The sequence below is a fragment of the Reyranella sp. genome, assembly GCF_017305915.1.
Classification (GTDB): Bacteria; Pseudomonadota; Alphaproteobacteria; order Reyranellales; family Reyranellaceae; genus Reyranella.
This window is the reverse complement of sequence record NZ_JAFKJN010000005.1, coordinates 55,128-169,076: the sequence shown is the minus strand read 5'-3', so window position 1 is coordinate 169,076 and position 113,949 is coordinate 55,128. Positions and strand designations below refer to the sequence as shown.

At 67.3% G+C, this 113,949-nt stretch carries 102 protein-coding genes, 1 other RNA gene and 2 pseudogenes (2 of these 105 running past the window's edge); 62 read left to right on the top strand and 43 right to left on the bottom strand.

Annotation, left to right across the window (positions count from 1 at the left end; translation table 11 throughout):
• The 12 genes from J0J01_RS00835 to J0J01_RS00780 all read right to left on the bottom strand — a co-directional run.
• Positions 1-163 carry the start of an arginyltransferase gene (locus J0J01_RS00835; protein WP_296378228.1) on the bottom strand. It extends 572 nt beyond the left edge of the window, so only the first 163 of its 735 coding nucleotides appear in the window; the start codon lies at positions 161-163; its stop codon lies off the left edge, out of view.
• Between the two features lie 49 nt (positions 164-212).
• The gene (locus J0J01_RS00830) at positions 213-815 is read right to left on the bottom strand and encodes a DUF4126 domain-containing protein (protein WP_296378226.1); all 603 of its coding nucleotides are present in this window, start codon (positions 813-815) and stop codon (positions 213-215) included.
• Positions 816-822: 7 nt separating this feature from the next.
• Positions 823-1,416, bottom strand: coding sequence for a recombination mediator RecR (gene recR / locus J0J01_RS00825; protein ID WP_296378225.1), 594 nt, complete (start codon positions 1,414-1,416; stop codon positions 823-825).
• A gap of 4 nt (positions 1,417-1,420) precedes the next feature.
• Complete coding sequence (locus tag J0J01_RS00820) at positions 1,421-1,750, bottom strand: YbaB/EbfC family nucleoid-associated protein (protein WP_296378222.1); 330 nt, start codon at positions 1,748-1,750, stop codon at positions 1,421-1,423.
• A complete protein-coding gene (locus tag J0J01_RS00815) occupies positions 1,750-3,507 on the bottom strand; it encodes a DNA polymerase III subunit gamma/tau (RefSeq protein ID WP_296378219.1) in 1,758 nt (585 codons plus the stop codon). The genes J0J01_RS00820 and J0J01_RS00815 overlap by 1 nt, the downstream gene beginning before the upstream one ends.
• A gap of 100 nt (positions 3,508-3,607) precedes the next feature.
• An RNA gene (ffs, locus tag J0J01_RS00810) (signal recognition particle sRNA small type) lies at positions 3,608-3,702 on the bottom strand.
• A gap of 206 nt (positions 3,703-3,908) precedes the next feature.
• On the bottom strand, positions 3,909-4,859 hold the full coding sequence (locus tag J0J01_RS00805; RefSeq protein ID WP_296378218.1) for a branched-chain amino acid ABC transporter permease: 951 nt from the start codon (positions 4,857-4,859) through the stop codon (positions 3,909-3,911).
• Positions 4,856-5,713: a branched-chain amino acid ABC transporter permease gene (locus J0J01_RS00800; RefSeq protein WP_296378216.1), complete on the bottom strand. Its 858-nt coding sequence runs from the start codon at positions 5,711-5,713 to the stop codon at positions 4,856-4,858. The genes J0J01_RS00805 and J0J01_RS00800 overlap by 4 nt, the downstream gene beginning before the upstream one ends.
• Positions 5,710-6,441: an ABC transporter ATP-binding protein gene (locus tag J0J01_RS00795; RefSeq protein ID WP_296378214.1), complete on the bottom strand. Its 732-nt coding sequence runs from the start codon at positions 6,439-6,441 to the stop codon at positions 5,710-5,712. The genes J0J01_RS00800 and J0J01_RS00795 overlap by 4 nt, the downstream gene beginning before the upstream one ends.
• On the bottom strand, positions 6,438-7,199 hold the full coding sequence (locus J0J01_RS00790) for an ATP-binding cassette domain-containing protein (RefSeq protein ID WP_296378212.1): 762 nt from the start codon (positions 7,197-7,199) through the stop codon (positions 6,438-6,440). The genes J0J01_RS00795 and J0J01_RS00790 overlap by 4 nt, the downstream gene beginning before the upstream one ends.
• A gap of 1 nt (position 7,200) precedes the next feature.
• Positions 7,201-8,313, bottom strand: coding sequence for an ABC transporter substrate-binding protein (locus J0J01_RS00785; protein ID WP_296378210.1), 1,113 nt, complete (start codon positions 8,311-8,313; stop codon positions 7,201-7,203).
• A 119-nt stretch (positions 8,314-8,432) separates the two neighbouring features.
• The gene (locus J0J01_RS00780; RefSeq protein ID WP_296378208.1) at positions 8,433-9,719 is read right to left on the bottom strand and encodes an LLM class flavin-dependent oxidoreductase; all 1,287 of its coding nucleotides are present in this window, start codon (positions 9,717-9,719) and stop codon (positions 8,433-8,435) included.
• Between the two features lie 134 nt (positions 9,720-9,853).
• Here J0J01_RS00780 and J0J01_RS00775 point away from each other — a divergent pair, with 134 nt between their 5' ends.
• Positions 9,854-10,057 (top strand): hypothetical protein, encoded by a 204-nt coding sequence (locus J0J01_RS00775; protein WP_296378206.1) that lies wholly within the window; start codon positions 9,854-9,856, stop codon positions 10,055-10,057.
• A gap of 41 nt (positions 10,058-10,098) precedes the next feature.
• Here the strand turns inward: J0J01_RS00775 and J0J01_RS00770 are convergent, their stop codons facing one another.
• Both J0J01_RS00770 and J0J01_RS00765 read right to left on the bottom strand, forming a co-directional pair.
• Positions 10,099-11,016, bottom strand: a complete 918-nt coding sequence (locus J0J01_RS00770) for a Gfo/Idh/MocA family oxidoreductase (protein ID WP_296378204.1) — start codon at positions 11,014-11,016, stop codon at positions 10,099-10,101.
• Positions 11,013-11,927, bottom strand: a pseudogene (locus J0J01_RS00765) (PLP-dependent transferase); the annotation flags it as partial. The pseudogene J0J01_RS00765 and the gene J0J01_RS00770, both read right to left, overlap by 4 nt.
• Before the next feature lie 180 nt (positions 11,928-12,107).
• Here J0J01_RS00765 and J0J01_RS00760 point away from each other — a divergent pair.
• Positions 12,108-12,494 (top strand): ester cyclase, encoded by a 387-nt coding sequence (locus tag J0J01_RS00760; RefSeq protein ID WP_296378202.1) that lies wholly within the window; start codon positions 12,108-12,110, stop codon positions 12,492-12,494.
• A gap of 4 nt (positions 12,495-12,498) precedes the next feature.
• On the opposite strand, the gene J0J01_RS00755 is transcribed toward J0J01_RS00760, so the two are convergent.
• Both J0J01_RS00755 and J0J01_RS00750 read right to left on the bottom strand, forming a co-directional pair.
• Complete coding sequence (locus J0J01_RS00755; protein WP_296378200.1) at positions 12,499-14,283, bottom strand: hydantoinase B/oxoprolinase family protein; 1,785 nt, start codon at positions 14,281-14,283, stop codon at positions 12,499-12,501.
• Positions 14,280-16,358: a hydantoinase/oxoprolinase family protein gene (locus tag J0J01_RS00750; RefSeq protein ID WP_296378198.1), complete on the bottom strand. Its 2,079-nt coding sequence runs from the start codon at positions 16,356-16,358 to the stop codon at positions 14,280-14,282. The genes J0J01_RS00755 and J0J01_RS00750 overlap by 4 nt, the downstream gene beginning before the upstream one ends.
• A gap of 87 nt (positions 16,359-16,445) precedes the next feature.
• On the opposite strand from J0J01_RS00750, the gene J0J01_RS00745 reads away from it, so the two are divergent.
• From J0J01_RS00745 to aqpZ, 8 genes are all read left to right on the top strand, one after another.
• A complete protein-coding gene (locus J0J01_RS00745) occupies positions 16,446-16,637 on the top strand; it encodes a hypothetical protein (protein WP_296378195.1) in 192 nt (63 codons plus the stop codon).
• 67 nt (positions 16,638-16,704) lie between these two features.
• Positions 16,705-17,721, top strand: coding sequence for an ABC transporter ATP-binding protein (locus J0J01_RS00740; protein ID WP_296378193.1), 1,017 nt, complete (start codon positions 16,705-16,707; stop codon positions 17,719-17,721).
• A gap of 23 nt (positions 17,722-17,744) precedes the next feature.
• Entirely contained in the window at positions 17,745-19,040 is a 1,296-nt protein-coding gene (locus J0J01_RS00735; protein ID WP_296378191.1) for a PotD/PotF family extracellular solute-binding protein, read from the top strand.
• A gap of 55 nt (positions 19,041-19,095) precedes the next feature.
• On the top strand, positions 19,096-19,950 hold the full coding sequence (locus J0J01_RS00730; RefSeq protein ID WP_296378189.1) for an ABC transporter permease: 855 nt from the start codon (positions 19,096-19,098) through the stop codon (positions 19,948-19,950).
• 1 nt (position 19,951) lies between these two features.
• On the top strand, positions 19,952-20,788 hold the full coding sequence (locus tag J0J01_RS00725) for an ABC transporter permease (RefSeq protein ID WP_296378188.1): 837 nt from the start codon (positions 19,952-19,954) through the stop codon (positions 20,786-20,788).
• Positions 20,788-21,849: a ring-opening amidohydrolase gene (locus J0J01_RS00720; protein ID WP_296378187.1), complete on the top strand. Its 1,062-nt coding sequence runs from the start codon at positions 20,788-20,790 to the stop codon at positions 21,847-21,849. The genes J0J01_RS00725 and J0J01_RS00720 overlap by 1 nt, the downstream gene beginning before the upstream one ends.
• 176 nt (positions 21,850-22,025) lie before the next feature.
• Positions 22,026-23,189: an aminotransferase class V-fold PLP-dependent enzyme gene (locus J0J01_RS00715; RefSeq protein ID WP_296378186.1), complete on the top strand. Its 1,164-nt coding sequence runs from the start codon at positions 22,026-22,028 to the stop codon at positions 23,187-23,189.
• An 88-nt stretch (positions 23,190-23,277) separates the two neighbouring features.
• A complete protein-coding gene (gene aqpZ, locus J0J01_RS00710) occupies positions 23,278-24,003 on the top strand; it encodes an aquaporin Z (RefSeq protein WP_296378185.1) in 726 nt (241 codons plus the stop codon).
• Here aqpZ and J0J01_RS00705 read toward each other — a convergent pair.
• The 4 genes from J0J01_RS00705 to J0J01_RS00690 all read right to left on the bottom strand — a co-directional run bounded on the left by J0J01_RS00705 (position 24,000) and on the right by J0J01_RS00690 (position 29,303).
• Entirely contained in the window at positions 24,000-25,106 is a 1,107-nt protein-coding gene (locus tag J0J01_RS00705) for an ABC transporter ATP-binding protein (RefSeq protein WP_296378184.1), read from the bottom strand. The two genes, aqpZ and J0J01_RS00705, sit on opposite strands and share 4 nt — an antisense overlap.
• Positions 25,103-26,128: an extracellular solute-binding protein gene (locus J0J01_RS00700; RefSeq protein ID WP_296378183.1), complete on the bottom strand. Its 1,026-nt coding sequence runs from the start codon at positions 26,126-26,128 to the stop codon at positions 25,103-25,105. The genes J0J01_RS00705 and J0J01_RS00700 overlap by 4 nt, the downstream gene beginning before the upstream one ends.
• 16 nt (positions 26,129-26,144) lie before the next feature.
• Positions 26,145-27,908, bottom strand: a complete 1,764-nt coding sequence (locus tag J0J01_RS00695) for an iron ABC transporter permease (protein WP_296378182.1) — start codon at positions 27,906-27,908, stop codon at positions 26,145-26,147.
• Positions 27,909-28,016: 108 nt separating this feature from the next.
• Positions 28,017-29,303 (bottom strand): hypothetical protein, encoded by a 1,287-nt coding sequence (locus tag J0J01_RS00690; RefSeq protein WP_296378181.1) that lies wholly within the window; start codon positions 29,301-29,303, stop codon positions 28,017-28,019.
• Positions 29,304-29,365: 62 nt separating this feature from the next.
• Here J0J01_RS00690 and J0J01_RS00685 point away from each other — a divergent pair, with 62 nt between their 5' ends.
• The 9 genes and pseudogenes from J0J01_RS00685 (at position 29,366) to J0J01_RS00645 (ending at position 38,490) form a co-directional block, all read left to right on the top strand.
• Positions 29,366-30,256, top strand: coding sequence for a polysaccharide deacetylase family protein (locus tag J0J01_RS00685; RefSeq protein ID WP_296378180.1), 891 nt, complete (start codon positions 29,366-29,368; stop codon positions 30,254-30,256).
• Positions 30,257-30,265: 9 nt separating this feature from the next.
• Entirely contained in the window at positions 30,266-31,738 is a 1,473-nt protein-coding gene (locus tag J0J01_RS00680; protein ID WP_296378179.1) for a M81 family metallopeptidase, read from the top strand.
• Positions 31,739-31,796: 58 nt separating this feature from the next.
• A complete protein-coding gene (locus J0J01_RS00675) occupies positions 31,797-33,368 on the top strand; it encodes an ABC transporter substrate-binding protein (RefSeq protein ID WP_296378178.1) in 1,572 nt (523 codons plus the stop codon).
• Between the two features lie 170 nt (positions 33,369-33,538).
• Positions 33,539-34,480, top strand: a complete 942-nt coding sequence (locus tag J0J01_RS00670; RefSeq protein ID WP_296378177.1) for an ABC transporter permease — start codon at positions 33,539-33,541, stop codon at positions 34,478-34,480.
• A gap of 163 nt (positions 34,481-34,643) precedes the next feature.
• Positions 34,644-35,510, top strand: coding sequence for an ABC transporter permease (locus tag J0J01_RS00665; RefSeq protein ID WP_296378176.1), 867 nt, complete (start codon positions 34,644-34,646; stop codon positions 35,508-35,510).
• A complete protein-coding gene (locus J0J01_RS00660) occupies positions 35,507-36,487 on the top strand; it encodes an ABC transporter ATP-binding protein (protein WP_296378175.1) in 981 nt (326 codons plus the stop codon). Before J0J01_RS00665 ends, J0J01_RS00660 begins: the two co-directional genes overlap by 4 nt.
• The gene (locus J0J01_RS00655; protein WP_296378172.1) at positions 36,484-37,446 is read left to right on the top strand and encodes an ABC transporter ATP-binding protein; all 963 of its coding nucleotides are present in this window, start codon (positions 36,484-36,486) and stop codon (positions 37,444-37,446) included. The genes J0J01_RS00660 and J0J01_RS00655 overlap by 4 nt, the downstream gene beginning before the upstream one ends.
• 75 nt (positions 37,447-37,521) lie before the next feature.
• A pseudogene (locus tag J0J01_RS00650) lies at positions 37,522-37,854 on the top strand (endonuclease domain-containing protein); the annotation flags it as partial.
• Positions 37,855-38,058: 204 nt separating this feature from the next.
• Positions 38,059-38,490 (top strand): PaaI family thioesterase, encoded by a 432-nt coding sequence (locus J0J01_RS00645; RefSeq protein WP_296378171.1) that lies wholly within the window; start codon positions 38,059-38,061, stop codon positions 38,488-38,490.
• Positions 38,491-38,787: 297 nt separating this feature from the next.
• On the opposite strand, the gene J0J01_RS00640 is transcribed toward J0J01_RS00645, so the two are convergent.
• Together J0J01_RS00640 and J0J01_RS00635 are read right to left on the bottom strand one after the other, a co-directional pair.
• A complete protein-coding gene (locus J0J01_RS00640; protein WP_296378170.1) occupies positions 38,788-39,420 on the bottom strand; it encodes a glutathione S-transferase family protein in 633 nt (210 codons plus the stop codon).
• Positions 39,421-40,617, bottom strand: a complete 1,197-nt coding sequence (locus J0J01_RS00635; RefSeq protein WP_296378169.1) for an aminotransferase class V-fold PLP-dependent enzyme — start codon at positions 40,615-40,617, stop codon at positions 39,421-39,423.
• 66 nt (positions 40,618-40,683) lie between these two features.
• On the opposite strand from J0J01_RS00635, the gene J0J01_RS00630 reads away from it, so the two are divergent.
• From J0J01_RS00630 to J0J01_RS00615, 4 genes are read left to right on the top strand one after another with little or no spacing between them, the layout of a single operon-like run.
• Positions 40,684-41,346, top strand: coding sequence for a GntR family transcriptional regulator (locus J0J01_RS00630; RefSeq protein WP_296378168.1), 663 nt, complete (start codon positions 40,684-40,686; stop codon positions 41,344-41,346).
• Positions 41,347-41,375: 29 nt separating this feature from the next.
• Positions 41,376-42,365, top strand: a complete 990-nt coding sequence (locus J0J01_RS00625; protein WP_296378167.1) for a tripartite tricarboxylate transporter substrate binding protein — start codon at positions 41,376-41,378, stop codon at positions 42,363-42,365.
• Positions 42,362-45,298 (top strand): FAD-binding and (Fe-S)-binding domain-containing protein, encoded by a 2,937-nt coding sequence (locus J0J01_RS00620; protein WP_296378166.1) that lies wholly within the window; start codon positions 42,362-42,364, stop codon positions 45,296-45,298. Before J0J01_RS00625 ends, J0J01_RS00620 begins: the two co-directional genes overlap by 4 nt.
• Positions 45,298-47,361: a CoA transferase gene (locus J0J01_RS00615; protein WP_296378165.1), complete on the top strand. Its 2,064-nt coding sequence runs from the start codon at positions 45,298-45,300 to the stop codon at positions 47,359-47,361. Before J0J01_RS00620 ends, J0J01_RS00615 begins: the two co-directional genes overlap by 1 nt.
• Here J0J01_RS00615 and J0J01_RS00610 read toward each other — a convergent pair.
• Both J0J01_RS00610 and J0J01_RS00605 read right to left on the bottom strand, forming a co-directional pair.
• On the bottom strand, positions 47,358-48,275 hold the full coding sequence (locus tag J0J01_RS00610; protein WP_296378164.1) for an enoyl-CoA hydratase/isomerase family protein: 918 nt from the start codon (positions 48,273-48,275) through the stop codon (positions 47,358-47,360). The two genes, J0J01_RS00615 and J0J01_RS00610, sit on opposite strands and share 4 nt — an antisense overlap.
• A 9-nt stretch (positions 48,276-48,284) precedes the next feature.
• Entirely contained in the window at positions 48,285-49,673 is a 1,389-nt protein-coding gene (locus J0J01_RS00605; protein ID WP_296378162.1) for an MmgE/PrpD family protein, read from the bottom strand.
• A 77-nt stretch (positions 49,674-49,750) separates the two neighbouring features.
• Here J0J01_RS00605 and nudC point away from each other — a divergent pair, with 77 nt between their 5' ends.
• The 4 genes from nudC to J0J01_RS00585 are packed head-to-tail and all read left to right on the top strand — an operon-like array spanning position 49,751 to position 53,094.
• Positions 49,751-50,683: an NAD(+) diphosphatase gene (gene nudC, locus J0J01_RS00600; protein ID WP_296378160.1), complete on the top strand. Its 933-nt coding sequence runs from the start codon at positions 49,751-49,753 to the stop codon at positions 50,681-50,683.
• A gap of 12 nt (positions 50,684-50,695) precedes the next feature.
• On the top strand, positions 50,696-51,823 hold the full coding sequence (locus tag J0J01_RS00595) for an NADH:flavin oxidoreductase/NADH oxidase (protein ID WP_296378158.1): 1,128 nt from the start codon (positions 50,696-50,698) through the stop codon (positions 51,821-51,823).
• Between the two features lie 7 nt (positions 51,824-51,830).
• Entirely contained in the window at positions 51,831-52,193 is a 363-nt protein-coding gene (locus J0J01_RS00590; RefSeq protein WP_296378155.1) for a response regulator, read from the top strand.
• Between the two features lie 4 nt (positions 52,194-52,197).
• On the top strand, positions 52,198-53,094 hold the full coding sequence (locus J0J01_RS00585; RefSeq protein WP_296378153.1) for a DMT family transporter: 897 nt from the start codon (positions 52,198-52,200) through the stop codon (positions 53,092-53,094).
• Here J0J01_RS00585 and J0J01_RS00580 read toward each other — a convergent pair.
• From J0J01_RS00580 to dctP (J0J01_RS00570), 3 genes are read right to left on the bottom strand one after another with little or no spacing between them, the layout of a single operon-like run.
• Positions 53,091-54,413 carry a TRAP transporter large permease gene (locus J0J01_RS00580; RefSeq protein ID WP_296378152.1) on the bottom strand — a complete coding sequence of 441 codons (1,323 nt, stop codon included), beginning with the start codon at positions 54,411-54,413 and terminating at the stop codon, positions 53,091-53,093. The two genes, J0J01_RS00585 and J0J01_RS00580, sit on opposite strands and share 4 nt — an antisense overlap.
• Entirely contained in the window at positions 54,413-54,946 is a 534-nt protein-coding gene (locus J0J01_RS00575; RefSeq protein ID WP_296378466.1) for a TRAP transporter small permease, read from the bottom strand. The genes J0J01_RS00580 and J0J01_RS00575 overlap by 1 nt, the downstream gene beginning before the upstream one ends.
• Complete coding sequence (dctP, locus tag J0J01_RS00570; protein WP_296378149.1) at positions 54,892-55,926, bottom strand: TRAP transporter substrate-binding protein DctP; 1,035 nt, start codon at positions 55,924-55,926, stop codon at positions 54,892-54,894. The genes J0J01_RS00575 and dctP (J0J01_RS00570) overlap by 55 nt, the downstream gene beginning before the upstream one ends.
• A gap of 336 nt (positions 55,927-56,262) precedes the next feature.
• Between dctP (J0J01_RS00570) and J0J01_RS00565 the strand changes: the two genes are divergently transcribed.
• Genes J0J01_RS00565 through J0J01_RS00550 form a run of 4 tightly spaced genes read left to right on the top strand, consistent with a single transcriptional unit; the run spans position 56,263 to position 60,596 of the window.
• The gene (locus J0J01_RS00565; protein WP_365735659.1) at positions 56,263-57,288 is read left to right on the top strand and encodes an ABC transporter substrate-binding protein; all 1,026 of its coding nucleotides are present in this window, start codon (positions 56,263-56,265) and stop codon (positions 57,286-57,288) included.
• Positions 57,288-58,226: an ABC transporter permease gene (locus J0J01_RS00560; RefSeq protein WP_296378146.1), complete on the top strand. Its 939-nt coding sequence runs from the start codon at positions 57,288-57,290 to the stop codon at positions 58,224-58,226. The genes J0J01_RS00565 and J0J01_RS00560 overlap by 1 nt, the downstream gene beginning before the upstream one ends.
• A complete protein-coding gene (locus J0J01_RS00555; protein ID WP_296378143.1) occupies positions 58,216-59,043 on the top strand; it encodes an ABC transporter ATP-binding protein in 828 nt (275 codons plus the stop codon). The genes J0J01_RS00560 and J0J01_RS00555 overlap by 11 nt, the downstream gene beginning before the upstream one ends.
• Before the next feature lie 11 nt (positions 59,044-59,054).
• Complete coding sequence (locus J0J01_RS00550) at positions 59,055-60,596, top strand: amidohydrolase family protein (protein WP_296378142.1); 1,542 nt, start codon at positions 59,055-59,057, stop codon at positions 60,594-60,596.
• Between the two features lie 31 nt (positions 60,597-60,627).
• On the opposite strand, the gene J0J01_RS00545 is transcribed toward J0J01_RS00550, so the two are convergent.
• Positions 60,628-61,902, bottom strand: a complete 1,275-nt coding sequence (locus J0J01_RS00545; RefSeq protein ID WP_296378140.1) for an RsmB/NOP family class I SAM-dependent RNA methyltransferase — start codon at positions 61,900-61,902, stop codon at positions 60,628-60,630.
• A 62-nt stretch (positions 61,903-61,964) separates the two neighbouring features.
• On the opposite strand from J0J01_RS00545, the gene J0J01_RS00540 reads away from it, so the two are divergent.
• From J0J01_RS00540 to J0J01_RS00505, 8 genes are all read left to right on the top strand, one after another.
• Positions 61,965-62,990: a TRAP transporter substrate-binding protein gene (locus J0J01_RS00540; protein WP_296378138.1), complete on the top strand. Its 1,026-nt coding sequence runs from the start codon at positions 61,965-61,967 to the stop codon at positions 62,988-62,990.
• A 27-nt stretch (positions 62,991-63,017) separates the two neighbouring features.
• Complete coding sequence (locus J0J01_RS00535; RefSeq protein ID WP_296378136.1) at positions 63,018-63,521, top strand: TRAP transporter small permease; 504 nt, start codon at positions 63,018-63,020, stop codon at positions 63,519-63,521.
• Positions 63,518-64,816 carry a TRAP transporter permease gene (locus J0J01_RS00530; protein WP_296378134.1) on the top strand — a complete coding sequence of 433 codons (1,299 nt, stop codon included), beginning with the start codon at positions 63,518-63,520 and terminating at the stop codon, positions 64,814-64,816. The genes J0J01_RS00535 and J0J01_RS00530 overlap by 4 nt, the downstream gene beginning before the upstream one ends.
• A 33-nt stretch (positions 64,817-64,849) precedes the next feature.
• The gene (locus J0J01_RS00525) at positions 64,850-66,577 is read left to right on the top strand and encodes an ABC transporter ATP-binding protein/permease (RefSeq protein ID WP_296378133.1); all 1,728 of its coding nucleotides are present in this window, start codon (positions 64,850-64,852) and stop codon (positions 66,575-66,577) included.
• A gap of 25 nt (positions 66,578-66,602) precedes the next feature.
• Positions 66,603-67,088, top strand: a complete 486-nt coding sequence (locus tag J0J01_RS00520; RefSeq protein WP_296378132.1) for a hypothetical protein — start codon at positions 66,603-66,605, stop codon at positions 67,086-67,088.
• 14 nt (positions 67,089-67,102) lie between these two features.
• A complete protein-coding gene (locus tag J0J01_RS00515) occupies positions 67,103-67,513 on the top strand; it encodes a cupin domain-containing protein (RefSeq protein ID WP_296378131.1) in 411 nt (136 codons plus the stop codon).
• Positions 67,514-67,638: 125 nt separating this feature from the next.
• Positions 67,639-70,083: a hypothetical protein gene (locus J0J01_RS00510; RefSeq protein ID WP_296378130.1), complete on the top strand. Its 2,445-nt coding sequence runs from the start codon at positions 67,639-67,641 to the stop codon at positions 70,081-70,083.
• Between the two features lie 14 nt (positions 70,084-70,097).
• Positions 70,098-70,982, top strand: a complete 885-nt coding sequence (locus J0J01_RS00505; RefSeq protein ID WP_296378129.1) for a hypothetical protein — start codon at positions 70,098-70,100, stop codon at positions 70,980-70,982.
• Here J0J01_RS00505 and J0J01_RS00500 read toward each other — a convergent pair.
• From J0J01_RS00500 to J0J01_RS00470, 7 genes are all read right to left on the bottom strand, one after another.
• Positions 70,966-72,939, bottom strand: a complete 1,974-nt coding sequence (locus J0J01_RS00500; RefSeq protein ID WP_296378128.1) for a GMC family oxidoreductase — start codon at positions 72,937-72,939, stop codon at positions 70,966-70,968. The genes J0J01_RS00505 and J0J01_RS00500 overlap by 17 nt on opposite strands.
• On the bottom strand, positions 72,926-74,755 hold the full coding sequence (locus J0J01_RS00495; RefSeq protein WP_296378127.1) for a patatin-like phospholipase family protein: 1,830 nt from the start codon (positions 74,753-74,755) through the stop codon (positions 72,926-72,928). The genes J0J01_RS00500 and J0J01_RS00495 overlap by 14 nt, the downstream gene beginning before the upstream one ends.
• Before the next feature lie 79 nt (positions 74,756-74,834).
• Positions 74,835-75,098, bottom strand: coding sequence for a hypothetical protein (locus tag J0J01_RS00490; protein ID WP_296378126.1), 264 nt, complete (start codon positions 75,096-75,098; stop codon positions 74,835-74,837).
• A gap of 116 nt (positions 75,099-75,214) precedes the next feature.
• Positions 75,215-76,270: a 2-oxoacid:ferredoxin oxidoreductase subunit beta gene (locus tag J0J01_RS00485; protein ID WP_296378125.1), complete on the bottom strand. Its 1,056-nt coding sequence runs from the start codon at positions 76,268-76,270 to the stop codon at positions 75,215-75,217.
• A complete protein-coding gene (locus J0J01_RS00480) occupies positions 76,267-78,111 on the bottom strand; it encodes a 2-oxoacid:acceptor oxidoreductase subunit alpha (RefSeq protein WP_296378124.1) in 1,845 nt (614 codons plus the stop codon). The genes J0J01_RS00485 and J0J01_RS00480 overlap by 4 nt, the downstream gene beginning before the upstream one ends.
• A complete protein-coding gene (locus tag J0J01_RS00475) occupies positions 78,096-79,910 on the bottom strand; it encodes an FAD-dependent oxidoreductase (protein ID WP_365735489.1) in 1,815 nt (604 codons plus the stop codon). The genes J0J01_RS00480 and J0J01_RS00475 overlap by 16 nt, the downstream gene beginning before the upstream one ends.
• Before the next feature lie 203 nt (positions 79,911-80,113).
• A complete protein-coding gene (locus tag J0J01_RS00470) occupies positions 80,114-81,001 on the bottom strand; it encodes a helix-turn-helix transcriptional regulator (RefSeq protein ID WP_296378123.1) in 888 nt (295 codons plus the stop codon).
• A gap of 229 nt (positions 81,002-81,230) precedes the next feature.
• Between J0J01_RS00470 and J0J01_RS00465 the strand changes: the two genes are divergently transcribed.
• Both J0J01_RS00465 and J0J01_RS00460 read left to right on the top strand, forming a co-directional pair.
• A complete protein-coding gene (locus tag J0J01_RS00465; RefSeq protein ID WP_296378122.1) occupies positions 81,231-82,418 on the top strand; it encodes an MFS transporter in 1,188 nt (395 codons plus the stop codon).
• Between the two features lie 175 nt (positions 82,419-82,593).
• Positions 82,594-83,565 carry a tripartite tricarboxylate transporter substrate binding protein gene (locus tag J0J01_RS00460; protein WP_296378121.1) on the top strand — a complete coding sequence of 324 codons (972 nt, stop codon included), beginning with the start codon at positions 82,594-82,596 and terminating at the stop codon, positions 83,563-83,565.
• Positions 83,566-84,076: 511 nt separating this feature from the next.
• On the opposite strand, the gene J0J01_RS00455 is transcribed toward J0J01_RS00460, so the two are convergent.
• Positions 84,077-84,418, bottom strand: a complete 342-nt coding sequence (locus J0J01_RS00455; protein ID WP_296378120.1) for an MmcQ/YjbR family DNA-binding protein — start codon at positions 84,416-84,418, stop codon at positions 84,077-84,079.
• Between the two features lie 30 nt (positions 84,419-84,448).
• On the opposite strand from J0J01_RS00455, the gene J0J01_RS00450 reads away from it, so the two are divergent.
• The 6 genes from J0J01_RS00450 (at position 84,449) to J0J01_RS00425 (ending at position 91,171) form a co-directional block, all read left to right on the top strand.
• The gene (locus J0J01_RS00450; RefSeq protein WP_296378119.1) at positions 84,449-86,401 is read left to right on the top strand and encodes an alkyl sulfatase dimerization domain-containing protein; all 1,953 of its coding nucleotides are present in this window, start codon (positions 84,449-84,451) and stop codon (positions 86,399-86,401) included.
• 83 nt (positions 86,402-86,484) lie between these two features.
• Positions 86,485-87,780 carry an ABC transporter substrate-binding protein gene (locus J0J01_RS00445; RefSeq protein WP_296378118.1) on the top strand — a complete coding sequence of 432 codons (1,296 nt, stop codon included), beginning with the start codon at positions 86,485-86,487 and terminating at the stop codon, positions 87,778-87,780.
• Positions 87,780-88,538 (top strand): ABC transporter ATP-binding protein, encoded by a 759-nt coding sequence (locus J0J01_RS00440; protein ID WP_296378117.1) that lies wholly within the window; start codon positions 87,780-87,782, stop codon positions 88,536-88,538. The genes J0J01_RS00445 and J0J01_RS00440 overlap by 1 nt, the downstream gene beginning before the upstream one ends.
• Position 88,539: 1 nt before the next feature.
• A complete protein-coding gene (locus tag J0J01_RS00435) occupies positions 88,540-89,244 on the top strand; it encodes an ABC transporter ATP-binding protein (RefSeq protein ID WP_296378116.1) in 705 nt (234 codons plus the stop codon).
• Between the two features lie 2 nt (positions 89,245-89,246).
• A complete protein-coding gene (locus J0J01_RS00430; RefSeq protein ID WP_296378115.1) occupies positions 89,247-90,128 on the top strand; it encodes a branched-chain amino acid ABC transporter permease in 882 nt (293 codons plus the stop codon).
• Positions 90,125-91,171 (top strand): branched-chain amino acid ABC transporter permease, encoded by a 1,047-nt coding sequence (locus J0J01_RS00425; protein ID WP_296378114.1) that lies wholly within the window; start codon positions 90,125-90,127, stop codon positions 91,169-91,171. The genes J0J01_RS00430 and J0J01_RS00425 overlap by 4 nt, the downstream gene beginning before the upstream one ends.
• Here J0J01_RS00425 and J0J01_RS00420 read toward each other — a convergent pair.
• Positions 91,092-92,105, bottom strand: a complete 1,014-nt coding sequence (locus J0J01_RS00420) for an adenylate/guanylate cyclase domain-containing protein (protein WP_296378113.1) — start codon at positions 92,103-92,105, stop codon at positions 91,092-91,094. The two genes, J0J01_RS00425 and J0J01_RS00420, sit on opposite strands and share 80 nt — an antisense overlap.
• Before the next feature lie 98 nt (positions 92,106-92,203).
• Between J0J01_RS00420 and J0J01_RS00415 the strand changes: the two genes are divergently transcribed.
• From J0J01_RS00415 to J0J01_RS00405, 3 genes are all read left to right on the top strand, one after another.
• Positions 92,204-93,157, top strand: coding sequence for a sugar-binding protein (locus J0J01_RS00415; protein WP_296378112.1), 954 nt, complete (start codon positions 92,204-92,206; stop codon positions 93,155-93,157).
• A gap of 67 nt (positions 93,158-93,224) precedes the next feature.
• The gene (locus J0J01_RS00410) at positions 93,225-94,808 is read left to right on the top strand and encodes a sugar ABC transporter ATP-binding protein (protein ID WP_296378111.1); all 1,584 of its coding nucleotides are present in this window, start codon (positions 93,225-93,227) and stop codon (positions 94,806-94,808) included.
• Positions 94,805-95,761 (top strand): ABC transporter permease, encoded by a 957-nt coding sequence (locus J0J01_RS00405; protein WP_296378110.1) that lies wholly within the window; start codon positions 94,805-94,807, stop codon positions 95,759-95,761. Before J0J01_RS00410 ends, J0J01_RS00405 begins: the two co-directional genes overlap by 4 nt.
• Before the next feature lie 96 nt (positions 95,762-95,857).
• Here J0J01_RS00405 and J0J01_RS00400 read toward each other — a convergent pair whose 3' ends face one another.
• The gene (locus J0J01_RS00400; RefSeq protein WP_296378109.1) at positions 95,858-96,838 is read right to left on the bottom strand and encodes a threonine/serine dehydratase; all 981 of its coding nucleotides are present in this window, start codon (positions 96,836-96,838) and stop codon (positions 95,858-95,860) included.
• Entirely contained in the window at positions 96,838-97,512 is a 675-nt protein-coding gene (locus tag J0J01_RS00395; protein WP_296378108.1) for a haloacid dehalogenase type II, read from the bottom strand. Before J0J01_RS00395 ends, J0J01_RS00400 begins: the two co-directional genes overlap by 1 nt.
• A 16-nt stretch (positions 97,513-97,528) precedes the next feature.
• Between J0J01_RS00395 and J0J01_RS00390 the strand changes: the two genes are divergently transcribed.
• Positions 97,529-97,840 carry a monooxygenase gene (locus J0J01_RS00390; RefSeq protein ID WP_296378107.1) on the top strand — a complete coding sequence of 104 codons (312 nt, stop codon included), beginning with the start codon at positions 97,529-97,531 and terminating at the stop codon, positions 97,838-97,840.
• Positions 97,841-97,996: 156 nt separating this feature from the next.
• Complete coding sequence (locus tag J0J01_RS00385; protein ID WP_296378106.1) at positions 97,997-98,965, top strand: aldo/keto reductase; 969 nt, start codon at positions 97,997-97,999, stop codon at positions 98,963-98,965.
• On the opposite strand, the gene J0J01_RS00380 is transcribed toward J0J01_RS00385, so the two are convergent.
• Positions 98,962-101,088 (bottom strand): lytic transglycosylase domain-containing protein, encoded by a 2,127-nt coding sequence (locus tag J0J01_RS00380; protein WP_296378105.1) that lies wholly within the window; start codon positions 101,086-101,088, stop codon positions 98,962-98,964. The genes J0J01_RS00385 and J0J01_RS00380 overlap by 4 nt on opposite strands.
• A 161-nt stretch (positions 101,089-101,249) precedes the next feature.
• Between J0J01_RS00380 and dapA the strand changes: the two genes are divergently transcribed.
• The 9 genes from dapA to J0J01_RS00335 all read left to right on the top strand — a co-directional run bounded on the left by dapA (position 101,250) and on the right by J0J01_RS00335 (position 110,470).
• Positions 101,250-102,128 (top strand): 4-hydroxy-tetrahydrodipicolinate synthase, encoded by an 879-nt coding sequence (dapA, locus tag J0J01_RS00375; RefSeq protein WP_296378104.1) that lies wholly within the window; start codon positions 101,250-101,252, stop codon positions 102,126-102,128.
• Positions 102,129-102,140: 12 nt separating this feature from the next.
• On the top strand, positions 102,141-102,611 hold the full coding sequence (gene smpB / locus J0J01_RS00370) for an SsrA-binding protein SmpB (RefSeq protein WP_296378103.1): 471 nt from the start codon (positions 102,141-102,143) through the stop codon (positions 102,609-102,611).
• On the top strand, positions 102,608-103,288 hold the full coding sequence (locus tag J0J01_RS00365; RefSeq protein WP_296378102.1) for an SDR family oxidoreductase: 681 nt from the start codon (positions 102,608-102,610) through the stop codon (positions 103,286-103,288). Before smpB ends, J0J01_RS00365 begins: the two co-directional genes overlap by 4 nt.
• A 4-nt stretch (positions 103,289-103,292) precedes the next feature.
• Positions 103,293-104,429, top strand: a complete 1,137-nt coding sequence (locus J0J01_RS00360) for an acyl-CoA dehydrogenase family protein (RefSeq protein ID WP_296378101.1) — start codon at positions 103,293-103,295, stop codon at positions 104,427-104,429.
• 132 nt (positions 104,430-104,561) lie between these two features.
• A complete protein-coding gene (dctP, locus tag J0J01_RS00355) occupies positions 104,562-105,602 on the top strand; it encodes a TRAP transporter substrate-binding protein DctP (protein ID WP_296378100.1) in 1,041 nt (346 codons plus the stop codon).
• 135 nt (positions 105,603-105,737) lie between these two features.
• On the top strand, positions 105,738-107,345 hold the full coding sequence (locus J0J01_RS00350) for a carboxyl transferase domain-containing protein (RefSeq protein WP_296378099.1): 1,608 nt from the start codon (positions 105,738-105,740) through the stop codon (positions 107,343-107,345).
• A gap of 7 nt (positions 107,346-107,352) precedes the next feature.
• Positions 107,353-108,135, top strand: a complete 783-nt coding sequence (locus J0J01_RS00345; protein WP_296378098.1) for an enoyl-CoA hydratase-related protein — start codon at positions 107,353-107,355, stop codon at positions 108,133-108,135.
• Positions 108,135-110,114, top strand: coding sequence for an acetyl/propionyl/methylcrotonyl-CoA carboxylase subunit alpha (locus tag J0J01_RS00340; protein WP_296378097.1), 1,980 nt, complete (start codon positions 108,135-108,137; stop codon positions 110,112-110,114). Before J0J01_RS00345 ends, J0J01_RS00340 begins: the two co-directional genes overlap by 1 nt.
• On the top strand, positions 110,111-110,470 hold the full coding sequence (locus J0J01_RS00335; RefSeq protein WP_296378096.1) for a lipocalin-like domain-containing protein: 360 nt from the start codon (positions 110,111-110,113) through the stop codon (positions 110,468-110,470). Before J0J01_RS00340 ends, J0J01_RS00335 begins: the two co-directional genes overlap by 4 nt.
• Before the next feature lie 170 nt (positions 110,471-110,640).
• Here the strand turns inward: J0J01_RS00335 and J0J01_RS00330 are convergent, their stop codons facing one another.
• The 3 genes from J0J01_RS00330 to J0J01_RS00320 form a co-directional block, all read right to left on the bottom strand.
• On the bottom strand, positions 110,641-111,912 hold the full coding sequence (locus J0J01_RS00330; protein ID WP_296378095.1) for a solute carrier family 23 protein: 1,272 nt from the start codon (positions 111,910-111,912) through the stop codon (positions 110,641-110,643).
• Between the two features lie 80 nt (positions 111,913-111,992).
• Positions 111,993-112,922, bottom strand: a complete 930-nt coding sequence (locus tag J0J01_RS00325; RefSeq protein ID WP_296378094.1) for an aminotransferase class IV — start codon at positions 112,920-112,922, stop codon at positions 111,993-111,995.
• A gap of 16 nt (positions 112,923-112,938) precedes the next feature.
• The gene (locus tag J0J01_RS00320; RefSeq protein WP_296378093.1) at positions 112,939-113,682 is read right to left on the bottom strand and encodes a GntR family transcriptional regulator; all 744 of its coding nucleotides are present in this window, start codon (positions 113,680-113,682) and stop codon (positions 112,939-112,941) included.
• 97 nt (positions 113,683-113,779) lie between these two features.
• Here J0J01_RS00320 and J0J01_RS00315 point away from each other — a divergent pair, with 97 nt between their 5' ends.
• Positions 113,780-113,949: the 5' portion of an aspartate aminotransferase family protein gene (locus J0J01_RS00315; RefSeq protein WP_296378092.1), read on the top strand. It continues 1,135 nt past the right edge of the window; the window shows 170 of its 1,305 coding nt (coding positions 1-170); the start codon lies at positions 113,780-113,782; its stop codon lies off the right edge, out of view.

The following is a 113,949-nucleotide window of genomic DNA, read 5'->3' as shown; positions in this document are numbered from 1 at the left end:
GCCTGAAGCCCGCGTCGGTCAGCGTGTCGTGCTGGGAGATCGCATCCGGCCCGCTGAGCTCGGTGACGAGCTTGGTCTCCAGACGGTGCGGCAGGTACGGGCAACGCATTGCGGGCGTCGTCCGGAAAAAGCGCAGGGTCTGGATGTTCTGCCGAATGAACATGGCGAGGGCGAGAGTTTACCGCCGGGGGGCCGGCAAAGAAAGGTTTCGCTCAGGGTTGACGATGCCAGCCGGCCATGCGTCGAAACGGCAACAGCGCCAGCCTCACCAGCTTGGGCAGCAGCCACACCAAGACCACAAGGAACAGGATCAGGAGACACAGGAAAGTGATGGGGTGGGCGAGCGCCAGGATAAGCCCGCCGATCACGATGCTGTCCTCGGCCAGCGAGGCAGCGATATTGCTGAACGGCTCGGGCGAGGTGTTGATCAGCGCGCGCGTGCCGGTCTTGGCAACATGCGTGCCTGCTGCAAGTGTTCCGCCAAGCAGCGCAGCGACCGTCGCGGTTTCCGGGCCGAAACCGTCGGCCGCGCCGAAGGCGAGCAGGGCGCCGGCCGGTATGCGTACGAAGGTGTGCAGCACGTCGTTGAGGCTGTCGACCAGCGGAATCTTGTCGGCGAAGAAGTTGAGCGCGAACAGCAGTGCCGCCGCCGCCAGCACCCAGATCGAACCGAGCGCCTGCAGGTCGTGCGGCAGCATCACCAGTCCAAGGCGCTGCGCAGCGCCGAGCACCAGCACGGTCGCGTAGACGTTGAGGCCGCTCGCCCAGCTCGCAGCCAGAGCGACGGCGAGCACCGCGAGCGTGTCGCCGCTCATTTTTGCATCAGAGGGCGCGCCGCGCCTTGAGCGCGGTGGCGAGCGTGCCGTCGTCGAGCCAGTCGAGCTCGCCGCCGACCGGCACGCCGTGCGCCAGCCGGGTCAGCGGCACACCGCTGTCGCCGAGCCGCTCGGCGAGATAGTGCGCGGTGGTCTGGCCATCGACGGTGGCGTTGGTGGCGACGATCACCTCGCGGATGCCGCCTTCGTTCACCCGCCGCAGGAGGCCCGCGATGTTGAGCTCGTCCGGACCGATGCCGTCGAGCGCCGACAGCGTGCCGCCCAGCACGTGATAGCGGCCGCTGAAGATCTTGGCCCGTTCCATCGCCCACAGGTCGCCGACATCCTCGACGACGCAGATCAGGCCGGCATCGCGCCGCGGGTCGGCGCAGATCGAGCAGGGATCGACCGTGTCGAGGTTGCCGCATGAGGTGCACGGCCGGATGGCGCGCGCGGCGTCGGACAGCGCGGCGCTGAGCGGCTGCATCAGCACCTCGCGCTTCTTCAGCAGATGCAGCGCGACGCGGCGGGCGGAGCGGGGGCCGAGCCCCGGCAGCCGGCCCAGCAACTGGATCAGCCGCTCGATCTCGGGTCCGTTCATTGTTCTAGAGCTTGAAGCCCGGCGGCAGCGGCAGGCCGCCGGTGATCTGCTTCATCTGCTCCTGCACCACGGCCTCGACCTTGGCGCGGGCGTCGTTGGCGGCGGCGACGATCAGGTCCTCGACCACGCCCTTGTCGTCCGGCTTGAACAGCGAGGCGTCGATGTCGACCTTGCGGGTCTCGCCCTTGCCGTTGACGGTCACCGTGACCATGCCGGCGCCCGAGCTGCCGACGATCTCCTGGCGCTCGAGCTGCTCCTGCAGCTCCTTCATCTTCTGCTGCATCTGCTGGGCCTGTGCCATCAGGCCGCCGAGGTCCTTGAGTTTGTCGAACATCAGTACTCGCTCTCCGGGATGTCGTCGTCGGCAGGATACTCCTCGCCCAACGGCTCCTCATCGAGGGCGCCCTGCAGGCCGGCCAGCAGCGAGGCGTCCTCGCCCTTGCGCCGCACGGCCTCCAGCTTGGCACCGGGGAATGTCTTCAATATGGCCTGCACCAGCGGGTTGGCCTCGGCGTTGGCGCGCAGGTCGTCGGCCTTGGCGGCCTTCTGCTGCGCCAGGGTCGGCTTGCCCTCGGCATTGGACACTGAGGCGAGCCAGCGCTTGCCCGTCCATTTGCCCAGGAGGTCGCTCAGCCGCGACGCGAGGTCGGCCGGCGCGATCTTCTCGGGCCGGAACTCGATGACGCCCGGCTCGCAGCGCACCTCGTGGACGTGATGCATCAGGGCGTTGACCAGCCGCGCCTCGCGCTTGCTCTCGAACAGCGCCACGACCTCGGTGAAGGTCCGCGGATTCGGCAAGTCCGCGGCGGCCGGGGCTGGCTGCGGAGCGATCGCGCTCGCCGGCTGCGATGTGGCGAGCCGCGCGGCCGCACCACCGCCCCCTCCGCCGCCGCGCGGGGCCGGTGCACCGCCTGCGGCCGGCGCGCTGCCGCCACTCTGGAGCTGCTTCAGCGCATCCGAAGGCGAGGGCAGGTCGGCGGCATAGCACAGCCGGATGAGCGCCATTTCAGCCGCACGCGCCGGCGAGGGCGCGCGCAGCGTCTCGTCGAGGCCCTTCATCAAGAGCGCCCAGGCGCGGGTCAGAGCCGCCATCGACAGCTTCTGCGCCATGGCGAGGCCCTGCGTGCGCTCGCTGTCGGCGGAGGTGGCGCCGGCCTCGGGCGTGACCTTGAGCCGGGTCACCCAATGGGTTGTTTCGAGCAGGTCCTGCAGGATCACCACCGGATCGGCACCGGCATCGTGCATCTCGCCGAGCAGGCCGACGACCGCCGGCGCGTCGCCGCGCATGGCCTTCTCGAACAGCTCGAGCACCCGGCTGCGGTCGGCGAGGCCCAGCATGTCGCGCACCTGCGCGGCATCGACCACGCCCGCGCCGTGGGCGATCGCCTGGTCGAGCATCGAGAGGCCGTCACGCACCGAGCCGTCGGCGGCGCGGGCGACCAGCGCCAGCGCCTCGGGCGAGATCTCGACCTTCTCGCGCTCGGCGATCTTGCCGAACCAGTCGACCAGCGCCTCCTGCGGCACGCGCTTGAGGTCGAAGCGCTGGCAGCGCGACAGCACCGTCACCGGCACCTTGCGGATCTCGGTGGTGGCGAAGACGAACTTCACGTGCGGCGGCGGCTCTTCCAGGGTCTTGAGCAGCGCATTGAACGCCGCGGTCGACAGCATGTGCACTTCGTCGATGATGTAGACCTTGTAGCGCGCCGACACCGGGCGGTAGCGCACGCCCTCGATCAGCTCGCGCGCGTCGGCCACGCCGGTGCGCGAGGCCGCATCCATCTCGATCACGTCGACGTCGCGATCCTCGGTGATGGCGACGCAATGGGCGCACACGCCGCAAGGATCGACGGTCGGCCCGCCCTTGCCGTCCTTGCCGATGCAGTTGAGCGCTCTAGCGATGATGCGGGCGGTCGTCGTCTTGCCGACGCCGCGGACGCCGGTGAGCATGAAGGCGTGGGCGATGCGGCCGGTCGCGATGGCGTTGCGCAGGGTGCGCACCATGGCTTCCTGGCCGACCAGGGTGGTGAAATCGACGGGACGGTATTTACGGGCGAGGACCCGGTAGGGAAGCGATTCCTTGGCTTCCGGCATGGCAACCTCGAACCCGAAGACGCGCCGTGGCCCTCTCAGGCCCCGCGGTCGTCGCGTCGGGGCCAACCGCGCCCAAGGCGGCGGCGCGCGCCTGGCGACGGGTGAGAGACCGGCATGACCCGAAGCGAATTCGTTACGGCTGCTTCCTTCCGGATCTGACCGGGTTGGCGACTGCTCCGCCCACACCGGCCCCTCGAGGCGGTTATATCAGGAGTCGGGGCTGCCGGCGCAAGGGCGGGCTGGGGGTTACGCAGGTTTGCCGACCTTCCCACCCACTTCCCACCGGTTTCCCACGGTCGTGGGAAGCCTCCGATGCCGATGGCACAAGGATTTTGGGTGATTCTTCCCACTTTCCCACCCCCTTCCGGCGCGTCCGTTCAGAATTTTTTGCGCGGAGAAGGTCAAATCATCCGGTGACGCACCATCACGGTCCAGATCCCGACCAGCCCGCGTGGCCACAGCAGCAGGATGGCGGCAAGCACCGTGCCCAGCACGATCTTGTCGCCGTCGCCGCCGATCGAGAAGAAGGTCTGCTGGACGATGATCAGGGCGGTGCCGATCAGCGGCCCGAGCAGCAGGCGGCGGCCGACGATCACGATCGCCGTCAGCATCAGCACCAGGAAGTAGCTCTCGAACATGTCCGACCCGACATAGGCGCGCTGGTAGGCGTAGAGCCAGCCGGCCAGCGCCGAGATCGGCGCCGAGGCGACGAACACCAGGAAGCGCACGGCGCGGGCGTCGACGCCCAGCGCCTGGGCGAGGTCGGGATTCATCTGCACCATCAGCGCGCTGGTGCCGAGCCGCGACTGGCGGAAGCGCTGGATGAACAGCAGGGTCAGCATCAGCAAGGCCCAGGCGACCGGCCACAGCGCGGCATCGCCGGCACCGGTGATGCCCTTGCCGAAGATCGTCAGCTCGAGCGGCGGCACGCCGACCACGCCGTCTGAGCCGCCGAGGAACGGCCAGTTGAAGGCGATCTCCATGGCGACCACGGCGGCGGCATAGGTCACCAGCGAGAAGACGAACTCGCGCGTGCGCAGGGTCGCCAGGCCGAGCGCGGCGGCGAGGACGAGCGAGACGACGATCGCGGCGCCCGCGGTCTGCCAGCCGTTCCAGCCGGCATTCACCGCCAGCAGCGAGGCCGCGTAGCCGCCGGCCGCCCAGAAGATGGTGTGGCCGAGGCTGACCTCGCCCAGATAGGACAGGATCAGGTCGGCGCCGTAGGCCATCACCGCCAGGATGGCGATGCTGGTGCAGGCGGCATAGATGACCGGAGCGCCGCCCGCGACCGAGGGCACGAAGTAGGCGAAGGCCGCCAGGATCAGCGCGGCGGGCGTGGCCACGTTCTTCATCGCCGCGCTCCCAGCCCGTGCGGCCGTGCCACCAGCACGCCCAGCAGCAGCGCGAAGGCCGCCGCGGTGGTGTAGGCGGGCGAGACCAGCGCGCCGAACAGGGCGGTGAACAGGCCGAGGCCGAAACCCGCCAGCAGGCTGCCGCCGACCGAGCCGATGCCGCCCAGCACCACGACGACGAAAGTCAGGATCACCTCGTCGAAGCCAATGCTGGTCAGGATCGGGCTGCGCGGCGCCACCAGGCCCGCGCCCAGCGCGACCGCGGCGCATTCGAAGACGAAGACGCCGACATAGACCAGCGCGGCGTTGATGCCGAAGAGCTGCGCCAGCTTCGGGTCTTCGGCGACCGAGCGCACCAGGGCGCCGAGCCGGGTGCGGTTCAGCACCAGCCATAGCAGGCCGAACAGCAGCAGGGTGCAGAGCAGGGTCAGCACGTCCTGCCAAGTGAACCAGATATCGCCGAAGCGGATCTCGGCGCTCTGCAATGGGCTAATGAAGCGCTCGGGATTGCCGCCGAAGATGCGCGCCGCGCCGCCCTGGAAGAGGTAACCGAAGCCCAGGGTGACGATCATCAGGCTGGTGAGGTTCTGCTGCATCACCAGCCGCAGCATCATGCCCTGCAGCAGGATGCCGAGCAGGCCCAGCACCAGCACGGCGATCGGCACGGCGACGAAGTAGTTGACGCCGAGCTGGCTCATCGCCGCCCAGGCGAGGAAGGCGCCCAGCATGTAGAGCTGGCCGTGCGCGAAATTCACCAGGCGCGCGGCGCCCAGCAGCACCGTCCAGCCGATCGCGATCAACGCGTAGCCCGAGCCCAGCACCAGGCCGTTGATGAGCTGCTGAACGAGGTTCATGCGGTGAGGCTTCCGAGATAGGCCTCGAGGATGCGCGGATCGTCCTTCATCGACGCGGCGGGTCCCTTGGCGACGACCTTGCCGCGCTCCAGCAGGTAGAGCTCGTCCACCAGCTCGAGCGTCGCGCGCACGTTCTGCTCGACCAGCAGCAGCGACAGGCCGCGATCGACCAGCTTGCGCATCGTGTCGAGCAGCTCGTAGACCAGCCGCGGCGCGAGACCGGCCGACGGCTCGTCGAGCAGCAGCACCCGGGGCGCGGCGCGCAGCGCGCGGCTCACCGCCACCATCTGCCGCTCGCCGCCCGACAGCATGCCGCCTCTGTGGTTGCGGCGCTCAGCCAGCCGCGGGAAGAGATCGTGGATCTCCTCCATCGAGAACAGATTTCGGCCGGTCGTGTCGGTCGGCGGCTTCACCAGCGCCAGGTTCTCGGTGACGGTGAGATCGGCGAAGATGCCCTTGCCCTCCGGCACCAGCACCAGCCCGTGCGCGGCGCGGCGATGCGGCGGCAGCCCGTCCATCGACTGGCCGGCGAGCGTCACCGTGCCGCGCACCTGCGGGGCACCGCGCGACCAGCCGGCGAGCGCATTGATCAGCGTGCTCTTGCCCGCGCCGTTGGCGCCGACCATGCCGATCATCTTGCCGGTCGGCACGGCGACGTCGACGCCGTCGACGGCCAGGTTGCCGCCGTAGCGCACCGAGAGGCCGCTGGCGTCGAGCGCGTTGGTCATGCCGCGCGTCCCAGATAGGCTTCGAGCACGGCGGGATTGCGCTGCACCTCGGCCGGCGCGCCCTCGGCGAGCTTGCGGCCCTGGTCGATCACCACGATGCGGTCGGCGATCGCCATGATCAGGTCCATGTGATGCTCGATGACCACCACGGCGACGCCGCGGCGGCGCAGGTCGACCAGCAGGTCGGCGAGGCGGCGCATGTCGGTGCCGCCGGTGCCGGCCGCCGGCTCGTCGATCAGCAGGGCGTGCGCACCGGCGCCATAGGCCAGCACCACCGACAGCAGACGCTGCGTGCCGTAGGCGATATCGCCCGGCCGCTTGCCGTGGTCCTGCGGCTCGATGCCGAACGAGGTCAGCAGCTTGGCTGCGGCCGCCTCTGCGTTCCGTCGCGTGGTCCGCTCGCGCCACGGCAGCGCGATCGACCGGGGCAGGGAGGTCGAATGCTCGCGCAGCATCGCCGCCATTGCGTTCTCGAGCAGCGTCAGCTCGCCGAAGAAGGCGTTCTGCTGGAAGGTGCGGCGCAGGCCGCGCCGCGCCAGCTCGAAGGTCGGCAGGCCGGTCACGTCCTCGTCGGCCAGCCAGACCGTGCCGGCCCGCCGCACCGCATGCGTGACGGCGGCGAAGCACGAGCTCTTGCCGGCCCCGTTGGGGCCGATGATGCCCAGGATCTCGCCGGCCTCGACCTGCCACGACATGTCGTTGAGCGCGGTCAGCGCCCCGTAGCGGACGGTCAGGCCTTCGACGCGAAGGAGCGGCAAGCTACTTCAGGACTTCGAGCTTCGAGGTCTTGCCGTCGGTGACCTTGAACAGCGTGTGCTTGTGCTTGGCCTGGCCGTTGGCTTCGAAGCTCATGTCGCCGAAAATCGTGCCCTTGATCGTCTTGCCGCGGAGCGCCTCGGCGACGGTCTTGCGTTCGAGACTCTTGGTGGCGTTGGCCGCCGCCGCCCAGACGAACAGCGCCTGCGCGCCCAGCGCATCGCCTTTGTCCGGCGCCTGGTTATGGGCCTTCTTGAAGGCGGCGACGAAGTCGAGATTCTCCTTGATGCCGTCGAACGGCAGCAGGTCGGGGAAATAGACGTCGGCCGAGACCACGCCGGTCATCGCCTCGGCCGCGATCTTGAACGCCGTCGGCAGGATGGTGCCGACCGCGCCGACGAAGATGCCGTCGATGCCGGCCTGGCGGTACTGCTGGATCAGCGCCGGCATGCCCGAGGATTCCGCGGCGTTGATGGCGACCACGGCGTCCGGCTTGGCCTGCTTGACGTTGGCGAGGCTGACGCGGAAGTCGGTCTGCTTGAACGGGAACTTCTCGGTGACGACGACCTCGAACGGCTTGCCGATCTTCTTCAACTCGGCCTCGATGACGGCCTGCGCTCCGTTGCCGTAGGCGTCGTTCTGGGTGAGGAAGCCGACGCGCTTGGCACCGAGATGGTTGGCCAGGATGTCGGCGATCACCGAGCCGTCCTGTCCGTTCGAGCTGTTGATGCGCACGGCGTAGGGATTGACCGTGCCGGCGACGATCGGGTCGGCCTTCGACACCGCGGTGATGTCCATGATGTCGGCGCGGGCGAGGATCGGCTGCATGGCGAGCGTCACCGGGCTGTTCCAGCCCTCGATCACCAGCGCCACCTTCTCGCCGACCATCTCGTTGGCGCGGGTCACGCCGACCGCCGGTGTGCTCTCGTCGTCCTTGGAGATCACTGCGATCTTGCGGCCGTTCACGCCGCCCTTGGCATTGACCATCTCGGCCGCGACCTGCACCGCATGGAACACGCCCTGGCCGTTGGGGCCGGCCGGCCCCGACAGCGGCACGATCACGCCGACCTTGATCGGCTCGCCCTGAGCCAAGGCCGGCATCACGAGGGAGGCCATCCCGGCAGCAGCCCCGACAGTCAGCGTGCGGCGTCCCAACAGCCTGGAAGACATGGTGTTTCCTCTCGTTAATGGTCGTTTATTCAGTGGGCGCGATTGTGCCGCCCGCCGTGGCGCTGTCAACGGCGCTTGAGGCCCAGATGGTCGCGCAAGGTCTGGCCGGCGTAGTCGCCGCGAAACACGCCGCGCTCCTGGAGGATCGGCACGACCTGATCGGCGAACGCATCGAACTGGCCGGGGAAGAAGGGCGGCATGACGTTGAAGCCGTCGGCCGCGCCGGCCCGGAACCAGCGCTCGATCACGTCGGCGATCTGCACCGGCGTGCCTACCAGCAGCAGATGGCCGCGTGCCGCGGCGACGCGGTAGTAGAGCTCGCGCAAGGTGAGCTTGTCGCGCCGCGCCATCTCCATCAGGAGCGCCGCGCGGCTCTTGAGGTGCTCGGTCGCGGGCGGCGTCGGCACCGGGCCGTCCATCGGATAGGACGACATGTCCATGCCCAGGCGCTCCGACAGCACGGTGAAGGCCTGCGCGGTGTCGATGTTGCGGTTGAGCTCGGCGAAGATCGCCTGCGCTTCGGTCTCGGTGCGGCCAACCACCGGCATGACGCCCGGCATCACCAGCACCTCGTCCGCTTTGCGGCCGAAGCCCGCGACCTGCGCCTTCAGCGCCTTGGTGAAGGCGAGCGCCTCGTCGAGGTCGTTCTGGGCGGTGAACACCACGTCGGCGATGCGTGCCGCCAGCGCCTGGCCCGGCCCCGAGGAGCCGGCCTGGATCAGCACCGGATGACCCTGCGGCGCGCGGGGCACGTTGAGCGCGCCTTCGACGACGAAGTACTTGCCTTTGAAGTTCGGAATGTGAAGGCTGCCCGGCTTCACGAACCGGCCGGCCTGCTTGTCGCCGATGAAGGCGTCGTCGTCCCAGCTGTCCCACAGCAGACGGCAGGCCGCGACGAACTCCTCGGCCATGGCGTAGCGCTCGGCATGCGGCGGATGCTGGCGGCCGAACACCGCGCTCGACTTGGCGTAAGCCGTGGTCACCACGTTCCAGGCGGCGCGGCCGCCCGAGATATGGTCGAGCGAGGCGAAGGCGCGGGCCATGTGATAGGGCTCGGCATAGGTCGTCGAGCCGGTGGCGGCGAGGCCGAGCTTCGAGGTCGTCATCGCCAGCGCCGCGAGCAGGGTCAACGGCTCGAACTTGCCGATGGTCGAGGGATGCTCGCCGTAGCCGGTGGCGAAGCCGTCGCCGAGGAAGAACATGTCGAACTTCGCGCGCTCGGCGGTCGCGGCGATGTGCTGCATCAGCCCGAGATTGGGCCAGCCGGTGGTGACGGCGTCGGGATGGCGCCAGCCGCCGACATGATGGCCGGGCGCCTGCACGAACACGCCGAGCCGCATTTCACGATGCATCGCTTCCCCATTGGCGAACGTTGCTCTTATCCCTTGTCGGGCTGGCAGCGACCAGCTATCGCGTCTTCACGGAACAATCCAGGGGGGCTACACCGCTCGTCGAACCTGGTTCCTCCGACAAACCGGCCGTCAGCGTGCGCGCCCTGCATGGCCGCCGAAGGCCTTCGCTCGAGGAGCGGTTCCGCACGCCCGAGATCCTGTGCCAGCACGGTGTCCATTGCGCCATGAACGTCATCCTTCAGGGCGAAGGCCGGCCCCTCGGCGTGCTCGAGGTCGACAGCCGCTCGGACGACGAGTTCATCGAGCGGCGGCGCCGATCCCCGAGCTTGCGCCGGTAACCAGGCAAGTCCGATCCTTGAGTGCGTAGTCCATGTGCGCCTCAGAGCGCGACCGACGTGCCTCGGGCAAGGGCCTGTTGTGCCGCCAGTGAAAGATGCAATGCCTCGATGGCGCGCTCGGCATCGAGCAGGGCAGCGTCGGCCTTGCCCGCGATGCAGTCGACGAAGCGACGCAGCTCGATCTCGAAGGGATTGGCGCCCTGCAGCGCCACCGGCCTGGGCGCGGAGTTGCCTTCGGCGACCGTGAAGGTGATCTCGGGCGGGCCGTCCCGGAAGACCTGCTGCAGCTCGAAGCAGGCATCCCCGAACAAGGCGCGGAAGCCGACCGTGAACGGCGCGCCCGGCGGCATCAGGCCGCTTGCCGCGATCGTGGCATGACGGCCGTCGTCGTAGTCGAGCAGGGCGGTCATGTCGCCCTGGCCCGCCGCCGACAGCCGCGCCGGCGCGCCCATCGCCCAGTTGGCGAAATCGAAGTCGAAGGTCATCAGCTCGGTGGTCGGGTCGCCGTAGTGCGGCTTGTGGTCGGGCGCTCCGGGACGGAGGTAGGAGCCCAGCCGCCAGGTCGCGAGGCTGAGCAGCCGGCCGTGCGTGCCGGCCTCGGCGATCTCCTTGATATGCCGATAGGTCGCGATCGACCGGCAGAGCAGGCCGACCTGCAGCAGGCGCCCGGCCCGGCGTGCGGCGTCGCGCATGGCCAGCGCCTCGTCGAGCGCGAGCGCCATCGGTGTCTCGCAGAACACGTGCTTGCCGTGCTGCAGCGCCGGGATCGCGAAGCGGGCGTGGACCGGGCTTGGCAGGCAGATGTCGATGGCGTCGATGTCGCGGCCCTCGATCGCCGCCTGCACGCGCGCCGCATCGCGCGCGGGGACGTCGACCAATTCGACGTCCGGCAGGGTCGCGTACGCTGCCGCGTGGGTCCTGCCCATCGCGCCGGCGCCGAGGATCGCGATCCGGGTCAAACCGCCGCCAGGGCCTGGTCGAGGTCGGCCAGGATGTCGTCGATGTGCTCGAGCCCAATCGACAGCCGAACGTAGCCCGGCGTCACGCCGGTCTGCGCCTGCTCCTCGGGCGTGAGCTGGGAGTGGGTGGTCGAGGCGGGATGGATGGCGAGGCTCCGCGCGTCTCCGATGTTGGCGACATGATAGAACATCTTGAGTGAGTCGATGAACTTGCGGCCGGCCTCGACGCCGCCCTTGAGCTCGAAGCCGAGCAGGGCCCCCAGACCGCGCGACAGGTACTTTTCGGCGCGCTTCTTCGCCTCGCCGCTCATCGCGCTGGGATGGATCACCTTGGTGATCTTCGGATTCTTGCCGAGGTGCTTGGCGACGGCGTTGGCATTGTCGCAATGCACCCGCATGCGCAGCGGCAGCGTCTCCAGTCCCTGCAGGAACATGAAGGCGTTGAACGGGCTCATCGGCGCGCCGACGTCGCGCAACAGGGTGACGCGCGCCTTGAGGATGTAGGCGATCGGGCCCAGCGGCTTCACCGCCTGCGTCCACACCGCGCCGTGGTAGCTCGGATCGGGCGTGTTAAGCATCGGGAAGCGGTCCTTGTGCTTCTCCCAGTCGAAGTTGCCGCCGTCGACCAGGATGCCGCCGATCGAGGTGCCGTGACCGCCGATGTACTTGGTGGTCGAGTGCATGACGATCGCCGCGCCATGGTCGAGTGGCCTGCAGAGGACCGGAGCCGCGGTGTTGTCCATGATCAGCGGCACGCCGAGCGCGCGGCCGATCTTGGCGACCTCGCCGATCGGGAACACCGTCAGCTTGGGATTGGGCAGCGTCTCGGCGTAATAGCAGCGGGTCTTCGCATCGGTGGCGCGGCGGAAGTTCTCCGGATTGGCCGGGTCGACGAAGCGGCATTCGATGCCGCCGACTATGCCGGGCGTAACGCGCGTTACAACCGAAGCGTTTGCTCGGCGTAACCGACGAAACGACTTTTTCTGTTGCCTGCAGCGGCAAACGGAGATTAACGACCGCCGGCGCAATTGCTCGTGACTTTCTCGGAAAGGTTGAAGACAATTCGATCTTTGCAGTTTCCAGGGGGAAGGATGTCGAACACATTGATGCGTCGTTGGTTCGACGAGGTCTGGACCAAGAACAACGAGGTCGCAATCGACCAGATGCTGGCGAGTGACTGCCTCATTCACGGCTTGACGGACGTGGCTGGAAATTCGGTGCCTGCCCGCCCGGCCTTCAGGCAATTCCATCGGGATCTACAGCAGCTTTTCTCCGCACTTTCGATAACCGTGGAAAGCGCCACCGACAACCCGGATGGGACGACGACGTCGCGGTGCAAGGTCGTTGGTACGCATAAGGAGAGCGGAAAGCCAGTGAGCTTCTACGGCACCGCAAAGATTCGAGTGAAAGACAACCAGATTTGCGAAGCTTGGAACGAGTTCGACCTCGGGGAGATCGAGAAGCAAATCGTTTCCTGAGTTCTCAACGCGCAGCCCGCATCCTGGCCGTCTCCTCTTTGTCGACGATACCCGCGGCCGAGATGACGACGCCGTAATCCTGGAGCGCCGTCTCGACCGATATCACGCCGTCGAGCACGTCGTCGGCCACTTTCTGCGGGTCGCGCTCCAACGGGCTGCCGTAGCCGCCGCCGGCCGGGCCGTAGCAGATGAAGCGGCCGTCGCGAGCGATGTTCATGTGCGGCACCTTGGAGGGCAGCGGCTTGCTGGTGTCGCCCTGCACCAGGTCGAGCTTGGCCGGCATGCCTTCCTTGCCGCCGAGGAAACCCCACGGCCGGTAGCGATGGCCTTCGCCCTCGACCGAGGCGCCGCCGTCGGAGAGGAACGTGAACTCGCGCACCGAGCCCAGGCCGCCGCGCCACTTGCCGGCGCCGGCGACGTCCTCGCGCAGCTCGTAGCGCAGCACGCGCAGCGGCAGATGGGTTTCGATGTCCTCGATCGGATTGTTGCGGGTGTTGGCGTAGAGCGTGTCGACGGCGTCCATCCCGTCCTTGCCCAGTCGGCCGCCGTAGGAGCCCTCGAAGATCTCCATATGCACCCAGTGCGTCTCGTTCTTGAGGCCCGAGAAGGCGATGACCTTGAGGTTGCCGATGCCGGCCGACACGTTGCCCGGCATTGCCGCCGACAGGGCCTTCATCACCGTGTCGGCGAGCTGATTGCCCGGGCAGAAGCGGGCAATGGTCGGTGCCGGGAAAGTCGGATTGGCGAGGCACCCTTTGGGCGCAACGATGGTGATCGGCCGGATCAGGCCGGCATTCACCGGGATGTGGCCGTGCACCTCGGTGTCCAGCAGCACCGAGCGGATCGTCAGCCAGATCGCGATGTCGGCGGTACCTTCGAGCGGCATGTTGATCGGCCGGTCGGGGACCTGCGGCGCGGTGCCGGTAAGGTCGACGGTGAGGCCGTCGTCCGTCTTGGTGATGGTGACGACGATCGGCAGCTCCTTCTTGGCCGGATCGTCGCTGTCCAGATAGCCGTCGATCGCCGTCTCGGCGCGATAGACGCCGTCGGGCAGCTTGGCGATCGCCTGGCGCATCAGCCGCTCGGCGTGATCCATCAGTGCCTCGCAAGCGAGATCGAAGGTCTCGGTGCCGTAGCGCTCGACCAGCTCGACCATGCGCTCGGCGCCGATGCGCGCGGCGGCGACCTGGGCGTCCATATCGCCGACCACGAGGTCCGACGCGCGGATGTTGTCGCGCACGATCTGCCAGACGGCGTCGTTCTTGACGCCTCGGTCGTAGACCTTGATCGCCTTGAACTGCAGGCCCTCGGCGTAGGCGTCGATCGCCTCGACGATGCCGCACGAGCCCGGCGATAGCGCACCGATATCGAGATGATGCGCGGTGGTTGCCGCGAAGCCGATCAGCCGGTTGCGGACGAACACCGGCACGATGAAGGCGACGTCCGGCCCGTGGCTGGCGCCGGAGTAGGCGTCGTTGTGCATCACCACGTCGCCCGGCCGGAACTGATCGCCGCGCTCCTTCAGGATGCGCAGAACGCCGCGCACGTAGCCCGGGATCGGGCCCGACTGCAGCGGCGTCGATTGCGCCGATTCGGCGAGGCCACGGCCCTCGGCATCGACCAGAGCCGCCCCGAAATCCTCCGACTCGCGGATGATCGAGGAATAGCTCATGCGCATCAGCTTGTAGCCCATCTCGATCGCGATGTTCTCGAGCGCGCCCTGGATCACGCTCGTCGTGATCGGATCGATGCGGTCGGGCTTCGGCGCAGGCTGGGCGGCGGGGCTCATTGCTGGGCTTCCTTGGCGAGGATGAGGTTGCCGGCTCGGTCGGCTTCGAAGCTGTGTCGCGGCGGCACGACGGTGGTGGTGTCCATCTGCAGCACGATGGCGGGGCCGGCGATCTTCTGTCCGACCGGCAGCAGGTCGCGGCGGTAGAAGTCAGTCGGATAGTCGCCGAGCTGGCCGTCGACCCGGAAGGTGCAGTGGCCGCTGCGCACCCGCGCCTCGTCGAGCGACTTGCCGGCCGACACGGTCGGCTTTGCAATCGTGGCCGCGCTGGCCGCCCCCACGAGGCGCAGGTTCACGATCTCGATGCCTGAGTCGGCGAAGTGATGCCCGTACTCGCGCCTGTGCACCTCGTGGAAGGCGGCGAAGGCCTTGGCCAGCGCGGCCTCGTCGATCGTGCCGTCGGGGAAGGGGACGCGCAGCTCGTAGCCCTGGCCGACATAGCGCAGGTCGCCGCGCCGCTCGAACGTGACCTTCGCGAGGTCGATGCCGTCGGCGGTGAAGCGGTCGGCCAGCTCCTTCGCCATCGCGGCGAAGTCGGCATTGAGGCGCGCGATGTCGGCGGCGCCCGAGACCTGAAACGAGGTGCGGATGGCGTCGTAGCGCAGGTCGCTGATCAGCAGGCCGACCGCCGAGGTGATGCCGGGATGCGGCGGCACGATCACCTCGGGTACGCCCAGCATCTCGGCGACCTCGGCGCCATGCAGCGGGCCCGCACCGCCGAAGGCGACCAGGGCGTAGTGGCGCGGGTCGATGCCCTTCTGGACGGTGCGCGAGCGGATGGCGTTGGCCATGTTGGCGTTGATCACGGTGATCACGCCCTCGGCCGCCTCGCGCTCGCTCATCTTGAGCTCTTTCGCGAGCTCGCCGATCACGCGGCGGGCTGCAACTTCATCAAGAGACATCCCGCCGCCCAGGAAGTTCTGGCTGTCGAGCCGCCCAAGCACGACGTTGGCGTCGGTCACGGTGGGCTTGGCGCCGCCGCGGCCGTAGGCGGCCGGTCCCGGTACCGCGCCGGCCGAGCGCGGCCCGACCTTGAAGGCGCCGGCCTGGTCGAGGTGGGCGATCGAGCCGCCGCCGGCGCCGATCGTGTGCACGTCGATCATCGGCACCATCACCGGGAAGCCGGCGATCCAGGTGTCGCGCGCCGTCGCCTCGCCGAAGCCGCCTTGCGCCACGATGCCGATATCGGCCGAGGTGCCGCCGACGTCGAAAGTGATCAGGTTGCGCTTGCCGGAGAGCCCGCCCGCCCAGTCGCCGCCGATCACGCCGGCTGCCGGGCCGGACAGCAGGGTGAGGACGGGCCGCTCGGCCACCATCGCCGGTGTCGCGACGCCGCCGTTCGACGCCATGATTCGCAGGTCGGCCTTGAAGCCGCTCGCCTCGATGTCGGTCTCGAGCTTGCTGACGTAGGTGCGCACCTTGGGGCCGACGAAGGCGTTCATCGCCGTGGTGGTGAAGCGCTCGAACTCGCGGAATTGCGGCGACACCGACGAGGAGGTCGTGGCGAAGCACTCCGGGTACTCCTCGCGCACGATCGCCATCGCCCGCGCCTCGTGCGCCGGGTCGAGGTAGGAGAACAGGAAGCAGATGGCGATCGCCTGGACGCCGGCCTCCTTCAGCTCGCGCACGGCCTGGCGGACGCCCGCCTCGTCGAGCGGCTCGAGCACCTCGCCCCGGGGCGGCACCAGCCGCTCCCTGACCGTCTTGCGATGGCGGCGTTTCACCAAAGGACGGTCCTGCCAGGGGATGTCCTGCATGATCGAGTAGTGCTGCGGTCGCTGGTGGCGGCCGATATGCAGGATGTCGCGATAGCCGCCGGTGGTGATCATGCCGGTCACCGCGCCGTCATGCTCCAGGATGGCATTGGTGGCGATGGTGGTGCCGTGGAACACAACATCGATGGTGTCGCGCGGGATGGCGTACTTGTCGCACAGGGCGGCCAGGCCCGCGACCACGCCGCGCGAGGGGTCGTCCGGGGTGGTCGAGATCTTGTGGACGCCGGTTCGTCCGGCCTCGGTGTCGGCATAGACCAGGTCGGTGAAAGTCCCGCCCACATCGACGCCGATCAGCCGCATCGCTCCCCTCCCGATCCTCTGTTAGGCCTGGAACAGCAAGACACAGGCCAAGTCGGGCGTCTATATAGGAGTGACAGCGGGGGCGGGATGACCAAGGACCCGAACCGATTCTGGTGGCTGAAGCTGGTGCTGATCGCGCTCTGCGTGGCCGGCGTCTGGTACTTCGAGCACACGCTTTTCCCGCACAACAGCGGCTGGCTGGGCGTGACCATGGGGCTGGTCCTGGGTGCCTTCCTGGCGACCGTCTACGAGGACTATATCGATCAAAATTCAGACTGATTTGCGCTGATCGGAGGCCGGGGGCCTATTTTACAGTGCTGGCATGGCACTTGCTTCTCCCGGGCCCATGGCGAAAAAGCCCGACATCGAACTGGTCGCCCTCACCAAGCGCTACGGTGCCACCGTCGCGGTCGACGCCATCAATCTGAAAATTCCCGCGGGCTCCTATTGCTGCCTGCTCGGGCCCTCGGGCTGCGGCAAGACCACGACGCTCCGCATGATCGCCGGCCACGAGGAGGCGAGCGAAGGCGACGTCATCCTGGGGCCCGACAACATCACCCACTTGCCGCCGGCGGCGCGCGGCACGGCGATGATGTTCCAGAGCTACGCGCTGTTCCCCCATCTCGACTGCATCGACAATGTCGCCTTCAGCCTCAAGATGCGCGGCGTCGACAAGGACAGCCGCCGCGCCCGCGCGATGGAGCTCCTGAAGCGCGTGCAGATGGAGCCCTATGCGCAGCGCCTGCCGGCGCAGCTCTCGGGCGGCCAGCAGCAGCGGGTCGCGCTTGCCCGCGCCTTGATCACCGATCCGCAGGTGCTGCTGCTCGACGAGCCCCTGTCGGCGCTCGATCCGTTCCTGCGCATCAAGATGCGCGAGGAGCTGAAGGCGCTGCAGATCCGGCTCGGCATCTCCTTCATCCACGTCACGCACAGCCAGGACGAGGCGATGGCGCTGGCCGACCTGGTGGTGGTGATGAACCAGGGCAAGATCGAGCAGAGCGCGCCGCCGCGCGAGGTCTTCAACAAGCCAGCCTCGGCCTTCGTCGCCAAGTTCGTCGGCGGGCACAACGTGCTGCCCGCCGCCGTCGCCCGTGCGAAAGGCGAGGGCGAGTACGTCGCCATCCGCGCCGACCGGCTGATCCTGCAGTCGGGCACCGCGCCGGTCGACGCGACCTCGCTCTCCGGCATCACGCGCTCGGTCGAGTATCTCGGCTCGACGGTGCAGGTCGGCATCGATGTCGCGGGGCTGGAGACCTTGTCGGCCGTCGTCCCGGAAGCGCGCTTCGACGCCAATCCGGTCGCGCCCGGCCAGCCGGTGGTTCTGTCGTGGACGCCCAAGGACGTGCACGTCCTCGGACGATAACTGTCAAAAAAGGAGAGGTGGAGATGGCTCGCAAGACAAATGGCCAAGGACGCGAATGGGGACGCCGCAAGGTCCTGAAGGGGGCGGCGGGCTTCGTGGGCGCCGCCGTCGGCTCGGGCGTGATTGGCGCTCCGATGATCTGGGCGCAGAACAACAAGAACATCGTGCTGCGCCAGTGCGGCACCGGCGTCTCGGCCTTCAATGAGATCGCCGAGAAGGCCAAGGCTGACCTCGGCTTCACCCTGCAGATGACGGCGCTCGATTCCGACGCCGTCGTGCAGCGCGTGGTGACGCAGCCCAACTCCTTCGACATCGGCGACATCGAGTACTGGATGGTCAAGAAGGTCTTCCCGGCCAAGACCCTGCAGGCGATGGACACCAAGAAGATCAAGTACTTCGACAAGATCGTGCCGATCTTCACCACCGGCAAGCTGAAGCCCGACAGCGTGATCGCCCAGGGCACCGCGCCGTCGACCGTCGGCTTCGTCGAGGGCAAGGAGTCGACGACCTTCGCCAAGGCGCCGACCCAGTGGTTCACCATGATCCCGACGATCTACAACGCCGACACGCTCGGCATCCGCCCCGACCTGGTCGGCCGGCCGATCACCCAGTGGAAGGACATCCTGGATCCGAAGTTCAAGGGCAAGACCTCGATCCTGAACGTGCCCTCGATCGGCATCATGGACGCGGCGATGATCTGCGAATCGGCCGGCATCATGAAGTATGCCGACAAGGGCAACATGACCAAGGCCGAGATCGACAAGACGATCGAGTTCCTGATCAAGACCAAGAAGGAAGGCCAGTTCCGCGCCTTCTGGAAGACCTTCGACGAGTCGGTCAACCTGATGGCCTCGGGCGAGGTGGTGATCCAGTCGATGTGGTCGCCCGCCGTCGCGGCGGTGCGCTCCAAGGGCATTCCGTGCGTCTACCAGCCGCTCAAGGAAGGCTATCGCGCCTGGGGCGGCGGTCTGGCGCTCGCCAAGCACCTCAGCGGCAGCCAGCTCGATGCGGCCTACGACTACATCAACTGGTACATGTCGGGCTGGGTCGGCGCCTTCCTCAACCGCCAGGGCTACTACTCGGCGGTGCTCGACACGGCCAAGGCCAACATGAGCGCTGACGAATGGGGCTTCTGGATGGAGGGCAAGCCCGCCCAGAAGGACATCATGAGCCCGCAGGGCAAGCTGATGGAGAAGGCGGGCACGGTGCGCGACGGCGGCTCGTTCTACGACCGCATGGGCGCCGTCTCCTGCTGGAACGCGGTGATGGACGAGGACCGCTACATGGTCCAGAAATGGAATCAGTTCATTGCCGCGTGATCCTTCCATCGGTGGAAGAGACGAGGGCGCCGTCAGGGCGCCCTCGCTTTATCGAATGAGACGAGTCGACGCCTGGGTCACCTATCTGCAGGTCGCGCCGCTGTCGCTGGTGTTCCTGCTGTTCCTGGTCGTGCCGATCGCCACCATCGTCGTGGTGAGCTTCTTCGACTACTCGACGACGCAGATCATCCCGGCCTTCCTGCTGCAGAACTACGAGGAGCTGCTGCTCTCGCCGGTCACCTGGCAGACCTATCTGCAGACGCTCGAGTTCACGGTGATCACCTGGGCGCTGACCCTGGCGATCGGATTCACGATCGCCTACTACCTCGCGTTCTACGTCCGGTCGGCGACCTGGCAGACCGTGCTGTTCCTGGTCTGCACCATCCCGTTCTGGACCTCCAACATCATCCGCATGATCTCGTGGATCCCGTTCCTCGGCCGCAACGGCCTGATGAACACGGCGCTCCTGAAGATGGGCCTGATCCATGAGCCGCTCGAGTTCCTGCTGTTCTCCGACTTCTCGGTCGTGCTGGCCTACGTCCACCTCTACACGCTGTTCATGGTCGTGCCCATCTTCAACTCGATGATGCGCATCGAGCGCAGCCTGCTCGAGGCGGCGCGCGACGCCGGCGCCTCGGGTTGGCAGACGCTGTGGAACGTCATCCTGCCGCTGTGCAAGCCCGGCATCGCCATCGGCTCGATCTTCGTCGTCACCATCGTGATGGGCGACTTCGTCACCGTGCGGCTGATGAGCGGCGGCCAGACCGCGTCGGTCGGCTTGATGATGATGAACGCCATGTCGCTGCTGCAGTATCCCGCCGCGGCCGCCAATGCCGTCGTGCTGCTGCTGCTGGTGCTGCTGACGGTCGGCGTGATGATGCGGCTGGTCGACATCCGCAAGGAGCTCTGACGTGCACCGCCGCGGTCCCGCCTTCTGGCTGCTGACGGGCTTCTTCGCCCTGTTCGTGCTGTTCCTCTACGGGCCGACGATCACCATCACCATCCTGTCGTTCCAGGGGCCGTCGGGCGGCCTGACCTTCCCGATGCGCGGCGTGTCGCTGCACTGGTTCGGCAACCTGTTCGAGAAGCAGATGGTCGGCGACTTCTCCGGCTCCTTTCAGCGCTCGATCGTGCTCGGCCTGGTGACGATGGTGGTCACCGTGCTGGTCTCCTTCTCGGCAGGGCTCGCCTTCCGCAAACGCTTCCGCGGCTCGGCGGCGATCTTCTATCTCGCGATCGCCAGCCTGATCGTGCCGTCGATCCTGATCAGCCTCGGCATCGGCCTGCTGTTCCGGGTGATGGGCGTCGATACCGCCTGGTACAGCTCGGCGTTCGGCGCGCACCTCACCTGGACCTTGCCGTTCGGCCTGCTGATCATGTTCGCCGTGTTCAACCGCTTCGACCGCCGCTACGAGGAGGCCGCGCGCGATCTCGGCGCCACCTCCTGGCAGACCGTGAAGCACGTCATCGTGCCGATCCTGCTGCCCAGCCTGATCGGCGTCGGCCTGTTCGGCTTCACGCTCTCCTACGACGAGTTCGCCCGCAGCCTCTACACGGCCGGCACCTTCAACACCCTGCCGCTCGAGATCTACGGCATGACCACTAACGTCACCACGCCGGTGCTCTACGCGCTGGGCACGGTGACCACGGGCCTGAGCTTCCTGGTGATCGCCCTGGCGCTGGTCTCGACGATCATCGTGCGCCGCCGCCGCGAGCGCCACGGCAGCGACGCCGGCAAGGCCGCCTGATGGCCCGCCGCGCCCGGGTGCTGCGGCTGCCGACCGCCGGCCCGCAGGATACGGCATCGCTGGCGGCAGCGATCGATCGCGGCGACGTCGATCCCACAACCATCGTCGCGATCGTCGGCAAGACCGAGGGCAACGGCTGCGTCAACGATTTTACCCGCGGTTACGCGACGCTCGCCCTGAAGCTGCTGCTGGCCGAGCGCTGCCGCGTCCCATTGGCTGACGTCGAGAAGCGGGTCGCCATCGTGATGTCCGGCGGTACCGAAGGCGGGCTGTCGCCGCATCTTCTGGTCTTCTGCCGCGAGGCGGCACCGGCCGCTGCCTCAGCCCCGCGCCTGGCGATCGGTGTCGGCCTGACCCGCGAGTTCAAGCCCGAGGAGATCGGCCGCGCCGCCCAGATCGAGGCAACCGCCGAATCGGTCCGCGCCGCAATGACGGATGCCGGCATCATGTCGGCCTCCGACGTGCACTTCGTCCAAATCAAATGCCCGCTGCTCACCAAGGAGCGCATCGAGGAGGCCGCCAGGTGCGGCGCGAAGACCGCGACCGACGACGCCTATTACTCGATGGCCGTGTCGCGCGGCGCCTCGGCGCTCGGCGTCGCGCTGGCGCTGGGCGAGATCAAGAGCGCGCCGGAGTCCGCCATTTGCAAGGACTGGTCGCTCTATTCCAGTGTCGCCAGCACCTCGGCCGGTGTCGAGCTGCTGCGCAACGAGATCGTGGTGCTGGGCAATGCCAGCGGCTGGGCGGGCGACCTGGTGATCGGCCACGACGTCATGAAGGACGCTATCGATGCCGCTGCCGCGCGCCGCGTGCTCGAGGCGCTGGGCGGCGAGACCGTCGCCGTGCTGGCCAAGGCCGAGGCCGCGCCCTCGGGCGAGATCCGCGGCCGCCGCCACACCATGCTCGACGACAGCGACATCCATTCGACGCGCCACGCCCGCGCCCTGGTCGGCGGCGTGCTGGCCGGCGTGATCGGCGACACGCTGCTCTACGTCTCCGGCGGCGCCGAGCACCAAGGACCCGCTGGTGGTGGGCCCGTGGCGATCATCGCGAAGGTGTAAGGCTTTCCTCCCCTTCGCGGACTCCGCGAAGGGGAGGTGCTCGCGTAATCGCGGGCGGAGGGGTCATGAGCAATATACTGCGGCTCATGACCCCTCCGTCGCCGTATGACGGCGACACCTCCCCGCGCTTCGCGCAGGGAAGAACCGCAGAAGCGAGTAGGCTAAGCTCGGCCTCGATGAACGATCCTTATGAGAAGCTCGGCGTGCGCCGGCGCATCAATGCAGCCGGTGCGCTGACGCGGCTGGGCGGGGCGGTGATGGCGCCGGAAGTCGTCGAGGCGATGGCGGCAGCCTCGCGTGGCTCGGTCGATATCGGCGAGTTGCAGGATGCCGGCAGCGCGCGCATCGCCGAGGCGACGGGCGCCGAGGCCGGCCTGGTGACGACCGGCGCGGCGGCGGCGCTGACGCTCGCGGCCGCGGCGGCGATCGCGCGCTGGGACGTCGCCAGGATGGCGGCGCTGCCGCATGTCGCGGCCGACATCCTGCTGCCGCGCACGCATCGCACCGGCTACGCCCATGCGCTGGCCGCGTCGGGCGCGCGGCTGGTCGATATCGGCCACAACGACCGCGGCACGGGCGCAGGCGTGCGCGGTCTGGAGGCCTGGGAGATCGAGGCGGCGCTGTCGCCGTCGGTCGTCGCCATGGGCTTCTCGGTCAATGCCACGAGCATCGTCGACCTGCCGACCGCCGTCGCCGTCTGCGGCGCGCACGGCGTGCCGCTGATCGTCGATGCCGCGGCGCAGTTGCCGCCCAAGGAGAATCTGCGCCGCTTCATCGCCATGGGCGCCGATCTGGTGGCGTTCTCGGGTGGCAAGGCGCTGGGCGGGCCGCAGGCCTCCGGCATCCTCGCCGGCCGGCGCGACCTGATCGCGTCCGCGCTGCTGCAGCAGCTCGACATGGACGTATCGCCCGACACCTGGACGCCGCCGAAGCTGATCGACCGCGCCAACCTGCGCGGCGTGCCCCACCACGGCATCGGCCGCGGCTTCAAGGCGGGCAAGGAGGAGATCGTCGGCCTGCTGACCGCGCTCGACCGCTTCGTGACGGCCGACGATGCGGCGACCAACGCTGCGCTCGAGGCGCGCCTGCGGGCGATCGCCTCGGCGCTCGATGGGCACGCGGTCACGCTGGTGCCGGCCGAGAAGACCGGCCGCGTGCCGGTGCTGGAGATTGCCGTGCCCGATGCGCTGGCGGCGAGCGTCCGCCTGCAGCGCGGCGACCCGCCGGTCCATCTGTCGGAGCGCCACGCCGCGCGCGGCATCCTCACGCTCGATCCACAGGTGCTGTTGCCCGAGCATGACGCGCCCTTGGTGGAGGCTCTGCGCGCGGCTCTACCCTAGGCGGGCATCGAGCTATGCATCGCTGCAGGGTGCTCCCGCTGAGGCAGAGGGTGAACAATGCTCGCGAACCCTACGGGAGGACGGTGCAATGGTGCGCAAGCTTGCTGCCGAATTCATCGGGACGGCGTGGTTGGTTCTCGGCGGATGCGGCTCCGCAGTGCTGGCCGCGGCCTTTCCCCAACTCGGCATCGGCTTCGTTGGCGTCTCGCTGGCGTTCGGCCTGACGGTCCTGACCATGGCCTACGCCATCGGCCATGTCTCCGGATGCCATCTCAACCCGGCCGTGTCGGTCGGCTTGTGGGCCGGCGGCCGCTTCAAGGCAGCCGAGCTGGTGCCCTACATCGTGGCCCAGGTGCTGGGGGCGATCGCGGGCGCGGCGGTCCTCTACGCCATCGCCAGCGGCAAGGCGGGCTTCGACGTCCATGCCGGCTTCGCCAGCAACGGCTTCGGCGAGCACTCGCCCGGCGGCTATGCGCTGGCGGCGGGCTTCGTCTGCGAGGTCGCCATGACCTTCGGCTTCCTGTTCGTGATCCTGGGCTCGACCCACGGCAGCGCGCCCAAGGGCTTCGCGCCGATCGCGATCGGCCTTTGCCTCACCCTGATCCACCTGATCAGCATCCCGGTGACCAACACCTCGGTGAACCCGGCGCGCAGCACCGGGCCGGCGATCTTCGCCGGCGGCTGGGCGTTGGAGCAGCTCTGGCTGTTCTGGCTGGCGCCACTGATCGGCGCCACCTTCGCCGGCGTGGTCTACCGCGTGATCGGCGGCGAGGAGCCGGTTGTCGAGGTCTCGGGCGACGTCAAGCGAGCCTAATCGATGGCGACGCCCTCGTCGCGATAGGCCCAGCAGGTATCGGGCGGCAGGGTGATGGCGACCTCGCCGTTCTGCTCGTGCCGCGCCGCGGTGCCGAGCTCGAGCGCCTCGAGCCGCTGGCCGCCCATCTCGACGTCGTAGACCGTCTGCATGCCCTGGTAGCGCCGCTCGATCACCTTGCCAGAGAAGACGTTGGCGGGGCCGCGCTCGCCCAGCCGGACGTTCTCGGCGCGCAAGGCCACGCGCGCCTTGTCGCCGGCATTGAGCGGCTGCGGCGTCCACGCCTCGATCTTGCCGGCAACCCCGAGATCGATGGTCGCCCGCTCGCCCGAGCGCGCCAGCACCTTGCCGGTCAGCACGTTCGAGGCGCCGGTGAAGTTGGCGACGAAGGAATCGGCCGGCCGATTGTAGATCTCGCCCGGCGGCGCCATCTGCAGCAGCTTGCCGTCCTTCATCACGCCGATGCGGTCGCCCAGCACCACGGCCTCGGCCTGGTCGTGCGTCACGTACAGGCCGGTCATGCCGGTCTGCTTCAGGATGCGCCGCAGCTCGTCGCGCAGGCGGATGCGCAGCTTGGCGTCGAGGTTGGAGAGCGGCTCGTCGAGCAGCAGCAGTTGCGGCCGATAGACCAGGCTGCGGGCCAGCGCGACGCGCTGCATCTGGCCGCCCGACAGCGACACCACCGGCCGCTCGGCATACTCGCCGAGACCAACCAGCTCGAGCGTGTCCTTGACCTTGGCGTTGATGTCGCCGCCGCCGCTGTTGCGCCGGTGCTTCAGCGGATAGGCCACGTTCTGGCGCACCGTCATGTGCGGCCAGACCGCGTAGGACTGGAACACCATGCCGATGTCGCGCTCGCGCGGGGAGACCAGCAGCCCGCGCCCGGGCTCCGACACCACGCGATCGCCGATCGAGATGCGGCCGCCGGTCGGATGCTCAAGGCCTGCAACGCAGCGCAAGGTCGTGGTCTTGCCGCAGCCGGAGGGCCCGAGCAGGACCACGATCTCGCCGGCCGGCACGTCGAAGCTCACGCCGTCGACTGCCGGACGCGTGCCCGGCGCGAAACGCTTCTCCAGCCGCTCGATGGCGAGCGCTGCGGTCACTGGCGGTACCCGTAGGTCTTGTTCCACTCCTCGAGCCAGCCGTCGCGCAGCTTCTCGAACTCGTCGAATTTTGGCACCCACACCTTGATCAGCTTGGGGTCCCAGCCCTTCGGGAACAGCGGCGGTTCCTTGAGCGAGGTGATGTTGCCCAGCGACTTGATGGCGAAGGTCTGGCCCTCCTTGCTGAGCCGCCAGTTCATGAACAGCCTGGCCGCGTTCGGGCTCTTCGACGTCTTGGTAATGCCGTCGGCGTAGGGGATGATCGGCACGCCCTCGGGCGCGAAGATCGCCTCGGCCGGCGCCCCCTCGACGATCTTGGTGTAGATGATGTTGTAGAGCAGCGGCGCGATCGAGACTTCGCCGCGCACCAGCGCGTCGGAGAGCGGCGCGCCGGACGGATAGAGCGCGATCTGCAGGGCCGCCTGCTTCTTCCAGTAGTCCTCGCCCAGCACCTGGCGCTCGAACATGATGCGGGTCCAGGTCGTGCCGCCGGACGGGCCGACCACCTGGCCGATCTTCTTGCCCTTGTATTCCTCCTTGGTGAGGTCGGCCCAGGTCTTGGGCGGGTTCTTCACCAGCTCGGTGTTGTAGGCGAGGCACCAGCCGAGCGTGACGCCGGGCCAGAACTTGGGCGAGACCAGGGCATCGGGGCGATAGTCCGCGGCGTTCGGCGGCGTGTAGTCCTGGAACAGGTCCTCCAGCTCCTTCATCAGGCCGCGGTCGGAATGGTTGACGACGTCGGCGGCGAGCTTGCCGGCCGCCGCCTCGGTCTTGATGCGCTGGATGATCTGGCCGCCCGGCGCACGCACCATCGCGACCTTGACCTTGGGGAAGCGCTTGTTGAAGGCCTTGATGACCTCCTGCTCGACCTCGGCGAAGTTGGCCGTGTAGTAGGTCAGCGAGCCTTCCTTCTCGGCGGCGGCGACCAGGTCCTTCGAGCCGAACTCGTCCTGGGCGGCGGCTGGCAGGGTCCAGCTCGCGGCGGCGCCGGCGAGGCCGGCCAGTACACTTCTACGCTTCATGGTTTCCTCCGGTGAATCAGCCGACGCGAGCGCTGCCCTGGGCGGCGCCGCGCGCGAGCCAGTTGGTGAGGCCCAGCAGCACGGCGAGGATCGCCGTCTGGACCAGGCTGAAGGCGGCGGTCTTCCCGATGTTCCCGCCCTCGTAATAATCGAGCAGCAGCACGGCCATCACCGTGGTGTCGCTGGTGTAGAGGAACAGCGACGAGCCGAGCTCGCGGATTGCCAGCACGAACAGCAACGTCATCGAGGCGACGACGCCGGGCCTCGCCAGCGGCAGCACGACCGACGTGATGGTGCTCAGGAGCCCGCGGCCGCAGATCCATGAGGCCTCCTCGAGCTCCTTGTGGATCTGCATGAACGAGGTCGACAGCGCCTTCACCGTGTCGGGGATGAAGCGCGCCACGAAGGCCAGCGCCAGGATCCAGATCGTGCCGTAGAGGCCGCCGGGCAGACCGATCCACGCCCACAGATAGGCGACGCCGACGACCAGGCCGGGGATCGCGACCGGGATGGTCGACAGGAGGTCGATCGCCTTGCGGCCGGGCACCTGCGTGCGGTTCACCGTATAGCCGATGGCGAAGGCCAGCGCGCCGCCGATCAGGGCGGTGATCACGCCGACCTTCAGCGTGTTGTAGATCGACAGCATGGTCAGCGGGTTGTCGAACACCTGCGCGAAATGGAACCAGCCGTAGGCGCGCATGTCGAACAGCGCCTCGAAGTCCTTGATGAACAGGAACTTGCGGAAGGCTGCGATCACCAGCGCCAGCGTCGGCAGCACGACGACGACGAACAGGTAGGCGAGCGCCAGGCCGAAGGTGAACCAGCGCCATGGCCCGAGATTGAGGCTGCGCGGACGGAACGCCTTGCCGGCCACGGTGGCGAAGCTCTTGCCCATCAGCACGCGCTGCTGCGCCCACACCAGGATCGCGGTGACGATCATCAGCAGGATCGCGACCGCCGCCGCCGTGTTGTAGAGCGGCGGGCTCCAGGCGGTGAGCTTGAAGATGTAGGTGGTGAGCACGTTGATGTTGGCCGGCGCACCCAGCGCCGCCGGCACGCCGTAGATGCCGAGCATCACCACGAAGCTCAGCAGGCTGCCGGCCAGGATCGCCGGGGCGATCAGCGGGAAGGTGACGGTGAACAGCGTAGTGAAGGCCGAGGCGCCGGAGACCTCGGAGGCCTCCTCGAGGCTGGGGTCCATGTTCTGCAGCGCCGACGAGGTGAACATGTAGACGTAGGGCGCATAGTAGATGCCGAATACCAGGATCAGGCCCGCCATCGAGTAGAAGTCGACCCGGAAGTCGATGCCGATCCACTTGAACGCGGTGTTGAGCAGGCCGGTCTTGGGCGAGCCGAGGATGCTCCACGCGACGCCCGCGACCAGCGGCGGCACGAACAGCGGGATCATGCTCGCGCCGGCGATGAAGCGCTTGAACGGCGTGTTGGTGCGCACGACGATCCAGGAAAAAGCCAGGCCGATCGCGACCGCGAGGATGGTGCCGCCGCCGCAGGCGGCGATCGCGTTGAAGAAGGCGAGATGGACGTTCTCGTTGCCCAGCACCTTGAGGAAATGGTCGAGCGAGGGCCGGAACTTGCCGAAGCCGTCGATCACCGGGTTCGAATCGCTCAAGGCGCCGAACAACAGCATCAGCAGCGGATAGAGCACCAGGAAGGCGAGCACGATCACCAGCGCGCCGACCCACAGGGGCGCGCCGAGCCGCCGCGGTACGGCGGCAGGTTGCGTCGCTTCAGCCAGAGCGGCCGTACTCGTTGCCGTCAAACACACACCTCCCAGACGCGTCCGCGGGTTCGGCCCACGGCTTATTCATTGCGACTGCACCGTAGCCCATCGCGATTTCCGACGCTACGTCTTGGTGAGGCCGCCCGTCTATTCGTCCCCGTTGACCCCGGTCAGGAATTTCTTCGAGTAGGACCCCATGATCTGCTGCCAGGACATCCTGCTGCCCCGCGCGGACCAATTGAGGATGGGTGCCACGGTCTTGATGGAAAAATCCGCCATGGCATAAAACGAACCCGTGACGCCGTTGGTGATGATGTCCGCATTTTTCGTGCCGTCCGGATCGGCTTTCGAGGCTTTCGCCGCGAAGTAGGAGAGGTTGTAGTAGCTGTAGCTCGAGCAGCCGAAGAATCCGTAGATCTGATACTGGCTGTGATTCGCCTTGATGGGCGAGCCGATCTGGCTGCTCATGTAGTCGAGGTCCAGACCGCCGACGCGGGAATGTCCGGAGTAAAGGAAAACGGAACCGCGTTCTGCAGCCTCCTTCGCCATGCAGAAGAAGGCGTTGCTCTCGTCGCCTATGTTGGCGACGCCCCAGAACAGGCGCACGACGATCTTGCGCCCGGCATCCTTGCGGACGAACTCCTCCACGTAGCCCGGTGAGGTGGCCAGAGACTTCGCCGTCCCGCACTCGCGCACGCGCACATCGACGGGAATGGTGACGGCCGAGAAGCCTTGACCCAGCAGGAACTTCCGCGCGTCCCGGTAGTTCGCGGCGTTGTAGTCGTCGCTCGTGTCGGGAGGGAGCTTGCCCTTGTGGTCCTTGTCGGCTCCGAAGGCCAACACCATGCGGATTTCGCCGTTGCTGTCGGTCAGCCGTTCGTAGGCGGGCATGGTATTGGAGGTGTTGGCGAGCTTTCTGACGATTGCGGCATCGGTGGAGAGATAGTCGACGCCGTCGACCAGCTTGCAGCCCTTGCCCGACGGATTCCAGAAGTAGGCCATGCGATAGATGCTGCCCCAGCTGAAGCACTCGTCACTCGAACGTTCCCAGATGTCCTCCAGATGGAGAGGCAGGCGAATCTTCACGACGTCCTGAAGCTCGTTGTCCAGGACGAACGTGCCGGTGTACCGGTAGCGCACATAGAGCTTGCCGGTCTTGCTGTCGCGATCCTTGCCAAGAATGTCGATGTGCCCGTCGCTCTTGGCCGCGGATTTCCTGGGGGCGGCTCCCAGAGGGCCGGCGAGATACAGGAGTTGTCGGCTGACGTACGAGGGTATGATCAGGAAGTCGGGCGTATCGTCCGCGATCTCGACCCTGCCGGTGAAGGTGACGTCGCCTTCGTACGAGTCTTTCGAGTAGTAGGCGAAGGCGGTGGAGCCGGTGATAAGAAGAAGGACGCTGGCGAGCGCAGCAGACAGCAGGCGTTGGAGCATGGTCTAACGTTTCTTCGTGTTTTGTGTGGACCGAACCCGAGGCAAGGAGCGGATGCCGAGCAATGCGACTGAGAACGCACAACCGCTATGATTATGTGCCCCTGCGTGGCCGGGCCGACTACGCTTGGCCGACTGGCCGGCGACTGGCCGTCTATTTCGCTCTCAATCTCGAGCATTTTTCCTACGGCGAAGGGCTCGGTGCCGAGCTGGTGCCGGGTGGCTCGCAACCCGACATTCTCAACTTTGCGTGGCGCGATTATGGCAATCGCATCGGCGCCTGGTACCTGCTCGACGCCTTCGATGCGCTCGGGCTGCCGATGGCCGCGCTGGCCAACAGCGCAATGTACGACTACGCGCCTTCCCTGGTCGCGGCCTGCCGGGCGCGCGGCGACGAGATCGTGGGCCATGGCCGCACCAATGCCGAGCGCCAGGGTACGCTCGACGAGGCGGCCGAGGCCTTTCTGATCCGCGAAGCGACGGAACGCTTGGCGAAAGAAGAGGGCCGTGCGCCGGACGGCTGGCTGGGCCCGTCGATTTCACACAGCCATTGCACGCCCGACCTGCTGGCCGAGACCGGCTACAAGTACCTCCTCGACTGGTGCATGGACGACCAGCCGGTCTGGTTCAGGTGTCGAGGCAATCGCCGCGTCCTCGCGGTGCCCTATCCGCAGGAGCTGAACGACATCCCCGCCATCGTCGGCCGCAAGGAGAACGCCTCGGACTTCGCCGACATGATCGTCGACCAGTTCGAGGAGATGAAGGAGCTCTCGGCGGCGCGGCCGCTGGTGATGGGCGTGGCGCTGCACGCCTACGTCGTCGGCCAGCCGCACCGTCTGCGCCATCTCAAGCGCGCGCTGCGCCATATCGCCGAGCAGCGCGACGCGATATGGCTGACCACGCCCGGCGCGATCGCCCGTCATTGCATCGGCCTGCCGGCCGGCACCGTTCCCTGAAGGAGCAACATGCGTCTGTTCACCGCCACGTTGGCAACCGAGACCAACACCTTCTCGCCGCTGCCGACCAGCCTCGACAACTACAAGGAGTCGGTGTTCTTCCGGCCGGGTGAGCATCCGACCGACGCGCCGCGCATGTGCACCGCGCCGCTGTTCGTCGGCCGCGCCCGCGCCAAGGCCGAGGGCTTCGAATTGATCGAGGGTTCCTGCTTCGCCGCCAGCCCGGCCGGCACGACCAACCGCGCCGACTACGAGCTCATGCGCGACGAGATCCTCGACCAATTGAAGAAGGCGATGCCGGTCGACGGCCTGCTGCTCGGCCTGCACGGCGCGATGGTGGCGCACGGCTACGACGACGTCGAAGGCGACCTCCTCTTGAAGGCGCGCGCGATCGTCGGGCCGAACTGCGTGATCGGCGTCGAATTGGACCCGCACTGCCATCTGACGATGAAGCGCGTCTCCCAGGCCGACATCATCGTGCTGTACAAGGAGTTCCCGCACACCGACGTGGTCGAGCGGGCCGAGGACGTGCTCGACCTGGTGCTCAAGACCCTGCGCGGCCAGATCAAGCCGGTGATGTCGGTCTACGACTGCCGCCAGATCCAGAGCTATCCGACCACGCTGCAGCCGATGCGCAGCCTGGTCGACCGCATCATGGCGATGGAAGGCAAGGACGGCATCCTGTCCGTCTCGATCGCCCACTGCTTCCCCTATGGCGACGTCGCCGAGATCGGCACGCGCGTGCTGGTGATCGCCGACGGCGACAAGAAGAAGGCCGATGCGCTGGCGACAAAGCTGGGCGACGAGCTGGTCTCGCTGCGCGGCAAGACGACGCCGACCTATTTCAACGTCAAGGCCGGGGTCGGCGAGGGTGTCGCCTTCAACGACCTGCCGGTGGTGATCGCCGATCCGGCCGACAATGCCGGCGGCGGCGCGCCGTCGGACAACACCGACATCCTGAAGCATCTGATCGAGACCCGGATCGAGGATGCCTGCATCGGCCCGATCTGGGACCCGATCGCCGTGCGCATCTGCTTCGATGCCGGCTTGGGCGCGAAGATCCATCTGCGCTTCGGCGGCAAGATCGCCGTCACCTCGGGCCAGCCGGTCGACGCCGAGGTCGAGGTGATCGGGCTGAAGCGCAACGCCTGGCAGCGCTTCGGGCCGACCCAGGTGCCGGTCGGGGACTGCGCCGCGGTGCGGGTCGGCGGCGTCGATGTCGTGCTGATCGCCAACCGGACGCAGGCGACCGGGCTCGAGCTGTTCCGCAACGTCGGCATCGAACCGACCGAGAAGAAGATCGTGGTGGTGAAGTCGACTAACCACTTCATGGCGGCCTACGGCCCGATCGCCAAGAAGGTGATCTACGTCGATTCCAGCGGTCCGCTGAAGCGCGACCCGGCCAGGATTCCCTATACAAAGGTCGAGCGCCCGATCTGGCCGCTCGATGCCGACGCAAAGCCGCGCGGACTGATTTTCTAGTGTGTACAAGCCGTGCCCATCGCATAGGGTGTGCATGGCTCTTGTTGGTGGGGAAAGCATGATGGTTCGAGTCCTGGCCGTCCTGGCCGCGCTGCTGCTGCCGCTGGCGGCGTCGGCGCAGGAGAAGGTGCTGCGCGCGGTGATGCATGCCGACGTGCGCGTGATCGATCCGGTCTGGACGACCCAGACCATCGCCAACATCCATGGCGCGCTGGTCTACGACACGCTGTTCGGCAACGACGCCGATCAGAAGCCGCAGCCCCAGATGGTCGGCAAGTACGAGATCAGCCCGGACCGGCTCAACTACACCTTCACCCTGCGCGATGGGCTGAAGTTCCATGACGGCTCGCCGGTCACCACCAGGGACGTGATCGCCTCGCTCAAGCGCTGGGGCGCCAAGGACGGCGTCGGCCAGCGGCTGATGGGCTACGTCACCGAGATGAAGGCGGTCGACGACAAGAGCTTCACCATGACGCTCAAGGAGCCCTACGGCATGGTGCTGGAGTCGCTCGGCAAGAGCGGCAGCTCGATCGCGGCGATCATGCGCGAGAAGGACGCGATGACCGACCCGCAGCAGCAGGTCAAGGAATCGGTCGGCTCGGGTCCGTTCATCTTCGCCAAGGACCAGTGGGTGCCGGGCAGCAAGGCGGTCTATCTCAAGAACAAGGACTACCTGCCGCGCAGCGAGCCGCCGTCGTCCTTCGCCGGCGGCAAGGTGCCGGGCGTCGACCGCATCGAGCTGATCTGGATGCCCGATCCGCAGACGGCGATGTCGGCGCTGATCAACGGCGAGATCGACTTCTGGGAGAACCCCAACACCGACTTCCTGCCGCTGCTCGAGAAGGCGAAGGGCGTGAAGCTCTTGAAGACCGGCAAGATCGACAGCACGCAGGGCATGATCCGGCTCAATCACCTGCAGCCGCCGTTCGACAACCCCAAGGCGCGGCAGGCGATGTACTACCTGATCAACCAGGAGGACTTCCTGCGCACCATCGTCGGCGACCCGCGGTACTACAAGGTGTGTCCCGGCCTGCTGACCTGCGGCGGCCCTTACGAGAACGACGGCGGCGCGCAGTGGATGAAGGAGTACAGCCCGAAGAAGGCGCTGCAGCTCCTCAAGGAGGCCGGCTACAAGGGCGAGCCGATCACCGTGCTGGCCGCGACCGACCACAACACCATCACGCCGGCCACCCAGGTGCTGATCCAGGCGATGCGCGAGGCCGGCATCAATGTCGACGTCCAGTCGATGGACTGGGGCAGCGTCGTCACCCGCCGCGCCAAGAAGGATCCGCCGGTGCAGGGCGGCTGGAACATCTTCGTCACCACGTCGGGCGGCGTCGGCTCGTCCAATCCGGTGCTGCACACCTGGATCGGGGCGGCCTGCGACAAGGGCCTGTTCGGCTGGCCGTGCGATCCCGAGGTCGAGAAGCTGCGCAACGCCTTCGGCATGGCCAAGGACGAGGCCGAGCGCAAGACGGTCGCCAATGCGCTGCAGGCGCGGGCGATGGACGACGTGGTCTTCCTGCCGTTCGGCCAGTGGGACGCGCCGCTCGCCTACCGCGCCGACCGCATCTCGGGCATCGTGCCCAACACCGGCCTGGCGGTGCTGTGGGGGATTACGAAGAAATGAGGGCCGGAGATTTCCTCCCCTTCGCGGAGTCCGCGAAGGGGAGGTGTCGGCGTCTGACGCCGACGGAGAGGGGTCATGAGTCACCGCGTGTTGCGGCTCATGACCCCTCCGCCCGCGATGACGCGGGCACCTCCCCTTGGCCGACCCGGCCAAGGGGAGGAAGGTGATCAATGACCGCCTACATCATCCGGCGCCTGTTCGCCGTCGTGCCGGTCATGGCGGTGGTGGCGCTGTTCGTCTTCTTCCTGCTGCGCTTCGCGCCGGGCGATCCGGCGGCGATCATCGCCGGCGACGACGCCACCACCGAGGCGATCGAGGCGGTGCGCGTCAAGCTCGGCCTCGACCGGCCGGTGGTCGAGCAGTTCGCGGTCTGGGTCTGGGGCCTGGCGCACGGCGATCTCGGCGTGTCGATCTTCTCCAACCTCGCCGTGACGCGGCTGATCGCGCAGCGGCTGGAGCCGACCCTGGCGCTGACGCTCTCGACGCTGTTCGTGGCGGTGGCGCTCGCCATCCCGCTCGGCGTGGTCGCGGCCTGGAAGGCGCGCAAGCTGGTCGACCGGCTGGCCATGGGCTTCGCCGTGCTGGGCTTCGCCATGCCGGTGTTCGTGCTGGCCTACGTGCTGATCTATTTCTTCGCGGTGCGCTGGCAGCTCCTGCCGGTGCAGGGCTATTCGCCGATCGCCGAGGGTTTCTGGCCGTTCGTGCAGAGCCTGATCCTGCCTTCGGTGGCGCTCGGCGTGACCTACATGGCGCTGATCGCCCGCATCACCCGCGCCTCGATGCTCGAGGTGCTGCAGCAGGACTACATCCGCACCGCCAACGCCAAGGGCCTGGCGACCGACCGCGTGCTGCTGCTGCATGCGCTGAAGAACGCCGCGGTCCCGATCGTGACGGTGATTGGCATCGGCATCGCGCTGCTGATCTCCGGCGTGGTGATCACCGAGACGGTGTTCAACATCCCGGGCCTTGGTCGCCTCACGGTCGATGCGGTGCTGAAGCGCGACTACCCGATCGTGCAGGGGCTCATCCTGGTCTTCGCGGCGGTGAAGGTGGTGATCAACCTGATGATCGACATCTCCTACGCCTTCCTCGATCCGCGAATCCGGTACTGATGACTCCCGTTAGCCAAGCGCGTTCCATTCCTCCCTGCGCGCCAGCGCGGGGAGGGGGCCGCGTAGCGGCCGGAGGGGTCATGAGCCGCCATTTCCCAGGGGCCCATGACCCCTCCGCCCGCGAAGACGCGGGCACCTCCCCGGCGTCGCCAGGGAGGAAGGCGTGGTAGCGATCACCGAAGACCTCCCGCCGCAGCGCCGCTTCTCGCTGGCGACCGCGATCCGCCGCAATCCGACCATCACCTTCGGCGCGGTCCTGCTGTTCCTGCTGATCGCGGTCGCCATCGTCGGCCCGTCGTTCGTCGGCGATCCGCTCAAGATCGCGCCGGTCAACCGGCTGCGCCCGCCGTCGGAGCGCTGGTGGTTCGGCACCGACCAGTTCGGCCGCGACCTCTTCACCCGCACGGTCTACGGCAGCCGCGTATCGCTGATCGTCGGCCTGTCGGTCGCCGCGATCTCCAGCGTGCTCGGCCTCGCGCTGGGCCTGGCCTGCGGCTACTTCCGCGCGATCGACGGCTTCGTCATGCGCATCATGGACGGGGTGATGGCGATCCCCTCGATCCTGCTGGCGATCGCGCTGATCACGCTGACGCGGCCCGGTCTCGGCATCGTCATCGTCGCCATCGTCATCCCCGAGGTGCCGCGCATCGTGCGCGTCGTGCGCGCGGTGGTGCTGGGGATTCGCGCCCAGCCCTACATCGAGAGCGCCATCGCCGGCGGCACGCGCCACATCAAGCTGCTGTGGCGGCACGTTCTGCCCAACACGCTGGCGCCGCTGATCGTGCAGGCCACGTACGTTTGCGCCTCGGCGATGCTGATCGAGGCAAGTCTCAGCTTCCTCGGCGCCGGCGTGCCGCCCGAGGTGCCGAGCTGGGGCAACATCATCGCCCAGGGCCGCACCTTCTTTCAGATCGCGCCCTGGAGCATCCTGATCCCCGGCGGCTTCCTGGCGCTCACCGTGCTGGCGGTGAACCTGCTGGGCGACGGCTTGCGCGACCGGCTCGACCCGCGGCTGGCGAGGCGGCTGTGAGCGGCAACTCGGGCGGCATCCTCGAGGTCCGCGACCTGCACACCCAGTTCAACACACTGGACGGCGTCGTGCGCGCGGTCGACGGCGTGTCGTTCGACCTGGCGCGCGGCGAGACGCTGGGCATCGTCGGCGAATCGGGCTGCGGCAAGTCGGTGACGGCGCTCTCCATCCTGCGCCTGATCCCGCCGGAGACCGGCCGCATCGCCTCGGGCTCGATCAAGTTCGAGGGCGAGGAGCTGACGACGCTCGGCGAGGAAGCGATGAAGCGCCTGCGCGGCCATCGCATCTCGATGATCTTCCAGGAGCCGATGACCAGCCTCAATCCGGTGCTGACGGTCGGCACGCAGATCGCCGAGAACGTGACGCGCCACCTCGGCGTGTCGAAGAAGGCGGCGCGCGAGCGGGCCTGCGAGATGCTCGACCTGGTGCGCATCGCCGACGCCCGCCGCCGGCTCGACGAATATCCGCACCAGCTCTCGGGCGGCATGCGCCAGCGCGTGATGATCGCCATGGCGCTCTCCTGCGATCCGCAGGTGCTGATCGCCGACGAGCCGACCACCGCGCTCGACGTCACCATCCAGGCGCAGATCCTCGACCTGATGCTCGACCTCAAGGAGAAGACCGGCACCGCCATCGTGCTGATCACCCACGATCTCGGCGTCGTCGCCGAGACGACGCAGCGCGTCGTGGTGATGTATGCCGGCCGCAAGGTCGAGGAGGCGCCGGTCGAGGCGCTGTTCGACAATCCGCTGCACCCCTATACGCGCGGCCTGATGGCGGCGATCCCGCGGCTCGACGTCGATGCGCCACGCCTGCAGGAGATCCCGGGCATGGTGCCGCTGCTGACCAGGCCGATCGTCGGCTGCGCCTTCGCTGCGCGCTGCCCGATCGCGACCGAGCGCTGCCGCACCGCGGCGCCGCCGATGGTCGATGTCGGCGGCGGGCACACGGCCCTCTGCTGGGAGGTGACGCCGTGACGGTGCTGGCGGTCGACAAGCTGGTGAAGCATTTCCCGATCCATGGCGGCCTGCTGCAGCGCCAGGTCGGCTCGGTGAAGGCGGTCGATGGCGTCAGCTTCAGCATCGCCAAGGGCGAGACCCTGGGCCTGGTCGGCGAATCGGGCTGCGGCAAGTCGACAGTCGGCAAGACCATCCTGAAGCTGATCGAGCCGACCGCCGGCCGCATCGTGCTGGGCGGCGAGGACATCACGGCGCTCAAGCCCGGCGCGATGTGGCCGCACCGCCGACGCATCCAGACGATCTTCCAGGACCCTTATTCGTCGATGAACCCGCGGCTGCCAGCCGGCACCATCGTCGGCGAGCCGCTGGAGAATTTCGGCATCGCCCAAGGCCGCGCGCGCGACGAGCGCGTCGCCGCCCTGTTCGAGCGGGTCGGCTTGCGCCCCGAGGCGATGCGCAAGTACGCCCATGAATTCTCCGGCGGCCAGCGCCAGCGGCTCGGCATCGCCAAGGCGCTGGCGGTCAGCCCCGAGGTAATCGTAGCCGACGAGCCGGTGTCGGCGCTCGACGTCTCGGTGCAGGCGCAGGTGCTGAACCTTCTGATCGACCTTCAGGCCGAGTACGGGCTGGCCTATCTCTTCATCAGCCACGATCTCGCGGTGATGCGGCACATCAGCCATCGCATCGCCGTGATGTATCTTGGCCGCATCGTCGAGCTCACCGACAAGCGCACGCTGTTCGCCAGGCCGCTGCATCCCTACACCGAGGCGTTGCTCTCGGCCGCGACCGTACCCGACCCGCGCCGCCGCCGCGCCAAGAAGGCGATCGTGCAGGGCGACGTGCCGAGCCCGGCCAAGCCGCCGCCCGGCTGCCACTTCCACACCCGCTGCCCCTACGCCGTGGCCGACTGCAAGGTGAAGGACCCGCCGTTGCGCGAGGTGGCGCCCGGCCATCACGTCGCCTGCCACCTCAGATAGTTCCTCCCTGCGCGAAGCGCGGGGAGGTGCCCCGCAGAGGCGGAGGGGTCATGATCCGCGCTCAACTTCGCCCGCGACCTTCGTCAAAATCTGACAGACGCCGAATGCCTGCTCTGGAGCCGCTTGCGCCGTCGCCAGATGGCCGGTTTCAAGTTCAGGCGTCAGCATATGATCGGCCCCTACATCTGCGACTTTGTCTGCCCGGAAGCCGCAATCGTCATCGAGCTCGACGGGAGCCAGCATCTGGATGCGGCGGCATACGATTCAAGGCGCGACGATTTCCTGCGATCACGAGGCTTCCGGGTGCTGCGATTCTGGAACGGCCATGTCTTGAGCGAGACCGAGAGTGTCATGGAGACGATCTTCGAAGCATTGCATCGCAAGGAAATGGCCGGCCGTTTCGAGTGAGGCTCATGTTCCTCCCTGCGCAAAGCGCGGGGAGGTGGCGGCGTCTTGCGCCGCCGGAGGGGTCAATGGGCCACATCGAGGACTGGGCCCTATGACCCCTCCGCCCCTTCGGGGCACCTCCCCACGCTGCGCGCAGGGAGGAAAGATGGTGAAGAGGTCCGAAAACCGCGAGCCCCTAATCGTCCAAGCCGCTTAGTGAATGTGATGCGCAAGGACATGACCGGCCTGGAGTTCGTCCAGGCGATGATCGACGGCACGCTGCCGCACAACTCGATGGCCGATACCCTGGGCTACCGGATCGTCGAGGCGGAGATGGGGCGGGTGGTCGTCACCGCGACGCCCAACGGCACGCAGCTCAACCCGCATGGCACGGTGCATGGCGGGCTGGCGGCGACGATGCTCGACAGCTGCATGGGGCTCGCGATCATGACCCTGCTCGACAAGGGCGTCGGCTCGACCACGCTCGAGTTCAAGATTTCCTTCATTCGCGCGATCACACCCGAGACGGGACCGATTCGCGCCGAGGGCAAGGTGGTGAGCCCGGGCCGCCGCGTCGGCACGGCGGAGGGCCGCGTCACCGACGCCAACGGCCGGCTGCTCGCGCACGCCACGACGACCTGCCTGATCCTGTCCTGAGCTTGTGGATAAGCCTTCTCGCGCGAGGCTCAATATGGGCAATGGACCGCGACTCGAGGCCTGATTTCCGGGCCGGAAAATCGCGGCCAATGCCCAAAATAGGAGTCTGCGGCTGACGCGTGCAGAGTCGCACGCATGATGCCGTTGCTCTGCTTGCCATCGTTCTTTGTGCACCGCCTGGCCAGAAAAAGGATGTTAGGCAGGGGGTGGCTGTCCCGGATTCTGGGACTCTGGGGCGAAAATGTCGATCCGCCAAAGGGTTGGCCGTCCCGGAGCTGGGACGGTTTGGGACCCCCCTTACCGTTGCGGCGTCTCGGCGGGCTCGGTGGCCTTCATCGATGGCCGCGCGGCAACAGAGTCGTACCAAGCCGCGAGCTTGGGCGCCGTACTGCGCCAGCCGCGGCCGTAGCGCCAATCATCGTAGCTGCAGGCGACGGCCGTTGTGATCTGTGCCAGGTCGAACGTGCCGCCGAAATCCGGCAGGTGCTTCTCCAGCGCCGCGAAGCAGCGGAACGTCCGGTCGCGCATCTTGGCGATGAAGTCGTCGGAGCGCTCCTTGTCCGAGCGCAGCGTCTCGGCGCGCCGCATGATCTGCGCCTCGAGCACGCTATTGGCGAGCGCCATCGTCGAGAGCGCCTGCCATCGCGCCTTGCCTTCGCGCGCGAGCAGGCGGTGGGCGCCGAACTCGGCGTTGAGGTAGTCGCAGATCGCGTGGGAGTCGGTGAGCGTCACGGTGTCGGTGACCAGCGCGGGGATGCGCATGACCGGCGTCGCCGCCGTGAAGTCGGCCGGCATGGCGACGGTCTGCGTGCCCCAGCTATGCGGCCACTTGGTTTGCACGAACTCGAAGCGATCCTCGATGCCGAGCTCGAGGATCGTCACCCGCACGCGCCGCACCCACGGCGAGGCGAGCGTCACATAGAGGCGCATTCAGCCGTGCCGCGCGCCGGGCGCGGTGTCGCGCAGGTAGGTGAGGGCGGCCTGCACGCCGCCTGTTTTGTGCGGGACTCTGGCGAGGCCGAGGGCCATCTCGACGCCCGACAGCGTGCCCATCAGCATCAGGTCGTTGAAGTCGCCGAGATGGCCGATGCGGAACACCTTGCCGGCGACCTTGCTGAGGCCCTGGCCGAGCGACAGGTTGAAGTTCTCCAGCGCGACCTTGCGGAAGGCGTCGGCGTCGTGGCCCTCCGGCATCACGATCGCCGTCAGCGCGCCCGAGTAGGCCTTGGGATCGCTGCACAGGATCTCGAGCCCCCAGCCGGTGACCGCCGCACGCGTCGCTTCGGCATGGCGAGCGTGGCGGGCGAACACCGCGTCGAGGCCTTCCTCCAGCAGCATGTCGCAGGCCTCGTTGAGGCCGTACATCAGGTTGGTTGCTGGCGTGTAGGGGAACCAGCCGTTGGCGTTGCTCGCCAGCATCTCTTCCCAGTTCCAGAACGACTTCAGCATCTTGGAGTTCTTCGACGCCGCCACCGCCTTTTCGCTGACGGCGTTGAAGCTGAGGCCCGGCGGCAGCATCAGGCCTTTCTGCGAGCCCGCCACCGTGACGTCGACGCCCCACGCATCGTGGCGGTAGTCGAGCGAGCCCAGCGACGAGATGGTGTCGACCAGCAGCAACGCCGGATGCTTGGCCGCGTCGATCGCGCGCCGTACCGCTCGGATGTCGCTGGTCACACCGGTCGAGGTCTCGTTGTGCACGATGCACACCGCCTTGATCGTGTGGCCGGCGTCGTCCTTCAGGCGCTTCTCGATCGCCGCCGGATCGGCGGGCTTGGTCCAGTCGCCGCCCATGAACTCCGACTTGATGCCGAGCCGATCGGCCATCTTCTTCCACAGCGAGGCGAAGTGGCCGGTCTCCCACATCACCACCAGGTCGCCCGGCGACAACGTGTTGACCAGCGCCGCCTCCCACGCGCCGGTGCCCGACGCCGGATAGACGATCACCGGCTGCTTGGTCTGGAAGATCTGGCGGACGCTGCGCAGGACCTTCTTCGCCAACGCGTTGAACTCCGGTCCGCGGTGATCGATGGTCGGATAATCCATCGCGCGCAGGATCCGGTCGGGGACGTTGGTCGGCCCGGGGATCTGCAGGAAGTGGCGGCCGCTCGGGTGCGAGTTCAGGCGCATCGTTCATCCCTTCTGAGATTCGTCGTTGTATTTTGTATGCAATCTGCGAGACTGAGTCCAGCACCCATGGATGGTTCTTTTCCGATTGCCCGTTCCTCGCTGCCCGAAGCGGCGGCCGAGCGATTGCGCACCCTGATCATCGAGGGCGACCTGGCGCCGGGTGCGCGGCTGAACGAGCGCGAGCTCAGCGAGCGCCTGGGCGTGTCGCGCACGCCCTTGCGCGAGGCCTTCCGCATGCTCGCGGCCGACGGGCTGTTGGTGCAGCTCCCCAACCGCGGCGCCCAGGTCGTGTCGCTGTCGCGCGAGGATGCGCGCCACGCCTTCGAGGTGATGGCCGCGTTGGAAGGCCTGTCGGGCGAGCTGGCGGCGGCGCATGTGACCGACGCCGACGTCACCGACCTGCGCACCCTGCAGACGGAGATGGAGCAGGCGCATGCCCGGCGCGACCTGCCGAACTACTACCGGGTCAATCGCGCGATCCACGACCGCATCAATGCGATCGCCGGCAACCCGGTGCTGACCCACACCTTCCGGACCCTGAATGCGCGCCTGCATGCGCTGCGCTTCCGGTCCAACCTGGTCCAGGCGAAGTGGGACAAGGCGGTGAAGGAGCACCGCGACATGGTCGAGGCTCTGGCGGCGCGCAACGGGGAGAAATTGCGCGACCTCCTGGTGAAGCACCTGCGCAACAAGCAACGCGCGGTGCTGGAGACAATGGGCGAACAATAAGCGTGGTTCGGGAGGAACAAGGGGTAGTTATGTCCAAGTCGTTCATGTCGTCGCGTCGCCGCGTTCTCGGCGGTGCGCTTGCGGCCGCGCTCGCGGCGCCGGCGGTCGCTCGGGCCGAGCCTTGGCCGATCGGCCCGATCACCTGGCTGAATCCGTTCCCGGCCGGCGGCGGCACCGACGTGTTCGCGCGGCCTCTGGCGGCGCAGATCGGCGAGCAGATCGGCCAACAGATCATCATCGACAACAAGGGCGGCGCGGGCGGTACGGTCGGCGCCTCGCAAGCCGCCAAGATGAAGCCCGACGGCAGCGCCTTCTTCGTCGGGGCGGTGCACCACACCATCGCGCCGTCGATCTACAAGAACCTCGACTACGACCTCGAGACCTCGTTCGTGCCGATCACCATGATCGCGCTGGTGCCGCAGGTGATCTCGATCAATCCGACCCGTGTGCCGGTGAAGACCTACGCCGAGTTCTTCGCCTACGTGAAGGCCAATCCCGGCAAGGTGAACTACGCCTCGCCGGGCGCCGGCACCGCGCATCACCTCGCGGGCGAGCTCTATGCGCTGGAGACCGGCACCAAGTTCACCCACGTGCCCTATCGCGGCGCCGGGCCCGCGATGCAGGACCTGCTGGCCGGCAACGTCGACATGATGTTCGACGGCATGGGCACCTCGGCCCAGCAGATCCGCCAGAACCGCCTGATCGGCCTCGCCACGGCGACGCCGCAGCGGGTCTCCGAGTTCCCCGACATCCCGACCTCGGCCGAGGTCGGCGTGCCGAACTGGATCGTCTCGACGTGGTATGGTCTGTGGGCGATCAAGGGCACGCCGCAGCCGCTGGTCGACCGCATGTACGCCGAGACCGTGAAGGCCATGAAAGTCGAGAAGCTGCAGGCGATCTGGAAGGATCAGGTGGCGCAGGTGGGCGGCGAGCCGCCGGCCGAGTTCGCCAAGCGAATCCGCTCCGAGATCGAGAAGTGGCAGAAGGTCGTCGCCGCATCAGGAGTGAAGCTGGATTGAGTACTCTCGAGGAACGCCTTCGCGACACCATCAAGGGCGAGGTCCTGTTCGACAGGGCCTCGCGTGGCCGCTACTCGACCGACGCCTCGATCTATCAGGTCGAGCCGGTCGGCATCGTCGTGCCGCGCGACGAGACCGATCTCGCGCTGGCGCTCGACGTGGCGCGCGATGCCAAGGCGGCGATCCTGCCGCGCGGCGCCGGCACCTCGCAGTGCGGCCAGACGGTGGGCGAGGCGCTGGTCGTCGATTTCTCCAAGCACATGCGCAACGTCGTCGGCTTCGACAAGGACCGCGCCGAAGTCACCGTGCAGCCCGGCGTCGTGCTCGACCAGCTCAATGCCTGGCTGAAGCCGCACGGCCTCTGGTACCCGGTCGACGTCTCGACCTCGGCGCAATGCACGCTGGGCGGCATGGCCGGCAACAACTCCTGCGGCAGCCGCTCGATCCGCTACGGCAACATGGTGCACAACGTCGCCGGCCTCGACGTCATCCTGGCCGACGGCATCCGGGCGCGCTTCGATGCCAAGCGGCCGGAGGACATGCAGCCGGCGGTGCGCGCCATCGCCGACAAGGTGGCGGCGCTGGCCTTCGCCGAGCGCGACGAGATCGAGCGCATGTTCCCGAAGGTGCTGCGCCGGGTCGCGGGCTACAACCTCGACATCTTCTTCCCGCAGTCCGAACGGCCCTACACGCTCGATAACTCGGTCAACATGGCGCACCTGCTGGTCGGCAGCGAAGGCACGCTGGCCGTCACCGAGCGCCTGACGCTCAAGCTCTCGCCGCTGCCCAAGCACAAGACGCTCGGCGTGGTGAACTTCGCGTCCTTCTACAAGGCGATGGAATCGGCGCAGCACATCGTCAAGCTGAAGCCGGTCGCCGTCGAGCTGGTCGATCGCACCATGATCGAGCTGGCGCGTGCCAATCCCGCCTTCCGGCCGGTGATCGAGAAGGCCCTCATCGAAGGCGGGGGGATCGGCAAGCCGGAGGCGATCCTGCTGGTCGAGTTCGCCGGTGCCGAGCGCGACGACCAGCTGCGCGACCTGAGGCGCCTGGTCGAGCTGATGGGCGATCTCGGCCTGCCCGGCAGCGTCGTCGAGATGCCTGAGCCCGGCCCGCAGGCGGCGCTCTGGGAGGTCCGAAAGGCCGGCCTCAACATCATGATGTCGATGAAGGGCGACGGGAAGCCGGTCTCCTTCATCGAGGATTGCGCGGTGCCGCTGGAGCATCTGGCGGACTACACCCAGCGCCTCACCGAGGTGTTCGAGAAGCACGGCACGCGCGGCACCTGGTACGCGCATGCCTCGGTCGGCACGCTGCATGTGCGGCCGATCCTCGACATGCGCAACGACGGCGCCGACAAGATGCGGGCGATCGCCGAGGAAGCCTCGGCGATGGTGCGCGAGTACAAGGGCGCCTATTCGGGCGAGCACGGCGACGGGCTGGTGCGCTCGGAGTGGGTGAGCTGGCAGTTCGGGCCGCGGATCACCAAGGCGTTCGAGGCGATCAAGGGCCTGTTCGATCCGGAGAACCGGCTCAATCCCGGCAAGATCGTGCGGCCGTCGCGGATGGACGACCGCACGCTGTTCCGCTTCAAGCCAGGCTATCGCGGCATCGACTACAAGCCGGCGCTCGACTGGTCGGCGTGGAACGTCCAGAACGATCCGCGCACCGAGGCGCTCACCGATCCCGGCAGCGGCGGCGATCCGACCGGCGGCTTCGCGAAAGCCGCCGAGATGTGCAACAACAACGGCCATTGCCGGAAGTTCGACGCCGGCACGATGTGCCCGTCTTTCCGTGTCACGCGCGACGAGATCCATCTGACGCGCGGCCGCGCCAACACCTTGCGGCTGGCGCTGTCAGGCCAGCTCGGCAAGGACGCGATGGCCTCCGACGATGTCGCGAAGGCGATGGACCTGTGCGTGAGCTGCAAGGGCTGCAAGCGCGACTGCCCGACCGGCGTCGACATGGCGCGCATGAAGATCGAGGTGCGCTCGGCGCGGCGCATGAGCAAGGGCCTGAGCCGGCGGGACAAGCTGATCGGCAACCTGCCGGCCCTGGCGCCAGTGGCACGCCGCCTGCCGTGGCTGTTCAATCTCGCCTGGATCGTCCAGCCGTTCCTCGGCTTCGCCAAGCAGCGCGCGCTGCCGAAGTGGCGCAGCGATACCTTCCTGTCGACCACCGGCGTCGACGCCGAGGACGCGACGGTGGTGATCTTCGCCGACACCTTCTCCAACAATTTCGAGCCGGAGATCCTGCACGCGGCGCGGCGGGTGCTCGAGGCGGCGGGCCATCGCGTCGCTGTCGCCTGGCCCGACATAGGCGCGCGCCCGCTATGCTGCGGCCGCACCTATCTTGCGACAGGTCAGGTCGACAAGGCGAAAGACGAGGCCTACCGGGTGCTCGAGGCGCTCTATCCCTTCGTGCTGCGTGACATACCGGTGATCGGGCTGGAGCCGTCCTGCCTGCTGACGATGCGCGACGAGTTCCTGGCGCTGGGCCTGGGCGAAGCCGCGCGCCGGACGGCGGAGAGGACCTTCCTGTTCGAGGAGTTCCTGGCGCAGGAGAAGAAGGCGGGCCGGCTCGCGCTCGACCTCAAGCCGCTGGAGCAGAAGACGGCGCTGCTGCACGGCCATTGCCATCAGAAGGCGTTCGGCGCGATGAGCGCGGTGCAGGAGGTGCTGGCGCTGGTGCCTGAGCTCGCGGTCAAGCCGATCGAGTCGAGCTGCTGCGGCATGGCCGGCAGCTTCGGCTACGAAGCCGAGCATTACAAAGCCTCGGTCGCCATGGCCGAGCTGTCGCTGCTGCCGGCGATCCGCGAGGACAAGGATGCGCTGGTTGTGGCCGACGGCACCTCATGCCGGCACCAGATCGCCGACGGCGCCAACCGCCACGCGCTCCACGTCGCGCAGGTGCTCGACCGCGCGTTGGCGTGATGACCCTGCTCGCCGGCTTCAAAATGGTTCAAGTCGGCGGCGGTGCGGCCGCCGCCGTGTGCGGCCGGCTGCTGGCCGATGTCGGCGCTGAGGTGACCTGCATCGATCCGGACACCGGCACGACGCTGCTGGCTTACCTCAATCGGGGCAAGGCCACCGCCACGCAGGACAGCCTGGCAGCGGCCAACCTGATCGTGCGCGAAGGCCAGTCCCCCCGACTGGCCGAGCTGCGGCGGACCAATGAAGCGGCGACGATCGTCACGATCTCTCCCTTTGGTGAGACGGGCCCGCAGGCCGACGATCCGGCCACCGACCTGACGCTGTTCTTCGCCAGCGGCATTGCCCGCCTGCTGACCGGGCAGGTCGACGATCTGACGGAGCCGCCGATCCGTCCCGTCGGCGAGCAATCGGCGTTCATCGGCGGATTGGCCGCGGCGTGCGCGGGCATGCATGCGTCGCTCGGCAATCAGCCTGGCACCTCGATCGACGTGTCGATCCAGGAAGCCCTGGCGACGCTCGCCATGACCGAGCTCGCGCGCGCCGGCCAGGGCAAGAAGAGCTGGGATCGCAAGCGCGTCGGCGACGGCAATGGCGCGACCGTGACGATCCTGCCGGCGAGCGACGGCTACGCCGCGATTTCGCCACGCGAGGAGAAGCAGTGGGCGTCGTGGCTGACCGCGATGGGATCGCCGGCCTGGGGAGACGACCCGCGCTTCGTTCCCAAGGCCAATCGGGTGAAGAACTGGGATGCCCTCCATGCGCTGATGTCGGACTGGAGCCGGCCGCACGACAAGCAGTGGATCGCCGACACGGCGCAGCACGCGCACGTCCCGAGCTTTCCCTTGCGCGAGGTGTCGGAGCATCTCGATACGCCGCAGATGCGGCACCGTCGCTATTACCGGTCGTGCGATCTGGCCGGCAAGGCGATCCAGGTGCCGTCGACGCCGTTCGGCCTCAGCATCGTGTCGGGCCGCAAGCGGCCCGTCCCGGAAGGTCCGCTGCCCCTGTCGGGCGTGCGTGTGCTCGACTTCAGTTGGGTGATCGCGGGGCCCACGACGACGCGCTACCTGGCCGCGATGGGCGCGGAGGTCATCAAGGTCGAAGCGCCCGCCGGCGATCCGGGACGCGCCTCGGAGCTGCACACGGCGCTCGGCCAGGCGAAGAAGAGCATCGTCCTCGACCTCAAGAAGCCGCAGGCCGTCGAGGTGGCGCGGGCGCTGGCCGCGACGTCCGACATCCTGATCGAGAACTACGCCACCGGCGTCATGGACCGGCTCGGCCTCGGCGCCGAGGCGCTGAAGAGCGTGAACCCCGATCTCATCTACATCTCCGCGTCGGGCATGGGCCGGACGGGGCCGGAGGCGAAGGCGGTCGCCTACGGCACGCTGCTGCAGTGCTACGCCGGGTTTGCCGGCCTCAACCGTCATCCCGACATCGCGCCGCGCGTCGGCTTCGCCTGGTGCGATCCCATGTGCGGCCTGATGCTGGCGTTTGTTGCTGCCGCCGCGCTCTGGCATCGCCAACACGAAGGCGCCGTGGCGCGCGTCGATTTCTCGATGATCGAGGCGATGCTCTGGACGATGGCCGAGCCGCTGGTCGCGACCCAGCTCGGCACACCGCCGAAACCGATCGGCAATGCTTCAGCGCGCTATGCCCTGCACGGCGTTTGGCGCTGTGCCTCCGACGACGACTGGATCAGCATCGCCGCGCGCACCGACGCCGAATGGCGCGCGCTGTGCGGCGTCGTGCCCGGCGGCACGGATGAGGCGTTGTCCGCCTGGGCCGCGTCTCAATCGGCGGAGGCCGCCGCCGAAACGTTGCTAAAGGCGGGCATCCCCGCGGCCGCCCTCGCGCGCACGGAAGATCTGGTGAAAAGTCCGCACCTTGCCGCCCGCCAATTTTGGGAGGACGGGTTGCCGGGCTTGCCGTGGCGCGCGAGCTTCGGACGCGCGACGGGCCCCGCACCAGCACTGGGCGCGGATGCCGATCAGGTGCTCGCCGACGTCCTCGGACTGTCGCCGGACCGTATCGCCGACCTGCGGGCGAGCGGGGCGCTCGGCTAGAACTCGCCGCTGCGATAGGCCTCGTCCAGCCGCTTGGCGTCCTCTTCCGACAGCTCCGGCCAGGCCTCGCCGCGCTTGCGCAGCTTGCCGTCGAAGTTCGGCCTGCGCTTGGCGTTGAACGCCTGCCGGCCTTCCTCGCCGTCGGTCGTGGTCTGGATGAGCAGCGAGTTGATCAGGTTCTGCACGTGCCACGCCTGGTCGGTCGGCAGGTCGCCGAAGCGCACCAGGAACTCCTTCATCATGCGGACCGCGACCGGCGGCAGCGTGCAGATGTGGCGGGCGATCTTCTCGGCACGCTCGAGCAATTGGGCGTGCGGGACGACCTCGTTGATCAGGCCGATGCGCAGCGCCTCCTGCGCATCGAACGGCTCGTCGGTCAGCAGGATCTTCATGGCATCGATATAGCGCAGCTGCTTGGCGAGCAGGCTGGCGCCGGGGCCGTGTCCCAGCCAGCCCTGGGTCAGCAGCGCGAACTTGAAGCGGGCATGCTCGGCGCTGGCGATCCGGATGTCGGTCGAGGCCAGCAGGATGTAGAGGCCGGCGCCGGCCGCCCAGCCATTCACGGCGGCGATCACCGGCTTCCAGACGCGCGGATAGTGATCGCCCATGCGGCCGTCGACGCCGGTCTTCTGGCCGTTCACGGTTCCCGCCAGGGGCCAGAAGATCCGCTGGGTGCGCAGATACTCGCGCTCCTCCTCGGTGATGTTCTCGCGCGGTGCGAGATTGTGACCACCGCAGAAGTGGGTGTCGCCCTTGCCGGTCAGGATGGCGCAGCGGATCGAGCGATCTTCCCAGAGATCGATCCACGCCTCGGAGATCGCGTCGGATGTCGGCTTGTCGAGGATGTTCGCCTTGCCGGGGTTGGTCAGCGTGATGTAGGCGACGCCGTCGCGCTTTTCGTATTCGATGGGCAAGCGGTCCTCCTATGAGCGGGCCGGCAAGAGGATCTTCACGATCTCACCGGCGTTCGGTAGCGTATCAAGCGACAGCGCCAGATTCTTCAGGCGATCGATCTCGGCCGGCGGCAGAATGCCGACCAGGTTCGCCGCGAACTTGCGCTCGACATCCTCGCGCGTGACGGCGTTCTCCGGGCTGCCGCGGCGGTTCAGCACCTCGCGCTTGATGGTGCGGCCGTCAGTGGTGTGCACGGTCACGCGCGCGGCATGGCGGAAGGCGGCGCCCATCCCTTCGAGCTCGTCGTCGACGAAGACCTTGACGCGTGAGATGAAGGCCAGGGTCTCGGGGTCGGCGATGCGGTCTTCCGTGTAGTCGCGGGCGGCGACGTCGCCGCGCAGCGCCATCGCGGCGATGCCGTAGAACATGTTCATCTGCGCCGCGGTCACGCCGGCGGGCTTGTAGTCCCAGGCCGTGTGGACGAACGTCATGTGCCCGACGCCGATCTCGATCGATTGGATGTCGCGCGCCGCGATCTTGGTGTCGCGCATCGCGTCGAGCGCCGCGTGGATGCTGGTGACGTTGGGATACATCTTGAAGCCGACCTTGGCCGCCTCCCAGTCGCTGCCGAGCCCGTCGAGCAGGCGCGCCGGGTTGGGCGTGCGGGCGATCGCGCTCAGGAAGCCGCCATAGCCCGCTTCGACCACGTCGGTGATGCCGGTGAAGTCCTTCTTCGCCAGCAGGGCGGCGGTCAGGCCGCCTTGCGCCGCCCGGCCGGCATGCAGGCGCTTCACCATGGCGCCTTCCTGCGCCGCCATCAGGCCGGCGCCGAGCGAGCCCGCGATGCCGATCGCGTGCTGCATCTGCTCGGCCGTGAGCTTCAGCAGATGACCGGCGGTGACCGCGGCGACGAAAGCGCCCGATGTGCCCTGCGGATGGAAGCCATTGAGGAACAGCGCCATGGTCGCGGCATTGCCGATGCGGGCACCGATCTCCGCACCCATCGCGATCGCGGCGACGATGTCCCGGCCTGTGAGGGACGGATCGGCCTCGGCGAGGGCCAGAGCCGTCGGCACCGACAAGGAGTTTGGATGCAGGATCGATTCCTTGTGGATGTCGTCCATCTCGAAGGCATGGCCGGCCGTGCTGTTGACCAGCACCGCGCCGCTGAGCCCGACCTTGGCGTCGCTGTTCCAAACTGAGGCGAGCGGCTTGCCGCCGTCGGCGAGGACCACGTCGCGCACCTTCTGTGTCCACGGCAGGGTCGAGCCGTGCAGGCAGACGCCCAGCCCGTCGAGGACGCTGAGCTTCACTTTGTCGGTGACGCCGGCAGGGATGTCGTCGAACCGCGTTCGCGCCGCGAAGCGGGCAAGGTCGCGCGTGGCATGCGGAAGGAGGGGCGGCAGGGAGCTGCTCATGGGCGCAGTCTAGCCGGGCTCGCGGAGCGAGGCGGAACAATTGCAGGCCCCGGCCCCCTGTGGCACCGTCCGGCCGCATGCAAAGATCCAGAAATCCCTATTCCAGCGCCGAGATCGACCGCTCCAGCCACGAGCGCGAGAACGACGAGCGCATGATCGAGCTGGCCTCGTCGGGCGCCGCCCGCTTCGTGCCGATCGACAGCGAGCGCAACCTCGTCAACAAGGGCAGCGGCAATCCCGAGCCGGTGTTCCTGCAGGGCATGATGGCCCGCGCCGTGATCGCGACGGTCGAGCACCACATCTTCCTGGGCTATGTCGAGGGCACGCCCTACTTCGCCGTCGACGTCACCGGCAAGGAGACGCCGCTCGCCGAGATGGGCGAGTTCGTCGACCTGCGCCAGGTCGGGGCGCTGCTGTTCGCGCGCGAGGGCTCGATCCTGGCCTATGCCCGCGGCATGACCTACTGGCACCGCCGCCATCGCTTCTGCGGCGTTTGCGGATCGCCCACACGGGTGACGCGCGGCGGCCATGTCCGCGTCTGCACCAACGAGACCTGCAAGACCGAGCATTTCCCGCGCACCGATCCGGCGGTGATCATGCTGGTGCACCACGGCGACAAGTGCCTGCTCGGCCGCGGCAAGCAATTCCCCAAGGGCATGCACTCGACCCTCGCGGGCTTCGTCGAGCCGGGCGAGAGCTTCGAGGATGCCGTCGCCCGCGAGGTCTACGAAGAGGTACGGGTGCGGGTGAAGAACGTCACCTACCGCAGCTCGCAGCCGTGGCCGTTCCCGGCGTCGGTGATGATCGGCTTCCATGCCGAGGCCGAGTCGCTCGACTTCGAGGTCAACCAGGACGAGCTGGCCTCGGCGCTGTGGCTGAGCCGCGAGGAGCTGCGCCCTGAGAACCTGCCCAAGGACGGCTCCTTCTTCATGCCGCGGCGCGATTCGATCGCCCGCCGGCTGATCGAGGAATGGCTCGGCCACGAAGCCGGGCCCTCAATCAGCGGTTAGAGGATCTCCCCCATGAGCGTTCTGTTCTCGCCCGTCGAGCTGGGCGGCATAACCTTGCCCAATCGCATCGTCGTCTCGCCGATGTGCCAGTACGCGGCGATCGACGGCAGCGCCCAGCCCTGGCACCACGTGCACTACGGCATGCTGGCGATGTCGGGCGCGGGCCTCTTGTGCTTCGAGGCGACCCACGTCGAGCGCGACGGCCGCATCACCCAGGGCTGCGCCGGGATGTACAGCGACGACAACGAGGCGGCGCTGAAGCCGGTCGTCGACTGGGCGCGCGCCTGGATGCCCCACGTCAAGCTCGGCATCCAGATCGGCCATGCCGGCCGCAAGGCCTCGGCGCAGCGACCGTGGAAGGGCGGCGGTCCGCTCACCCAGGCCGATGCGCCGGACCTGCCGTGGACCGCCGTCTCGGCCTCGGCGCTTCCCTATGACAGCAAGTGGCACACCCCGATCGAGCTCGACGCCGTCGGGCTGATGCGGGTGAAGCAGGCCTTCATCGACGCCACCCTGCGCAGCCTGCGGCTTGGCTTCGACGTGATCGAGCTGCACGGCGCGCACGGCTACCTGCTGCACCAGTTTCTGTCGCCGCTCTCCAACCAGCGCAGCGACGCGTACGGCGGCAGCATGGAGAAGCGCCGCCGCTTCCCGCTCGAGGTGTTCGACGCCGTACGCAAGGTCGTGCCGCGCGACAAGGCGCTCGGCATGCGTCTCAGCGCCACCGACTGGGTCGAGGGCGGGCTCGCGGTCGAGGATACGATTGAAACAGCACGACAGCTCAAGGCGCTGAGCTGCGACTTCGTCGATGTCAGCTCGGGCGGCAACTCACCGCTGCAGAAGATCACCGTGACGCCGGGCTATCACGTGCCGTTCGCGGCCAGGGTCAAGAAAGAGGCCAACATCAAGACCTGGGCGGTCGGCGTGATCACCGAACCCGAGCAGGCCGAGCGCATCGTCGCGTCAGGCGAGGCCGACTGCACCGCGCATGCCCGTGCCCTGTTGCTCGACCCGCGCTGGGGCTGGAACGCCGCTCGCGCGCTCGGGGTCGATGCCCCAGCCTTGCCACTACCCGCGGCCCGCGCCACTACTATCCTGCCGTTCAAGCCCCAGCCCATCCTGGCCAAAGCGGCCGAATAGGAGCGGTATGCCGAACGTGCTGTTGGCCGAGGATGAATTCCTGATCCGGGCCGTGTTGGTCGATGCGCTCGGCGAGGCGGGCTTCACCTGCGTCGAAGCGCCGACCGGCCAGGACGCCCTCGACGTGCTGGCGAGCGACCAGGCGCTGGCGGCGGTGATCGTCGATCTCGGCCTGCCCGACATGCCCGGCACGAAGGTGATCGAGGCCGCGGCCAAGCATCGGCCGGGGACGCCGATCATCCAGTGTTCGGGATCGAACACCACAGCGCCGGCGATCGAGGGTGGCAAGGTCCACGTCTTCCTCAAGCCGTACAATCCGGCCCAGTTGAGCAAGTTCGTCGCCGCCCTCGTGGCGCGCGGCGGCGCCTAGCGGAGTGCCCAGCTCTCCGCCGACCGACCGGATCCTGCGGGCGATCCTGTCGACGATCGTGGCGATGGCGTGCTTCGCCATCCTGAACGCGATGTCCAAGACGCTGTCGACCAGCGGCTATCCCGTGATCCACGTGATCTGGGCGCGCTACGTCTTCGCCTTCGCTTTCATGCTCGCGATCTTCCTGCCGCGCAGCGGCCGCCAGCTGTTCTCGGTCCGCCGCCTCGACACCCAGGTGGTGCGCGGCATGCTGCTGTTCTTCTCGAGCTACCTGTTCTTCCACGGCGTGGTCTACCTGCCGCTGGCGACCGCGGCGGCGATCTCGCTGTCGAGCCCGATCATCGTTACGGCGCTGTCGCCGCGGCTGCTCGGCGAGTCGGTCGGGCCGCGCCGCTGGGCGGCGGTGATGGTGGGCTTCATCGGCGCGCTGATCGTGGTGCGGCCGGGCCATGCCGAGTTCGACTGGCATGCGCTGCTGATCGTCGCCAGCACGGTGTGCAGCTCGTTCTACCAGCTGTTCTCGCGCCGTTACGGCCAGACCGAGCGGCCCGACGCCTCGGCCACAGTGGCGACCATCGTCGGCACGGTGGCGGCGACGCCGTTCGTGCCCTTCGACTGGGTGACGCCGACCAGCACCTGGCATGCGCTGCTGTTCGTCGGCATGGGAATCATGGCCGGCACCGGCCACTACTTTTTGACCATCGCCTACAGCCAGGCGCCGGCAGCGGTGGTGACGCCGTTCAACTACACCCAGCTGATCGGCTCGACCATCCTGGGCTACGCCGCGTTCAACGACTTTCCCGACACCTGGACCTGGGTCGGCGCGGCGGTGATCGTGGGCTCGGGCCTCTACATCGGTTACCGCGAGCGCGTGCGATGGCGGGAACGAACCCGTGTCTAGGTGATCACCTTGTCCGGCAGCCACAAGGCGATCTCCGGCAGGAAGCAGAGCACCACCACGGCCAGGGTCATCAGGATCACGAAGGGCACGATGCCCCAGACGACGTCGCCCAGCGGGATGTCGGGCGCGATGTTCTTGATGACGAAGATGTTGAGGCCGACCGGTGGATGGATCAGGCCCATCTCCATGACGATGGTCATGACCACGCCGAACCACACCAGGTCGAAGCCGGCGGCCTTGAGCGGCGGCAGGATGATCGGCGCGGTCATCAGGATGATCGACACCGGCGGCAGGAAGAAGCCCAGCACCACCACCATGATCAGGATCGCCAGCAGCAGCACCCAGCGCGACAGCTGCTGCGCCACGATCCAGGTCGCCACCGACTGGCTGATGTGCAGGTAGCTCATCACGTAGCTGTAGAACAGCGACATGCCGATGATCAGCATCAGCATGGTCGATTCGCGGATCGTGTTGACCATGATCGGCTGGAGCTGCTTGGGCCGCCAGGTCTTGTAGATCGCCGCGATCAGGATCAGCGCCAGGATGGCGCCGAGGCCCGCCGTCTCCGACGGCGTGGCGAAGCCGCCGTATAGGGCGATCATCACGCCGGTCAGCAGGACCACGAACGGCAGCACGCGGGGCAGCGCGGCGAACTTCTGGCGGAGCGTGTAGCGCTCGTTGTCCAGCAGGGCCGAGCCGGCTTCGGCCCGCTGGGCCTCGCGCGAATAGCGCCAGGCGGCGTAGGCCGCGAAGAAGCCGACCAGCAGCAGCGCCGGGCCGATGCCGGCCAGGAACAGCCGGCCGAGCGACTGCTCCGCCGCCACGGCATAGAGGATCATGGTGATCGAGGGCGGCAGCAGGATGCCAAGCGTGCCGCCGGCGGCGATCAGGCCGGCCGCGAAGCCGCCAGGATAGCCGCGCTTGCGCATCTCGGGGATGCCGGCCGAGCCGATCGCCGAGCAGGTCGCCGGGCTCGAGCCCGCCATGGCGGCGAACAGGGCGCAGGCGAAGACGTTGGCGATGCCGAGGCCGCCCGGGATGCGACTCATCCAGACGTGCAGCGCCGAGTAGAGGTCTCGCCCGGCCGGCGAGCGGCCGATCGCGGCGCCCTTCAGGATGAACAGCGGGATCGACAGCAGCGTGATCGAGGACATCTCCTCGTAGACGTTCTGCGTCACCGTATCGAGCGCCGACGGCGGCATGAAGAAGACCATGAAGACGGTCGCCACCAGCCCCAGCGCGAAGGCGATGGGCATGCCCGAGAACATGACCAGCAGGGTGAAGCCGCCGTAGAGCAGCCCGATCTCGAAAGCAGTCATCAGTGGGATCGCGGCGGCTGGGCGGACGGCAGGAAGGCCTGGAGGAAGATCTGCCCGGTGAGCAGGGTCATGCCGGCCGACATGGCGAGATAGGGGATCCAGAGCGGCGGCGCCCAGGCGGTAGCGCTGACATAGCCCTCGGTCCAGGCCTCGTGCAGCAGCGTCCACGACTTCCAGGCGAAGAAGGCGCAGAACAGCGCGCTCAGCATGTCGACGACGAACAGGCGAGCCCGGTTGACGGCGGGCGACAGGATGCTGGCCAGCGCCTCGATGCCGATATGGCCACGCTGCGAATGCACCCAGGCGGCCGACAGGAAGGTGACGCCGATCAGCAGGAAGACCGAGAACTCGTCCTGCCAGTCCGTCGCCTCGTGCGTGTAGTAGCGCACGACGACGGAGTAGGTCAGCACGCAGGAGGCAACGACGAGGGCGATCGCCGAGGCAACGACGATCGCCCTGTTGAGGAGGCCGAGCAGCCTCACGCCGCCGGGACTTCCTGCGACAGCTTCAGGAGCTCGGCGTTGCTCGCCGATTTCGCCGCGTATTCCTTCCAGCAGGTGTCCTTGGCGACGGCCTTCCACTTGTCGACCTCGGCCTGCTCCATGGCGTAGGTCTTGATACCGCGCTTCTCGTAGACCTTGGCGACCTCCTCGTCGTCGGCCTTGGCCTTCTCGAGCGCGAACTTCTCCATCTCCGCGCCGATATCCATGATCGCCGTCTGCTGGTCCTTCGGCAGCGAATCGAAGATCGACTTGGACATCAAGAGCGGCTCGAACACGAAGAAGAAGCTCTTCTTGCGCGCCGTCGTCAGGCTCTTCGCGATCTCTTCGAGGCGGAAGGAGATGAAGCTGGTCGAGGTCGTCATGCAGACGTCCATCGTGCCGGTCTGCATCGCCGCGTAGAGCTCGTTCGACGGCATCGACACGACCGAGGCGCCGGCGCCCTTCAGCATCAGGTCCATCTCGCGGCTGCCGCCGCGCACCTTCTTGCCCTTGACGTCCTCAGGCGCGAGGATCGGCTTGGCATCGCGGCTGGCCGAGCCGCCGGCCTGCCACAGCCAGGTGACCAGCACGGCACCCTTCTCGGCCATCACCGCGTTCAGGCGCTTGCCGATCTCGGCCTTCTTCCAGGCATAGCCCTGGTCGTAGGAGCTGACGACGCCCGGCATGAAGCCGATGTTGTACTCGCTGACCTCGCCGCCGGCGTAGTTCAGCGGATAAAGGGTCATGTCGAGCGCGCCGCGGCGGATCGCCGAGTACTGCGCCACCGTCTTGACCAGCGAGGAGTTGGGATAGACCTCGGCGGTCAGGGCGCCATTGGTCTTCTTGGCCAAATCGGCGGCGAAGCGGCGGCAGAGCTGGTCGCGGAAGTCGCCCGAATCGACAGTGCCGCCCGGGAACTGGTGGGAGATCTTGAGCTGCTTGGCCTGGGCGCGGGCGGTGCCGCCGATCCACGGGGCGGCGAGGGGCGCGGCTGCCGTGGCCGCCAGAATCCGGCGTCGGGTGATCGTCATCGGGTATCTCCTCCTCCTGGATCGCGTCGAGTGCCTGTTTGTTGGGCGGATTGAATTCAATCGCCTCGCAAAGTCAACGGACGCGACGCCGCGTACCCCGCCATGCGGCTGTTTTTGCAGGCGAATCACCGGCTTTTGAGCCGGTGGCATATCGCTTGCATCCTGCACGGACAGCGCAGGCCGCATCTGCGGTTCTTTCGGTTGGCGTGCCGACGATGGAGTCGTCCGTGCCCAGTCCCCGACCCGCCCGCAATCCCGATCCAACGAACTCTGCTGCCCGAGGAGGCCGTCATGTGTGATCGCATTGGCTGTACGCATTTCCCCAAGCTCCAGGACATGGATTTTTCCGGCCGTGCGGTGGCCTCGCGCCGCGGCTTCCTGAAGGGCGCCGCCGCCGTCACCACGATCACCATGGGCGGCATGATGGGCCCGGCGCATGCGGCGGTCGGGATCAAGGGCACGCACGGCACCGGCTTCTGCAACCTCAACATCTTCCTCGCGCACTCGCGCCAGTACGCCAAGGCGGCGGGCGTCGAGCTCGAGTTCATCAACACGCCGACCTTCGCCGAGCAGGTGACGTTCCTCGGCATGGGCCAGGTCGATATCGGCCTGATGCCCTACACCTCGTTCATGGCGCTCTACGACGCCGGCGCGCCGGTCAAGATCGTCGCCGGCGGCGGCGTCGAGGGCTGCGCCATCGTCGCACGTCCCGGCCTCGATTCGCCGGAAAAGCTCAAGGGCAAGACGCTGGGCACCTTCCAGCTCGATACGCTCGAGGTCATGCCGTACGACTATCTCAAGAAGCACGGCATCTCGTTCAAGGACGTCAAGGTCCGCTACATGGGCAACACGCCCGAGGCGGTCGAGGCGTTCAAGGCGGGCGCGCTCGACTGGATCTGCACCATCGAGCCCTACGCCTCGGCGCTGGTGAACGACGTCAAGGGCGCGGTCATGCTGAGCAACGGCATCGACATGTACGGCAAGGGCTACACCGACTGCGTGCTCGCCTGCCGCTCGGCGCTGATCAAGGACAATCCGGCGGGGTTGAAGGCCATCATCAAGGCGATGATGCAGGCGCAGCACGATGCCGAGACCCAGACCGAGGCGGTGCTCAAGGAGCTGGTCGGCAAGTACTACAAGACCTCGATGGAGAACGCCAAGATCGCCCAGGGCAAGCAGCCGGCGATCGTCGATGCGCGCAGCCAGACGCAGTTCATCCTCGACCGCACCGATTCGGTGGTCGAGATGGGCTACATCAAGAAGAAGCCCGACCGCGGCGCCATCGACTGGACGCTGCTCGAGGAAGTCATCAAGGAGAACGCCGACCTCTACGGCAAGCTCAAGTACAAGTCGGCGGTCTGATGGCCGTCGTCACGCCCCCTGACTTCTCCGAGGGGACGGCCGGCGCCGGAGCATCCCGCCCGGCGGCGGTAGCGCGCCTGTTCGCGACCATGGCCGGCGAGAGTCTGGTCGCGCGGATCGGCTGGACGATCCTGTCGGTCGGTCTGTTCGTCGGCCTGTGGGAGCTGTGCTGGCTGGTCGGCTGGGCCGACCCCAAGCTGCTGCCGCCACCGCACATCTTCCTCGGCTCGATCGCCGAGCAGGGCAAGTTCTTCAACACCGCGACGCGCTGGCAGATCGGCAAGTCGATGGCCGACGGACCCAGCGCCTTCGAATCGGTGATGATCACCGTCGCCGCCACCACCATGCGGGTGTTCGTCGGCCTGCTGATCGCCTCGGTGCTGGCGATCGGCACCGGCGTGCTGGTGCGCTACTACAAGCTGTTCGACCGGCTGGTGCTGCCGACCGTGACCCTGCTGTCGCCGGTATCGCCGATCGCCTGGCTGCCGGTGGCGATCTTCATCTTCGGCATCGGCAATGGACCGGCGATCTTCATGGTCGTGGTGGCGCTGTTCTTCCACATGGTGCTGGCGACCATCACCCAGATCGACGGCGTATCGAACAACCTGATCAATGTCGCCCGCACCATGGGCGCCACCAAGCGGCAGATCTACGGCCGCGTCATCGTGCCGGCGATCCTGCCCGGCATGCTGGCGGTGCTGCGCATGAACCTGTTCGGCGCCTGGATGGTGGTGCTGATCGCCGAATCGACCGGCGTCGGCTACGGTATGGGCCAGGTCATCATGCTGGCGCGCAACACCTTCAACCCGTCGCTGGTGTTCTTCACCATCGCGGTGATCGGCGTGCTGGGCTTCGCCTTCGACTGGCTGCTGCGCCAGGCGCAGCGGCGCATCCTCTATTGGCTGCCCGACCAGACGGAGAAGCTGCGTGCGCTCTGACCGACCGATCCGCTTTTCCTCGAAGGACGCCGTGGTCTGCCGCGGCGTCGGCAAGACCTGGGCGGCCGGCACGCGGCGCGCCCACGAGGCTCTGCGCGACATCGACCTCGACATCAAGCCGGGCGAGTTCGTGGTCTTCCTCGGGCCGTCCGGCTGCGGCAAGAGCACCTTGCTCTACCTGATCGCCGGCCTCGAGGACGTCACCGGCGGCCATGTCTGGTCGTTCGGCGACAGGGTCGAGACGCCGTCGCCCCAGCGCAGCCTGATCTTCCAGGAGACCTCGCTGTTTCCCTGGCTGACCGTCTGGGAGAATGTGAGCTTCGGCCTGTCGATCCGCGGCGCCGGCAAGGAGGAGCGCCGCAGCGTCGCCAAGGACGCCTTGCAGCGGGTCGGCCTCACTGCCGCGATGGACAAGCGGCCCGACGAGCTCTCCGGCGGCATGCGCCAGCGCGTCGCCGTGGCGCGCGCGCTCGCCATGCGCCCCAAGGTGCTGCTGATGGACGAGCCGTTCGCGGCGCTCGATGTGCAGACCCGCGCGCGCATGCAGGACTTCCTGCTCGATGTCTGGCGCGATTCGGGCGCGTCGGTGCTGTTCGTCACCCATCACATCGACGAGGCGGTGGCGCTGGCCGACCGCGTCGTCGTCTTCACCGCGCGTCCCGGCCGCATCAAGACGATCGTGCCGATCGACCTGCCGCGGCCGCGCAACCTCTTCTCCGCCGATGCGGAGGTGCTCCGCATCCAGCTCACCAACCTGTTGCGCGACGAAGTTGACCGTGCCTTCGCCGAACAGGAAGCTCTCGCCTCAGCTCTCTAGGAGAAGCCGCAATGGCCACCAGCCTGATTCGCAGCCGTGCCGCCATCACGGGCACGAAGGACCGCCTGTCGTGGAACGAGATCAAGGACGGCGCGGTGCTGCAGGAGGACGGCATCATCGCCGCCGTCGGCACCTACGACGACCTGCACGCCAAGCACCCGACGGTGCCGGTGATCGGCACCGGCAAGGAGGTGCTGCTGCCGGGCTTCGTCAACGGCCATCACCATGTCGGCCTGACGCCGGTGCAGCTCGGCTCGCCCGACATGCCGCTCGAGCTGTGGTTCATCACCCGCATGGTGATCCGCAACGTCGACCTCTATCTCGACACGCTCTACTCGGCGTTCGAGATGATCGGCTCGGGCATCACCACGGTGCAGCACATCCAGGGCTGGATGCCGGGCACGCTGCCGGACGTCGAGAAGCGCGCGACCGACACCATCCGGGCCTACGAGGATGTCGGCATGCGGGTCAGCTACTGCTACGCGGTGCGCGACCAGAACCGGCTCGTCTACCAGGCCGACGAGGAGTTCGTCCGCAGCCTGCCGGCGGCGCTGCAGGGCCCGATGCAGCGCTGGTTCGACCGCTTCAGGATGAGCCTCGACGATGCGATGGACATGTTCAAGTCGTTCCATGCGCAGCATCACAACAAGCGCCGGGTGAAGATCCAGCTCGCACCCGCGAACCTGCACTGGTGTTCGGACAAGGCACTGACGGCGCTCTCCGACGCCTCGTCGAAGTACAACGCGCCGATGCACATGCACCTGGTCGAGACGGCCTACCAGAAGGAATACGCCAGGCGGCGCGGCGACTGCACGGCGCTGGAGTACATCGACCGTTTCGGAATGGTGAACGAGCGGCTGACGCTCGGCCACGGCGTCTGGCTGAACGAGAAGGACATCGACCGGTTGGCCTCGGCCGGCGGCTGCGTCTGCCACAACTGCTCGTCCAACTTCCGCCTGCGCTCGGGCGTGGCGGCGCTGAACTTCTTCGAGAAGAAGGGCATCAACACCGCGATCGGCCTTGACGAGGCCGGCATCAACGACGACCGCGACATGCTGCAGGAGCTGAAGCTGGTGCTGCGCGCCCACCGCGTGCCCGGCATGGTCGAGGAGGACGTGCCGACCATGGCGCAGGTGCTGCGCATGGCAACCGTCGGCGGCGCCAAGACGACGCCGTTCGGCAGCCAGCTCGGCACGCTCGAGGTCGGCAAGGCGGCCGACATGGTGCTGATCGACTGGGACAGCGTCGCCTATCCGTATCTCGACGAGCTGACCCCGACCCTCGACGCGGTGATCCAGCGCGCCAAGAGCCAGGCCGTCACCATGACGATGTGCGACGGCGAGGTGATCTACGACCATGGCAAGTTCACCAAGGTCGACAAGACGGCGACGCTGAAGGCGCTGCACGACGACCTCAGCAAGGCGCTGGCCGACGACGAGGTCGAGCGGCGCAACCTCTCCAAGGCGCTGCTGCCGCACGCGCGGAAGTTCTACGCCGACTACATCGACACCTCGAAGCACCAGCCATTCTACCGGCCGAGCTCGATGGTCTGACCGGGGGACCGCGCACTCCAGTGGCGCGGTCCTACGAACGAAGACGGGCGATGTAGAAGCCGTCGATGCCGCCGCGCTCGGCCCACATCGAGGGCAGGGTGCGGACGTCGCCAGCCGGCGTGACGGCCTCGGCGAGGCCGGGTAGCTCGGCCGATGTGACCGGCACGCGCTGCAGGCTGGGCTCGCGGGCGAGCAGGGCCTCGACCCGCGCCGGGCCTTCGTCCTCCTGCAGCGAGCACACCGCGTAGATCAGGGTGCCGCCAGGTTTCAGCAGATCGAGCGCGTGCACCAGCAGGCGGTCCTGCGTGAGGGTAAGGCGGCTCACATCCTCCTCGTCCTTGAGCCAGGCGATGTCCGGATGGCGGCGCAGGGTGCCGGTGCCGGAGCAGGGGGCGTCGAGCAGGACGGCGTCGAACGTCTCGGCCGGCATCCATTTGCTGGCGTCCGAGATGACCAACTCGGCCGTCATGCCGGCGCGCGCCAGGTTCTCGCTGAGCCGCGTCACGCGGCGGGCAGAGATGTCGACCGCCGTCACCTGTGCACCGGCGGCGCAGAGTTGCATCGTCTTGCCGCCCGGCGCGGCGCAGAGGTCGGCGACCCGCTTGCCGGCGATGTCGCCCAGCAGCCGGGCGGGCAGGGTGGCGGCGGCGTCCTGCACCCACCACGCGCCTTCGGCGTAGCCCGGCAGCTCGGCGATTGCGCCGCCGGTGCGGCGGCGCAGGGTGCCGGTGGGCAGCTTCTCGGCCTCCAGTTGGCCGGCCCAAAAATCGGCGTCGGCCCGCGACGTCAGGTCGAGCGGCGCCTCGATCAGGTGGGCGGCGGCGATGGCGCGGGTCGCTTCCTCGCCGTAGGTCGCCGACCAACTTTCCCATAGCCACAGCGGCGTGTTGAGCCGGGCGGGGTCGCGGTCGCCCAGCATCGCGATGCCTTCGCGTGCGACGCGGCGCAGCACGGCGTTGGTCAGGCCTTTGATATGGGGCAGGCGGCTCTGGGCGAGTTGCACCGAGGTATCGACCGCGGCATGGGCGGGCGTGCCCAGGAAGAGGAGCTGGGCCGCGCCCAGCCGCAGGATCTGATGACCGATCGCATTGGCGCCTTCGAGGCGGCGCTCGATCATCGCCCCCAGCACCACATCGATCTCGCCCAGCCGGCGCAAAGCGGTGGCCAGCAGCAGGCGCACGAACGCCCGGTCGCGCGGGTCGAGCGCCGGGAAGCCGGGATGGCGCGCCAGCGCATCGTCGAGCGGCTGGCCCTTGTCCAGGCACGCCTCGAGGACGTCGAGTGCAATCCGGCGGGAATCTTCCATTTCGCCGCGGGCTATAAACCCGGTATGTTTGGGGCGCAAACGAATTGGGAGGAAAGAAGCTCATGAAGAAGCTCGCCCTGGCGGTGTTGGCCGCCGGTCTGCTTGCGGCGCCCGCGCTGGCCCCTGTGATGGCCCAGGACAAGACGGTCGACCTCAAGATCTCGATCTGGCTGCCGCCCGCCCATCCGCTGGTTCCGTCCACCAAGGCTTGGGCGGAAGACATCACCAAGGAGTCGGGCGGCACCATCAAGACGGCGATCTTCCCGTCCGAGCAGCTCGGCAAGGCGTTCGACCACTACGACATGGCCCGCGACGGCATCGCCGACATCACCTACGTCAATCCGGGCTACCAGCCCGGACGTTTCCCCACCATCGCGGCCGGCCAGCTTCCGTTCATGTTCTCGGACGCCAAGAAGGGAACGGCGGCGCTCGATACGTGGTACCGCAAGTATGCCGCCACCGAGATGAAGGATACGCACTTCTGCTTCGCCTTCATGCTCGAACCCGGCGGCTATCACGGCCGCAAGAAGGTGGTGGTGCCTGGCGACATCAAAGGCATGAAGATCCGCCCGCCCCAGAGCACGATCGGCCAGATGGTGACGATGCTGGGGGGCACCAACGTGCAGGCCTCCGCACCCGAGGCGCGCGACGTGCTGGAGCGCGGTGTGGCCGACGGCATCTTCTTCCCGTGGGGCTCGATGTTCCTGTTCGGCCTCGACAAGGTGACCAAGTATTCGATGGACGTGCCGCTCTTCACGGCAGTCTTCACCTATTCCATGAACAAGGCGAAGTACGACGCCATGTCGCCGGCGCAGAAAAAAGTCATCGACGAGCACTGCACGACCGAGTGGGCGGTCAAGGTCGCCTCGCCCTTCGCCGACTTCGAGAAGGCCGGCCGTCCCAAGATGCTCGCGGCTTCCGGTCACGAGGTCTATCCGCTGACGCCCGACCAGCTCAAGGAATGGAAGGCCGTGGCCGCGCCGTTGCAGAAGCAGTGGGCCGACGCCGTCACCAAGGCGGGCGGCAATCCCGAGCAGATCTACAAGGAGCTGCAGGACAGCATCGCCAAGAACGACGCCGGCCTGTGATGGGGCGGCGCCCGCGGCGAGGGCGTCATGAAGCGTAGCGCGATGGACCGCATCATCGACACGATCGAGGCGATTGCCGCCTTGTTCGTGGGGCTGGTGGCGGCCGACATCTTCATCTCGGTGGTGCTGCGGCGCTTCTTCAGCCTGCAGATCCCGGACGCCTACGACTTCGGCAGCATGCTGCTGGGCATCCTGATCTTCTGGGGAATCGCGGCGACCTCCTACCGGGGCACCCACATCACGGTCGACCTGGTGTGGGCCCAGGCCAATCCGCGCTGGAAGCGGAATATCGACATCTTCGCCACGCTGGTCCTGCTGTTCGTGGTGACGGTGCAGACCTACACGCTGTTCGACAAGGTGGCGACGACCTACAAGGACCACGTGCTGACCTTCGACATGGGCTTGCCGACCTGGCCGTTCTTCGCCGTCGCCTGGATCGGCGACGTCTCGGCGGTGCTGCTGATCGCCATCCGCACCTATCGGCTGATCTTCCATCCGGAAGACATCCACGACGTGAAGTCTGCCGCGTGAGCCCCGACACCATCGCCGTGGCGGGCTTCGTCGCCCTGTTCGCGCTGATGATGCTGCGCGTGCCGGTCGGCATGGCGATGGGGCTGGTCGGCGTCACCGGCTATGCCTACCTGACCGGCGGCGCGCCGGCCCTGAAGCTGGTCGGCCAGACCTCGATGCGCACGGTCACCAGCTACCAGTTCGGCGTCATCCCGATGTTCCTGCTGATGGGCGCCTTCGTCTCCGCCTCGGGCGTGAGCCGCGAGCTGTTCCGCGCCGCCAACACCTTCGTCGGCCATCGCAAGGGCGGGCTGGGTCTCGCCACCATCGTGTCGTGCGGCGCGTTCGCCGCGATCTCCGGCTCCTCGGTGGCGACGGCGGCGACCTTCTCGACCGTCGCCTATCCCGAGATGCGCCGCTACGGTTACCCGCAGAGCTTCTCGACCGGCGTGATCGCGGCCGGCGGCACCTTGGGCGCCATGCTGCCGCCCTCGACCGTGCTGGCGGTCTACGGCCTGATCACCCAGCAGGACATCGGCAAGCTCTTCCAGGCCGGCATCCTGCCGGGCCTGCTCGCCATGGCGATGTACATGGTCACCATCGCCATCATCTGCCGCGTGAAGCCCGACCTGCTGCCGACCGTGCCGAAGGCCTCGTGGGAGGACCGCCTCGCCGGCCTCAAGGACGTCTGGGCGCCGGTGCTGCTGTTCGTGCTGGTGATCGGCGGTCTCTATGGCGGCGTCTTCACACCGACCGAAGCGGGCGGCGTCGGTGCCTCCGGCGCCTTCCTGCTGGGCGTGCTGCGTCGCCGGCTCGACGGCAAGGCGATCCGCGCCTCGCTCCTGCAGGCCACGCGCACCGCCGCGGCGGTGTTCACCGTGCTGATCGGCGCGCTGCTGTTCGGCTATTTCCTCACCATCACCCAGGTGCCGCAGAAGGTGACCGAGTTCCTGACCGGGCTGGGCATCGGCCCCTACGGCGTGCTGGCGCTGATCATGCTGATGTATCTGGTGCTGGGCTGCCTGATGGACGCGATGGCGATGATCATCCTGACGGTGCCGATCATCTTCCCGGTGGTCACCCAGCTCGGCTTCGACCCGGTCTGGTTCGGCGTGATCATCGTCATGACGGTCGAGCTCGGCCTGATCCATCCGCCGGTCGGAATGAACGTTTTCGTGATCAAAAGCGTTGTCCAGGACGTCACGTTTTCGTCGATTTTCAAAGGCGTATTGCCGTTCATCGCGACCGACATCCTGCGACTCATCATCCTGATCGCCTTCCCGATCATCGCTTTGTGGCTGCCCAGCCGCCTCTGAGGCTAGTTTGGGGGCTGAAAGGATCTCCCCCCAATGAACAACAAAGTAGGCTCGTTCATCGCCGACTGGTGGCGGCTGGTTTCGCCGTACTTCAAGTCGGACGACAGGCGCTGGGCCATCCCGCTGCTGGTCGGGTCGATTGCGCTCACCTTCAGCGGCGTCGTCCTCGACGCCCTGTTCAATGCCTGGAATCGGCGCTTCTACGACGCGTTGCAGAACAAGGACGAGGCCACGTTCTGGCGGGAGATCATCTTCTTCACCTTCCTCGCGTCGATCTACATCGCCGTTTACATCGCCCGTGCGATTGCCAGCCCCTATCTCCGCCTGCGCTGGCGCCGCTGGCTGACCGCCCACTACCTGTCCAACTGGCTCGGTGGGCAAGGCTACTACCGGATCGAGCTGCAGCGCTCGGTCGACAACGCCGACCAGCGCATCGCCGAGGACCTGCGCCAGCTCGGCGAATACAGCATGACCTTGCTGCTCGGCGTGCTGAGTGCCATCGGCTCGCTGGTCTGGTTCACCTTCATCCTGTGGGAGCTCTCCGGATCGCTGCCGGTGAAGATGCTGGGTACCGAATTCAACATCCCCGGCTACATGGCCTGGGCCGCGCTGATCTATGCGCTGGCCGGCTCCTACTTCGCCAATCTGGTGGGCCGGCGCCTCATCCCGTTGAACTTCATGCGGCAGCGCTACGAGGCGAACTTCCGCTTCTCCCTGGTGCGCGTGCGCGAGAATGCCGAAGGCATCGCCCTCTATCGCGGCGAGCAGCGCGAGGCCGAGGCGCTCAATGCGCGGTTCGCCGACATCTTCGCCAACGGTTGGCGCGTGCTGTTCACCCAGGCGCAGCTCGTCTTCTATCAATCGGGATATGGCCAGCTCGCTCTCATCTTTCCGTTCCTCGTGACGGCGCCGCGGTTCTTCGCCGGCGCGATTACGCTCGGCATCGTGATGCAGACGGTTTCGGCCTTCGGGCAGGTGCAATCGGCGCTGTCCTTCTTCATCGACAACTACACCTCGCTGGCCGAGCTGCGGGCCGTCATGGACCGCCTCAAGGGCCTGCAGGCGGCGACGGACGACCGACCGGAAAAGGCCCTCGACATCGTGCCCGAGGCCGGTGCCCACACCGTCGGCACCGAGGATCTCACTCTGGATCTGCCGAACGGCGAGAGCCTGTTGAAGGACGCCCGGGTCGAGCTGCCCCAAGGGAAGGCCACGCTGATCTCGGGCGCGAGCGGCTCGGGCAAGAGCACGCTGTTCCGCGCGCTCGCCGGCATCTGGCCGTTCGGCAAGGGCCATGTCCACGTGCCCGCGGGCGCGCGCGTGCTGTTCCTGCCGCAGAAGCCGTACATCCCCATCGGCACCCTGCGCGATGCCGTCAAGTATCCCGACGAGCATTCGGCGACGACTGACGGCGAGATCAAGGCGGCGCTCGAGGCCGTGCAGCTCGGCCATCTGGCGCCGCGACTCGACGAGCAGGCGCATTGGAGCAACGTGCTGTCGGGCGGCGAGCAGCAGCGGCTGGCGGCGGCGCGGGCGCTGGTCTTCAAGCCTGACTGGCTGTTCATCGACGAAGGCACGGCCGCGCTCGACGAGCCGATGGAGGCGATCGTCTACAAGGCCTTGAAGACCCGGCTGCCGAAGACCACGCTGGTCTCGGTCGGCCATCGGCCGTCGCTCCGGCAATGGCACGACCGGCAGATCGAGCTTCGGCGCGGACAGGGCCAGATCGGTCGGCTGGTCGAAGCGGCGCCGGCGGCGTGATGTTCGACAGAGAGGAGACTCGAGCATGAGCAAGCACGTTCCCGATACGGCCGAGGCCAATGCCGGCCTCGCCACCGCCCGTGAGGCCTCGCGGCGCGATCACCTGCCGTACGACATTCGGCATATGGACGACGTCGACTGGGAGACGATCCGGTGGCCCGGCGAGACCGGCAAGATGCTGTTCCATCCGCGGCCGGAGCGGCCGACGGAGCCGAACGCCGGCATTCTGCGGCTCGAGCCGGGCGCCTTCCATCCCGAGCACTATCACGGCTTCGCGCAGGTCTGGTACGTCCTGAAGGGCGAGTTCCGGATCGGCGGCACGCTCTGCACGCCGGGCGCGATGCTTTATCATCCCGACCCGCATTTCGAGGGCGAGTTTCATACCGACACCGGCGGCGAGATCCTGATCGTGCAGTATCCGGGCCCGACCACGGGTGAGCGGCCGATCTATTCGGGCCGCTTCGACATGACCGAGCGCAAGTCGGTCGAGAAGGAGCGCGTCGACCTTTAGCGGAGGAGGAAGCCATGCATCACTCGCCGGAGTTCAAGCATCCCGACGAGATGGACTGGGAGATGGGCCGCTTCCGGAACGTCACCAAGTTCCTGTTCCATCCGACGCCTGAGCGGCCGACGACCCCCAACGTCGGCTTCCTGCGTTACGAACCGGGCGCGGGCTTCCCGTTGCACAAGCACGACTTCGCGCAGATCTGGTACGTCATCGAAGGCGAGTTCCAGATGGGCGACAAGACGTACGGTCCTGGCACCCTCGTCTACATGGAAGACCCGCATTTCGAGAACGAGATGCGCACAGAGACCGGCGGCATGGTGCTGTTCGTCCAGTATCCCGGTCCGACCACCGGCGCTCGGCCGATCTACGACGGCCGCATGAACCTCAAGTCGGTGCCTGCAGCCGAAACGCTCGACCTCGAGCACTGACCGCGAAACATCAACGAAACATCCGGGAAACCTTGTTCAGATTGACCGCCCGGCCTCGCGTCCTATCATACCACCGTTGATTGTGACGCCGTTTGCGATTCGCAAACCGATGAGCGGGGTCGGGCATGCGTACTTGGCCAGTGCAACAGACGGCCCTGGCGGTCGTCGCTTTGCTGTTCCTGTTGATCGTCGCCGACGGGAGGCCCGCTCCCGGAACGGTGCCTGATGAGGCGATGAAGGCGGGCCGCACCGCCGATTCCCTCGGATCGCACGAAGAGAGCTACCTCAAGGACATGGATCCGGGCATCAAGCTCACCGCCGAAGAGGCGATGGGCCGCGACACCTGGGTGATCTGGACCGGCGGCAACGACCGCTTCTGGGACAAGCTGGCGCAGGAATACACCTTCGGTTCGTTCGACCTGCTCAAGGTCCTGTCGTCCTATCGCTCGCTCAAGTTCAGCCGCGACAATCGCTGGCAATGGCTCGGCCTGCTCAACGAGCCGTGTTTCGAGAAGGCGACCGCGGCCGATCCCGGCCGCTTCGGCCTGTGGCTCGACAAGCGCAAGGCCGACTGCCCGGCCGATCCGTTCGCCGACGAGAAGAAATATCCCGGCGTGAAGATCGGCAGCCGCGGCAAGACGCTGACGTTGAAGGACGGCACCAGGGCGACGATGCCGGTGGGCTCGTTCTACGGCGAGCCGACGGGCGTTGTCGGCTTGCGACTGTTCCCCAATCCCGACTTCGACGAGGCGGCGGCGCGCAACTGGGATCCCAAGCGCTATTACGACGATCCGAGCTATTACAAGTCAGCCAAGCTGGTGCGGCCCTACCGCGTCGGCATGGCCTGCGGCCTCTGCCATGTCGGGCCGAGCCCGACCCATCCGCCGGCCGATCCCGAGAATCCCAAATGGGGCAACCTGAGCTCGGTGGCCGGCGCGCAATACTACTGGGTCGACCGCATCTTCAACTGGGAGGCCGACCCGTCGAACTTCATCTACCAGCTGCTGCACACCTCGCGGCCGGGCACGCTCGACACCTCGCTGGTCTCGACCGACTACATCAACAATCCGCGCACCATGAACGCCGTGTACGGCCTGGGGCCGCGGCTGGCGCAGTCCATGCGCTGGGGCAAGGAAACGCTGGCCGGCGACGAGCTGTATAACCGCCAGCTGCCCGACTACGCCTGGGGCAGCGACGTCGCGACGCCGCGCGTGCTGAAGGACGGCGCCGATTCGGTCGGCGCGCTGGGGGCGCTCAATCGCGTCTACCTGAACATCGGCCTGTTCAGCGAGGAATGGCTGCTGCACTTCAATCCGTTCGTCGGCGGCCGGCCGATCACGCCGATCCGCATCGCCGACGCCGAGAACAAGTCGGCCTACTGGCGGGCCACCGAGGCGCGCAGCCCGGCGATGGCCTCGTTCCTGATCGCCGCCAGCCAGCCCGACAAGCTCGCCAAGGCACCGGGCGGCGACGGCATCGTGAGCAAGGACGAGGCCGTGCTCGAGCGCGGCAAGGAGGTCTTCGCCGACCGCTGCGCACGCTGCCATTCCAGCAAGATCCCGGCACCCGCGCCGGCGCTGGACGTCAGCCAGGGCTGCGGCGGGCCGACCTACCTGCAGTGCTGGAACAGCTACTGGAGCTGGACCAAGACCGGCGCCTTCAAGAGCAAGATGCGCGAGATCGTGAAGGCGCCGGACTTCCTCAAGGACAACTTCCTGTCGACGGATCTGCGCGTGCCGGTGACGCTGCTGCAGACCCAGGCCTGCAGCCCGCTCGGCTCGAACGCGATCGCCGGCAACATCTGGGACAACTTCTCGTCGCAGACCTACAAGGCCATGCCGTCGGTCGGCACGATCACCGTGCACAGCCCGTTCACCGGCGAGCCGCGGCAATGGCAGATGCCGGCGGGCGGCCGCGGCTACATCCGGCCGGCGTCGCTGATCTCGCTGTGGGCGACCGCACCGTTCCTGCAGAACAACGCGATGGGCGATTTCAAGTGGACCGGCTCGGTGCCCGACCGCATGACCTCGTTCGACGCGTCGATCGAGCAGATGCTGTGGCCGGAGAAGCGCAAGTACGACACCGTGCTGGGCACCAAGGTGCCGGGCTGGATCGACCGGACCACGGCGCCGAGCTACTTCATCGTGCCGCCCGACAACCTGCCGGGCATCGCGGTGTGGACGATCCGCCAGCTCAACAGCTCCTGGATCGACAAGGACGGCATGGTGCGGATCGGGCCGATCCCCGCCGGCACGCCGGTCAACCTGATCTCAAACCTCGAGCTGGTGCCGGACGGTGCGAACTTCTTCGAGCGGATGTGGCACTTCATCAAGTTCGCGCCGTCCGGCCTGCGCCTGGTCGGCGCCTTCTGGAGCATGCCGGACAATCCGACCGAAGCGCAGCAACGGGAAGCGTTCGTGGGAGTGCTCGAGCCCTTGCTGGCGTTCAGCAAGTGCCCCGACTTCGTGGTCAATCGCGGCCATTACTTCGGCACCGACAGGTTCGGCGAGGAACCCGGCCTGAGCGATCAGCAGAAGCGCGACCTGATCGAGTTCCTCAAGACGTTCTGAAAAGGGGACAGTTCATGATCACAGAGCAAGAGCCGGGCAGGACCTCGCCGAATTCCATCGTCGAGACCGACCCCAGCGACACGCCGGCCAAGGTCGTCGCCTTCCTGTTCGGCGCCGCCGTCTATGTCGGGGTCTGGTTCATCCTGATCTACATCCTCCTCTTCGTCGGCAACTTCTTCAATCCGCTGTTCGGCACCAAATGGGATGCCGTCCTGCCCCTGAAATCGATCGACAGCGGCGAGGTCGGGCCGTTCTGGCCGTCGTTCTGGGTCAATCTCGGGCTGGTGGCGATCCTGGGGCTGCAGCACAGCATCATGCCGCGGCCCTGGTTCAAGACCTGGATCACCAAGATCGTGCCGCCGCACATGGAGCGCGGCGTCTACATCATCTTCGCCACCTCGGCGCTGTCGCTGCTGATCTGGCAGTGGCGGCCGATTCCCCAGGTCATCTGGCACGTCGACAATCCGACCTGGCGGATCGTGCTCTACTGCATCCAGGTGTTCGGCTGGATCATGGTGCTGATCGCCACCTTCCAGGTCGGCCATTGGAAGATCTTCGGCGTCACCCAGACGCTCGATTTCATCCGCGACCGGCCGTACATCAAGCAGACCTATCCCAGGCTGCAGCCGGAGTTCTACGAGGTCGGTTGGCCGATCAGCAGCAAGGGCGTGTGGTATTTCGCCCGCCATCCCGACTTCTTCGGCTTCATCACCGCCTTCTGGGTGACGCCGACCATGACCATGGGCCATCTGATCTTCGCGGTCGGGCTCACGACCTACATCATGTTCGGGATCTTCTTCCTCGAAACCAACCTCAAGCAGCTCTACGGCAAGCCGTTCGAGGAGTATGTGCGGACGCGCTCGAAGATCATCCCGTGGTTCGTCAAGAAAGCGGGTTGACCCCAGTCGAGAGGCGGGCATCCGCGACGATCGCGTCGCTCGCCTTCTCGGCGATCATGTAGATCGGCGTCACGATGAAGAAGCCGGGAATGCGCGGGAACACCGACGCATCGACCACGCGCAGCCCGCGCGTACCGATCACCCGGAAATTGCTGTCGACCACCGCCATCGGGTCGTCGGGCCGGCCCATGCGGTTGCTGCAGGAGCAGTGGTGGCCCCAGGCATTGTCGGTCACGAACTGGCGCAGCTTGTCGCGGTCGTCGTACTCGGCGCCCGGCAGCAGCTCCTTCTCGACGAAGCCCGAGACCTTGGCCGAGACCCGGCGGACATATTCGATGCCGGAAACGACGGCGTCGCGGTCGGCCTCGTAGCCCGGCGAGCCTTCCTCGAAGTAGCGGAAGGCGACATGCGGCGTGTCGGTCGGGTCGTTGCTGCGCAGCGTCACCGCGCCGGCGCGGTTGTTGGTGTGCGACTTCAGGATCAGCCAGGAGAATTGCGTCTTCTGCTGCGCGATCAGCGAGGTCCAGCCGGGGAAGTAGCCCTTGAACACGCCGGGCACGCAGAACATGAAGACGTCCGGCTCCTTGCGGTCGGGTGTCGAGCGCATGGTGATGCAGATCAGCACGCCGTTGGTCGTGTAGGGGCCCTTGCCGTCGAGCCACGCCTCGTATTGCGGGTCGGCATATTCGCCGACATTGGGCACCTTGAAGGTGCAGTGCCGGGTCAGCGCGAAGTCGCTCTTGGTCTCGGTGACCACGCCGATCTCGTAGCGGTCCTGCAGGTTCTGGCCGACGCCCGGCCGGTCGAGGATCGGGTCGATGCCTTTCTCGCGCAGGTGCGCGGCCGGGCCGATGCCCGACAGCATCAGGAGTTGCGGGCTGTTGAAGGCGCCACCGCACAGGATCACCTCGCGCCGCGCCTGCAACGTCCGGAGCGGCGGCTTGGGGCCGGCGGGGTCGCAGCGCGGGTCGGCCCGGTAGAGATGCAGGCCCTCCATGAGCTCGACGCCGATCGCCCGTGGGCCCTCGGCCGAGCCGACCTCGTCGAACAGCACGCGCGTCACCAGGCAATTGGTGTAGATGTCGAGCCTGTCGGGGAAGTCCTGCGCGGTGACGCTGATCAAATCGCGCACGCCGACCCGCTGGCCGCGCTGGATCGAGAACGGCACGAAGAACAGGCCGGCGCGCTCGAAGCAGCTGTCGCGCATGTCGTTGGGATCGAAGAAGCTGAAGACGAACTCGATCGGCCCGCCGACGAACTTCTTCCAGGCGTCGCGGAAGTAGCGCCAGCTCGACCAGAACTTGCCCTCGACCGTCGTGAGCAGCGTGGCGACCACGATGCGCAGCACCTTCCAGTCGGCCACCAGCAGCTTGGGCCGGGCGATGCCGGTGGCGAGCCAGCCGAGGAAGCCGTGGTTGCCGGGGTGCGGCCGGCCGAAATAGTGGTCGGTGACGTACTCGCAGCGCTCGATGCGGCGGAAGTAGGGGTGCATCGCCGCGGCGCGCCAGCTCTGGTCGCCGGTCAGGTCGGCGATGTGCTCCCAGTCCGAATCGTGCGGCACGATGGTGATCAGCGCATTGTGCGCGGTGCAGCCGCCCAGTGTGCCCGAGCGCGGGTACCAGACGCCGAACTCGCCGCGCAGCTCGACCGCCTTGGGATCGCGCTTCTCCTGCTCGGGGTCGTCGTAGTGATGGACGATGTAGTCCCAGCGCATCGCCACGTCTTCCGACGCCTTGGCGAAGAAGGCCGGCGTGTAGTAGCTCGCGGGCGTATCGGCGCCGCCCGCCTCGAGCAGCGCCACGGTGTAGCCGGCGCGCGCCAGGTTGGAGGCGACCGTGCCGCCGCCGGCGCCCGAGCCGACGACGATGTAGTCGTAGACGCGCTTGCGCCACGGCTGGCTGGCCTGCGGCGGCTGTGCCGCGCCGCCCTGTTCGGTGAAACTATTATCGATCGTCATCGATCTGCTCTCGCGCCTTGTCGATCATCTGCCGGAGCGCGCCCAGCACCGCGCCGCGCCCGCTCAGCCACCAGTAACCTCCCACGACCAGCCTGACGATGCCGCGGAAGAAGCCGTTCTCGACCGCCGCTCCCAGCAGGCGATCGCGGATCAGCGGATAGAGCGCGTCGAGGCGCTGCTCGATGCCGCGCCGGACCGCCGAATAGCCGGCGAACTGCCCGGTCGGCCAGGGATAGCTTTGGGGTTGCTGCGCCGCCGTGCCGATCAGCGGGATGATCTGCCGGTGGTCTTTGACGTGGGGCGACTGGCTCTTGTAGGCCGGGTCGGCCAGCGCCGCGTCGGGCCAGTTGGCGAACAGGGAGTTGCCGAGCCCCGGCTTGGGCCCCGAATCGCCCGGCGCGTGGGTGCTCGGCAGCACGAACCAGTCGCGCAGGAACAGGTAGCAGTTCAGCCGGCCCAGCATGAAGTCGTGATGCCGGTAGGGTTCGGAGAAATAGCCGAAGAACGAGGTCAGCGGATGGCTGGCCAGTGCCGCATCGCCGCGGACCTTGCTGCCCGAGGCTTGCACGCGCACCGGCGCGATCATGAAGCGGCTGTAGATGTCTGCGTTGGCGGCCAGCGACACGTCCATCAGCTTGAAGCGGCTCTGCCCGATCAGCGCGTTGAAGATGTTGCCGAGCAGCCTGGGCAGCGGCGTGTCTGGCACGCCGTACTGCACCGGCTTGGGGCTGACGAACGGCGCGGTGAGGATGACGGCGCGCTTGGCCTTCTCGCCCTCGCGAACGTTGCGCCCGTCGGTGCCGGCCAAGGCAGTGTGAGCCAGCTCGAACGGCTCGTTGTCGGTCACACCGCCGTCGATGGTCACGAAGCTGCGTTGCTGCTCGGCGTCGCCGGGAAACGGCGGCGCGTAGACAAGGCCGCCGGGATCGAACGGATAGGCGAAGCGGTAGTCGTAGTCGGTGCTGGGTCGCCCGACGATCCGCTCGCGCAGCGCCAGCGGGAAGGCGATGGTCGCCAGCACCGCCTGGCCGAGCCGCTTCCAGTCGTCGGCCGCCGCGCTGTTGTCGAGCGACAGCGCATCGCTGTCGGGCCTGGTCGGCTGCGGCGCGCCGGCTGCCATCGGCCGCAGGAAGGCGAGGCGGTCGCCGTGCAGCGTCATCCAGTAGGCGTTGGCGCTGGCGTCGTTCTCGTCCTCGGTCCGGAACTTGATGCGATAGGGCACGCCGTCGACGTTGGAGATCATGACGGCAATCGGCAGCGGATCGTCGAGCCAGTCCCGCTCCGCGAGCCCGTCGCCCTTGAAGTCGAGGTAGCTCGCGACCTTGGCGTCGAGATACTGCGTGTTCAGCACCGAGAACGAGCCGCTGTTGCCCGTGAGGTCTTCGGTGGTCAGCAGGTGCTTGAGATCGACGTCGCGCACCCATGCCCGATAGAACGGGCTGCCGAGGTTCTTGTCGCCGTCCTCGAACTTGGCATGCCGCGCCGGCTCGAAGCGGTAACGGCCGGCGATCGCCGCCAGCGCCGTGTTCAGCCCGCCCGCCGAGGCGCCGGTGACGATCTTGATCCGGACCTTGTGGTTCGGAGTGCGGGCCGGATCGGCCTTGCGGGCCTGCTCCCAGGCATCGAGCGCCTCGAACAGGAAATCGAGCACGCCGGCGAGATAGCAGCCGGCCGACTGGCCGCCGGCGAAGGTCAGGCCGATCTCGAACGTGTCGTCCTGCGGCGGATCGCTGACGGCGCGATCGCGGGGAAACCATGCCTGGAGGTTGCCCAGCTTTTCCTCGCCAATCGGCCGTAGCGGACGGGTGGTCGCCATGCCCCGGTGCTCCCTGGGAAGGCATGGTACGTCCACACGAAGATCGATTACAGGTTACAACCGTATCGCGCGCGATACATCAGCCCGAAAATGCGACGAACGCGAAACAAACCACCATCATGTTGGCGAGTCCGGTCAGCGCGACCACCGCGGTGCCGCCGTGTCGGCCACCCTGGCGCAGGATCAGCCACAGGCTCGTGCCCGCGCCCCCGAAGGCACCGACGCAGGCGCCCAGCCAGCCGGCGGACATCGCCGCGGCGCCTTCGAAACTGCCGTAGATCTGGCTGGCGATGGCTGCCCCGGCCATCGCCAAAAGACAGGCGCCTGAAAAGGCGCCCATCATCGTGCCCCAGAGGGCGAGCAGGAATTTGACCAGGGCTTTCGCCCTTAGAGCATATTCCGTTCGGCTGGAATTAGCCGAACGGAATACGCCTGCTGCAACAACAACCCCCGTGCGCTCTAGCGCAGGCTCGCGTTGATGCGGTCCAGCACTCCGGAGCCGGGGCAGAGGTCGGCGGTGTCGAGCGTGTTGAGCGGCGCGTCGACCGTGTTCAGGTTGTGATGCAGGTCCTTCGGCGTCGGATCGAGGTAGAGCAGGCCGGTCACGACCTCGCCGGCGGCGAGGCCTTCCTGCACGCGCTTCATCGCCGCGACCTTGTCGGAGGCGTCGTATTCCTCGCCGAGCTTGCGCAGGCGCAGGAACGAGCCGTCGTGCTGCTGCACCGTGGTCGTGGTGCCGGGATCGTACCGGGTGGTGATCTCCTCGCGGCTCTCGATGAAGTCGAGCCGGTTCAGCGCCTCATTGTGCTCGCGCACATATTCGTAGCTCTTGGTCGAGCCGGCGTGGTTGTTGAACGCCACGCACGGGCTGATGACGTCGAGGAAGGCGGCACCTTTATGCGCCATCGCCGCCTTGATCAGCGGCACCAGCTGGTGCTTGTCGCCCGAGAACGAGCGGCCGACGAAGGTTGCGCCCATCAGGATGGCGAGCGAGACGAGGTCGATCGATTCGTCGGAGTTGGCGACGCCCTTCTTGCTGATCGAGCCCTTGTCGGCGGTCGCCGAGAACTGGCCCTTGGTCAGGCCGTACACGCCGTTGTTCATGACGATGTAGGTCATGTTCACGCCGCGCCGCATGACGTGGGCGAACTGGCCGAGGCCGATCGAGGCGCTATCGCCGTCGCCCGACACGCCCATGTAGATCAGGTCCTTGTTGGCGAGGTTGGCGCCGGTCATCACCGACGGCATGCGGCCGTGCACGGTGTTGAAGCCGTGGCTCGCGCCCACGAAGTAGGTCGGCGCCTTGGACGAGCAGCCGATGCCGGAGAGCTTGGCGACCTGGTGCGGCAGGATATCGAGCTCGTAGCAGGCCTGGATGATCGCGGCGCTGATCGAATCGTGGCCGCAGCCGGCGCACAGCGTCGAGACCGCGCCCTCGTAGTCGCGGCGGGTGTAGCCGGCCTTGTTCTTGACCAGCGAGGGATGGTGGAGCTTCGGCTTGGCGATGTAGGTCATGACGCGGCCTTCTCGAACGGGACGACCTTCATCTGGTCGAGCTTGTTGGCGATGTCGCCGGCGATGAAGCGGGCGGTGATCGGCGTGCCGTCGTAGTGCAGCACGGGAATGAGCTTGCGGGCATCGAGCGTGAAGTCGGCCATCAGCATGGTGCGCAGCTGGGCGTCGCGGTTCTGCTCGACGATGAACACCTTGTCGTGCTCGTGGATGAAGTCCTCGACCGCGGTCGAGAACGGGAAGGACCGCACGCGCAGCGCATTGACGTGGTTGCCGTCGGCCTCGAGGTGGTCCAGCGCCTCGGCCATCGCCGGGCTGGTCGACCCGAAGTAGATCACGCCGTGCTTGGTCGGCTTGGGCGAGGAGTAGCGCAGCGGCTGCGGCGCGATCTTGGCCGCTGTCAGGAACTTCTTCTGCAGCCGCTCCATGTTGCGGACATAGACCGCGCCTTCCTCGGAGTAGCGCGCGTATTCATCCTTCGTGGTACCGCGGGTAAAATAGCTGCCCTTGGTCGGGTGCGTGCCGGGATAGGTGCGATAAGGGATGCCGTCGCCGTCGACGTCGAGGTAGCGGCCGAAGGTCTTGCCGGCCTCGAGGTCCTCGGCGGTCATCACCTTGCCGCGGTCGAGCTGGCGGCTCTCGTCCCACTGGAACGGCTCGCACAGGCGGTGGTTCATGCCGATGTCGAGGTCGGTCATGACGAACACCGGCGTCTGCAGCCGGTCGGCCAGGTCGAGCGCCTCGGCGGTGAAGTCGAAGCACTCCTTCGGATCCTCGGGGAACAGCAGCACGTGCTTGGTGTCGCCGTTGGAGGCGTAGGCGCAGCTCAGCAGGTCGGACTGCTGGGTGCGCGTCGGCATGCCGGTCGACGGCCCGCCGCGCTGCACGTTGACCAGCACCGCCGGCACCTCGGCGAAGGAGGCGAGACCGATGAACTCGGTCATCAGCGAGATGCCCGGGCCCGAGGTGCTGGTGAAGGCACGGGCGCCGTTCCAGCCGGCGCCGATCACCATGCCGATCGAGGCCAATTCGTCCTCGGCCTGCACGATGGCGTACTTGGCCTTGCCGGTTTCCTTGTCGTGGCGCAGCCGCTTGCAATGCGACTGGAACGCCTCGGCCAGCGAGGAGGAGGGCGTGATCGGATACCAGGCGCACACCGTGGCGCCGCCGTAGACGGCACCGAGCGCCGCGGCATTGTTGCCCTCGACGAAGATGCGGTTGCCGACGTTGTTGGACGGCCGGACCTTGAGCTTCACCGTGTCGGGATCGATGTGCCGCGTGACCCAGTCACGGCCGAGCTGCAGCGCCTTGACGTTGGAATCGATCAGCTTTTCCTTGCCCTTGAACTGCTCGCCGAACAGCCCCTGGATCTTGGTCTCGTCGATGTCGAGCAGGATCGACAGCGCGCCGACATAGATGATGTTCTTGAAGAGCTGGCGCTGGCGGGCGTCGGCGTAGGTGGCGTTGGTGATCGCGGTGAGCGGCACGCCGACGATGTTGATGTCCTCGCGGAACATCGACGACGGCATCGGCTTGGTCGAATCGTAGAACAGATAGCCGCCCGGCTCGATCTCCTTGACGTCCTGCGCCCAGGTCTGCGGGTTCATCGCGACCATCATGTCGACGCCGCCGCGCCGGCCGAGATAGCCCTTCTCGGTGACGCGGACCTCGTACCACGTGGGCAGGCCCTGGATGTTCGACGGGAAGATGTTGCGCGGGCTGACGGGGACGCCCATGCGGAGGATCGATCGGGCGAACAGCTCGTTGGCGGAGGCCGAACCCGAACCGTTGACGTTCGCGAACTTGACGACGAAGTCGTTAACGGCGGCTAGTGCTGGCGGCATGCGTGCTCCGCTTGGGTCATTTCCATGTAGTACTTGCGCATATCCCAGGCGCCGGTCGGGCACCGCTCGGCGCACAGGCCGCAGTGCAGGCAGACGTCCTCGTCCTTCACCATCACGCGGTCGGTCTTGAGGTCGTTGCCGATGTAGAGGTCCTGCGTCGGGTTCAGCGCCGGCGCCATGAGCTGCTGGCGCAGCTCCTTCTCTTCGGCGTTCGGCGTGAAGGTGATGCAGTCCATCGGGCAGATGTCGACGCAGGCGTCGCACTCGATGCAGAGCTTGCCGGTGAACACCGTCTGCACGTCGCAGTTCAGGCAGCGCTGCGCCTCGTTGAAAGCCAGCTTGGGATCGAAGCCGAGCTCGACCTCGGCCATGATGTCCTTCAGCGCCTCCTGCTTGGCGCGGTGCGGGACCTTGAAGCGGTGGTCGATGGTCGGAGCGTTGTCGTAGCTCCACTCGTGGATGCCCATCTTCTGGCTGACGATGTTGACGCCGGGAGCGGGGCGCTCCTCGACGTTTTCGCCGATCAGCATCTTGTGGATGGAGATCGCCGCGTCATGGCCGTGCGCGGCTGCCCAGATGATGTTCTTCGGGCCGAACGCGGCGTCGCCGCCGAAGAAGATCTTCTTGTTCGTGCTCTGCAGCGTCGTCTCGCCCAGCTTGGGCAGGCCCCAGCGGTCGAACTCGATGCCGGCGTCCGCTTCGATCCACGGGAAGGCGTTCTCCTGGCCGATCGCGACCAGCACGTCGTCGCACTCGTGGAACTCGTCGGGCTCGCCCGACGGCTTCAGCGTGCGGCGGCCCTTGTCGTCGTACTCGGCCTTCACCTTCTCGAACAGCACGCCCTTGATCTTGCCGTTGTCGTGCTTCACTTCCTTGGGCACGAGCATGTTGAGGATGGGGATGTCCTCGCCCATCGCGTCTTCCTTCTCCCAGGGAGACGCCTTCATCTCGTCGAAGCCGGAGCGGACGATCACCTTCACGTCGTCGCCGCCAAGGCGGCGGGCGGTACGGCAGCAATCCATCGCGGTGTTGCCGCCACCCAGCACGATCACCCGCTTGCCGACCTTGGTGGTATGGCCGAACGAAACCGACGACAGCCAGTCGAGGCCGATATGGATGTTGGCGGCTGCTTCCTGCCGGCCCGGCACGTCGAGATCGCGCCCGCGTGGTGCCCCAGAGCCGACGAATACAGCGTCGTAGCCCTCGGTCAGGACCTTCTTCATCGAGTCGATCTTCTGGTGGCGGAACTCGATGTTGCCGATGCCGGTGATGTAGCCGACCTCCTCGTCGATCACGTGCTCGGGCAGACGGAAGTGCGGGATCTGGGTGCGGATGAAGCCGCCGAGCTTGGGGTCCTGGTCGTAGATCACGATCTCGTAGCCGAGCACGGCGAGATCGCGCGCGACGGTCAGCGAGGCCGGGCCGCCGCCGATGCAAGCGACGCGCTTGCCGTTCTTCGCCGGCGCCTTCGGCATGGCGGCCAGGATGCCTTCATCGTCCTTGTAGTCGGCGGCGACGCGTTTCAGGCGGCAGATCGCAACCGGCTCCTTCTTGCCCTTGACCAGGGTCTCGTCCTCGACGCGGGACCGGCGGCAGGCCGGCTCGCACGGGCGATCGCAGGTGCGGCCCAGGATCCCCGGGAAGACGTTCGATTTCCAATTGATCATGTAGGCGTCGGAGTAGCGCCCGTGAGCGATCAAGCGGATGTATTCAGGGACGGGGGTATGCGCGGGACAGGCCCACTGGCAATCCACGACCTTGTGGAAATAGTCGGGATTCGAGATGTCGGTCGGCTTCAAACTGGACTCACTCCGGTGCTGCCAGGGCGGCAGCCGCCGATTCTGCTAAATGACGGTTTAGATTACCCCAATAAGGGTGCGCATTGGGGAGATTCGTGCCCATTCCGTCAAGGTTCCTGTGTGCTGACAGGTTGCCGCGACACCATAATCCCATAAGCGGCGAAGGGATTTTTCATTGCACCTGAGAGCGGCCGCGGAAGTGACTAGAGCGGTTTCCGATCAGCCGGAAGCGCTCGCACTTCCGGCTGATCGGAAACGCGCGCGCGGGCGATGTTGGCCGCAGAGGGCATATTCCGTCCGGCTGTTCCCAGCCGGACGGAATATGCTCTAGGCGAGGCCCCGGTGGCGCGATGGAACATGGCGCTGAAGGCACTGACGCTCTCGTAGCCGAGATCGAGCGCGACCCGCGTCACCGACTCGCCGCCGCCCAGCCGGCCCATCGCCTCGAGCACGCGCGCCTGTTGCCGCCACGCCCCGAAGCTCAGGCCCGTCTCGCTCTGGAAGCGGCGCGCCAGCGTACGCGCGCTGGTGTTGATCGTCTCGGCCCACGCCTCGAGCGGGCGTTGATCGCCGGGCGCCTGGAGCAGCGCCTGGCAGAGGCCGCGCAGCCTGCCGTCGTGCGGCATCGGCAATTGCAGCCCGAGCGACTGCAGGCCTTGCAGCTCCGACAGGATCAGGGCGACGACGTGGCCGGCCGGCCCGCTCTCGTCGTACTGCACCGGCAGCTCCGTCGCTCGCACGATCAGCTCGCGCAGGAGAGGCGAGATCATCAGCACGCGGCACTCCATCGGCATCGCTGCCGCCGCATCGTCGCGGACATAGAGCGTTCGCATGGTGGTGTCGCTCAGCATGACGATGCTGTGCTCGACACCGGCCGGCATCCACAGTGCGCGCTGCGGCGGCACCACCCAGACGCCGTCGTCGGTCGATACCCGCATGGTCCCCGCGGTGGCGTAGATGAGCTGCGGCCGGGCATGATGGTGCGGCTGGATCTCGAAGCCGCAGGCGAAGTCCTTCGGCATGGCCGCGACCGCGCGCGGGACATGCTGGTAGTCCAGGGGGTTTGTGGAGCGCTGGCCGTTTCGCGACATCGTTTGGCATCCTAGCGCAAGACAGCCACGGGCGCTTTCCCTAATCTTCTACCCATCACCTCACCCTGAGGAGCCGCGCGCAGCGCGGCGTCTCGAAGGGTGGGCAACAAAGGTGCTCGTACCCACCCTTCGAGACGGCCGCTGCGCGGCCTCCTCAGGGTGAGGTGTGATGGCCGTGCCGGCGGTGTCGAGTGGCGATGCTGGCGGCGATTGGAGTGAAACGCGCGTCATGAAGCTCGGCAGCCCGACCTCCCTCTTGCTCAATCTCGGCCATGCGGTCGACCACTGGGTCATCGCGATCTTCCTCTACACGGTGAGCGTGATCGCCGGCGTCTGGGGGACCGACTGGAAGGAGCTGACGCCCTACGCCTTCGGCGCCTCGTTCATGTTCGGCGCGGGCTCGATCGTCTCGGGCAAGCTCGGCGACTCGTGGGGCCGCCGCTCCATGATGATCATCTTCTTCGCCGGCATCGGCGTGTCGTGCCTGCTGATCGCGCTCACCCAGAACAAGTGGCAGATCGGCGCGGCGCTGACGCTGATGGGCGCCTTCGCCTCGATCTATCATCCGGTCGGCATCCCGATGATCGTGCAGGGCGCCGATCGCCCGGGCTTCGTGATCGGCGTCAACGGCCTGGTCGGCAACCTCGGCATCGCCATCGGCGCCGGCCTGTCGGTCTTCCTGGCGACCCGCTACGGCTGGCAGATGGCCTACGTCGTGCCGGGCGTGGTCTGCCTGATCGCCGCAGTGCTGTTCGCGGTGCTGGTGCCGAAGGAGCAGGAGGCCCCGGCCAAGCGCAAGGCCAAGATGCTCGACCTGCCGCCCAACGTCATGGCGCGGGTGTTCTTCATCATGACCTGCGCCGCGGTCACCGGCTCGATCGTCTTCAACTTCACGACCAACTCCAACGGCGAGATGCTGAAGGCGCGCATCGCCGAGCTGGCGGCCAATCCCTGGCTGCTGAGCGTGGTGCTGTTCGGCATCTTCACCGTGGCGTCGCTGATGCAGCTGGTGGTCGGCTCGCTGATCGACCGCTATCCGCTCAAGACCATCTACCTGCCGATCCTGATCGCCCAGGTGCCGCTGTTCGTGCTGGCGGCCTACGCCGAAGGCTGGGCGCTGATCGGCGTGACGACCTTGTTCATGGTCTTCGTGTTCGGCGCCATCCCGTTCACCGATGCGATGATCGTGCGCTACGTCGACGACCGCATGAGGAGTCGCGTGACGGGGATGCGGCTGGCGATCGGCTTCGGCGTCAGCTCGCTGGTCGTGGCGGCGATCGGCCCATCGGTGAAGGCGGCCGGCTTCCCGACGCTGCTGGTGACACTCGCCGGCGTCGCCCTCTGCACCTTCATCGCCATCTCGTTTCTGCCCAGTGAAAAGAGCAGCGAGATGGCGGCGCTGAAGCCGGCGGAGTAAAAGGCCAGCCCTCCCCATTCACATGGGGAGGTGCCCGCGTAATCGCGGGCGGAGGGGTCATGAGCGGCAGGCGTGATGCGGCTCCTGACCCCTCCGTCGGCCATGCGTTTTCGAGCGAAGCTCGAAAAGCGCTCGGACGCCGACACCTCCCCATCTGAATGGGGAGGATTGATTGATGCTCAAGCGTCGTAGCGTGCTGGCGGCGGCCGGCTGGACAATCGTGGGCGCCTCGGCCGTGCGCGCCCAGGCATGGCCCACCCAACAAGTGAAGATCGTGGTGCCCTACATCCCGGGCGGCGCCACCGACACCGCGGGCCGCGTGCTGGCGGAGAAGATGACGGCGCTGCTCGGCCAGCAGGTCATCGTCGAGAACAAGGGCGGCGGCAACACCATCATCGGCATGGACATGGTCGCCAAGTCCAAGCCCGACGGCCACACGCTGCTGCTCGGCACGACGACGCTGGCGACCAATGCCGCGCTCGGCCTCAAGCAGCCCTACGATCCGCTGAAGGACTTCCAGCCGATCTCCACCGTCGCCGACATTCCCGACATCCTCGCGGTCCATCCCTCGATTCCCGTGAAGACGTTGCCCGAGCTGGTCGACTGGCTCGCCAAGCAGCCGGAGAAGACGCGCTACGGCACCTCCGGCGTCGGCAACCAGCCGCACCTGTGGGCCGAGCTCTTGCGCGCGCGGCTCGACATGAAGATGGAGAACGTGGCCTACAAGGGCGTCGCCGACACCTTGCGCGACGTGCTGGCCGGCCACGTGCCGATCATCATCGACGTCGTGCTGCCGACCGGCAACCACGTGGCGGCGGGACGGTTGAACGGCATCTGCGTCGCCTCGCCCGAGCGCTCGACGATCTGCCCGACCGTGCCGACGGTGGGCGAGCTCGGCATGAAGGACATGGAGAGCGCGGTGTTCTACGGCCTGGTCGCGCCGGCCGGCGTGCCGCGGCCGGTGATCGACAGGCTGAACGGGCTGGTGCACGAGGCGATCAAGGATCCCGCGGTCATCAAGAAGTACAGCGACCTCGGCTTCGTCATGACCGGCAGCACGCCCGAGGCCTATCTCGAAAAGCTGAAGTTCGAGACCCAGCGCTGGACCAAGGTGGTCAAAGACAACGGCATCAAGATCGAGGGATAGAATCGGATGATTTGAGTTCGACTGAGAACAGCTCCCCGTTCTGAAGTCTGGCTCGCCGGACAATTTCTTTTTCGGGCCGGTGTAAATTTCCCGCGGGCCGAGCCTCGATTTCCGGGCAAAATGCGCCCGCACCCATCCAGGGCGGCAAATTTTGCGCTCGCGGCGAGTTCATTATGGGCAATGGAACGGTCGATTCGCCTGCGTTTGCCCAAGGATGCGCGCGTTCCATTGCCCATAATAGGTGTTCGACGCGCCCTGATGCAGGATGGCGCGCATGATGATGCGCCACGTTACGACCAGATCCGAAGGGGGCGCCCGCTACCTGCGCGGGGCCGTGCCGGGACCCTGGATAGAGTGTTTTTTCAGGGGCCCCCGGGAGTCGGTGGATTCGTGGACTCCGGGCCGAAAACGCCGATGCCATCGGCATCGAACCGGTCCACACCGGTGTGGACTCTTGCGGACTTTCGTGGCCTCCCGGCGCCCCGGGCGCGAGCGTGCCGGACGGCCGTGGCTAGTGGGGTCCCCCTCGACTTCCCTGTGCAAGGAACGCGATCGCCCGCTCGATCAGCTTGCCGAGGTCGGCGGCGCTCAGCCTGTCGAGATGCGCCAGGACGTAGGGATAGCCGCGATAGTGGTCGGTGACGAAGAAGGTGTCGGGATCGGCCTGCAGCAGGTGATCCCGCGTGGCGTCGCCGACCTTGAGTACCAGCGACCTGCCGTCCTGGTGCAGTCGGACCAGCAGCTTCTTCTCGAGCTTGAAGGCCGGTGTTCCATAGGAGGTGCCTTCCTCGACTCCGGGGAAGGACAGCGCCACCTTGCGGATGGTCGAGAGGGGAAGCTTGCGACCGGCCATGCCGGGGAAGCCTAGGGGAAGGGGAGGAACATGGCGACAGGATCCGCCGTACCGGTGCCGGCATCGCACCTCGACGTGGCACGCGATGCCGAGGCCGCCACGCGTGCGGCCAACGCCGCGCTCGCGGCGAAGCTGCCGTTCGCCGACAAGGATGATTTCGAGGCCGCGCGACGCGGCCTGATCGCGGCGGTGCCCGACGGGGTCGTGCAGACCGGCGGCGGCACGGTTCTGTGGAATCTGGGCGAATACGCCTTTGTCGACGGCGAGCTCGCACCGGCGACGGTCAATCCCAGCCTGTGGCGCATGGCGCGGCTCAACATGGCCAACGGCCTGTTCAAGGTGGCCGAGCGCGTCTGGCAGCTGCGCGGCTTCGACATCTCCAACATGACGGTGCTCGAGGGCGACAGCGGCCTGATCCTGATCGATCCGCTGACCACCGCCGAGGTCTCGCGCGCGGCGCTGGCGCTCTATCGCGCGCATCGGCCGGACAAGCCGGTGGTCGCGGTGATCTACACCCACAGCCACATCGACCATTACGGCGGCGTGCGCGGCGTGGTCGACGAGGCCGATGTGAAGGCGGGCAAGGTGAAGGTGATCGCGCCGGCGGGCTTCATGGAGGCGATTGCCGGTGAGAACGTGCTGGCCGGGCTGCCGATGTCGCGGCGGGCGCAGTTCCAGTTCGGCACCATGCTGCCGCGCGGGGCGCGCGGCCAGGTCGATGCCGGATTGGGCAAGTCGGTGGCGCGCGGCACGCCGGGCCTGATCGCACCGACGATGAGCGTCGAGCAGGCGATCGAGACCCACACCATCGACGGGCTCGAGATCGTCTTCCAGCTCGCGCCCGAGACCGAGGCGCCGGCCGAGATGCACATGTTCTATCCTGAGCTCGGCGTGCTCAACATGGCGGAGAACGCCTGCCCGCTGCTGCACAACTTCATCCCGCTGCGCGGCGCGGTGGCGCGCGATCCGCGCATCTGGGCGAAGTATATCGGCGACGCGATCGCGATGTATGTGCCGCGCACCGAGGTGATGATCGGCCAGCACCACTGGCCGACCTGGGGCCGCGAAGCGGTGCTCGACCGGCTCGAGGCGCAGCGCGACCTCTACAAGCATATCCACGACCAGACCTTGCGCCACATGAACAAGGGCTGGCGGCCGGCGGAGATCGCCGAGGTCGTCGATCTGCCGCCGGGCCTCGCCGAGCGCTGGTCGGTGCGCGGCTACTACGGCAGCGTCAGCCACAACGTGAAGGCGGTCTATCAGCGGTACCTGAGCTGGTACGACGGCAATCCTTGCAATCTCCATCCGCTGCCGCCGGCGCCGGCCGCGAAGAAGTTCGTCGAGTACATGGGCGGCGCCGATGCGGCGATCGCGCGCGCGAGGGCCGACTTCGCCAAGGGCGAGTTCCGCTGGGTCGCCCAGGTGATGAAGGAGGTGGTCTACGCCGAGCCGGACAACCTCTCGGCCCGCGCGCTCTGCGCCGACGCGCTGGAGCAGATGGGCTACCAGGCCGAGTCGGCGACCTGGCGCAATGCCTTCCTCTACGGCGCGATGGAGCTCAGGCACGGCGCGTTCAAGGTGCCGGCGCGCGGGCTGATGTCGGCCGACACCCTGGCGGGGCTCAGCACCGACATCTTCTTCGATTCGATGGCGATCCGGCTCGACCCGGCCAAGGCGGCGGGGCAGGCGATGGTCATCAACTGGCACTTCACCGATCGCGGCGAGAAGCTCGCCCAGACGTTGAAGCACTGCACGCTGACGCATCGCCTGGGCGAGTGGTCGGATGCCGCCGCAGTCTCGATCGCCACCACGCGGGCGACGCTCGACCAGGTCACGCTCGGCCGGACCAAGCTGCCGGACGCGCTCGCGTCGGGCGCGATCCGGGTCGAGGGCGACGTCGCGCGGCTCGCGGCTTTGTTCGACATGCTCGATCAGCCGACAGGCCTCATGTTCGAGATCCTGACGCCCGGCGAAGGGCGTTAGCGCTTGACAGGTGCATGGGCAGTCCGTGTGATGCGCGCAACCAAAAACGAATAACGAAGCCGCGCGGGATCAGGGAGGACAGCATGTCCAAGATGGTGCGTCTGGCGTTCGCGTTTGTTGCGTGCCTTGGCTTGGTGGTCGCTGCCCAGGCTCAGGATAGGAAGATCAAGATCGGCGTGGTCTACGACCTGACCGGCCCGTTCGCGGGCGGCGGCTCGGAGCTGCAGTACACCGGCGCCAAGATCATGATCGACTACTTCATCAAGCAGGGCGGGGTCGAGGGCTATCAGATCGAGCCGATCTACGCCGATGCCCAGAGCAAGCCCGACGTGGCGATCAACGAAGCCGTGCGGCTGGTCGAGCAGGAAAAGGTCGACATGCTGATGGGCTTCTACTCCTCGGCGCAGTGCGTGCCGGCGGCCGCCAAGGTCGAGACGCTGAAGAAATTCATGTGGCTCACCACCTGCATCTCGAGCGCGGTGCTCGACAACCGCCATCTGCACTACGTCTTCCGCCCGCAGGTCAGCGGCAATCTCTACGGCGTCGCCGCGACCGACATGATCGCCGAGTATGCCAAGTCCAAGCTCGGCAAGGAGCCCAAGGACCTGCGCGTGGCGATCGTGCACGAGGACGGCGCCTACGGCGTCGACGTCGCCAAGGGTGACGAGGCCGGCTCCAAGAAGCACGGCTTCAACGTCGTGCTGAAGGAGGGCTACTCGATCACCGCGCCCGACCTGTCGGCGCTGGTGACCAAGCTCAAGCGCGCGCGGCCGGACGTGATCTTCCACACCGGCTACAATCCCGACATCACGCTGCTGCTGCGCCAGGCGCGCGAGCAGGGGCTGAAGGTCCAGGCGATCGTCGGCCAGGGTGCGGGCTACAGCGTCTACGACAAGCTGAAGGAAGGGTTGGGCGACGATTCCAACCATCTCTTCACCATCGACCCGATCTCGATCTGGCTGACCAACCCGAAGAGCCTCGATCCCGCGCTGCCGCCGGTGATCAAGATGGTCGGCGACGCGTTCGATAAGGCCAAGCCCGGCGCGTCGCGCTCGGCGCATGTCGGCATGTCGGCCAGCAACGCCTATCTGTTCTTCACCAGGGTGCTGCCGGTCGCGATCAAGAAGTACGGCGGCATCGACGGCGAGGCGCTGCGCAAGGCCGCGCTCGACGTCGACCTGCCCGAAGGCGGCACGATGCTGGGCTTCGGCGTGAAGTTCGCTGCCGAGACTGACCAGCTTGCCGGCCAGAACATGCGCGCCTTCCCGGTCGTGACGCAGTATGTCGACGGCAAGGCGGTCGTCGTGTGGCCGAAGAGCCAGCAGCAGGCCGAGCCGGTGCTGCCGCTGCCGGCCGGCACGACCTACAGCAACAAGTAGTGCTGGCGGTCGAAGGACTGGTGAAGCGCTTCGGCGGCTTCACCGCTGTGAGCAACGTGTCGTTCAAGGTCGATCAGGGCGAGATCCTCGGCCTGATCGGCCCCAACGGCTCGGGCAAGAGCACGATCTTCAACATGCTCTCGGGGACTTTCGCGCCGAGCGCGGGATCGATCAAGTTCGAGGGCCACGAGCTGAGTGGGCTGGCGCCGCACACCATCATCAACCGCGGCATCGGCCGGACCTTCCAGATCCCGCGGCCCTTTCGTCGCCTCTCGATCTTCGAGAACGCCGCGCTCGCGGGCTATTTCGGCCAGAACCGCCACAGCCGCGCCAAGGCCGAGGCCGCGGCCGAGCGGGCGCTTGCCATGGTCGGGCTGCCGACGGATCGCCATGCGCCGGTCGACGGGCTGGGCGCTGCCGGCCTGAAGAAGCTCGAGCTTGCCAAGGCGCTTGCCACCGAGCCCAAGCTGCTCCTCGCGGACGAGAGCCTGGGCGGCCTCGACGAGACGGAGATGGACCAGGCCGCCGACATGCTGCGCAAGATCCGCGACGAATTGGGCATCACCATCATCTGGGTCGAACACATCATGGGCGTGCTGATGAAGGTCGTGGACCGCGTGATGGTGCTGGACCACGGCGAGAAGATCTCCGAGGGCCTGCCGCACCAGGTGGCGAGCGACCCGCGGGTGATCGAGGTCTATCTCGGCACCGACGCGCAGGCGACGCAGGCCGTCGCCGCGGCACGCGGGAACCGCTGACATGCTGGAGCTCAGGGGCATCGACGCGGGCTACGGGAGCTTCCAGGCGCTGTTCGGCATCAACCTCGAGGTCCGGGCGGGCGAGGCGGTCGGCGTGATCGGCCCCAACGGTGCCGGCAAGACGACCCTGATGCGGGTGATCTCGGGCCTGATCCGGCCGCGCGGCGGGGCACTCACCATGCAGGGCACCAACGTGCTCGCGACGGCGGCGCATCGCATCGTAAGCCTCGGCATCGCCCACGTGCCGGAGAACCGCCGGCTGTTTCCGCGGCTCAGCGTCGAGGACAACCTCAAGATGGGCTGCTTCATGCCCCAGGCGCGGAGAAAGCACGACGAGCGGCTGGAGCTCGTGTTCGGCCTGTTCCCGCGCATGAAGGAGCGGCGACACCAGCTCGCCGGCACCATGTCGGGCGGCGAGCAGCAGATGTGCGCGATCGGCCGCGCGCTGATGAGCGATCCCAAGCTGCTGCTGCTCGACGAGCCGTCGGCCGGCCTGGCGCCGGTGGTGGTGCAGCAGATCTTCGAGCTGGTGAAGCGTATCCGCGAGCGCGGGCTCACGGTGCTGATCGTCGAGCAGAACGTGCAGCAGGTGCTCAAGGTGGTCGACCGCGCCTACCTCCTGGAGGCGGGCACGATCCGCCATTCCGGCAGCTCGGCCGAGATGCTGGAAAGCGACACCATCAAGCAGGCCTATCTCGGGGTGTGACCATGGAAGCCTTCCTCGAGATCTTCGACATCTACCTGCTCGAGGCCGTGATCAACGGCATCCTGCTGGGCGGCGTGCTGGCGCTGCTGGCGCTCGGGCTGAACCTGATCTTCGGCGTCATCGACGTGACCTGGATCTGCTACGCCGAGCTGATCATGATCGGCATGTACGGCATGTACTACCTGTTCAGCGTCTATCACATGCCGTACTGGGTCGCGGCTCCGCTCTGCATCCTGCTGGTGGCGGCGCTCGGCGCGTTGCTGCATTTCCTGGTGATCGAGCCGCTCTTGTCCGCGCCGCCGATCAACCAGCTGCTCGCCACCGGCGGCGTGCTGTTCTTCCTGCAGAGCTTCGCCACCGTCGTCTTCGGCATCGACTTCCGCAATGTCGGCATCAAGCTGCCGATCCTGGCGGTCGGCGAGATGCATTTCAGCTACGCAAGGCTGCTCGCCTTCGTCGCCGCCCTGATCGGCATGGTCGCGGTCTATGTCTTCATGAAGAAGACCTATGTCGGCACCGCGATCCGCGCCATCGCCCAGGACCGCCAGATCATGGTGCTGATGGGCGTCGACACCAAGCGCATCTACCTCATCACCTCGGCGATCGGTGGCGCCCTGGCGGGTCTCGCGGCCTGCCTGCTGGTGCTGATGTACGACGTCCATCCCTTCATCGGCCTGTCGATCGGGCCGGTGACCTTCCTGATCTGCGTGCTGGGCGGGCTGGGCAACTTCGTCGGCGGCTTCGTCGCCTCGTTCCTGTTCGCCGAGATCATCTCGCTCGGCGGCCTGTTCTCCGACCTCGAGTGGGGCTACGTGCTGGCCTTCGGCTTCTTCATCTTGATGATGTTCATCCGGCCCGCCGGCCTGCTGGCGAGGCGCTCATGAGCCTCGGTCGCAATCCCATCGCCTGGCCCATCGCCTGGGCGGTCGCTGCAATTGTGCTCGCGGCCGTGCCGTTCGTGCATCGCGACCCCTATCATCTGCACATCCTGATCCTGATCCTGATCTGGTCGTTCGCCTACACCTCGTGGTCGATGATGGGCCGCTTCGGCCTGACCTCGCTCGGCCATGGCGGCTTCATGGGAGTCGGCGCTTACGTGACGGCGCTGCTGTGGAACCATCTCGGGCTGACGCCGTGGCTCGGCATCCCGATCGCGCTGGTCTGCGCCGCGATCCTGGCGCTGATCGTCGGCTACCCGTGCTTCCGCTTCCGCATCACCGGCCACTACTTCGCGCTGGTGACGCTCGCGCTGTCGGGCATCGTGCTGCAGGTCATCACCGCGACCCGCGACTGGACCGGCGGCTCGCTGGGCTACACGCCCGAGGCGACCAAGGGCAGCCAGCTGCTGGCCATGCAATCGGGCGACAAGGTCGTGTGGTACCTGGGGGCGCTGGTGGTCTGGGCGTTCGGCCTGGTGGTCTGGACCTGGGTCGACCGCAGCATGGCGCGCTCGGCGATGGACGCGATCTCCGAGGACGAGGACGCCGCCGCCGCCGCCGGCGTCAACGTCACCGCCGAGAAGCTCAAGATCACGGTGCTGAGCGCGCTGATGACCGCGCTGGCCGGCGCCGTCTACTGCCAGTACCAGATGTTCATCTCGCCCGACACGGTGAGCGGCATCGGCATCTCGCTGCAGATGGTGTTCGCCGCGGTGGTCGGCGGCCTCTACGTCGCGCTCGGGCCGACGGTCGGCGCGATTATCACCATCCTGCTGGCCGAGATGCTGCGCATCGGCTTCGGCACCAAGGCGGTCGGCTGGGACAACCTGATCTACGGCGCGCTGCTGGTGGCGTTCATCATCTTCCTGCCCAAGGGCATCCTGGGCAGCATCCTCGACCGCCTGAAGCTCAGGCGCGCGCCAGCGCCGACACGCCCAGCGGCTGAGCCCGCCCGCGCACGCTCAGCATCGGCAGCTTCTCCGCCGTGACCTCCTGCGGCAGCGCCACCTGGGCCAGCAAGTCGCCCGACGCCAGCACGTCGCGCCCCATCTCCTTGGCCGCGTCGAGCAGCCGCGCCGCGCTGTTCAGCGTGTCGCCGACATAGGCGATCTCCCGCCGCACGTCGCCGATCTCGCCGGCGACGATCTCGCCGTAGTGCAGGGCGGCGCGGAACTCCGGCACCGCCTTGTAACGAGCGAGGTAATGGTCGCGCCGCTCCTCGATCCGCTCCCGCGCGATGAACGGACAGCGCAGGCAGTCGCCGTCGGCAATCGCGCGGTGCGGCCAGGTCAGGATGACCTCGTCGCCGACATACTTGTGGATCTCCGCGCCGCATTCGAGGGCCGCGTCCGAGACGTCGCGGAAGAAGTCGTTCAGCAGCTCGTGGAACAGGATCGGGCCCAGGCGCTCGGCCAGCCCGGTCGAGTCGCGCATGTCGATCAGCAGGAAGGCCCGCTGCTCGCGGCGCGGCTGCACGTAGCGGCCGGTGAACAGGTTCTTCAGCGTGCCGAAGCCCAGCAGCATGCCGATCTCGAGCACCACGTTGGTCCCCACCGCCATGACGGTCGCGAAGACCAGCGAGGCGCCGAACGTGTCGTCGAACCGCTCGTGGCTCGAGATGTTCAGGACGCGCAGCAGCAGCAGGCCGCCCAGGATCACCACCAGGTAGAAGGCGATCTTCAGGCCGAGATAGGCCAACAGGGGCAGGTGCCGCAGGTGCCGCAGCAGGGCGCGCTGCCCCTTGATCTCGACCAGCATGATCGGCGTGGCGATCACCAGCGAGCCGACGATGCCGATGAGCAGCGACTTCAGCGGCGTTTCCGACCCTTGGCTGTAGCCGAACAGGGCGCTGATCAGCGCGCTGCCGAGACTGAGACGGAAGAAAAGCCGCCAGGCCCGACGGTCGCGTTGCGACTGCATCATGACGTCTGCATACCTTGCTGCCGCTCCCTGGAGATTGACGGTCCGTTCGCGCTACGCATAGCCTTCGCACCATAAATCGTCGTTGAGGGAGAACGCTCATGAAAAGGCTGTTGCTGGCCGCCACTGCGGTGCTGGCGCTCGGGGCGCTGAGCGGCGCATCCCAGAGCCAGGGCAAGAAGACTCTCGCGTTCGTGGTCAACGGTGCGTCCGATTTCTGGAAGGCGGCCGAGGCCGGCGTCAAGAAGGCCCAGACCGAGCTGCCGAACTACAACCTCTCCTTCAAGTATCCCGAGCAGTCCTCGGCGGCGATCCAGACCCGCATCATGGACGATCTGGTCGCGGCGGGCGTCGCCGGCATCCTGGTGAGCCCGGTCGACCCCAAGACCATGGGCGATGCGCTCAATCGGGTCGGCGGCCAGGTGGCGCTGTTCACCACCGACAGCGACGCGCCCAACAGCAAGCGCATCGTCTATATCGGCTCGTCCAACACCGACGCCGGCAAGCAGGCTGGCCAGCTCATGGTCAAGGCGATGCCCAACGGCGGCAAGTGCATGGGCTTCGTCGGCCTGCCGGGCGCCGACAATGCGCGCGAGCGCATCGAGGGCGTCAAGGAGGTCATCAAGGGCACCAAGATCGAGCTGGTCGACGTCCGCGCCGACGACATCGACCAGACCCGCGCCAAGCGCAACGTCGAGGACATGATCTCGGCGCGGCCCGACATCAACTGCATGGTCGGCTTCTATTCGTACAACACGCCGCGCATCTACGAGGCGCTGAAGGACGCCGGCAAGATCGGCAAGGTCACCATCATCGGCTTCGACGAAGATCCGATCACGCTGGGCGGCGTCAAGGAAGGCACCATCGTCGGCACCGTCGTGCAGCAGCCCTACGAATGGGGCTACCAGGGCATGAAGCTGATGGCCAAGTACCTGGAGGGCGACAAGTCCTCCATCCCGGCGAACAAGCTGATCGTCATCCCGACCAAGATCATCGACAAGGGCAACGTCGACGCCTTCTGGGCCGAGTTGAAGGAACGGCAGGGCAGGAAGTAGGGATGGCATTCCTCCCCATTCGAATGGGGAGATGCCCCGAAGGGGCGGAGGGGTCAAAATCGCCTCGATGACCGATGACCCCTCCGGCCTGCGGCCGCCTCCCCATGTGAATGGGGAGGGAAAGAAAGAGGCTCCACTTCTCGAACTGCTCGCCGTCAGCAAGACCTATCCCGGCGTCAAAGCGCTCGACCGCGTCAGCCTCGCGGTCGGGCCCGGCGAGGTGCTGGCGCTGATCGGCGAGAATGGCGCTGGCAAGTCGACCCTGATGAAGATCCTGGGCGGCGTGGTCGAGCCCAGCGAGGGCACGATCCGCATCGACGGCGCCGAGCATGCCTCGCTCACGGTCGCCGCCGCGATGAAGGCGGGTATCGCCTTCGTTCACCAGGAACTGAACCTGTTCGACAATCTCGACGTCGCGGCCAACGTCATGATCGGCCGCGAGCCGGTGAGGGGCCCGGCGCGGCTGATCGATCACCGCGCGCTCGACGACAAGGTGACGCCGCTGCTGCGCCGCCTCGACGTCGATTTCGAGGCCCATACGCCGGTCGCCGACTTGTCGCTGGCGCAGTGCCAGCTCGTCGAGATCGTCAAAGCGCTGTCGCTCGATGCCCGGGTCGTCATCATGGACGAGCCGACCTCGGCGCTGACCGCCTCTGAGACGGCGCGGCTCCTGAAGGTGATCGCGGAGCTCAAGGCCGGCGGCGTCTCGGTGATCTTCATCTCCCACCGTCTCAACGAGGTCGAGCAGTGCGCCGACCGCGTCGTGGTGCTGCGCGACGGCGCCGTGGTCGGCGCCCTACAGCGCGGCGAGATCCGCCACGACGCGATGATCCGCATGATGATCGGGCGCGATCTCAAGTCGCTTTACATCTCGCCGCTGCGCCCGCCCGGCGAGCCGGTGCTCGAGGCAGCCGGTATGCGTACACCGGTGCATCCCGACGAAGCGATCGACCTTGCCCTGCATCGCGGCGAGATCCTCGGCATGGCGGGCCTGGTCGGCGCCGGCCGCACCGAGCTCGCCCGAGTGCTGTTCGGTGTCGACCGCGCTTTGGCGGGCGAGGTGCGACTCGACGGCCAGCGGGTCGCGATCCGCGAGCCGCGCGACGCCATCGACCTCGGCATCTTCCTGGTGCCGGAGGACCGCAAGCGCACCGGTCTGGTGCTCGACGAATCGGTCAACGAGAACATTTCCCTGCCCAACCTCAAGGCCTTCGCGCGCGCGATGCTGGTCCGCCGCGGCGACGAGCGTCGCAACGCTCTGGAGCAGAAGGCGGCGCTCGACATCCGTACGGCCTCGGTCGACACGCTGGTCGGCACCCTGTCGGGCGGCAACCAGCAGAAGGTGGTGCTGGCCAAGTGGCTGTCGATGAAGCCCCGGGTGGTGATCTTCGACGAGCCGACGCGCGGCATCGACGTCGGCTCGAAGGCGGAGATCTACAAGCTGATGCGCGGGCTCGCCGACGGCGGCGTCGCCGTGCTGATGATCTCGAGCGACATGGAGGAGGTGATCGGCGTCAGCGACCGCATCGCCGTCATGCGCGAGGGCCGGATCGCGGGCTTCCTGACCCGCAACGAGTTCAGCGAGGAGAACGTGATGCGGCTGGCCGTCGGGCGGCGCGACATGCAGGCCGCGGAGGCCGTGGCGTCATGATGAAGAAAGAACTCGGCCTGTTCCTGCTGATCCTGGTGGTGGGATGCGTGGTTGCGGTCCTGAACCCGCGCTTCCTGTCGCCGATCAATCTCGGCAACACCGCCAACCTGATCGGTCTGTTCGGCCTGTTCTCGCTGGGCGAGGGCATCGTCATCATCACCGGCGGCATCGAGCTGTCGATCGGCTCGATCTTCGCCCTGCTCGGCGTCATCTTCATCGACCTGCTGGTGACCTATGCGCTGCCGTGGTGGCAGGCGGTGATCATCACCGTGCTTGGCGGCACCGTGCTGGGCGCCATCCATGGTTACCTCGTGACCAAGCTCAAGCTGCAGCCGTTCATCGTCACCCTGTGCGGCCTGCTGATCTATCGCGGCGTTGCGCGCTACTACACCAACGACGGCACCGCGGGCTTCGAGTTCGGCCAGCGCCTGCCGACGCTGGAATGGATCACCACCGGCCGCACCGCCGGGGTGCCGCATTCCTTCATCGTCTTCCTGATCGTGGCGGCGCTGATGGCGGTGGTGCTGCACCGCTCGGTGTTCGGCCGCTATCTGTTCGCGGTCGGCAAGAACGAGGAGGCGGCGCGCTACTCCGGCATCCGCACCAACTGGGTGATCGCCGCGGCCTACATCCTGTGCGGCGCGCTGGCCGGGCTGTCGTCGATCTATCTCGCGATGTACACGCGCTCGATCTCGCCGGCGAGCCACGGCAATTTCTACGAGCTCTACGGCATCGCCGCGGCCGTGCTGGGCGGCTGCTCGCTGCGCGGCGGCGAGGGCTCGATCCTCGGCATCGTGCTGGGCACCATCCTGCTGCAGGTGCTGCAGAACCTGGTCAACCTGCTCGGCATCCCGAGCTCGCTCAACTTCGCGGTGATGGGCACGGTGATCCTGATCGGCGTGCTCGCCGATCAGCAGCTCACGCGGCTCAGGAACCGAAAACGAGCGCGTTAGGTTCTCTGTCGTCCTGAGCGAAGCGAAGGACCTCATCGCCGCTGGCAACCGGCATGAGATCCTTCGCTACGCTCAGGATGACAGACAGGGTGGGGCTCAGATCCGCCGCGCCAGCGCCCGCGCGAAGGTCGCGTGGTCGACATTGCCGCCGGAGCAGATCACGGCGACGGTGCGGCCCTGCACCGGCAGCTTGCCGGTGAGTGCCGCCGCGAGCGCGACCGCGCCGCCCGGCTCGACCACGATCTTGAACTCGCGGAACGCCACCTCCATGGCGTCGAGCACTTCGTCGTCCGTCACCACCAGGCCAGGTCCGAGCACCTGCTGCGCCAGCGGGAAGGTGACGTCGCCCGGCGTCGGCGCCAGCAATGCGTCGCAGATCGAGCCCGAGAGCTTCTCGTTGGTCTCCTTTCTGCCGCTCTTGAGCGATCGCGCGAGATCGTCGAACCCCGCCGGCTCGCCGGCATGCACGGTCGCGTTCGGCATGATGCCTTTCACGCCCAGCGCTACGCCGGTCGACAGGCCGCCGCCGGAGCAGGGCGCGGCGACAGCATCGAGCGTGACGCCCAGCGCCTTGGCCTGCTCGGCCAGCTCCAGCCCTGCCGTGCCCTGGCCGGTCAGGATCCAGGGATGATCGTAGGGCGGCACGACCGTCGCGCCGGTCTTGTTGGCGATGCCCATGCCGATCTCTTCGCGGCTCTCCTTCACGCGGTCGTAGAGCACGACCTCGGCGCCGGAGGCGCGGGTGTTCGCGACCTTCAGCGCCGGCGCATCGGCCGGCATGACGATGGTGGTCTTAACGCCCAGCAGGCGGCCGGCCTCGGCGAGGCCCTGCGCGTGGTTGCCCGACGACCAGCCGACCGCGCCTTTCTTGCGGTCGGCCTCGCTCATCGAAGCGAGGAAGTTGTAGGCGCCGCGGATCTTGAACGAGCCGGTGCGCTGCAGGCACTCGGCCTTGATGAACAGCCGGCCGCCGAGCTGGTCGTTGATCCGCGGGTTCTCGAGCAATGGCGTGCGGATCGCGATGCCGTCGAGGCGGCGCGCGGCGGCTTGGACATCGGCGAAGGTCGGCATGGACATCAGGCAACCCCCAACAGGGCAGGCAGGAACGAAAGGTCTTTGACCTGCGCGGCGAGCTTGCCCGGCAGGTTGTCGTCCGGTGCCGAAGCGCGGTTGACCCAGACGACGTTGAAGCCAAACCGCGCCGCGCCATGCGCGTCCCAGCAGTTCGACGACAGGAAGCAGACCTTGTCGGGCTTCACGCCGCAGCGCGCCTCGACCAGGCGGTAGGTCTTCGGATCGACCTTGAACACGCGGGCGGCGTCGACGCTCAGCACCGCCTCGAAGCGGTCGGCGAGGCCCGAGGCCTTCACCATCGGATCGAGCATCTCGGGATTGCCGTTCGACAGGATGGCGCAGCGCACGCCGGCGCGGCGCAGGCGGTCGAGCGTTGCCGGCACTTCGGGAAACGGGTCGAGCGCCAGGTAGGCATTCATCAGCTTGTCACGCACCGACGGATCGGCGATGCCGTGCGCGGCGAGGCAGTGGTCCAGCGCCTCGCCAGTCACCTGCCAGAACGGCGCGTAGTCGCCCATGCCGTTGCGCAGCCAGGTGTACTGGATCTGCTTCGTCCGCCACATCTCGGACAACGCATCGGCCTTGGGCCCGATCGCAGCGCGATGCCGGGCGACGGCGGAGTTGAAATCGTAGAGCGTGCCGTACGCATCGAACACGCACATTTCGATGTCTTTCATGTGCTAGGCTACTCGCATGTTCGTCGCCATCGTTCAAATCCCCATGGCCAAGCGGCCGCGCGATGCGGCTGTGGATTCAGCGCGCAAGTCGGCGCCGACCTACACGGCGCTGGGCGCCAAGGGCTTGCTGAAGAAGTATTACCTCAACGGCGAGGCCGGCGGCGGCGGGGTTTATCTCTGGGAATCGGAGGCCGCTGCCCGCGCCTGGTACACGCCCGACTGGGAGAAGCGCATGGAAGCGGCCTTCGGTGCCAAGCCCAAGGTCACCTACTACGACAACCACGTCATCGTGGACAACGAAGCCGGTCAGGTGAAGGTCGAGGAGTGATTCATTTTCCTCCCCATTCATATGGGGAGGTGGCGCGGTAACCCGCGACGGAGGGGTCATGAGCCGCACCATGACTGTGGCTCATGACCCCTCCGTCGGCGATTACGCCGCCACCTCCCCATTTGAATGGGGAGGAAAAAGACGGGAGGAAACGACATGCAGAAGCGCAGGTTGGGCCGAACCGGCCTCGAGATCTCGGTGCTGGGCTACGGTGCGGGCGCCGTCGGCGGGCTGATGACCAAGGGCGCCGCGGCCGACCAGGATCGCGCCTTGGCGCGCGCCCTCGAGCTCGGCATCAACTACATCGACACCGCCGCCCTCTACGGCAACGGCGCATCGGAGCGGACGCTCGGGCGCATCTTCAAGGGCCGCAAGCGCGACGACGTCATCCTCGGCACCAAGTTTCGGCTGAAGACGGCCGACCGTTCGCGGGTCTCCGACTACGTGGCCCAGTCGATGGACGAGAGCCTGCAACGCCTCGGTCTCGACTATGTCGATCTTTTCCAACTGCACAATCCATTGGTCGCCAAGGACGCCGACGACCACATGGATGTCGAGATCGCGCTCAACGAAGTCGTGCCGGCGCTGCACAAGCTGCAGAAGGCGGGCAAGACGCGCTTCATCGGCTTCAGCGGCACCGGCGAGCCGGCATCGATCCTGAAGGCGGTCGATTCCAAGGCCTTCGACACCGTGCAGGTCGTCTACAATGCGCTCAATCCCAGCGCTGGCGGGCCGATGCCCAAAGGCGCGCCGGGCCTCGATTACGGCCGGCTGCTCGACCGCGCCAAGGCGGCCGACATGGGCACCATCGTCATCCGCGCGCTGGCGGGTGGCGCACTTGCCGGCACCGAGGCGCGCCATCCGCTCGCCATGCAGCAGGTGGATCCGATCGGCTCGGCGCCGAACTTCGCCGCGGACGTGGCACGGGCCAGGCAGCTCGAGCCGCTGATCAAGGACGGCACGGCCGGGAGCCTGGTCGAACTTGCCCAGCGCTTCGTGATCGCCCATCCCGCGGTGACGACGATGCTGGTCGGCTACTCGACCCTCGATCAGCTCGAGGAAGCGGCGAAGGCGGTGGCGAAGGGTCCGTTGCCGGCAGCCGCGCTAGCGAAGATCGCCGCCTAGGACCGTCCCATGCCGGGTCGCTGCAGGGTGAACGGGCCGTTCAACCGCTCGCGATAGACGCCGACGCCTCCCATGATGATCTGCACATAGTTGCGGGTCTCGCGCAGCGGGATCATCTCGATCCAGTCGACCATGTCGATCTTGCCGGCGCGCGGATCGCCCATCGTGTCGAGCCAGCGCGCGACGCGGCCGGGGCCGGCGTTGTAGGCGGCCAGAGCGAGCTCGTAGGAGCCGCCGAAGCGCTGCAGCATCTGGGCGAGATACTGGCTGCCCAGCGCCACGTTGTATTGCGGGTCGTTGGTCAGCTTGTCCTGCACGAAGGGCAGCGACATCTTGCCGGCGACCTCGCGCGCCGTCGTGGGCAGCAGCTGCATCAGCCCGAGCGCCCCCGAGGAGGAGACGGCGGCGGCGTTGAAGCCGCTCTCCTGCCGCGTCAGCGCCAGCGCCAGCGCCCGCTCGATCGAGCCGGTCGAGCCGAGCTCGACCACCGGGAACGAGGCGTCGAACAGCGTGACGCCGCTTGCGGTTGCCCGCTGCGCGATGGTCAGCGCCACGTCGGGCCGCTTCAGCTCGCTGGCGAGACGGGAGAGCAGCAGGGTTTCTCCCGGCCCGGTCACCAGGCGCGCGAGCCGGAGCAGGAACGGCCGCGTGCGCTCGCTGTCGCCGCTCTGGCCGATGAAGCGCGCCACGGTCACCAGCTCGCGGCCGGCCAGTGCCTGCTCGTCGGCGTTGGTCGCGACCGGATCGCTCGGCATCTGCCGTGAACCGCCCGGCAGCTTGCGGGCGGCGAGCTGGCCGTAGAACGTCTGGCCGAAGGCGGCGGCGCGGGTGAACCATTCCATCGCCTCCTTCTGGCGATGGGCCGCCTCGTGTGTGCGGCCCAGCCAGTAGGCGGCGCGGCTCTTGGAGCTGTCGAACGACACGCCGTCATAGAGCGTCTGGAAATGCTTCTGCGCCTCGGCCGGCTTCTTGAGATGGCGGAGCGCAATCCAGCCGGCGAGGAACTCCGCTTCGGCGAAGGCGACGCCCCGGGTCTGGCCGTGCGGTACGGTGACGGCATAGGCATCGGCGGGATGGCCGGCCGCGAGCATGTCGCGCGCAAGCTGCTGGCGCTCGTTCCACCAGGTGTCGTTCTGGTTGGCCGTGGCCTGCAGCGCGATCGCCTTGGCCTCGCTGAAGTTGCCGGTGCGGCGCAGCCAGGCGAGCTGCTCGAGCTTGATCGTGGGCTCAGCGAGCTTGGCCGCCGGCACGCCGCGCAGCACGGTTGTGGCGTCGGCCGCGCGCGTCGCCATGGCGAGCCGCGCCTCGGCGACCGGCTGGTAGTCCGGCGGCAGCTTGGGCAGCAGCTCGCGCGCGGTGGGGGCGCGGCCCTCGCGCAGGATGCGGTCGAAGCGGGCGATCTGGTCGTCGCCCGACAGATGCTGGCTGTACTTGTTGAGGAACTCGTCCTCGTCGGTCTTCTTGAAGGTGGCGTTGCGCCAGCTCTCACTGGCGAGCTTCGGCACGCTCGACGGGCTCACGCTCTGCGCCGCGGCGAGCCGCTTCATCTGGCCGGCGCTGGTGAGCGGCGGGAAGGCGGTGAAGTAGGCGAAGGCCTGCGGCGACGGCGTCTCGGGGCCGAGGCGGTCCTCGGCCTGGCGGCGCAGGATCTCGGGCTCGGGCCAGTCGGGATACTCGCGCAGGAAGCGCCAGGTCGCGGCGAAGTCGGCATCCTTGCGCGGCGCCACCCGCAGCACGCTCCATTCGACGATCCGGACGAGCAGGGGATTGTTGAAGTTGGCGACCGCGGCGCGGGCATCGGCGAAGCGGTTGTCGTCGACCGCCTTGAAGGCGGCCGCGAGCGCCGCCGCTTCGCCTGGACTGAGCGTCTTGGGCGACGTCAGCGCCTGGGACATCTCGCTGTCGGTCGACGGCGGCACCACGCCGTTGCCGCTGCCGTCGCGGGCAATCGGCAGGGCGGATGCCGGCGGCGGCGAGTCGGCGGCCTGGGGGCGGGGCGCCGGGTTGGCGGGCGGCGTGCGGCGGATGCCCATGTCGGGCTTGCCCTCGCGTAGCTGGTCGCTGCTTTCCCCGCGCAGAATGGTCACGCCGTGCTGTTGCTGCTGGGCTTGGGCCGGGGCCATCAACAGGCCGGCCAAGGTCAGCAATAGGAGGGGGGCATTTTCTTGTTTCACGCTAGGAATCGTAGGCACCTCAACGCGGCATCACAATGGCAAGTTGCTCACCTTGCCGGGGTGGTAGGTGGGGCGTAGATTAGCCGATTGGTGGAAATCGGGAGGAAGCCATGTTCGCCGGATCACTCGTTGCGCTGATCACCCCGTTCAAGAACGGATCGGTCGACGAGAAGGGATTCGAGAAATTCGTCGGCTGGCAGATCAAGGAAGGCACGGACGGCCTGGTCCCCTGCGGCACGACGGGCGAATCGCCGACGCTCTCGATGGAAGAGCACAAGCGGGTGATCGACATCTGCATCGCCGCCGCCAAGGGTACCGGCGTGCCGGTGATCGCCGGCACCGGCTCGAACTCGACGGCCGAGGCGATCGAGCTCACCCAGCACGCCAAGAAGGCCGGCGCCGATGCCGCCATGCTGGTCGTGCCCTATTACAACAAGCCGACCCAGGAAGGCCTGTTCCAGCACTTCAAGGCGGTGGCCGAGGCGGTCGACATCCCGATCCTCCTGTACAACGTGCCGCCGCGCACCGGCGGCGACATGCAGGTCGAGACCGTGATCCGGCTGTCGCAGGTCAAGGGCATCGTCGGCATCAAGGATGCGAGCTACGACATGGCGCGCCCGACCCTCACCAAGCTGCGCGCCAAGAAAGGTTTCGTGCAGCTCTCGGGCGAGGATGCGAGCGCGGTGGGCTTCCTGGCCCAGGGCGGCGACGGCTGCATCTCGGTGACCGCCAACGTGGCGCCGCGCCTGTGCGCCGAGATGCACGACGCCTGGAAGGCGCGCAATCTCGACAAGGTGTTCGAGATCCAGGACCGGCTGATGCCGATGCACAAGGCGATGTTCTGCGAGACCAGCCCCGGCCCGGTGAAGTTCGGCGCCGAGCTGATCGGCCAGTGCAGCGCCGAGATGCGCTTGCCGATGGTGCCGATCGCCGAGAGCAGCAAGAAGGCCGTGCGCGAGGCGATGGTCCACGCAGGCCTCATCAACTAGACGAGTTTTACATTGGCGAAGAAACCGGAGCTGGGCCGCACGGTGGTGGCCCAGAACCGCAAGGCGCGGCACAACTACTTCATCGAGGAGACGATGGAAGCGGGCCTGTCCCTGACGGGCACCGAAGTGAAGTCGCTGCGTGGCGGCAGGAGCTCGATCGCGGAGGCTTATGTCACCGAGGAGGGCGGCGAGGCCTGGATGGTCAATTCCGACATCCCGGAATACGCCTCGGGCAACCGCTTCAACCACGAGCGCAAGCGGCCGCGCAAATTGCTGCTGCACAAGCGGCAGATCAACGTGCTGATCGGCGCCATCCAGCGCGAGGGCCGCACCGTGGTGCCGCTCGAGGTCTATTTCAACGAGAAGGGCCGCGCCAAGGTGCAGATCGCGCTGGCCACCGGCAAGCAGGCGCACGACAAGCGCCAGTCGATCAAGGAGCGCGACTGGAAGCGCCAGCGTGCCCGCCTGCTGGCGCGGCGATGAGCACCGTCCTGATCACCGGCGCCGCGCGCGGGCTGGGTCTGGAATTCACCAGGCTGTACGCCGCCGGCGACTGGAAGGTGATGGCTTGCGCGCGCACGCCGGACGGGCTGAAAGGCGTCGAGGGCGACGTGCAGCACCACGCACTGGAGGTCACCGACTACAAGGCGATGAAAGCGCTGGCACGGAAGCTCGACGGTGAGGCGATCGATGTCCTGATCTGCAATGCCGGGATCGGCGGCAGCCGCGGTTCGCCCGGGCAGGATCTCGGCGGCTTCGATCCGGGCGAGTGGCGCCGCATCTTCGAGGTGAACACGCTGGCGCCGTTGATGATGGCCGAGGCCTTCGTCGAGCATGTCGCGCGCTCCAAGGAGCGCAAGATGGTCGCTATCACCAGCGTCCTGGGCAGCCTCGCTAGCAACAACGGCGGCCGCTACTTCTACCGCGCCAGCAAGACGGCGCTGAACATGGAATGGAATTGCCTGGCCAGGGACCTCGGCAGCCGCGGCATCACGTGCGTCGCCCTGCATCCCGGCTGGGTGCAGACCGACATGGGCGGCGGCACAGCGCCGCTCACGATCGACCAGAGCGTGCCGGCGATGGTGAAGACCATCGCGGGCTTCAAGCCGTCGGACAACGGCCGCTATCTCCAGTACGACGGCACCGAACTTCCCTGGTAACACCATGCTGCTCAGCGAAGAACAGACTTTGATCCGCGACACCGCCCGCGCCTTCGCGCGCGAGCAGGTGCTGCCGCATGTCCGCGCCTGGGAAGCCGCCGGCGAGATCCCGCGTCCGCTGCTCGCCGAGATGGGCAAGCTCGGTTTCCTGGGCATGACGGTGCCGGCGGAGTGGGGCGGCGCCGGCGCCGACATGGTGTCCTACGTGCTGGCGCTGGAGGAGATCGCGGCGGCCGATGGCGGTCTGTCGACGATGATGAGCGTCAACAACTCACCCGACTGCGCGGCGCTGCTGACCTACGGCTCGACCGAGCAGAAGGAGAAGTGGCTGAAGCCGCTGGCCCGGGGCGAGATCCTCGGCGCCTTCTGCCTCACCGAGCCGCATGCGGGTTCGGATGCGTCCAATCTCAAGACGCGGGCGGCCCGCAAGGGCAACGGCTGGGTGCTGAACGGCGTCAAGCAGTTCATCACCTCGGGCCGCACGGCCGATATGGCGCTGGTCTTCGCCGTGACCGATCCCGGCTCGTCCAAGCGAGGCATCTCCTGCTTCATCGTGCCGACCAGGACCCCCGGCTACCGTGTCGCATCGGTCGAGAAGAAATTGGGCCAGAAGTCGTCCGACACCTGTCAGATCGCCTTCGAGGGCTGCCAGGTCGGCGCCGACGCGCTGCTGGGCGAGGAGGGCGACGGCTACCGGGTGGCGCTGGCCAATCTCTCGGTCGGGCGCATCGGAATTGCTGCCCAGGCCGTGGGAATGGCCCGTGCGGCTTTCGAACTGGCCCGGGCCTATGCCGGCGAGCGGGAGGCCTTCGGGACCAAGATCATCAACCACCAGGCGGTGCAGTTCCGGCTGGCCGACATGGCCACGAAGGTGACCGTGGCGCGGCAGATGGTCCTGCATGCCGCCAGCCTGAAGGACGCCGGCCAGCCCTGCCTCACGGAGGCCGCAATGGCCAAACTATATGCCTCCGAGATGGCTGAGGAAGTGTGCTCGGCCGCGATCCAGATCCATGGCGGGTACGGCTACGTCGCCGACTGCCTGGCGGAGAAGATCTGGCGCGACGTGCGGGTGTGTCAGATCTACGAGGGCACCAGCGACGTGCAACGTCTTCTGATCGGCCGGGGCCTTGCGGCGTTGTGATGCCTGCCTGTCGCTTGTCGCGGGGCCTGTAATTGTGCAAGAGTCACCCTCTATGAAGTGGGCCGCCCGTGCGGCTCCAGAAGGCAGGGGAGCCTGGGCGGCGGATGGAACACCGTGCGCCGTAAATTTGGGGTGATTGGGGTCCTCGCTGCGGTGCTCGGCACGGCGGCGGGTACAGCCGCGGCCGGGGAGCCCGACGCTCCCGGCGCCCGGGTCATCCAGATGCAGACCGCCTTCAATCCGGGCCTGCCCGGCGCCGGCGAGGGCGTGCGCTCCTTCACCAAGACGCTGAAGCACATGTCGGCGGGGGCGCTGACGGTCAAAATCGTCGAGCCCGGCCGCATCGCGCCAACGAAAGATATGCTGGACGCAATAGTCGCCGGCGACCTGGAGGCCGCCTTCACCTGGGCGGGCTATGCCGCTCCCAAAGCGCCGGTGTTCAGCCTGTTCGGCACGGTGCCGTTCGGCCCGGGGCCGAGCGTCATGACGTCCTGGCTGCTCGACGGCAGCGGCGGCAAGTTCCATCACGACGCCTACGACCGGCTGGGCGTCACCGGCATCCCGTGCGGCGTGCAAGGTTCCAAGGGCGGCGGCTGGTTCCGCGCCGACCTCAACACGCCGGAGGACTTCAAGGGCGTGAAGTTGCGCTACGGCAAGCTCGCCGGCGATGTGCTCGCCCGCATGGGCGCCACGCTGGAGCCGGTGCCGGCAGGCGAGTTCTTCTACAAGCTGCAGCAGGGCAAGGTGGATGGCGGCGAGATGTCGACCCCGGCCATGGACGCGGCCCTCGGCTTCGACAAGCTCGGCCTGCCGTACTACATGCCGGGCTGGCAGCAGCCCTCGGCGGTGATCGACTTCCTGATGCGCAAGGACAAGTGGGCGGCTCTGCCGGCCGCACAGCGCGCGCAGATCGAAACCGCCTGCCGCGCCAACATCGCGCTGATGCTGAGCCGCTCGCCGCACACCCAGTCGCTGGCGCTGGAGAAACTGCGCGCCGCGGGCGTCACCATCAAGCAGTGGTCGCCGGCAATCCTCGACGCCTTCCGCAGGAACGCCGAGGCGGTGCTCAAGGAGCGCGCCGAGATGGACGCCGAGTTCGCCGCTGCCTGGGTCGACCTGAGGAAGTTCATGGCGCAGGGCATGGACTGGCGGACAATGTCGCGTCTGCCGTAACGGGATACCTCATCCTGAGGAGCTCGCGTACAGACAAGTTTTTGATCCCACCCTTCGAGACGCGGCCCTGCGGGCCGCTCCTCAGGGTGAGGTGCACTTGAACCGGCGGCGTGGTCCGGGCAGTTTGGCCGGGACATGACAGTCCTCGCTTCGCAGATCGATACCCGTTCCGACACCTTCAAGCGCAACGCCGAGGCGATGCGCGGGCTGGTCGCCGACCTCAAGACGCGCACCGACCAAGTGCGGCTGGGCGGCGGCAAGGACTCGCGCAAGCGCCACGTCTCGCGCGGCAAGCTGTTGCCGCGCGAGCGGGTCAGGGCGCTGCTCGATCCAGGCTCGCCGTTCCTCGAGCTGTCGCCGCTTGCCGCCATGGACATGTACGACAACGAGGCGCCGGGCTCGGGCGTGATCACCGGCGTCGGCCGGGTGAGCGGCGTCGAGTGCGTGATCGTGTGCAACGACGCCACGGTGAAGGGCGGCACCTACTATCCGATGACGGTGAAGAAGCATCTCCGGGCGCAGGAAGTCGCGATGGAGAACCGGCTGCCATGCATCTACCTCGTGGACTCCGGCGGCGCCAACCTGCCGCAATGGCCTGAGGTCTTCCCCGACAAGACCCACTTCGGCCGCATCTTCTACAACCAGGCCAACATGTCGGCGCAAGGCATTCCGCAGATCGCCTGCGTTATGGGCTCGTGCACGGCGGGCGGCGCCTACGTGCCGGCGATGAGCGACGAGACCATCATCGTGCGCAAGCAGGGCACGATCTTCCTCGGTGGCCCGCCGCTGGTGAAGGCGGCGATCGGCGAGATCGTGAGCGCCGAGGACCTGGGCGGCGCCGACGTGCATGCCCGCACGTCGGGGGTCGCCGACCACTACGCGCACAACGACAGCCATGCGCTGGGCATGGTCAGGCGCATCGTCGCCAACCTCAACTGGAAGAAGCAGCCGTCGCTCGCGCTGCTGCCGCCGGTCGAGCCGCGCTACGCCGCCGAGGAGCTGTACGGCGTGATCCCGACCGACGGCCGCACGCCCTACGACATCCGCGAGGTGATCGCGCGCCTGGTCGACAACAGCGAGCTCGACGAGTTCAAGCACCTCTACGGCACGACGCTGGTCACCGGCTTCGCCCGCATCTGGGGCCATCCGATCGGCATCGTCGGCAACAACGGCATCCTGTTCAACGAATCGGCGCTCAAGGCCGCGCACTTCATCGAGCTGTGCGGCCAGCGCGGCATTCCGCTCTTGTTCCTGCAGAACATCACGGGCTTCATGGTCGGCCGCAAGTACGAGGCGGGCGGCATCGCGCGCGACGGCGCCAAGATGGTGACCGCGGTTTCGACCGTCGGCGTGCCGAAGTTCACGGTGATCGTCGGCGGCAGCTACGGCGCCGGCAACTACGGCATGTGCGGCCGCGCCTACAGCCCGCGCTTCCTGTGGATGTGGCCGTCGGCGCGTATTTCGGTGATGGGCGGCGAGCAGGCGGCGTCGGTGCTGGCGACCGTGCGGCGCGACAACATCGAGGCCAAGGGCGGGCAGTGGTCGAAGGAGGAAGAGGCCGCTTTCAAGCAGCCGATCCTCGACCAGTACGAGCGCGAGGGCCATCCCTACTACGCTACGGCGCGGCTGTGGGACGACGGCATCCTCGATCCGGTCGACACGCGCATGGCGCTGGCGCTCGGCCTGTCGGCGGCGATGAACCAGCCGATCGGCCCGACCAGGTTCGGCGTGTTCCGGATGTGAGGTCGTGATGCGTCCGTCGATCCTGACCTCGGTCGCAGGCGGCGTCGGCACGCTGCGGCTCAACCGCGGCGACGATATGAACTCGCTCGACGCCGACACCGCGCGCGCGATCCGAGACGCGGTCGAGGCCTTCGCTGCCGACGATTCGGTGCGGGTGATGGTGCTGGCCGGCGAGGGCGCGATCTTCTCGGCCGGCGGCGACTTCAACTGGGTGCTGGGCTGGCCCGGGCTCGACGCCATCACGCGGCATGCCTTCGCCGACGCGCTGATGGCGGCGGTGCAGGCGGTCTACGAGTTTCCCAAGCCGTCGATCGCTCGGGTCCATGGCGCGGCCGTCGGCGGCGGCGTCGGACTGATGCTGGCCTGCGACTTCGCGGTCGCGTCCTCGGCGGCGCGCTTCGGGCTGACCTCGGTGCGCAACGGCCTGTTGGCCGGCATCGCCATCCCGGTGCTGATCGAGGCGGTCGGCCCGCGGGTCGCGCGGCAGCTCCTGATGCATGGCGGCACGTTCGACGCGGCGACCGCGCTGCGCGTCGGCCTGGTCGACCAGGTGGTCGAGCCGGCAGGGCTCGACGCCACGGTCGCGACACTGGCCGGCGAGCTGAAGCTCGGCGCGCCGTCGGTGCAGACGCTGGTCAAGAAGCTGGTCACCCAGATCAGCGCCTTGCCGCACGATTCCGACGCCGCCGAGATCCTCGGCGGCGAGGTCGCCAACCAGTGCGTCAGCGAGGAAGCGCTCGAAGGCATGCGGGCATTCCTCGACAAGCGCAAACCGAAGTGGGCCGTCTGATGTTCTCCAAGATCCTGATCGCCAACCGCGGCGAGATCGCCTGCCGCGTCATCAAGACGGCGCGGCGCATGGGCATCAAAACGACCGCCGTCTATTCAGACGCCGACCGCGGTGCTCGCCATGTCGCGATGGCCGACGAGGCGGTGCATATCGGCGGCTCCGCGGCGCGCGAGAGCTACCTGGTGGTCGACAAGATCCTCGACGCCGCGAAGCGGGCGGGCGCGCAGGCGATTCATCCGGGCTACGGCTTTTTGTCGGAGAATGCCGGCTTTGCCGAGGCCTGCGGGCAGGCGGGCGTGGTGTTCATCGGCCCGCCGCCGGCGGCGATCCGCGCCATGGGTTCCAAGAGCGAAGCCAAGAAGATCATGGAGAAGGCCAGGGTGCCTCTGGTGCCGGGCTATCATGGCGACGACCAGTCGCCGGAGCTGCTGGCGAAAGAGGCGCAGCGCATCGGCTTCCCGGTGCTGATCAAGGCGTCGGCCGGCGGCGGCGGCAAGGGCATGCGCGTGGTCGAGGAAGCCGCGAAGTTCGGCGACGCGCTCGCCGGCGCCAAGCGCGAAGCCAAGGCGTCGTTCGCCGACGATCACGTGCTGGTCGAGAAGTACCTGACGCGGCCACGCCACATCGAGATCCAGGTCTTCGCCGACAGCCACGGCAACTGCCTCTACCTGTTCGAGCGCGACTGCTCGATCCAGCGCCGCCATCAGAAGGTGATCGAGGAGGCGCCGGCGCCCAACATGGACCCGGCGCGGCGCAAGCAGATGGGCGAAGCGGCCGTCGCTGCGGCCAAGGCGATCGGCTATGTCGGCGCCGGCACCGTCGAGTTCATCGCCAATCAGGACGGCACCTTCTACTTCATGGAGATGAACACCCGCCTGCAGGTCGAGCATCCGGTCACCGAGATGATCACCGGCCAGGACCTGGTGGAGTGGCAGCTCGTGGTCGCCTCGGGCGGGAAGATGCCGCTGACCCAGGACCAGCTTCGCATCGACGGCCACGCGGTCGAGGTCCGGCTCTATGCCGAGGATCCCAACCGCAACTTCCTGCCCTCGACCGGCACCCTGGTGCATCTGCGGCTCCCGACCGAGGGCCTGCATGTGCGCGTCGACACCGGCGTGCGCGAAGGCGACACCGTCACGCCGTACTACGATCCGATGATCGCCAAGGTGATCGTGCACGACCGCGACCGCACCTCGACGATGCGGCGCATGGCGGCGCTGATGGGCGAGACCGAGGTCGTCGGCGTCACCACCAATGCCGGCCTGCTGAAGGCGCTGTGCTCGCACCCGGCCTTCGTCGGCGGCGAGGTCGACACCGGCTTCATCGAGCGGCACCGCGACGAGCTGTTCGCGAAGATGGGCCAGGCCGACGACCGCGCCTTCGCCATCGCGACGCTCGCCCGTGTCGCCGAATCGACGCCGCGATCGAACGATCCATGGGATCAGAAGAACGGCTTCCGCCTCCTCGAAGTCGGTCATGACGAGGTCCACTGGAAGGACGGCGAACGCGAGGTCGCCGTGATCGTGCGCCGCTTGCGATCCGGCATGCTGGAGCTCGGCCTGCCGGGCGGACCCGTCGAAGCCAGCGTGCAGCGCGGCGACGGCCGGCTGGCGATTCGCCTCGGCAACGACACCTTCACCGCGGCGGTGGTGCGTCGCCAGGTGGCCGACGGCACCGACTACACGCTGTTCGCCGACGGCGGCAGCCAGCGCCTGCGCCTGGTCGATCCGCTCGACGTCACGCAGTACGAGGCGGTCGCGGCGGGCGAGGGTTCAGTGCGCTCGCCGCTGCCGGGCAAGATCATCGACCTCAAGGTCAAGGCCGGCGACACGGTGAGCCGCGGCCAGCCGCTGCTGGTGCTCGAGGCGATGAAGATGGAGCACACGTTGGCCGCCCCGGCCGACGGCACGGTCAAGAGCGTGCGCTACGGCGTCGGCGAGCAGGTGCCCGAAGGCGCCGAGTTGGTCGAGTTCGAATGAGGGAGCTGCTCGGCGGCTGGCGGCTCGAGAGCTGGTCGTTCGTCTACGAGGACGGCCGGCCGCCGGAATACCCAATGGGGCCGGACGCCAAGGGCTACATCCTCTACACGCCGACGGGCCAGGTCAGCGCCACCATCATGCGCGCCGACAGGAGCGAGTGCTTCGCCTATGCCGGCCGCTACGAGATCGCCGACGGCACGGTCTTCCATTCGATCGAGTTGTCGACCAACCCGGCGCTGATCGGCGTGCGCTCGACCCGCCGCATCGCGCTCGACGGCGACCGGTTGACCCTCTCGGGCCCTGATTTCCTGCCGGGCACCAAGCGGTCGCAGCAGATCGTCTGGCGCCGCGCTTAAAGCGGGATGATTTGAGCTTCCGTCGTCCCGACCGAAGCCGAGCGAAGCTCGGCGCAGTGGAGGGACCTCGTTTCCGCGGTTTGCCGCTCGTTGTTGAGACAAGGTCCCTCGGCTACGCGCCTTCGGCGCTCCGGTCGGGACGACGGGATTCGACCTAATGTCAGCGCGCTCTAGGAGCGGCCGCGGCTCAGGACGGCGTACAAGAGGATGGCGCCGAAGGTAGCCGTGCCGATGCCGCCCAGCGCGAAGCCGCCGAACTTCAGGGTGAAGTCGCCGGTGCCCAGCACCAGGGTGATCGCCGCGACCAGCAGGTTGCGGCTGTCGGCGAAGTCGACCTTGTTGTCGACCCAGATGCGCACGCCGGTCACGGTGATCAGGCCGAAGATCACGATGCTGACGCCGCCCATGACCGCGAGCGGGATCGATGTGATCAGCGCGCCGAACTTCGGGGAAAAGCCGAGCAGGATGGCGAACAGCGCGGCGACCACGAACAGCGCCGTCGAATAGATGCGGGTCGCCGCCATCACGCCGATATTCTCGGCGTAAGTGGTGACGCCGGTGCCGCCGACCGCGCCCGAGGCCATGGTGGCGATGGCATCGCCCAGGAAGGCGCGGCCGAGATAGGGGTCCATGTCGCGTCCGGTCATGGCGGAGACGGCCTTCAGGTGGCCGAGATTCTCCGCCACCAGGATCAGCGCGACCGGCGCGATCAGCACCAGCGCCTTGGCGTCGAACACCGGCGTCGTGAAGTGTGGCACGCCGAGCCAGGCGGCATTGGCGATCGCCGTGCCGTCGACCGGCTTGCCGAGGCCCATGCCGTTGGCCAGCACGGCATAAACGATGGTGGCGATCGCCAGGCCGACCAGGATCAGCAGTCGCCTCACCATGCCGCGCGTGAACACGGCCACCAGGGCGATCGAGACGAAGGTCACCAGCTCCATCCAGGCGTCGAACTCGGTCGACGCCATGTTCTTGACCGGGATAGACGCCAGGTTGAGGCCGATCACGGCGACGATCGAGCCGGTGACGACCGGCGGCATCAGCCGCTCGATCCAGCGCGTGCCGGTCGCCATGACGGCGAAGGCGATCACGGCATAGACCGCGCCGGCGGCGATGATGCCGCCCAGCGCCACCGCGATGTTGCCGTTGGCGCCCTTGCCGCCGTAGGCGCTCGCCACGATCACCACCGAGATGAAGGCGAAGGAGGAACCGAGATAGCTCGGCACCTTGCCGCCGGTGACGGCGAAGAAGATCAGCGTGCCGACGCCGCTCATCAGCACGCAGACATTGGGATCGAAGCCCATCAGGATCGGCGCCAGCACTGTCGAGCCGAACATGGCGACAACGTGCTGCAGGCCGAGCGCCGTGGTCTGTGGCCACGGCAGGCGCTCATCGGGCGCCACGACGACGCCCTCGACGGCGGGTTTCTGGTACCAGAGCATGTCCCGAGTCTCCCCCTCGTTCGTGCCCCGCTATTGTCCAGATTTCGGCTGTGGAACGATACCCCTCAGTCGATTCCTTCCTAGTTCAGGAATTTCAGGTACTGGGCGACGAAATCGCAGCCGACATCCTTGGAGTAGGCGTTGATCAGCTTCTTGGTGATCGGGCCCGGGATCTTGCCGTCGCCCACGGCCGCGCCATTGAACGCCCGGACCGGCAGGATGCAGAGGCTGGTCGAGGTCAGGAACATCTCCTCGGCGTTGGCGGCGTCGAACATGTCGATGTCGCCGACGGTGCACTTCACGCCGAGCTTCTTGCCCATGTCCATGGTCATCTGCCGGCTGACGCCCGGCAGCACGTAGCGCTCAGACGGCGTGAACAGCTCGCCCTCGCGCACGATGAAGATGTTGGAGCCCAGGCCCTCGGCGAGGTTGCCGTTTTCGTCGAGCAGCAGCGGCCAAGCGTCTTCTTTGAGCGCCTTAACCGGTTTTTCGGCCATGATCATATTGAGGTAGTTGTGCGTCTTGGCGCGCGGCGACAGCATCGACGGCGCGATTCGGCGCGTCGTCGTCGTGAACACCTCGGCGCCGTCGCGGTAGAGCTTGGCTCGCTTGGCGAAGGGCAGCGGCAGCACCTCGATCACCACGTTCGGGCCAGTATGCTCCCAGCCCTCGTCGCCGACCGCGTCGACGCCGCGGCTGACCCGCTGGCCGACCCACCAGTCGCCGGCGGCGGCGCGCAGGTGCTCGTTCTTCTCCACGACAGCCTCGCTGTGCGCCACCATCTCCTTGGGCGAGAGGCCGGGGTCGATCTGCAGGTAGCGCAGCGAGCGGTAGAAGCGGTCGATGTGCTCCTTGAGGCGGAACGGCGTGCCCTCGAAGGTGCGGGTCATGTCGAAGGCGCCGTCGCCGTACTTCCAGCTGCGGTCGCGGAACGGGATCATGACCTGGTTCTCCGGCATGAACTTGCCGTTGAACCACGCGATGCGTTGATTGCTGAGCTGCTGGGCCATCTCGTTTCCTTTCCAGTTAGGCGAAGGCTAGAGCGCCGGCGGGCGACGGGGAAGGCCGCCGCCGGCGTTTGGATTCGACCGGCTGGGCCGGCGCAATGTTGCCCTCGGCGTCGGCAAGGCCGGCGACGTAGGTGAGGGCGTCGCCGATGTCGCCCTGCATCTCGCGCTGCGCCGTGGCGCCGTCATGCGCCTGCAGCGCCTTGACGATCCGCAGGCGCCGTTCGGGACCGCGCGACGAGGCGATGAAGTCGGGATAGAGCAGGTTCAGGTACGGGCCGGTCTGCAGCCACAGGCCCCCGATCACGCGCAGCAAGGTCGGCTGGTTGGCGATGGCGTAGAGGGTGAAGTGGAACTCGCGGATCTTCTGGCGGTCGGCGACCGTGTCGCCGCGGGCGCGCACGGCCATCAGCTCGGTCGCGATCCGCCGCAGGTTGGTGGCGTGCTCGCGCGTCGTCAGGGCGGCCGCCTTCTCGGTCGCCAGGCCCTCGAGCGCCAGGCGGATGTCGCGCAGCTCGAGGATCTTGTCGCGGGTCATCAGCGGAACACGGACCGAACGGTTGGGCCGCATCTCGAACGCGCCCTCGGCGACCAGCCGGCGCACCGCCTCGCGCACCGGGGTCATGCTGACGCCGAGGGTGCCGGCGATGAAACGGAAGGAAAGCTTTTGACCCGGCGCGAACCGGCCGGCCGTCAGCGCATCGCGCAGGGAGTCGTAGACCTGCGAGCGCAGCGAGGTGTCGACGGGCGCCTTGGGTGCCATCGGCCCGCAGCATAGACCAGCCGCGCCGATTTGTGATCACAAATTTCGATTGCCCCTGGGTTGCGCGCAAGGCATCGTTCTTGCTCGTCGAGGGACCATGCGCAACTACGCCAAGTCGATCGCACTGTATGAACGCACCCGCAGGACGCTGGCCGGCGGCGTCAGCAGCAACGTGCGCTACGCCTCGGCGCCGGTGCCGCTGTTCTTCGAGCGCGGCGAGGGCGCCCGGCTCTACGACATCGACGGCAATGTCCACATCGACTACGT

Bases quoted from the DNA above. Each gene is read 5' to 3' on its own strand.
- J0J01_RS00830 (WP_296378226.1), bottom strand. From the start codon at position 815: ATGAGCGGCGACACGCTCGCGGTGCTCGCCGTCGCTCTGGCTGCGAGC.
- recR (WP_296378225.1), bottom strand. From the start codon at position 1,416: ATGAACGGACCCGAGATCGAGCGGCTGATCCAGTTGCTGGGCCGGCTG.
- J0J01_RS00820 (WP_296378222.1), bottom strand. From the start codon at position 1,750: ATGTTCGACAAACTCAAGGACCTCGGCGGCCTGATGGCACAGGCCCAG.
- J0J01_RS00815 (WP_296378219.1), bottom strand. From the start codon at position 3,507: ATGCCGGAAGCCAAGGAATCGCTTCCCTACCGGGTCCTCGCCCGTAAA.
- J0J01_RS00805 (WP_296378218.1), bottom strand. From the start codon at position 4,859: ATGAAGAACGTGGCCACGCCCGCCGCGCTGATCCTGGCGGCCTTCGCC.
- J0J01_RS00800 (WP_296378216.1), bottom strand. From the start codon at position 5,713: ATGAACCTCGTTCAGCAGCTCATCAACGGCCTGGTGCTGGGCTCGGGC.
- J0J01_RS00795 (WP_296378214.1), bottom strand. From the start codon at position 6,441: ATGACCAACGCGCTCGACGCCAGCGGCCTCTCGGTGCGCTACGGCGGC.
- J0J01_RS00785 (WP_296378210.1), bottom strand. From the start codon at position 8,313: ATGGCCTCCCTCGTGATGCCGGCCTTGGCTCAGGGCGAGCCGATCAAG.
- J0J01_RS00780 (WP_296378208.1), bottom strand. From the start codon at position 9,719: ATGCATCGTGAAATGCGGCTCGGCGTGTTCGTGCAGGCGCCCGGCCAT.
- J0J01_RS00760 (WP_296378202.1), top strand. From the start codon at position 12,108: ATGTCGAACACATTGATGCGTCGTTGGTTCGACGAGGTCTGGACCAAG.
- J0J01_RS00755 (WP_296378200.1), bottom strand. From the start codon at position 14,283: ATGAGCCCCGCCGCCCAGCCTGCGCCGAAGCCCGACCGCATCGATCCG.
- J0J01_RS00750 (WP_296378198.1), bottom strand. From the start codon at position 16,358: ATGCGGCTGATCGGCGTCGATGTGGGCGGGACTTTCACCGACCTGGTC.
- J0J01_RS00745 (WP_296378195.1), top strand. From the start codon at position 16,446: ATGACCAAGGACCCGAACCGATTCTGGTGGCTGAAGCTGGTGCTGATC.
- J0J01_RS00740 (WP_296378193.1), top strand. From the start codon at position 16,705: ATGGCGAAAAAGCCCGACATCGAACTGGTCGCCCTCACCAAGCGCTAC.
- J0J01_RS00735 (WP_296378191.1), top strand. From the start codon at position 17,745: ATGGCTCGCAAGACAAATGGCCAAGGACGCGAATGGGGACGCCGCAAG.
- J0J01_RS00730 (WP_296378189.1), top strand. From the start codon at position 19,096: ATGAGACGAGTCGACGCCTGGGTCACCTATCTGCAGGTCGCGCCGCTG.
- J0J01_RS00720 (WP_296378187.1), top strand. From the start codon at position 20,788: ATGGCCCGCCGCGCCCGGGTGCTGCGGCTGCCGACCGCCGGCCCGCAG.
- J0J01_RS00715 (WP_296378186.1), top strand. From the start codon at position 22,026: ATGAACGATCCTTATGAGAAGCTCGGCGTGCGCCGGCGCATCAATGCA.
- aqpZ (WP_296378185.1), top strand. From the start codon at position 23,278: ATGGTGCGCAAGCTTGCTGCCGAATTCATCGGGACGGCGTGGTTGGTT.
- J0J01_RS00700 (WP_296378183.1), bottom strand. From the start codon at position 26,128: ATGAAGCGTAGAAGTGTACTGGCCGGCCTCGCCGGCGCCGCCGCGAGC.
- J0J01_RS00690 (WP_296378181.1), bottom strand. From the start codon at position 29,303: ATGCTCCAACGCCTGCTGTCTGCTGCGCTCGCCAGCGTCCTTCTTCTT.
- J0J01_RS00685 (WP_296378180.1), top strand. From the start codon at position 29,366: ATGCGACTGAGAACGCACAACCGCTATGATTATGTGCCCCTGCGTGGC.
- J0J01_RS00680 (WP_296378179.1), top strand. From the start codon at position 30,266: ATGCGTCTGTTCACCGCCACGTTGGCAACCGAGACCAACACCTTCTCG.
- J0J01_RS00675 (WP_296378178.1), top strand. From the start codon at position 31,797: ATGATGGTTCGAGTCCTGGCCGTCCTGGCCGCGCTGCTGCTGCCGCTG.
- J0J01_RS00670 (WP_296378177.1), top strand. From the start codon at position 33,539: ATGACCGCCTACATCATCCGGCGCCTGTTCGCCGTCGTGCCGGTCATG.
- J0J01_RS00645 (WP_296378171.1), top strand. From the start codon at position 38,059: ATGCGCAAGGACATGACCGGCCTGGAGTTCGTCCAGGCGATGATCGAC.
- J0J01_RS00640 (WP_296378170.1), bottom strand. From the start codon at position 39,420: ATGCGCCTCTATGTGACGCTCGCCTCGCCGTGGGTGCGGCGCGTGCGG.
- J0J01_RS00635 (WP_296378169.1), bottom strand. From the start codon at position 40,617: ATGCGCCTGAACTCGCACCCGAGCGGCCGCCACTTCCTGCAGATCCCC.
- J0J01_RS00630 (WP_296378168.1), top strand. From the start codon at position 40,684: ATGGATGGTTCTTTTCCGATTGCCCGTTCCTCGCTGCCCGAAGCGGCG.
- J0J01_RS00625 (WP_296378167.1), top strand. From the start codon at position 41,376: ATGTCCAAGTCGTTCATGTCGTCGCGTCGCCGCGTTCTCGGCGGTGCG.
- J0J01_RS00615 (WP_296378165.1), top strand. From the start codon at position 45,298: ATGACCCTGCTCGCCGGCTTCAAAATGGTTCAAGTCGGCGGCGGTGCG.
- J0J01_RS00605 (WP_296378162.1), bottom strand. From the start codon at position 49,673: ATGAGCAGCTCCCTGCCGCCCCTCCTTCCGCATGCCACGCGCGACCTT.
- nudC (WP_296378160.1), top strand. From the start codon at position 49,751: ATGCAAAGATCCAGAAATCCCTATTCCAGCGCCGAGATCGACCGCTCC.
- J0J01_RS00595 (WP_296378158.1), top strand. From the start codon at position 50,696: ATGAGCGTTCTGTTCTCGCCCGTCGAGCTGGGCGGCATAACCTTGCCC.
- J0J01_RS00590 (WP_296378155.1), top strand. From the start codon at position 51,831: ATGCCGAACGTGCTGTTGGCCGAGGATGAATTCCTGATCCGGGCCGTG.
- J0J01_RS00580 (WP_296378152.1), bottom strand. From the start codon at position 54,413: ATGACTGCTTTCGAGATCGGGCTGCTCTACGGCGGCTTCACCCTGCTG.
- dctP (WP_296378149.1), bottom strand. From the start codon at position 55,926: ATGACGATCACCCGACGCCGGATTCTGGCGGCCACGGCAGCCGCGCCC.
- J0J01_RS00565 (WP_365735659.1), top strand. From the start codon at position 56,263: ATGGATTTTTCCGGCCGTGCGGTGGCCTCGCGCCGCGGCTTCCTGAAG.
- J0J01_RS00560 (WP_296378146.1), top strand. From the start codon at position 57,288: ATGGCCGTCGTCACGCCCCCTGACTTCTCCGAGGGGACGGCCGGCGCC.
- J0J01_RS00550 (WP_296378142.1), top strand. From the start codon at position 59,055: ATGGCCACCAGCCTGATTCGCAGCCGTGCCGCCATCACGGGCACGAAG.
- J0J01_RS00545 (WP_296378140.1), bottom strand. From the start codon at position 61,902: ATGGAAGATTCCCGCCGGATTGCACTCGACGTCCTCGAGGCGTGCCTG.
- J0J01_RS00540 (WP_296378138.1), top strand. From the start codon at position 61,965: ATGAAGAAGCTCGCCCTGGCGGTGTTGGCCGCCGGTCTGCTTGCGGCG.
- J0J01_RS00535 (WP_296378136.1), top strand. From the start codon at position 63,018: ATGAAGCGTAGCGCGATGGACCGCATCATCGACACGATCGAGGCGATT.
- J0J01_RS00525 (WP_296378133.1), top strand. From the start codon at position 64,850: ATGAACAACAAAGTAGGCTCGTTCATCGCCGACTGGTGGCGGCTGGTT.
- J0J01_RS00520 (WP_296378132.1), top strand. From the start codon at position 66,603: ATGAGCAAGCACGTTCCCGATACGGCCGAGGCCAATGCCGGCCTCGCC.
- J0J01_RS00515 (WP_296378131.1), top strand. From the start codon at position 67,103: ATGCATCACTCGCCGGAGTTCAAGCATCCCGACGAGATGGACTGGGAG.
- J0J01_RS00510 (WP_296378130.1), top strand. From the start codon at position 67,639: ATGCGTACTTGGCCAGTGCAACAGACGGCCCTGGCGGTCGTCGCTTTG.
- J0J01_RS00505 (WP_296378129.1), top strand. From the start codon at position 70,098: ATGATCACAGAGCAAGAGCCGGGCAGGACCTCGCCGAATTCCATCGTC.
- J0J01_RS00500 (WP_296378128.1), bottom strand. From the start codon at position 72,939: ATGACGATCGATAATAGTTTCACCGAACAGGGCGGCGCGGCACAGCCG.
- J0J01_RS00495 (WP_296378127.1), bottom strand. From the start codon at position 74,755: ATGGCGACCACCCGTCCGCTACGGCCGATTGGCGAGGAAAAGCTGGGC.
- J0J01_RS00490 (WP_296378126.1), bottom strand. From the start codon at position 75,098: ATGATGGGCGCCTTTTCAGGCGCCTGTCTTTTGGCGATGGCCGGGGCA.
- J0J01_RS00485 (WP_296378125.1), bottom strand. From the start codon at position 76,270: ATGACCTACATCGCCAAGCCGAAGCTCCACCATCCCTCGCTGGTCAAG.
- J0J01_RS00480 (WP_296378124.1), bottom strand. From the start codon at position 78,111: ATGCCGCCAGCACTAGCCGCCGTTAACGACTTCGTCGTCAAGTTCGCG.
- J0J01_RS00470 (WP_296378123.1), bottom strand. From the start codon at position 81,001: ATGTCGCGAAACGGCCAGCGCTCCACAAACCCCCTGGACTACCAGCAT.
- J0J01_RS00465 (WP_296378122.1), top strand. From the start codon at position 81,231: ATGAAGCTCGGCAGCCCGACCTCCCTCTTGCTCAATCTCGGCCATGCG.
- J0J01_RS00460 (WP_296378121.1), top strand. From the start codon at position 82,594: ATGCTCAAGCGTCGTAGCGTGCTGGCGGCGGCCGGCTGGACAATCGTG.
- J0J01_RS00455 (WP_296378120.1), bottom strand. From the start codon at position 84,418: ATGGCCGGTCGCAAGCTTCCCCTCTCGACCATCCGCAAGGTGGCGCTG.
- J0J01_RS00450 (WP_296378119.1), top strand. From the start codon at position 84,449: ATGGCGACAGGATCCGCCGTACCGGTGCCGGCATCGCACCTCGACGTG.
- J0J01_RS00445 (WP_296378118.1), top strand. From the start codon at position 86,485: ATGTCCAAGATGGTGCGTCTGGCGTTCGCGTTTGTTGCGTGCCTTGGC.
- J0J01_RS00435 (WP_296378116.1), top strand. From the start codon at position 88,540: ATGCTGGAGCTCAGGGGCATCGACGCGGGCTACGGGAGCTTCCAGGCG.
- J0J01_RS00430 (WP_296378115.1), top strand. From the start codon at position 89,247: ATGGAAGCCTTCCTCGAGATCTTCGACATCTACCTGCTCGAGGCCGTG.
- J0J01_RS00425 (WP_296378114.1), top strand. From the start codon at position 90,125: ATGAGCCTCGGTCGCAATCCCATCGCCTGGCCCATCGCCTGGGCGGTC.
- J0J01_RS00420 (WP_296378113.1), bottom strand. From the start codon at position 92,105: ATGATGCAGTCGCAACGCGACCGTCGGGCCTGGCGGCTTTTCTTCCGT.
- J0J01_RS00415 (WP_296378112.1), top strand. From the start codon at position 92,204: ATGAAAAGGCTGTTGCTGGCCGCCACTGCGGTGCTGGCGCTCGGGGCG.
- J0J01_RS00410 (WP_296378111.1), top strand. From the start codon at position 93,225: ATGACCGATGACCCCTCCGGCCTGCGGCCGCCTCCCCATGTGAATGGG.
- J0J01_RS00405 (WP_296378110.1), top strand. From the start codon at position 94,805: ATGATGAAGAAAGAACTCGGCCTGTTCCTGCTGATCCTGGTGGTGGGA.
- J0J01_RS00400 (WP_296378109.1), bottom strand. From the start codon at position 96,838: ATGTCCATGCCGACCTTCGCCGATGTCCAAGCCGCCGCGCGCCGCCTC.
- J0J01_RS00395 (WP_296378108.1), bottom strand. From the start codon at position 97,512: ATGAAAGACATCGAAATGTGCGTGTTCGATGCGTACGGCACGCTCTAC.
- J0J01_RS00390 (WP_296378107.1), top strand. From the start codon at position 97,529: ATGTTCGTCGCCATCGTTCAAATCCCCATGGCCAAGCGGCCGCGCGAT.
- J0J01_RS00385 (WP_296378106.1), top strand. From the start codon at position 97,997: ATGCAGAAGCGCAGGTTGGGCCGAACCGGCCTCGAGATCTCGGTGCTG.
- J0J01_RS00380 (WP_296378105.1), bottom strand. From the start codon at position 101,088: ATGGCCCCGGCCCAAGCCCAGCAGCAACAGCACGGCGTGACCATTCTG.
- dapA (WP_296378104.1), top strand. From the start codon at position 101,250: ATGTTCGCCGGATCACTCGTTGCGCTGATCACCCCGTTCAAGAACGGA.
- J0J01_RS00365 (WP_296378102.1), top strand. From the start codon at position 102,608: ATGAGCACCGTCCTGATCACCGGCGCCGCGCGCGGGCTGGGTCTGGAA.
- J0J01_RS00360 (WP_296378101.1), top strand. From the start codon at position 103,293: ATGCTGCTCAGCGAAGAACAGACTTTGATCCGCGACACCGCCCGCGCC.
- J0J01_RS00350 (WP_296378099.1), top strand. From the start codon at position 105,738: ATGACAGTCCTCGCTTCGCAGATCGATACCCGTTCCGACACCTTCAAG.
- J0J01_RS00345 (WP_296378098.1), top strand. From the start codon at position 107,353: ATGCGTCCGTCGATCCTGACCTCGGTCGCAGGCGGCGTCGGCACGCTG.
- J0J01_RS00340 (WP_296378097.1), top strand. From the start codon at position 108,135: ATGTTCTCCAAGATCCTGATCGCCAACCGCGGCGAGATCGCCTGCCGC.
- J0J01_RS00335 (WP_296378096.1), top strand. From the start codon at position 110,111: ATGAGGGAGCTGCTCGGCGGCTGGCGGCTCGAGAGCTGGTCGTTCGTC.
- J0J01_RS00330 (WP_296378095.1), bottom strand. From the start codon at position 111,912: ATGCTCTGGTACCAGAAACCCGCCGTCGAGGGCGTCGTCGTGGCGCCC.
- J0J01_RS00325 (WP_296378094.1), bottom strand. From the start codon at position 112,922: ATGGCCCAGCAGCTCAGCAATCAACGCATCGCGTGGTTCAACGGCAAG.
- J0J01_RS00320 (WP_296378093.1), bottom strand. From the start codon at position 113,682: ATGGCACCCAAGGCGCCCGTCGACACCTCGCTGCGCTCGCAGGTCTAC.